Origin of the sequence: Phenylobacterium sp. (assembly GCF_016124325.1) — a bacterium.
Classification (GTDB): Bacteria; Pseudomonadota; Alphaproteobacteria; order Caulobacterales; family Caulobacteraceae; genus Phenylobacterium.
Genome location: NZ_WGNY01000003.1, coordinates 1 through 114845 on the forward strand (window position 1 = coordinate 1; position 114845 = coordinate 114845).

General features: G+C 70.9%; 98 protein-coding genes (1 of these 98 running past the window's edge). 62 read left to right on the top strand and 36 right to left on the bottom strand.

The annotated features are described in order from the left end of the window. The coding region (locus tag GC203_RS00800) for a hypothetical protein (protein ID WP_293450336.1) at positions 1-476 on the bottom strand (476 nt) is incomplete at its 3' end. A 157-nt stretch (positions 477-633) separates the two neighbouring features. On the opposite strand from GC203_RS00800, the gene GC203_RS00805 reads away from it, so the two are divergent. The 6 genes from GC203_RS00805 (at position 634) to GC203_RS00830 (ending at position 5560) form a co-directional block, all read left to right on the top strand. Then, on the top strand, positions 634-1671 hold the full coding sequence (locus tag GC203_RS00805) for an SDR family oxidoreductase (RefSeq protein ID WP_293450338.1): 1038 nt from the start codon (positions 634-636) through the stop codon (positions 1669-1671). Then, positions 1668-2399, top strand: coding sequence for a hypothetical protein (locus tag GC203_RS00810; RefSeq protein WP_293450340.1), 732 nt, complete (start codon positions 1668-1670; stop codon positions 2397-2399). Before GC203_RS00805 ends, GC203_RS00810 begins: the two co-directional genes overlap by 4 nt. Before the next feature lie 2 nt (positions 2400-2401). After that, positions 2402-2956 carry a helix-turn-helix domain-containing protein gene (locus GC203_RS00815; protein ID WP_293450342.1) on the top strand — a complete coding sequence of 185 codons (555 nt, stop codon included), beginning with the start codon at positions 2402-2404 and terminating at the stop codon, positions 2954-2956. A 414-nt stretch (positions 2957-3370) separates the two neighbouring features. Further along, positions 3371-4249 (top strand): crotonase/enoyl-CoA hydratase family protein, encoded by an 879-nt coding sequence (locus GC203_RS00820; protein WP_293450344.1) that lies wholly within the window; start codon positions 3371-3373, stop codon positions 4247-4249. A gap of 249 nt (positions 4250-4498) precedes the next feature. After that, the gene (locus GC203_RS00825; RefSeq protein ID WP_293450346.1) at positions 4499-4918 is read left to right on the top strand and encodes a MucR family transcriptional regulator; all 420 of its coding nucleotides are present in this window, start codon (positions 4499-4501) and stop codon (positions 4916-4918) included. A gap of 150 nt (positions 4919-5068) precedes the next feature. After that, complete coding sequence (locus tag GC203_RS00830) at positions 5069-5560, top strand: PAS domain-containing protein (RefSeq protein ID WP_293450348.1); 492 nt, start codon at positions 5069-5071, stop codon at positions 5558-5560. Between the two features lies 1 nt (position 5561). Here the strand turns inward: GC203_RS00830 and GC203_RS00835 are convergent, their stop codons facing one another. Next, positions 5562-5987 (bottom strand): SufE family protein, encoded by a 426-nt coding sequence (locus GC203_RS00835; protein ID WP_293450350.1) that lies wholly within the window; start codon positions 5985-5987, stop codon positions 5562-5564. A gap of 43 nt (positions 5988-6030) precedes the next feature. After that, entirely contained in the window at positions 6031-6789 is a 759-nt protein-coding gene (locus GC203_RS00840) for a HAMP domain-containing sensor histidine kinase (RefSeq protein WP_293450352.1), read from the bottom strand. A 157-nt stretch (positions 6790-6946) separates the two neighbouring features. Here GC203_RS00840 and GC203_RS00845 point away from each other — a divergent pair, with 157 nt between their 5' ends. The 3 genes from GC203_RS00845 (at position 6947) to GC203_RS00855 (ending at position 10906) form a co-directional block, all read left to right on the top strand. Beyond that, positions 6947-8602 carry a HAMP domain-containing sensor histidine kinase gene (locus GC203_RS00845; protein WP_293450354.1) on the top strand — a complete coding sequence of 552 codons (1656 nt, stop codon included), beginning with the start codon at positions 6947-6949 and terminating at the stop codon, positions 8600-8602. Positions 8603-8808: 206 nt separating this feature from the next. Continuing rightward, positions 8809-10293 (top strand): ATP-binding protein, encoded by a 1485-nt coding sequence (locus tag GC203_RS00850; RefSeq protein ID WP_293450356.1) that lies wholly within the window; start codon positions 8809-8811, stop codon positions 10291-10293. Then, positions 10283-10906, top strand: a complete 624-nt coding sequence (locus GC203_RS00855) for an HNH endonuclease (RefSeq protein WP_293450358.1) — start codon at positions 10283-10285, stop codon at positions 10904-10906. The genes GC203_RS00850 and GC203_RS00855 overlap by 11 nt, the downstream gene beginning before the upstream one ends. A gap of 15 nt (positions 10907-10921) precedes the next feature. Here GC203_RS00855 and GC203_RS00860 read toward each other — a convergent pair whose 3' ends face one another. Next, positions 10922-11485 carry a hypothetical protein gene (locus GC203_RS00860; RefSeq protein WP_293450360.1) on the bottom strand — a complete coding sequence of 188 codons (564 nt, stop codon included), beginning with the start codon at positions 11483-11485 and terminating at the stop codon, positions 10922-10924. A 284-nt stretch (positions 11486-11769) separates the two neighbouring features. Here GC203_RS00860 and GC203_RS00865 point away from each other — a divergent pair, with 284 nt between their 5' ends. Together GC203_RS00865 and GC203_RS00870 are read left to right on the top strand one after the other, a co-directional pair. Next, positions 11770-12933 (top strand): DNA cytosine methyltransferase, encoded by a 1164-nt coding sequence (locus GC203_RS00865; protein ID WP_293450362.1) that lies wholly within the window; start codon positions 11770-11772, stop codon positions 12931-12933. Beyond that, positions 12884-13663, top strand: coding sequence for a GIY-YIG nuclease family protein (locus GC203_RS00870; RefSeq protein ID WP_293450364.1), 780 nt, complete (start codon positions 12884-12886; stop codon positions 13661-13663). Before GC203_RS00865 ends, GC203_RS00870 begins: the two co-directional genes overlap by 50 nt. A 192-nt stretch (positions 13664-13855) precedes the next feature. Here the strand turns inward: GC203_RS00870 and GC203_RS00875 are convergent, their stop codons facing one another. Beyond that, positions 13856-14683: a hypothetical protein gene (locus GC203_RS00875; RefSeq protein ID WP_293450366.1), complete on the bottom strand. Its 828-nt coding sequence runs from the start codon at positions 14681-14683 to the stop codon at positions 13856-13858. A gap of 171 nt (positions 14684-14854) precedes the next feature. Here GC203_RS00875 and GC203_RS00880 point away from each other — a divergent pair, with 171 nt between their 5' ends. The 6 genes from GC203_RS00880 to GC203_RS00905 all read left to right on the top strand — a co-directional run bounded on the left by GC203_RS00880 (position 14855) and on the right by GC203_RS00905 (position 21223). Beyond that, on the top strand, positions 14855-15187 hold the full coding sequence (locus GC203_RS00880; RefSeq protein ID WP_293450368.1) for a DUF1491 family protein: 333 nt from the start codon (positions 14855-14857) through the stop codon (positions 15185-15187). 4 nt (positions 15188-15191) lie between these two features. Further along, a complete protein-coding gene (locus tag GC203_RS00885) occupies positions 15192-15905 on the top strand; it encodes a polysaccharide deacetylase family protein (protein ID WP_293450370.1) in 714 nt (237 codons plus the stop codon). Positions 15906-15995: 90 nt separating this feature from the next. Beyond that, on the top strand, positions 15996-17243 hold the full coding sequence (locus GC203_RS00890) for an LLM class flavin-dependent oxidoreductase (protein WP_293450372.1): 1248 nt from the start codon (positions 15996-15998) through the stop codon (positions 17241-17243). 43 nt (positions 17244-17286) lie between these two features. After that, positions 17287-18891 (top strand): peptide chain release factor 3, encoded by a 1605-nt coding sequence (locus GC203_RS00895; RefSeq protein ID WP_293450374.1) that lies wholly within the window; start codon positions 17287-17289, stop codon positions 18889-18891. Between the two features lie 193 nt (positions 18892-19084). Further along, positions 19085-20458 (top strand): hypothetical protein, encoded by a 1374-nt coding sequence (locus GC203_RS00900; protein WP_293450376.1) that lies wholly within the window; start codon positions 19085-19087, stop codon positions 20456-20458. A gap of 105 nt (positions 20459-20563) precedes the next feature. Further along, positions 20564-21223 (top strand): TonB family protein, encoded by a 660-nt coding sequence (locus tag GC203_RS00905; RefSeq protein WP_293450378.1) that lies wholly within the window; start codon positions 20564-20566, stop codon positions 21221-21223. Between the two features lie 12 nt (positions 21224-21235). Here the strand turns inward: GC203_RS00905 and GC203_RS00910 are convergent, their stop codons facing one another. The 4 genes from GC203_RS00910 to GC203_RS00925 all read right to left on the bottom strand — a co-directional run bounded on the left by GC203_RS00910 (position 21236) and on the right by GC203_RS00925 (position 26439). After that, the gene (locus GC203_RS00910; protein WP_293450380.1) at positions 21236-22003 is read right to left on the bottom strand and encodes an ABC transporter permease; all 768 of its coding nucleotides are present in this window, start codon (positions 22001-22003) and stop codon (positions 21236-21238) included. Beyond that, positions 22000-22737, bottom strand: coding sequence for an ABC transporter ATP-binding protein (locus GC203_RS00915; RefSeq protein WP_293450382.1), 738 nt, complete (start codon positions 22735-22737; stop codon positions 22000-22002). Before GC203_RS00915 ends, GC203_RS00910 begins: the two co-directional genes overlap by 4 nt. Before the next feature lie 235 nt (positions 22738-22972). Continuing rightward, positions 22973-23968 carry an ABC transporter substrate-binding protein gene (locus GC203_RS00920; protein WP_293450384.1) on the bottom strand — a complete coding sequence of 332 codons (996 nt, stop codon included), beginning with the start codon at positions 23966-23968 and terminating at the stop codon, positions 22973-22975. A 614-nt stretch (positions 23969-24582) separates the two neighbouring features. Next, the gene (locus tag GC203_RS00925; protein ID WP_293450386.1) at positions 24583-26439 is read right to left on the bottom strand and encodes an ABC-F family ATP-binding cassette domain-containing protein; all 1857 of its coding nucleotides are present in this window, start codon (positions 26437-26439) and stop codon (positions 24583-24585) included. Positions 26440-26618: 179 nt separating this feature from the next. Here GC203_RS00925 and GC203_RS00930 point away from each other — a divergent pair, with 179 nt between their 5' ends. After that, positions 26619-27083, top strand: coding sequence for a YcgN family cysteine cluster protein (locus GC203_RS00930; RefSeq protein WP_293450388.1), 465 nt, complete (start codon positions 26619-26621; stop codon positions 27081-27083). On the opposite strand, the gene GC203_RS00935 is transcribed toward GC203_RS00930, so the two are convergent. Beyond that, positions 27080-27499 carry a DUF805 domain-containing protein gene (locus GC203_RS00935; RefSeq protein WP_293450390.1) on the bottom strand — a complete coding sequence of 140 codons (420 nt, stop codon included), beginning with the start codon at positions 27497-27499 and terminating at the stop codon, positions 27080-27082. The genes GC203_RS00930 and GC203_RS00935 overlap by 4 nt on opposite strands. 150 nt (positions 27500-27649) lie before the next feature. Here GC203_RS00935 and GC203_RS00940 point away from each other — a divergent pair, with 150 nt between their 5' ends. From GC203_RS00940 to GC203_RS01005, 14 genes are all read left to right on the top strand, one after another. Next, positions 27650-28591, top strand: coding sequence for a DnaJ C-terminal domain-containing protein (locus tag GC203_RS00940; protein ID WP_293450576.1), 942 nt, complete (start codon positions 27650-27652; stop codon positions 28589-28591). Positions 28592-28661: 70 nt separating this feature from the next. Continuing rightward, positions 28662-28982: a hypothetical protein gene (locus GC203_RS00945; RefSeq protein WP_293450392.1), complete on the top strand. Its 321-nt coding sequence runs from the start codon at positions 28662-28664 to the stop codon at positions 28980-28982. Positions 28983-29013: 31 nt separating this feature from the next. Beyond that, the gene (locus tag GC203_RS00950; protein WP_293450394.1) at positions 29014-29706 is read left to right on the top strand and encodes a response regulator transcription factor; all 693 of its coding nucleotides are present in this window, start codon (positions 29014-29016) and stop codon (positions 29704-29706) included. A gap of 64 nt (positions 29707-29770) precedes the next feature. After that, entirely contained in the window at positions 29771-31159 is a 1389-nt protein-coding gene (locus GC203_RS00955; protein ID WP_293450578.1) for an ATP-binding protein, read from the top strand. An 80-nt stretch (positions 31160-31239) separates the two neighbouring features. Further along, on the top strand, positions 31240-32607 hold the full coding sequence (locus GC203_RS00960) for a hypothetical protein (protein WP_293450396.1): 1368 nt from the start codon (positions 31240-31242) through the stop codon (positions 32605-32607). A 108-nt stretch (positions 32608-32715) separates the two neighbouring features. Then, positions 32716-33213, top strand: a complete 498-nt coding sequence (gene ccmE, locus GC203_RS00965) for a cytochrome c maturation protein CcmE (RefSeq protein WP_293450398.1) — start codon at positions 32716-32718, stop codon at positions 33211-33213. Between the two features lie 203 nt (positions 33214-33416). Further along, a complete protein-coding gene (locus GC203_RS00970) occupies positions 33417-35003 on the top strand; it encodes a Do family serine endopeptidase (RefSeq protein ID WP_293450400.1) in 1587 nt (528 codons plus the stop codon). 68 nt (positions 35004-35071) lie between these two features. Next, positions 35072-35743, top strand: coding sequence for a response regulator transcription factor (locus GC203_RS00975; RefSeq protein WP_293450402.1), 672 nt, complete (start codon positions 35072-35074; stop codon positions 35741-35743). 178 nt (positions 35744-35921) lie between these two features. Beyond that, positions 35922-37322, top strand: a complete 1401-nt coding sequence (locus tag GC203_RS00980; protein ID WP_293450404.1) for a HAMP domain-containing sensor histidine kinase — start codon at positions 35922-35924, stop codon at positions 37320-37322. A 9-nt stretch (positions 37323-37331) separates the two neighbouring features. Next, positions 37332-40205, top strand: a complete 2874-nt coding sequence (locus tag GC203_RS00985) for a bifunctional [glutamine synthetase] adenylyltransferase/[glutamine synthetase]-adenylyl-L-tyrosine phosphorylase (RefSeq protein ID WP_293450406.1) — start codon at positions 37332-37334, stop codon at positions 40203-40205. 69 nt (positions 40206-40274) lie between these two features. Then, complete coding sequence (locus GC203_RS00990; RefSeq protein ID WP_293450408.1) at positions 40275-40724, top strand: EF-hand domain-containing protein; 450 nt, start codon at positions 40275-40277, stop codon at positions 40722-40724. A 32-nt stretch (positions 40725-40756) separates the two neighbouring features. Next, positions 40757-41302, top strand: a complete 546-nt coding sequence (locus tag GC203_RS00995; protein WP_293450410.1) for an RNA polymerase sigma factor — start codon at positions 40757-40759, stop codon at positions 41300-41302. Positions 41303-41309: 7 nt separating this feature from the next. Further along, positions 41310-41726 (top strand): hypothetical protein, encoded by a 417-nt coding sequence (locus tag GC203_RS01000; RefSeq protein ID WP_293450412.1) that lies wholly within the window; start codon positions 41310-41312, stop codon positions 41724-41726. Next, positions 41723-42202: a periplasmic heavy metal sensor gene (locus GC203_RS01005; protein ID WP_293450414.1), complete on the top strand. Its 480-nt coding sequence runs from the start codon at positions 41723-41725 to the stop codon at positions 42200-42202. The genes GC203_RS01000 and GC203_RS01005 overlap by 4 nt, the downstream gene beginning before the upstream one ends. Here the strand turns inward: GC203_RS01005 and GC203_RS01010 are convergent. Next, positions 42181-44031 carry an ATP-binding protein gene (locus tag GC203_RS01010; protein WP_293450416.1) on the bottom strand — a complete coding sequence of 617 codons (1851 nt, stop codon included), beginning with the start codon at positions 44029-44031 and terminating at the stop codon, positions 42181-42183. The genes GC203_RS01005 and GC203_RS01010 overlap by 22 nt on opposite strands. A 96-nt stretch (positions 44032-44127) precedes the next feature. Next, entirely contained in the window at positions 44128-46743 is a 2616-nt protein-coding gene (pepN, locus tag GC203_RS01015; RefSeq protein WP_293450418.1) for an aminopeptidase N, read from the bottom strand. Between the two features lie 229 nt (positions 46744-46972). On the opposite strand from pepN, the gene GC203_RS01020 reads away from it, so the two are divergent. Then, positions 46973-48088 (top strand): acyl-CoA dehydrogenase family protein, encoded by a 1116-nt coding sequence (locus GC203_RS01020; protein WP_293450420.1) that lies wholly within the window; start codon positions 46973-46975, stop codon positions 48086-48088. Between the two features lie 76 nt (positions 48089-48164). After that, positions 48165-49400: an acyl-CoA dehydrogenase family protein gene (locus GC203_RS01025; RefSeq protein WP_293450422.1), complete on the top strand. Its 1236-nt coding sequence runs from the start codon at positions 48165-48167 to the stop codon at positions 49398-49400. Between the two features lie 9 nt (positions 49401-49409). Here the strand turns inward: GC203_RS01025 and GC203_RS01030 are convergent, their stop codons facing one another. After that, positions 49410-50684 (bottom strand): glycosyltransferase, encoded by a 1275-nt coding sequence (locus tag GC203_RS01030; protein ID WP_293450424.1) that lies wholly within the window; start codon positions 50682-50684, stop codon positions 49410-49412. A 119-nt stretch (positions 50685-50803) separates the two neighbouring features. Between GC203_RS01030 and GC203_RS01035 the strand changes: the two genes are divergently transcribed. Then, on the top strand, positions 50804-51064 hold the full coding sequence (locus tag GC203_RS01035; RefSeq protein WP_293450426.1) for a hypothetical protein: 261 nt from the start codon (positions 50804-50806) through the stop codon (positions 51062-51064). On the opposite strand, the gene GC203_RS01040 is transcribed toward GC203_RS01035, so the two are convergent. From GC203_RS01040 to efp, 5 genes are all read right to left on the bottom strand, one after another. Then, on the bottom strand, positions 51019-52311 hold the full coding sequence (locus tag GC203_RS01040; protein WP_293450428.1) for an MFS transporter: 1293 nt from the start codon (positions 52309-52311) through the stop codon (positions 51019-51021). The genes GC203_RS01035 and GC203_RS01040 overlap by 46 nt on opposite strands. A gap of 86 nt (positions 52312-52397) precedes the next feature. Beyond that, on the bottom strand, positions 52398-53990 hold the full coding sequence (locus GC203_RS01045) for an amidase (RefSeq protein ID WP_293450430.1): 1593 nt from the start codon (positions 53988-53990) through the stop codon (positions 52398-52400). Between the two features lie 71 nt (positions 53991-54061). Beyond that, positions 54062-54421 carry a response regulator gene (locus tag GC203_RS01050; protein ID WP_293450432.1) on the bottom strand — a complete coding sequence of 120 codons (360 nt, stop codon included), beginning with the start codon at positions 54419-54421 and terminating at the stop codon, positions 54062-54064. A gap of 77 nt (positions 54422-54498) precedes the next feature. After that, on the bottom strand, positions 54499-57777 hold the full coding sequence (locus tag GC203_RS01055) for a S41 family peptidase (RefSeq protein WP_293450434.1): 3279 nt from the start codon (positions 57775-57777) through the stop codon (positions 54499-54501). A gap of 145 nt (positions 57778-57922) precedes the next feature. After that, on the bottom strand, positions 57923-58489 hold the full coding sequence (gene efp / locus GC203_RS01060) for an elongation factor P (RefSeq protein ID WP_293450436.1): 567 nt from the start codon (positions 58487-58489) through the stop codon (positions 57923-57925). 114 nt (positions 58490-58603) lie between these two features. Here efp and epmA point away from each other — a divergent pair, with 114 nt between their 5' ends. The 6 genes from epmA (at position 58604) to ggt (ending at position 66932) form a co-directional block, all read left to right on the top strand. Further along, on the top strand, positions 58604-59635 hold the full coding sequence (epmA, locus tag GC203_RS01065) for an EF-P lysine aminoacylase EpmA (protein ID WP_293450438.1): 1032 nt from the start codon (positions 58604-58606) through the stop codon (positions 59633-59635). 59 nt (positions 59636-59694) lie between these two features. Next, positions 59695-61932, top strand: a complete 2238-nt coding sequence (locus GC203_RS01070) for a CHASE domain-containing protein (protein ID WP_293450440.1) — start codon at positions 59695-59697, stop codon at positions 61930-61932. Between the two features lie 53 nt (positions 61933-61985). Beyond that, a complete protein-coding gene (locus GC203_RS01075; RefSeq protein WP_293450442.1) occupies positions 61986-63014 on the top strand; it encodes a lysine-2,3-aminomutase-like protein in 1029 nt (342 codons plus the stop codon). Between the two features lie 217 nt (positions 63015-63231). Further along, positions 63232-64749 (top strand): L,D-transpeptidase family protein, encoded by a 1518-nt coding sequence (locus GC203_RS01080; RefSeq protein ID WP_293450444.1) that lies wholly within the window; start codon positions 63232-63234, stop codon positions 64747-64749. Positions 64750-64762: 13 nt separating this feature from the next. After that, positions 64763-65053, top strand: a complete 291-nt coding sequence (locus GC203_RS01085; RefSeq protein ID WP_293450446.1) for a hypothetical protein — start codon at positions 64763-64765, stop codon at positions 65051-65053. A 109-nt stretch (positions 65054-65162) separates the two neighbouring features. Then, on the top strand, positions 65163-66932 hold the full coding sequence (gene ggt / locus GC203_RS01090; RefSeq protein ID WP_293450448.1) for a gamma-glutamyltransferase: 1770 nt from the start codon (positions 65163-65165) through the stop codon (positions 66930-66932). Between the two features lie 10 nt (positions 66933-66942). On the opposite strand, the gene GC203_RS01095 is transcribed toward ggt, so the two are convergent. Next, entirely contained in the window at positions 66943-67497 is a 555-nt protein-coding gene (locus tag GC203_RS01095) for a DUF882 domain-containing protein (RefSeq protein WP_293450450.1), read from the bottom strand. A 421-nt stretch (positions 67498-67918) separates the two neighbouring features. On the opposite strand from GC203_RS01095, the gene GC203_RS01100 reads away from it, so the two are divergent. After that, positions 67919-69217: an MFS transporter gene (locus GC203_RS01100; RefSeq protein ID WP_293450452.1), complete on the top strand. Its 1299-nt coding sequence runs from the start codon at positions 67919-67921 to the stop codon at positions 69215-69217. Positions 69218-69236: 19 nt separating this feature from the next. Here the strand turns inward: GC203_RS01100 and GC203_RS01105 are convergent, their stop codons facing one another. Continuing rightward, positions 69237-69419 carry a CsbD family protein gene (locus tag GC203_RS01105; RefSeq protein WP_293450454.1) on the bottom strand — a complete coding sequence of 61 codons (183 nt, stop codon included), beginning with the start codon at positions 69417-69419 and terminating at the stop codon, positions 69237-69239. A 145-nt stretch (positions 69420-69564) separates the two neighbouring features. Between GC203_RS01105 and GC203_RS01110 the strand changes: the two genes are divergently transcribed. Then, positions 69565-70674, top strand: coding sequence for an alkaline phosphatase family protein (locus GC203_RS01110; RefSeq protein ID WP_293450456.1), 1110 nt, complete (start codon positions 69565-69567; stop codon positions 70672-70674). A 137-nt stretch (positions 70675-70811) separates the two neighbouring features. Here the strand turns inward: GC203_RS01110 and GC203_RS01115 are convergent, their stop codons facing one another. Further along, on the bottom strand, positions 70812-71405 hold the full coding sequence (locus tag GC203_RS01115; RefSeq protein ID WP_293450458.1) for a TetR/AcrR family transcriptional regulator: 594 nt from the start codon (positions 71403-71405) through the stop codon (positions 70812-70814). A gap of 96 nt (positions 71406-71501) precedes the next feature. Between GC203_RS01115 and GC203_RS01120 the strand changes: the two genes are divergently transcribed. The 4 genes from GC203_RS01120 to GC203_RS01135 all read left to right on the top strand — a co-directional run bounded on the left by GC203_RS01120 (position 71502) and on the right by GC203_RS01135 (position 77078). Further along, positions 71502-71849, top strand: a complete 348-nt coding sequence (locus GC203_RS01120; protein ID WP_293450460.1) for a hypothetical protein — start codon at positions 71502-71504, stop codon at positions 71847-71849. A gap of 168 nt (positions 71850-72017) precedes the next feature. Beyond that, positions 72018-73682 carry an energy-dependent translational throttle protein EttA gene (gene ettA / locus GC203_RS01125; RefSeq protein WP_293450462.1) on the top strand — a complete coding sequence of 555 codons (1665 nt, stop codon included), beginning with the start codon at positions 72018-72020 and terminating at the stop codon, positions 73680-73682. 116 nt (positions 73683-73798) lie between these two features. After that, positions 73799-75436: a calcium-binding protein gene (locus GC203_RS01130; RefSeq protein ID WP_293450464.1), complete on the top strand. Its 1638-nt coding sequence runs from the start codon at positions 73799-73801 to the stop codon at positions 75434-75436. A gap of 106 nt (positions 75437-75542) precedes the next feature. Next, positions 75543-77078: a CAP domain-containing protein gene (locus GC203_RS01135; protein WP_293450466.1), complete on the top strand. Its 1536-nt coding sequence runs from the start codon at positions 75543-75545 to the stop codon at positions 77076-77078. A 41-nt stretch (positions 77079-77119) separates the two neighbouring features. On the opposite strand, the gene GC203_RS01140 is transcribed toward GC203_RS01135, so the two are convergent. Together GC203_RS01140 and GC203_RS01145 are read right to left on the bottom strand one after the other, a co-directional pair. After that, positions 77120-78361, bottom strand: coding sequence for an MFS transporter (locus GC203_RS01140; RefSeq protein WP_293450468.1), 1242 nt, complete (start codon positions 78359-78361; stop codon positions 77120-77122). Positions 78362-78493: 132 nt separating this feature from the next. Beyond that, complete coding sequence (locus GC203_RS01145; RefSeq protein WP_293450470.1) at positions 78494-79054, bottom strand: hypothetical protein; 561 nt, start codon at positions 79052-79054, stop codon at positions 78494-78496. A 92-nt stretch (positions 79055-79146) separates the two neighbouring features. Between GC203_RS01145 and GC203_RS01150 the strand changes: the two genes are divergently transcribed. From GC203_RS01150 to metH, 5 genes are read left to right on the top strand one after another with little or no spacing between them, the layout of a single operon-like run. Beyond that, positions 79147-80118, top strand: a complete 972-nt coding sequence (locus GC203_RS01150) for a metalloregulator ArsR/SmtB family transcription factor (RefSeq protein ID WP_293450472.1) — start codon at positions 79147-79149, stop codon at positions 80116-80118. Then, entirely contained in the window at positions 80115-81068 is a 954-nt protein-coding gene (metF, locus tag GC203_RS01155) for a methylenetetrahydrofolate reductase [NAD(P)H] (protein WP_293450474.1), read from the top strand. Before GC203_RS01150 ends, metF begins: the two co-directional genes overlap by 4 nt. Then, complete coding sequence (locus GC203_RS01160) at positions 81065-82138, top strand: homocysteine S-methyltransferase family protein (protein WP_293450476.1); 1074 nt, start codon at positions 81065-81067, stop codon at positions 82136-82138. Before metF ends, GC203_RS01160 begins: the two co-directional genes overlap by 4 nt. Continuing rightward, complete coding sequence (locus tag GC203_RS01165) at positions 82138-82602, top strand: DUF6882 domain-containing protein (RefSeq protein ID WP_293450478.1); 465 nt, start codon at positions 82138-82140, stop codon at positions 82600-82602. The genes GC203_RS01160 and GC203_RS01165 overlap by 1 nt, the downstream gene beginning before the upstream one ends. Continuing rightward, on the top strand, positions 82602-85253 hold the full coding sequence (gene metH, locus GC203_RS01170) for a methionine synthase (RefSeq protein WP_293450480.1): 2652 nt from the start codon (positions 82602-82604) through the stop codon (positions 85251-85253). Before GC203_RS01165 ends, metH begins: the two co-directional genes overlap by 1 nt. Before the next feature lie 236 nt (positions 85254-85489). On the opposite strand, the gene GC203_RS01175 is transcribed toward metH, so the two are convergent. Together GC203_RS01175 and GC203_RS01180 are read right to left on the bottom strand one after the other, a co-directional pair. Beyond that, the gene (locus GC203_RS01175; RefSeq protein WP_293450482.1) at positions 85490-86530 is read right to left on the bottom strand and encodes an endonuclease NucS domain-containing protein; all 1041 of its coding nucleotides are present in this window, start codon (positions 86528-86530) and stop codon (positions 85490-85492) included. 98 nt (positions 86531-86628) lie between these two features. After that, a complete protein-coding gene (locus GC203_RS01180) occupies positions 86629-89589 on the bottom strand; it encodes a class I SAM-dependent DNA methyltransferase (protein WP_293450484.1) in 2961 nt (986 codons plus the stop codon). A 514-nt stretch (positions 89590-90103) separates the two neighbouring features. Between GC203_RS01180 and GC203_RS01185 the strand changes: the two genes are divergently transcribed. After that, on the top strand, positions 90104-91012 hold the full coding sequence (locus GC203_RS01185) for a hypothetical protein (protein WP_293450486.1): 909 nt from the start codon (positions 90104-90106) through the stop codon (positions 91010-91012). Here the strand turns inward: GC203_RS01185 and GC203_RS01190 are convergent. The 3 genes from GC203_RS01190 to GC203_RS01200 form a co-directional block, all read right to left on the bottom strand. Beyond that, positions 90996-93440 carry a TonB-dependent receptor gene (locus GC203_RS01190; protein WP_293450488.1) on the bottom strand — a complete coding sequence of 815 codons (2445 nt, stop codon included), beginning with the start codon at positions 93438-93440 and terminating at the stop codon, positions 90996-90998. The genes GC203_RS01185 and GC203_RS01190 overlap by 17 nt on opposite strands. A gap of 137 nt (positions 93441-93577) precedes the next feature. Further along, positions 93578-94921 (bottom strand): hypothetical protein, encoded by a 1344-nt coding sequence (locus GC203_RS01195; RefSeq protein WP_293450490.1) that lies wholly within the window; start codon positions 94919-94921, stop codon positions 93578-93580. A gap of 32 nt (positions 94922-94953) precedes the next feature. Further along, complete coding sequence (locus GC203_RS01200; RefSeq protein WP_293450492.1) at positions 94954-95175, bottom strand: helix-turn-helix transcriptional regulator; 222 nt, start codon at positions 95173-95175, stop codon at positions 94954-94956. Positions 95176-95424: 249 nt separating this feature from the next. Between GC203_RS01200 and GC203_RS01205 the strand changes: the two genes are divergently transcribed. Then, positions 95425-96111 carry a PEPxxWA-CTERM sorting domain-containing protein gene (locus tag GC203_RS01205; RefSeq protein WP_293450494.1) on the top strand — a complete coding sequence of 229 codons (687 nt, stop codon included), beginning with the start codon at positions 95425-95427 and terminating at the stop codon, positions 96109-96111. 122 nt (positions 96112-96233) lie between these two features. Here GC203_RS01205 and GC203_RS01210 read toward each other — a convergent pair whose 3' ends face one another. Then, entirely contained in the window at positions 96234-96791 is a 558-nt protein-coding gene (locus GC203_RS01210) for a lysozyme inhibitor LprI family protein (RefSeq protein WP_293450496.1), read from the bottom strand. Positions 96792-96969: 178 nt separating this feature from the next. Here GC203_RS01210 and GC203_RS01215 point away from each other — a divergent pair, with 178 nt between their 5' ends. Together GC203_RS01215 and GC203_RS01220 are read left to right on the top strand one after the other, a co-directional pair. Continuing rightward, entirely contained in the window at positions 96970-99279 is a 2310-nt protein-coding gene (locus tag GC203_RS01215; RefSeq protein ID WP_293450498.1) for a TonB-dependent receptor, read from the top strand. Positions 99280-99380: 101 nt separating this feature from the next. Beyond that, a complete protein-coding gene (locus GC203_RS01220) occupies positions 99381-100295 on the top strand; it encodes a phytanoyl-CoA dioxygenase family protein (protein ID WP_293450500.1) in 915 nt (304 codons plus the stop codon). Between the two features lie 16 nt (positions 100296-100311). Here GC203_RS01220 and GC203_RS01225 read toward each other — a convergent pair whose 3' ends face one another. Both GC203_RS01225 and GC203_RS01230 read right to left on the bottom strand, forming a co-directional pair. After that, positions 100312-101070 (bottom strand): PEPxxWA-CTERM sorting domain-containing protein, encoded by a 759-nt coding sequence (locus tag GC203_RS01225; RefSeq protein ID WP_293450502.1) that lies wholly within the window; start codon positions 101068-101070, stop codon positions 100312-100314. 467 nt (positions 101071-101537) lie between these two features. After that, the gene (locus tag GC203_RS01230) at positions 101538-101975 is read right to left on the bottom strand and encodes an organic hydroperoxide resistance protein (protein ID WP_366501274.1); all 438 of its coding nucleotides are present in this window, start codon (positions 101973-101975) and stop codon (positions 101538-101540) included. A 117-nt stretch (positions 101976-102092) separates the two neighbouring features. Between GC203_RS01230 and GC203_RS01235 the strand changes: the two genes are divergently transcribed. Both GC203_RS01235 and GC203_RS01240 read left to right on the top strand, forming a co-directional pair. After that, complete coding sequence (locus GC203_RS01235) at positions 102093-102572, top strand: MarR family transcriptional regulator (RefSeq protein ID WP_293450504.1); 480 nt, start codon at positions 102093-102095, stop codon at positions 102570-102572. Positions 102573-102660: 88 nt separating this feature from the next. Beyond that, positions 102661-103761, top strand: a complete 1101-nt coding sequence (locus tag GC203_RS01240) for a hypothetical protein (protein WP_293450506.1) — start codon at positions 102661-102663, stop codon at positions 103759-103761. 4 nt (positions 103762-103765) lie between these two features. Here GC203_RS01240 and GC203_RS01245 read toward each other — a convergent pair whose 3' ends face one another. Both GC203_RS01245 and GC203_RS01250 read right to left on the bottom strand, forming a co-directional pair. Continuing rightward, positions 103766-104164 (bottom strand): YciI family protein, encoded by a 399-nt coding sequence (locus tag GC203_RS01245; protein ID WP_293450508.1) that lies wholly within the window; start codon positions 104162-104164, stop codon positions 103766-103768. Positions 104165-104253: 89 nt separating this feature from the next. Beyond that, entirely contained in the window at positions 104254-104553 is a 300-nt protein-coding gene (locus tag GC203_RS01250) for a hypothetical protein (RefSeq protein ID WP_293450510.1), read from the bottom strand. A gap of 1104 nt (positions 104554-105657) precedes the next feature. On the opposite strand from GC203_RS01250, the gene GC203_RS01255 reads away from it, so the two are divergent. Then, positions 105658-106971: a PEPxxWA-CTERM sorting domain-containing protein gene (locus GC203_RS01255; protein WP_293450512.1), complete on the top strand. Its 1314-nt coding sequence runs from the start codon at positions 105658-105660 to the stop codon at positions 106969-106971. 15 nt (positions 106972-106986) lie between these two features. Here GC203_RS01255 and GC203_RS01260 read toward each other — a convergent pair whose 3' ends face one another. After that, complete coding sequence (locus GC203_RS01260) at positions 106987-107811, bottom strand: hypothetical protein (protein WP_293450514.1); 825 nt, start codon at positions 107809-107811, stop codon at positions 106987-106989. 114 nt (positions 107812-107925) lie between these two features. Here GC203_RS01260 and GC203_RS01265 point away from each other — a divergent pair, with 114 nt between their 5' ends. Then, the gene (locus tag GC203_RS01265; protein WP_293450516.1) at positions 107926-108675 is read left to right on the top strand and encodes a methyltransferase; all 750 of its coding nucleotides are present in this window, start codon (positions 107926-107928) and stop codon (positions 108673-108675) included. A 301-nt stretch (positions 108676-108976) separates the two neighbouring features. Next, positions 108977-111007, top strand: coding sequence for an ATP-binding protein (locus GC203_RS01270; protein WP_293450518.1), 2031 nt, complete (start codon positions 108977-108979; stop codon positions 111005-111007). 111 nt (positions 111008-111118) lie between these two features. On the opposite strand, the gene GC203_RS01275 is transcribed toward GC203_RS01270, so the two are convergent. After that, complete coding sequence (locus GC203_RS01275) at positions 111119-113332, bottom strand: S9 family peptidase (protein WP_293450520.1); 2214 nt, start codon at positions 113330-113332, stop codon at positions 111119-111121. A gap of 71 nt (positions 113333-113403) precedes the next feature. Here GC203_RS01275 and GC203_RS01280 point away from each other — a divergent pair, with 71 nt between their 5' ends. Next, positions 113404-113655, top strand: coding sequence for a DUF3297 family protein (locus tag GC203_RS01280; protein WP_293450522.1), 252 nt, complete (start codon positions 113404-113406; stop codon positions 113653-113655). Here the strand turns inward: GC203_RS01280 and GC203_RS01285 are convergent. Further along, positions 113652-114845: the 3' portion of an HlyC/CorC family transporter gene (locus tag GC203_RS01285; protein WP_293450524.1), read on the bottom strand. The gene runs 87 nt beyond the window's last position; only the last 1194 of its 1281 coding nucleotides appear in the window; its start codon lies beyond the right edge, outside the window — the gene reads right to left on this strand; the stop codon is at positions 113652-113654. The genes GC203_RS01280 and GC203_RS01285 overlap by 4 nt on opposite strands.

The following is a 114845-nucleotide window of genomic DNA, read 5'->3' on the forward strand; positions in this document are numbered from 1 at the left end:
GCCGGAGGGGGCTTCAGGCGCCGGACGACGGCTTCGACCTGGGCGTCGAGGGGCAGGTCCTCGAAGGCGGGGTCGTCGAAGGCCTCGTGCAGGGCGTCGACCAGTTCGTCTTCGAGCCGCTCGGCCTCGGGGCGTTCGTGTTCGGACCAGATGAGCGCGCTGACGGCTTCCTCCACCTCGGCCATGCGGCTGAGCACGCCGAAGTCGGGGGCGGGGCGGTTGGCGAGGATCTCGCGGGTGCGTTCGGCGCGTTCCAGGTCGCCCACTTCGCGGCGCAGGCGGGCCTTCATGGCCAGCGTCTGGCGATAGGAGCGGGCCAGGCCCTCCAGGGGCCGGGCGAGCGCGACGGCGCGCTCGTCCTCATCCTCGGCCAGGGCCTCGATGCGGTCGGCGTAGCGCATGGCGAGGCCCAGCAGGCGCTCGGACAGGCGGCTCAGGCCGTCGAGGTCGGCGGTGATGTCGGGGCGATGTTCCAATGGGAACAAAGATAGAACATCAAGGGCAAGAAGTCAATATCTATCTCCGCTCATCCCGGCCTTCGCTGGGATAAGCGCAGGGGGCGCGGCGGGCTTGCCGCGCCCTCGTGGCCATATTATAAATGAATGCTCATTTATAAACAGGAGGCTGGCCGACATGACCTGGGAAGGCTTGCCGCTCGACGGACAGGTGGCGCTGGTCGCGGGCGCGACGCGGGGCGCCGGGCGGGGAATCGCGCGGGCGCTCGGCGCGGCCGGTGCGCTGGTCTATTGCACCGGCCGCAGCGCGGCCGGCCAGGCCGGCGGCATGGACCGTCCGGAGACCATCAATGAGACCGCCGACCTGATCCGCGAGGCCGGCGGGCGCGCCGTGGCCGTGCGGGCCGACCACACCCGGGAGGCGGAGGTGGCGGACCTCGCCGCCCGGGTCCGCGCGGAGGCCGGGCGGCTCGACGTGCTGGTCAACAGCATCTGGGGCGCCGACCCGATGATCGACTGGTCGAAGAGCTTCTGGGAGCTCGACCTGGGCGGGGTGCGCGACTACCTGGACCAGACGCTGGTCAGCCACCTGACCACCAGCCGGCATTTCGCGCCCCTGATGGTCGAGGCCGACCGCGGCCTGATCGTCGAGGTGATCGACGGCCACTTCGCCGGCTACCGAGGGCATATCCTCTACGACCTGGTGAAGGCGGGCCTGGCCCGGATGGCCTATGGCATGGCGATGGAGCTGGCGCGCACCGGCGTCACCGCGCTCAGCCTGTCGCCGGGCTTCCTGCGCTCGGAGGCGGTCTTGGGGCACTTCGGCGTGGCCGAGGACAACTGGCGCGAGGCGATCGCGAAGGACCCGTTCTTCGCCGAATCCGAGACGCCGGCCCTGGTGGGGCGCGCGGCCGTGGCGCTCGCCGCCGACCCAAACGTGAAGCGCAAGGCGGGGCTGATCCATTTCGCCGCCGACCTGGCGCGGGAATACGGCTTCACCGACGTCGATGGCCGCACGCCCGACTTCCCGGCGATGTTCGACGCGCAGGTGAAGGCCGTGGCCGAGGCGCCGGCGGCGGACGATCACGGGCGCTTCCTGATGTGGGCGCGCTACGGGCAGATCCATTCGGATCCGGCGCGGCGGGACCTGGCCGTGCTGCTGTCGAAGGCGCTGGGGCTCGGCGACCTGGGTCCCGGCCTGGGGCCGGCGGCATGAGCGCGGCGCTGGGGTTCCGCGCTGGCCGGGGCGGGGCCGTGGTGGTCGGTGTCGCGCTGGAGGGTTCCGGACCGCGGCTGGTGCTGTCGAGCGTCCTGGCGACGGCGGCCGAGGGCGACCGGCTGGCGATGGAGCCCTATCGCGTGGCCGCCGAGCTGGCGCGCGGGGCCGCGGGGGAGGTCCCGGCCGAGGCGGCCGCGGCGGTGGCCGAAGGGCGCCGGCGCCAGGCGGCGCTGGCGAAGCAGGGGCTGGACCGGATCGTCGCGACGCTCGCGGAGGCGGGTCGCGCGCCGGCGGTCGCGGCCCTGCTGGTCAATCGCGCCGGCTGGATCGGCGACCTGCTGGCCTACAGCCTGTTCGCGCCCGAGCATCCGGCGGTCGCCGAGGGCCTGGCGGTGCGCGACGCGTTGCGTGCGGCCTTCGCCGCCCGCGGCCTGGACGCCGTGGAGATGGACGAGAAGTCGCTGACCGAGGCGGCGTCGATCAAGCTGGGGCTGTCGCCGGCCGAGATCGACGCGCATCTCAAGGCGATGGGCGTGGCGGCGGGGCGACCCTGGCGCAAGGATCAGAAGCAGGCCTGCCTGGCGGCCTGGGTCGCGGCGCGGGGAGGCCAGAGCCTTCCCGGACCAAGTGGACCGCTTGATCCGGACAAGAAGGCCCTGTCTTCAAAGGTCGAGAGCCCGTCCGGGCGGGTGAACCGGTCCCCACTTCACCCTGACGGGCTCTAGATATGCCGCGACGCAAGACGATCAGCGACGACGAGATCCTGGAACGGGCGCTGCCGCTGATGGCGGCGGCCGGGCCGGCGGGCTTCACCCTGGCCGACCTCGCCAGGGAGGTGGGCGTCGCCCCCGCCACGCTGATGCAGCGCTTCGGCGACAAGCAGACCCTGGTCGAACGGGCCTTCGCCCAGGACAACACCCGGTTCGTGGCCTGGCTGGAGGACCAGCCGACCGGGGTGGGGGCCGAGGTGGTGGTGCGGATCTATTCCGAGGCCACCAAGCTGTTCGGTGACAATCCGAGCCTGGCCGACCACCTGCTGTGGCTGCGCGAGGACATCCGCGACCCGGCGCTGAACCGGCTGGCGCGGCGGCGGTTCAGGCTGTTCCGCGAGATGATCCTGAAGCGGATGCCGCCGATGCCGATCCCGGCCCAGCGCGCGGCCCGGCTGCTCGACGCCCAGTACCACGGGGCGGTGGTGCAATGGGCCCTGGAGCCGCGCGGGAAGCTGGCCGACTTCGTGCGGCGAAGCCTCAGGGACTGGTTCCGTTTGAGCGGGCTCTAGGGAGACTTCCTTTCCCGCGGAACGCGGGAGGGGGGCCATCGGCCGAAGAGCCGATGGTGGAGAGGGCAGGCCTCAGGCGCGGGGTTCTCTGCCGGCCGTTCGCGTCCGCGCCTGCAAGATGACGGCATCGGCGATAGAGGCAAGGTCGCGATAGGGCTCGCACGCGCCCATCCGCAGCACAGTCACGCCGCGTGCTTTGCGCCATGCGGCCGCTTGCCCCTCCACCCCCCGCTCATCAGCCGGCCTGCGCCGGCTTCGGCGGGCGGTCCCCCTCTCCCACTGCGTGGGAAAGGAAGATCCGTTCTCGAACAAATGCGGAACGTGTGGATCGTCGGCGCCAAGGCCGATCGCGCCCTTGACCTCCGGTCCGTCAACCGGGCGGGTATGCCCCCCGAACCGAGACCGGAGGACTGAATGCCCACGTTCGAAACCCTGCTCTATTCCGTCGAGGACGGGATCGCGACGATCACCCTGAACCGGCCCGACCGGTTGAACGCCTTCAACACCCAGATGATGAAGGACCTGATCGCGGCCTTCGACGCCACGGACGCCGACGACGACGTGCGGGTGGTGATTATCACCGGCGCGGGCCGGGGCTTCTGCGCCGGCGCCGACCTGGCGGCGGGGGGCGACACCTTCAACTACGACGCCCGCAGCGAGGCCGACAACGCCGCGCGGCGCGTCGAAGGGGTGCAGCGCGACGGCGGCGGCCTCTTGACCCTGCGCATCTTCAACAGCCTCAAGCCGGTGATCTCGGCCTGCAACGGCCCGGCGGTGGGCGTGGGCGTGACCATGCAGCTGGCCATGGACATCCGCCTGGCCTCGACGGCGGCGCGCTACGGCTTCGTCTTCGCCCGGCGGGGCCTGAACCCCGAGGCGTGCTCGTCGTGGTTCCTGCCGCACCTCGTGGGCGTCCAGACGGCGCTGGAGTGGTGCTACACGGGCCGCATCTTCCCGGCGTCGGAGGCGCACGAGCGCGGGCTGGTGCGCTCGGTCCACGAGCCCGACGACCTGCTGCCGGCGGCGCGCGCGATCGCCCGCGAGATCGCCGACAACACCGCGCCCGTGTCGGTGGCCATCACCCGCCAGCTCATCTGGCGCATGGCCGGCGCCAGCCATCCGATGGAGGCCCACCGCGCCGACAGCCGCGGCATCCAGATGCGCGGCAAGTCGGGCGACGCCCGCGAAGGCGTGACCTCGTTCCTGGAGAAGCGCCCGCCGAACTATCCGGACAAGGTCTCCAAGGACCTGCCCGACATCTGGCCGCACTGGAAGGCGCCGGAGTTCATCTGACGGACGTCATCAAAGCGCGCCGCGGCCTCCGCGGCGCGCTTTGATGACCAGATACGCGAGTTCACCTTACTGGTGCGTATCCACCCAGGATTGTTCGCAAGCGAATGGTCTTCTGTTGTCGCAGTAGGCGTGCCGATTTTTCCTTATTTTGGTTGTTGTGATGGAGCAGCGATCCAGATAGTGACGGGACACTGATCTAGTGAATCACTGTGCGTCGCCAGCGACGCCGAGCCTCCGGACCCAAAAGATATGGACGAAAAGTCGGAAGTCATCGAAATGACGGCGGATATTGTTTCCGCCTATGTCGGCAACAACACTGTGGCGGCCGCTGATCTGCCGGGATTGATTCAGAGCGTCCACCGGGCCCTGGCGGGCGTGTCGGCCGGAACCGACACCGCCGAGGCGGCGCCGAAGGAGCCGGCCGTGCCGGTGCGCCGGTCGATCACGCCGGATTACCTGATCTGCCTGGAAGACGGGCGCAAGTTCAAGTCGCTGAAGCGTCACCTGCGCACCAAGTACAACATGAGCCCGGAGGAATACCGGTCGAAGTGGGGCCTGGCGAAGGACTACCCGATGGTCGCGCCGAACTACGCCAAGGCGCGCTCGGACCTGGCCAAGCAGATGGGCCTGGGCCAGGGCGGCCGTCAGGCGCCCCGCAAGAAGCGCTGATCCGACGCACAGCCGATGCTGCGACGCCCGCCGGAAACGGCGGGCGTTTCGCTTTCTGACGGTGTTAACCACTTTCGGCTTGCCGCCGATTCGCGGGTCAGGCGATAGTCGATTCGTCGAAAATCCAAGCCGTTAGTAGAGACTCATAAGATGGCGGCGCAGTTGGCGGCTCCGGCCGCGGCGATCCGGGCCCACGAAGAGCTGTTCGCGTACTGGAACGGCCTGCGCGCGGGCGAGCCGATGCCGCCGCGCCGCCGCCTGGACCCCGGCGGCATCAAGCGCCTCCTGCCGACCGTCAGCCTCACCGAGGTGCTGCAGGGCGACGGGCTGGACTACCGCGTCCGGCTGGCCGGCACCGGCCTCTACAACGTCTACGGCCGGGAGATCACCGGACTGCGGCTCAGCGAGATCTACAACACCGCCGCGGCCGACTACTGGCGGGCCGAACTGGGCAAGGTGGTGCGCGAGGGCCGTCCGGGCGTGGGCGTCCACAATCTGGGCTGGCGTGGCGCGAGCCACCTGTCGATCGTCTGGATCCGCCTGCCCCTGTCGATGCGCGGCGGCGAGGTCGACCTGATCCTCGGCTACGACGCGGTCGTGGGCCTGGGCGCCGTGCAGAGCGGGATACGGCCCGCAGCCTGAGCTATGCCGCCAGGGCCAGTTCGGCGTCGCGGCGGATGCGGGCGACCATCGAGGCCAGGCCGTTGGAGCGCTGCGACGAGAGCGCGCCGGTCAGGCCCAGCGCCTCGAAGGCCTGCCGGGCGTCGAACGCCAGGATCTCGCCGGGCGCGCGCCCCGAGTAGAGCCGCAGCAGGATGGCGATCAGGCCGCGCACGATGTGGGCGTCGGAATCGCCGCGGAACACCAGGGCGCCGCTAGGCTGCGGCTCGGTCACCAGCCAGACCTGGCTGGCGCAGCCGCGGACCTTCTGGGCGTCGGTGCGCTCGGCGTCGCTCAGGGGCGCGAGGTCGCGGCCCAGCTCGATCACATAGCGGTAGCGCTCCTCCCAGTCGCCGAGGAGCTCGAACTCGTCCTTCAGTTCGGCGAGCGCTTGATCGATGCCAGACATGTGCGGGCGACTTAAGAGGCCGGGCCCCGCCATGCAACCGCGCTCATCCCGCGGGCAGGCGGACGCAGGCGGTCATGCCCTCGCCGGGTTCGCAGGCGAGCCGCAGCCGTCCGCCCATGGCGCGGCAGGTCAGGTCGGCGATCGGCAGGCCCAGGCCCGCGCCCTCGGACTTGCGGGTCAGTGCGTTCTCGCCCTGCTCGAAGGGCGCCATCAGCCGGTGGAGATCGGCGGGATCGACGCCCTCGCCGTCGTCGTGGACGCGGATCTCCACGGCGTCGCCCTTCCGCGCGGCGGCGACGCGCACCGTCCCGCCCTCGGGCGAAAACACGATCGCGTTGTGGATCAGCTGGGTCAGCACCGAGCGCAGGCCGCGGGAGTCGGCCGTGACGGCGGGCAGGTCGCCCCGGCCGTCGACCGCCACCGTCACCTTGCGGGCGGCGAGGTCGGCCTTCAGCCCGGCCAGCACGTCGTCGAGCGCGGGCTCCAGCGGCTCGCTCCGGAAGTCGAAATCGACGGTGCGGCCCTCGAGCCGGGCGATCTCCAACACCTGATTCACAAGTTTCAGCAGCTTCTGGCCGCTGCCGTGGATGATCTCGGCATATTCCTTGTACTGCGGGGTCCCCAGCGGGCCGTACAGTTCCGCTGTGAGAATTTCGGAGAAGCCCAGGATGGAGTTCAGCGGCGTGCGCAGCTCATGGCTGACCATGCGCAGGAACGAGCGCTTCTGCTCTTCCGCAGCCGCCTCCAGCCGGGCGCGGGCGTCCGGACGGGCGGGCGGCGGAGGGTCAGCCTCGTGAGACATGCAGTGGCGATACGCCTGCGGGATCGGAAGCCGCAAGGTGGCGCGCAGCGCTTACGAAAACCTTTCCCCACGGCAGGGGATGGTCCGCGCGCTCGCGGTGCGACAGCGTGGCCGTTAGACTTTGGCCGCGAACACCCGGAGCATTCCTAGATTCGCCATGATCCCGGCCCGCGCGACATCGACGAAGGTGCGCCGCCGCAGCGATGCGGGGTTCGCGCTCGTCTGGCATGGCGCCTGGGCCCTGGCGGTCGCCGCCACGACCGGGGGGCTGGCCGTGCTGGGCGGCCTCCAGTCGGGCCCTGAACTGGCGGCGCTGGGCGTCGGCGGGGCGGCGGCCATCGCCGGCGCCGTGCTGGCGCTGCTCGGCGGACCGGGCCGGGTCGGGGCGATCCTGGCCTGGGGTCTGGCCGGGGCCGCGGCCTGCCACCTGACGGGCGGGGTGTCCGGGCCGATGGCGGCGTGGTGCCTGGCGCCCGCCGCCGCGGCCGCGGCGTTCCGCGACCGGGACGCCCTGGCGCTGGGCGCGGCCGCCGCGCTCGCCGCCGCGGCGGCCTCGGCGCTGGACGGGGCCATCTTCCAGCTTCCCGCGGCCGACCCGGCCTTCGCCCCCTGGCTGGGCCTGCTGGCGCTGGGCACGGTGAGCCTGGGCATGGCCGCCGGGCTGATCGGGTTCCAGGGCGCGGCCCAGCGCGCGCGCCGCCGCCGCGCCGAGGCCGACGACATCCTCGAACTGCTCGACCTCCAGCCGCTGCTGCTGGCCACGGTCGAGCGCAACGGCCGGGTGATGACCGCCGCCGGCGCCACGATCGCCGGGCAGCCGGCCGACGCCCTGGCCGGCCGCAGCCTGGGGCTGCTGGTGGCCGAGGCCGACCTGCCGGTGCTGGCCGGCGCGCTGCACGCCGCCGGGCGCGACGGCCGCGCGACGGTCTACGTCGCCCCGCCGGGCGAGGCCGACGGATGGCTGGAGATCGCGCTGAAGGACGCCGGCGCCGGCCGCTTCGTGGCCTCGGTCCGCGACGCGCGCGACCAGCTGGTGCGCGAGCGCCGCCTGGAGGCCGCCCGCGTGTCGGCCGAACAGCAGAACGCCGGCAAGTCGCGGTTCCTGGCCAATATGAGCCACGAGCTGCGCACGCCGCTGAACGCCATCATGGGCTTCTCCGACATCATGCGGCAGCGGCTGTTCGGGCCCCTGGGCGACCGCTACGCCGAATACGCCGAGCTGATCCACGAGTCGGGCAGCCACCTGCTGGAGCTGATCAACGACGTCCTGGACATCTCGAAGATCGAGGCCGAGCGCTTCGAGCTGACCATCGAGACCTTCGACGCGGGCGACGCGGTGGAGGCGGTGCTGCGGCTGATGCGCGGCCAGGCCGAGCGGGCCGGCGTGCACCTGCGCGGCGTGCTGCCGCCCACCCCGCTGATGGCCGACGCCGACCGCCGGGCGGTGAAGCAGATCGCCATCAACCTGATCTCCAACGCGGTGAAGTTCACCCCGCGCGGCGGCGCGGTGACGGTCACCGTGCAGGCCTCGGGCGACACCCTGGAGCTGGTGGTGGCCGACACCGGCGTCGGCATCGCCGAGGACGACCTGGAGCGGCTGGGCCGGCCCTTCGAACAGGCCGGCGACGCCGAACAGCGCGCCGCCGGCTCGGGCCTGGGCCTGTCGCTGGTGCGCGCCTTCGCCCGCCTGCACGGCGGCGACATGGCCGTCGAAAGCGCCATGGGCGAGGGCACCACCGTCACGGTGCGCATGCCGATCCTGGCCTCGGCCGAAGTGGTCGACATCCGCGCCCGCGAGCGGCGGAAGGGGTAGGGGCAAGGGCGGGGCGGGGGATTGAACCTGTCTTTGGCGCTTTCTGACTCAACCGAGACGTTGGTGACGTCCGGTGTTTGGCCCTGCGATTAGGATCCATCCGTAGATCTGGGGGCCAATGTCAGCGCTCCCCGACCACAGGTTGCGACAAGGGTAATCAGCCTCGTAAGCTGAGCAACACCCTCTCGATTCAGGTTCGATCTCCGATGGCCCATACCTTTCGACTAGTGCGGGCCGGCGGTGGAGCGGACGGTAGCGGATTGCAATCGGCGGGCAATCTTCCTCCAACGGTCACCTTCTCTGATCCGAACACACCGGGTGGGTCTGAATGCAACTATTCAATTATCATTGGGAACAATGGATCGGGAAAGAGCCGTCTGCTCGGAAAAATCGCGAGCGACTTAGTGAGTATGTACCGCGGCGGCTCAGGGCGCGAGCGCTATGCTCGACTTGATTGTCTTGAATACCTTTGCGATGGGACCCGCGTTGCTCTGCGTGGACGCCCGATTGAATCACTGACGCTCGAAAATCTGGAGGCGCCGACGCCGCTCCCCACTCGGGTGATCGCCGTCGCGCTCACTCCAGTCGACAAATTTCCGCTGGAGCCGTCTAGCGACGGCGACGACATCCCACTCGGGGATATCCAGCAACTCCGCGACGGCGTGTCCTTCTACCACTACATCGGCATGCGCGACCGCACGAACCGCGCCTCAGTTGTGGCCCTGCTCTACCGCGCCTTGGAAGGGCTGGGAGGCCAGCGAAGCGCCGCCGAGGCTGTTCGGCTGCGCGGTGTGTTCGAATTGTTGGGATACGAGCCCCGCATCCGGGCAAGGCTCAAGGCCACTATTGGGCGTGATGTGCAAGCCTTCCTGCAGGGCGGTGTCGACCTGGATAAGGCCAAGGATGACGATACGAGGCTTCTGAAGCGTCTCCGGAACGTCGTAAGGTCCGGCGCCCTCAGCGAGGCCTGGCTGCGCGAGATGCTCGCCGGCGTCACGCCGTTCTTGGCCAAGCAAGGTCTGGAGCTTGATCTGCGGTTCGGAAATGGGGCGCCGGCTTTGCCATTCGACGGCGAAGCATTGCGACTGCTCCGCCGCCTTGGCGCGCTTACTCTGTCGTCGATTGATGTCTGGAGGTCTGACGGAACCCGCCACGATTTGCGTGAGGCGAGCTCTGGCGAGATCAGCATCCTAACGGTCTTTCTGTCCATCGCTGCCCACCTTCGCGATGGAAGCCTCGTCCTGGTGGATGAACCGGAGACGAGCCTGCACCCGGAGTGGCAGAGCAAATATGTCCACCTAATGCGCGAGGTATTCGCAACCTACTCGGGCTGCCATTTCATTCTTAGCACCCACAGCCCCCTCATCGTCGCCGACCTACCAGAAGGGTCATGGGTATACTCGATGGACCGCGCCAGCAGCGTGTCGACCAATGAATTGCTCGGTCGTTCACCGGACTACGTGATGGCCAAGGCCTTCGACGTCATCAGCCCGACCAACTACTACCTGCGCGACGTGCTTGCCGAGGCCCTACGGCTGGTGGGCGAGCGGCAGATTCGGAGCCCGGAGTTTGACGCCAAGCTCTCCGAACTAGTCCGGCTTGCCGGCAATATGGACGGCGGGGAGCAGATCAAGGAGATCGTCAAGGACCTACAGGTCGCCAAGGATGAGCTGGCGACCGATGGCGATTAATCCCATCGTTTTCACCGTCGAAGAGCTTGCTCAGATAAAAGCTGTCCGCGATCAGGGCGGCGGCTGGGACAGCGACGACCTCAATGCCATCAGGTCTCGGATCAAGCAGTTTTACCTGCAGGGCCAGCAGTTCAAATGCTGCTACTGCCGTCGAGAAAATGTGGTCCAGCACGGACGCGCATGGGACGTCGAGCACATCATTTCCCGGAAGGCCAACGCGGCCTTCATGTTCGAGCCAGAGAACCTCGCCGTGGCTTGCATCGACTGCAACCTGGCGAAATTGGACGCCAACATTCTAGCGCGGCCGAGGGTTCGGTTTCCTCGCGCGTCCGACGCGTACACCATCGTGCATCCCCACTTCGACGACTGGGACGCCCACTTTCTTTTGATCGGAGTGCTCTACAACCCCCTCTCTGCGAAGGGTGCTGAGACCATCAAGATTTGCAAGCTCTGGAGGTTCTACAACCTCGTTGGTTCTGATGCCCTTTTCAACGAGGATGGTCGGTATGTCCGGCTGGCGGAACAGGTGCTCTTCGCCAAAACGGCCGCGGAGGCAGAGCCTGCAGTTCTGGCCATGCGTGAAATGATCCAAGAAGCGAAGGACGATGCCTGATGGCGAACTCTAGGTCTATCGCCTCTGGCTGCTGGCCAGTGCACAGCCAGCGAAGCGGTGCAGGTCGAAATTGGTCCGCCCGAACAAGCGGCCAAGGCCAGGGTTGATGACGTCGAGGCCGAGCCCGGCGGTCTCAGCGATCGAGAGAATGAAAGCCGGTTCCGCGGTGCCAATGTAGAAGGCAACGTAAGGAAACGCCGCGACGTGATCGCCGCCGAACCCGCCCGCATTGCAGCTGGCAACCGGGACCGCGCCCAGAGCTGATAGAGCGAGTGTGGCGGCAGCCGTGCCAAGGTCGAGGTCCCAGATCGCGTCGAGTTCGTCGAGGGCGTCGGCACGCTCTTCGTCGAACCGCTCTGCTTCTTGATCCCGGTCGACGGCGGCGGCAAAGCGCTCGAAGAGCGCCGTTTCCCGCTGGAGGACGTCGGCGACGTTATCCCAGGTGAAGCCCCTCAAATCGCGGTACTGCAGGTTACCCGCGAGGCAGTCCTCCTCTCCATTTTCGAGTTCCTCGGTACTAGGGTTGATCAGCTCCGCGGCGGGGAAATTGCGGACCAGCTCAACGGCGTAGGTTTCCATCGGATATTGGAGGTTGACTTTGCAGGAGATTGGAACAAAATAAGAACTGTACCTGGCGTCGGCGTGGCGCCACTCTGGCGCCATGTTGGCCGATTCGAAAACCGCCACCGTCAGGTCGCTAGACCGCATCAATCTACGCCTGCCGGCGGAAACGTTTGAGGCGATCGACGCCGCTCGGGCAACACGACCAGGTGCCGTTTCTCGTAACACTTGGATAACCGAAGCAATAGAAGAGAAGCTGGCGAGAGATCGCCTGCGTCGCACGCAAGGGGAAGGCGGCGAACATGCCTAGCTTTTACGAGTTCTTCGCTGGCGGCGGGATGGCCCGCGCTGGCCTGGGGTCGGAGTGGACCTGCTTGTTCGCCAACGACTTCGACCCCAAAAAAGGCATGACCTACCAAAGAAACTGGGGGACCGGCGGCGAATTGTTGATCGGCGACGTCGGCCAGATCAAAGCCGCCGCGCTCCCGGGCATGGCTGATCTCGTGTGGGGATCGTTCCCTTGCCAGGACCTCTCCCTCGCAGGGGGCGGTGCCGGCCTCAAGGGCGAGCGGTCAGGAACCTTCTATCCCTTCTGGGACGTCGTGACCGGACTGATCAAGGACAATCGGGCGCCCAAGATCATCGCGCTGGAGAACGTCCTTGGTACCTTGACCTCTCATGGCGGTCGAGACTTCGAGGCGATCTGCCGGACCTTTGCGGAGGCGAACTACCGCTTCGGTGCGCTGGTGATCAACGCGTCGCAGTTCCTTCCTCACTCTAGACCGCGTCTGTTCGTAGTCGGTGTGCATGAGAGCGTCGCCGTCGATCCAGGGCTTGTGTCTCCCGGACCGATCGAGCCGTTCCACACACCAGCCCTGCAGCGGGCAATGGACCGTGTCGGGGCTGAGACCCTGCAGTCGATGGTTTGGTGGAACATCCCGTCGCCGCCCTGGCGGAACTCGACTTTCGCGGACTTTATCGAAGAGCATCCCACGAGCGTCGAGTGGCACACGGAAGCCAAGCGCGATCAGATCGTGAGCATGATGTCGGCCGTCAACTTGGCCAAGCTGGAGGCGGCGAAGCGCGCCGGCCGCCGCATGGTGGGCGGCGTGTATCGCCGCACCCGCTTCGATGAGCGCGGCAACAAGGTGCAACGTGCCGAGGTTCGCTTTGATGATGTGGCGGGCTGCCTACGCACCCCGGCTGGCGGTTCGAGCCGCCAAGTCATCATGGTGGTAGACGGTGAGCGCGTGCGTACGCGCCTGATTTCGGCGCGAGAGACCGCCCGCCTGATGGGCTTGGACGACAGCTACGTTTTGCCCAAGAACTACAACGAGGCCTATCACCTCACCGGCGATGGCGTGGCAGTTCCGGTTGTCCGACACCTAGCGGCGCATCTGTTCGAGCCTCTGTTGGGTGATCAAGCGTCGAAGAAGGGTCGGGCGCGATCCGCGCGACGTGCCTGAACCCGGACCGCTTTTCGGCCGCGACCCCGACGCGACGAACGTTCCGCCGTTCGAGACCGCCGATCTTCGTGCGAATCTCGCGAGGTTCCTTGAAACGCCCTTTGCGGTGGGCCACGCGGCGCCCATGCCAGTGGGGAACTTCCGCTGGGGCGTCTACGCCTTCTTCGACTACGATGGTGAACCGATCTACGTCGGCCAAACCAACGAGCGTCTACGCTCGCGCATTCGCCGCCACCTGACGAACCAGCGGACCGATGCTGTGGCCATGTCGGTGCTGGACCCGTTCGAGGTCTTCGAGATCGAAGTGTGGCCGATGGCGGATCTGCAGAACGCGCCGAGGACGGACGCAACGGCGCGCCGTCGGCTCGATGCCCTTGAGCGGCTGATCACAGCTCAGGCCATCGAGAACTCTCAATTCAAGGCCATCTTGAATGAGAAGGACCCGCCTCGCGGCTCGGTAACGGTCGAGGCACCGCCGTCGTTACGGGCGCGGATCGTCTCGGATCGCGTCTTCGAAATCCGTTCGCATCCCGATTTCCGCTTGGCGCGGCGCTCGCTGATCCTGTCGCGGCTGGCGCAGGTAATTTCGGAGCGGAAGGTTCAGGGTGGTTTGCGTCGTGTGCTCCTTACTCAAGCCAAGCGTCTTCAGTGGCTGGCATCGCGCCGATACGAAGCCCTCGGCGGCGCCGCTTCCGTCTCGACGGAAGCGGACGAGGACGCCGAAGGCTGAGCCGTTGGAGACTGGCCGTTGCGGGAAGGTCTGGAATGTGGATCGGACCCGAATTCCCCTCATGGCGCGTCTCAGACTCCGCGATCGGGCCCGCTGAACGCCGCAGTCGAACGCCGGCCGCGATCCCCGCGCCGCCCCTCTCCCGGCCTCCCGGCCTCTCCCCTCTCGCTGCGCGGGGGGAGGGGAGGCGGCCTACCGCGCGGCGATCTGGAGGAAGGCGCGGGCGGCGGCGAAGTCGCCGACTTCGACATAGGCGGTGCGGACCTTGTCGCCGGGGAACAGGAACTCCACCGCCACGCCTTCGCGCGGGTCGAGGTCGGCCAGGGCCTGGGCGGCGGCGGCGGGGAAGCGGAAGGCCCAGCCGTCCTCGGCGCCCTTGGGCAGCAGTTCGGCGTCGGCCGGGGTGCGCGCCTCGGCCAGGAAGCCGCGGGTCGCCGAGCGCGGGGGGAGCTTGCGGCTAAGCGGGGCGTCGGCGGCGAGGCCGAGATAGGGGCCGAGCGTGCGGGCCTCGTCGCGCAGCACGAGGCGCGCGGCGTAGGGAGTCTGGCCGTCGGCGAAGGCGGCCACGGCGACCAGGCCGCTGGCGCCCTCGCGGCCCGCCAGGCCGAAGGTCATGTGATCGGGCCCGAAGATGACGTCCTGGGCCACCCGCCAGCGCGTGGCGCGGCCCACGCCGCGGTCGGCGCGCCAGTCGGCGACGTCGCCGGGCCAGGTCATGCGGGTGACGCGCTGGAACCCGGCGAAGGCGTCCTGGACCCGGGCGGCGGCCTGGGCGAGATCGCGGCCGTGACAGTCGAGGCGGGCGGCCTGGGCCTGGGCCCGGCGCTCCAGCGCCGCGAGGTCCTTGGGCTCGACGCCTGCGCGCAGAGCCGCGCCGCGCGCCTGCGCCGCCCCGGCGGCCAGGGCGGCCGACAGCTCGGGCGTGAACAGGCGGCAGCGGCCGTCGGCCGCGCTCATCATCGTGCGCTCGAAGTACAGGTCCGCCGGCTGCGCCGCAGCCGGAGCGGGCGCAACCAGCAAGGCGGCGCCGAACAACCCCATCCATCGAGACGCCCGAGGCGCGCTTCTGCGCGGTCTCGTCATGCGTCCACCATCTCGCGCGGCCTTTGCGGCCGTCTCACGGGCAAGCTTTACCGGCTTAGTGTTGAACCAAGGTTGACGGGGCGGGCCGGCTCCGCATGCTCCGCGCGCATGCTGCTCTCCACCGACATCTGGGTCGGCGCCCTGATCCGCCGCGCCGAACTGGGCGGCGGCTTCGCCGTGGTCGCGCGCAAGGGCGATCCGCGGGCGGGCGCGGTGCTGGTCAAGGTGCTGAACCGCTCGGACGGGACGGCCCGGCTGCTGGCCGAGGCCACGCGGGGCGACGGCGAGCGCATCTGGATGGAGCCGGCCGCCAGCCGCGAGGAGCCGGACCTGGACCGCTACATCGAGCGCGCCGCGCGCATCGATCCCGACGTCTGGGTGGTCGAGATCGAGGATCGCCAGGGCCGGCACTTCCTCGTCGAACCGGTCGAGAAGGCCTAGGCGCGTGACGGCCGGGACCCGGCGTTGGGCCCTCGCGGGCCTGCTGGCCGCCGCCGCGCTGGCGGCCGTGGGCCTGGGCCTCTGGCAGGTGAGCCGGGCGCGGTGCTTCGCCCTGACCGGGCCGGTGGTCTGCCGGGTGGAAACGTCGGCCCCGCTGGTGGCGCTGACCTTCGACGACGGGCCGACGCCGACGGGCGTCGAGGCCGTCCTGCCGGTGCTGGAAGCGAAGGGCGCGCGCGCCACCTTCTTCCTGATCGGCGAGGACGTGGCGAAGCATCCCGAGCTGGCGGCGCGGCTGCTGGCCGCGGGCCAGGAGGTGGGCGACCACAGCTATACCCACCGCCGGATGGTCGGCCGGCCGTCGGCGTTCTACGACCGCGAGATCGGCGACACCGAGGCGCTGCTGCGCAAGGCCGGGGCGGCGTCGGGCCTGTTCCGCCCGCCCTACGGCAAGAAGCTGTTCGGCCTGCCGCTGGCGGCGCGCCGCCACGGCCTGAAGATCGTCATGTGGGACGTGGAGGACCCCGCGACCTCGGACCCGAAGGCCTTCGCCGGCCAGGTGGTGGCCCAGGCGCGGCCGGGCTCGATCATCCTGGTCCATGCCATGTACGCGTCCAACGCCACGGCCCGCGCGGCCCTGCCGATGATCCTGGACGGGCTCGACGCCAAGGGCCTCAGGGCGGTCAGCGTCGGGGAGCTTCTGGCCCAAGCCCGATAGGCGCAAGCGGGCGCAGGCTTGCCGTTGCGGCAGTCTGGCCAACCGAGCGCCTATTACCTAAACAGCTGTTTGAAGCTCCGGGAGGCCCTGATGGCTCGCATGAAGTTCGGCGCGTTCCTCGCCCCGCACCACCCCATCGGCGAACATCCGATGCTGCAGATGCGCAACGACATCAAGTTCGCCGCGCACCTCGACGCCCTGGGCTACGACGAGTTCTGGGTGGGCGAGCACCACTCCACGGGCTGGGAGGTGATCGCCTCGCCCGAGATGTTCCTGGCGGGCGTGGCGGAGAACACCCACCGGATCCGCCTGGGCACGGGCGTGGTCTCGCTGCCCTACCACCACCCCTTCAACGTCGCCCAGCGGATGGTCCAGCTGGACCACATGAGCGGCGGGCGCGTGATCTTCGGCACCGGCCCGGGGGCCCTGCCGTCGGACGCCTATATGCTGGGGATCGACCCGATGACCCAGCGCGACCGCCAGGACGAGGCGATCGGGGTGCTGCAGCGGCTGTTCCGCGGCGAGCGGGTGACCCACGAGAGCGACTGGTTCACGCTGAAGGACGCCCGGCTGCAGCTGTTCCCGCTGCAGGAGGAGCTGCCGATGGTCACGGCCTCGTCGATCAGCCCGTCGGGCATGACCCTGGCCGGCAAGTACGGGATCGGCGTGCTGTCGATCGGCTCGAACTCCGACGCCGGGCTGGCGGCGCTGCCGACGCAGTGGAAGTTCGCCGAGGAGTCGGCGGCCAAGCACGGCCAGAAGGTCAGCCGCGACGACTGGCGCGTGCTGATGATGTGGCACATCGCCGAGACCCGCGAGCAGGCCCGCGCCGAGGCGCGCGAGGGCCTGATGCACTGGCACAACGAATACACCGTGGGCACGCTGATGCGGCCGGGCGCGGAGCTGTTCACCGATCCGGACGAGGCGGTGGACAAGACCGCCTTCGCCGAGGGCTCGGCGGCGGTGATCGGCACGCCGGACGACCTCGTGGCGGCGATCCGCAAGCTGCAGGCCTCGGCCGGCGGGTTCGGGACGGTGCTGGGCTTCGTGCACGATTGGGCCAACCGCGAGAACACCAACCGCAGCTGGGAGCTGGTGGCGCGCTACGTGATCCCGGAGGTGCAGGGGCTGCTGGAAGGCTATCGCACCTCGCGCGCCTATGTGGTGGAGCACCGCGAATCGTTCGAGCGCGCGGGCCAGGCCGTGCTGGCCAAGATCATGTCGCACGAGGGCGCCGCCAAGGCGCTGCAGGAAGGCATGAAGGGCAGCGTCGCCATGCGCTCGCCCAACGCGCCCGACCTCGACAAGGCGGCCAAGGCGCTGAAGGCCGGGGAGTAGGCCGCTTCCGGTTCGCCGCCCGGCGTGTTAGGCGCGGCGCCCCATGAGCACCTCTCCCGCCGCCGAAGCCGCGCGCCGACGCACCTTCGCGATCATCTCGCACCCTGACGCCGGCAAGACGACCCTGACCGAGAACCTGCTGCTGGCCGGCGGGGCGATCCGGGCGGCCGGCGCCGTGCGCGCCCGCGGCGAGAACCGCCGCACCCGGTCGGACTGGATGAAGATCGAGCGCGAGCGCGGGATTTCGGTCTCGGCCTCGGTGATGACGTTCGACCACGACGGGCTGATGTTCAACCTGCTGGACACGCCCGGCCACGAGGACTTCTCGGAAGACACCTACCGCACCCTGACGGCCGCCGACGCGGCGGTGATGGTGCTGGACGCCGCCAAGGGCATCGAGCCGCAGACCCTGAAGCTGTTCGAGGTCTGCCGGATGCGCGACATCCCGATCGTCACCTTCATCAACAAGATGGACCGCGAGGCGCAGGACCCGTTCGAGCTGCTGGACGAGATCGCCTCGAAGCTGGCGCTGGACCCGGCGCCGCTCTACTGGCCGGCCGGCTCGGGCGGGCGCTTCAAGGGCATGCTGGACCTGCGCCGCGACCAGTTCCTGCCGTTCCAGAAGAAGGGCGGCGGGGCCGACGAGGACGACGGCCATCCGCCGGCCGTGGCCTTCAAGGGCAACGCCGTCGTCAGCTACCTCGATCCCGACGAGCAGGAGGAGCTGGGCGAGAACGCCGAGCTGGCCCAGGGCGGGCTGAAGCCGTTCGACCCGCAGTCGTTCCTGGAAGGCCACATGACGCCCGTCTTCTTCGGCTCGGCGCTGCGCCACTTCGGCGTGGCCCAGCTGCTGGAAGGCATCGGCGCCTACGCCCCGCCGCCCAAGGCCGTGGCGGCGACCAAGGCGGGCGAGGCGATCCACGTGGCGCCGGGCGACCGCGAGGTCTCGGGCTTCGTCTTCAAGGTCCAGGCGAACATGGACCCCAACCACCGCGACCGCATCGCCTTCCTGAAGCTGTGCTCGGGCCGGTTCGCGCGCGGCATGAAGCTGAAGGTCCAGAACACCGGCAAGCAGCTCAGCGTGAACGCGCCGATGATGTTCTTCGCCTCGGACCGGGAGCTGGCCGAGGACGCCTACGCCGGCGACGTGATCGGCATCCCCAACCACGGGGTGCTGCGGGTGGGCGACAGCCTGTCGGAGAGCGGGACCATGCGCTTCGCGGGCCTGCCGAACTTCGCCCCCGAAATCCTCCAGCGCGTGCGGGTCAAGGACCCGCTGAAGGCCAAGCACCTGAAGAAGGCCCTGGAAAGCCTGGCCGAGGAGGGGGTGACGCAGCTGTTCCGCCCGACCCTGGGCGCCGACTTCATCGTGGGCGCGGTGGGGCAACTCCAGTTCGAGGTGATGGCCGACCGCCTGCGCGAGGAATACCAGCTGGACGTGATCTTCGAGGCGAGCCCCTACGCCGAGGCCCGCTGGATCACCGGCGAGCGGGCCGAACTGGAGGATTTCGCGGGCAAGCACCGCGGGGCCATGGCCGTCGACATCGACGAGCAGCCCGTGTTCCTGGCCAAGTCGGCGTGGGAGGTGGGCTACGTGACCGAGCGGTTCCCGAAGGTGGGCTTCGAGCGGTCGAAGGAGCGGGCGTAGGGCCGCAAACCTGCGCTTCGTTAATGCAAGAAGCAGGCCAACTTTCTGATTTTGCGGGAAATTTATTTGGCCAAATTAACCATGTTCGCGAAGTTAATGGGTTGTTAAGGCCTTCGGCTCCGGGTTTGCTTCGTCCCGAAAGCGCCCGTCTGGCGCGTTCCAACCTGGGACGCCGGCGGCGCCGGAGCGGCCGATGTTCGAGTTGGGTCGAGAGCTGAAGCGCCTGTTCGCGTCGGAACGCGCGAAGACGCCGAATGACGGGCTGACCGGGGGCGACACGTCGCTGCTGGAGCTGCTGGACGCCCAGTTGCTGGCGCAGGAAGCCAAGTCCTGCGACATCGCCGCCGGGCGCATCGGCGCCAAGGACAAGCCCCGTCGCCGGCTGGAGGCCGCCATCGTCTGGCGCGAGGTGGCCCGCCGTACGGGCGACGCCGTGGCGCTGCGCAAGGCCGCCGCCGGCGCCGAGACCGCCGCCGCGGGCTTCGAGACCGCGAACCGCAAGGACGGATGGGCCCGCGCCCGCTGCGAGCAGGCGTTCTGCGCGCTGCTGGGCGCCGAGATCTTCGGCGACCCCGGCCTCAACGCCGCCGCCGAGGTGGCCTTCCAGGAAGCGCGCACGCTCGTGAAGGGCGGGCTGGCCGCGCCGCTCGCCGACGTGGGCCTGGCCGCCATCGCCGCGCGCCGCACGCTCGATTCCGCCGACGCCGGCGAGGCCTGGGCCCTGTCGGGCCAGTTCACCGCCCCGATCGCGGCGCTGGATTCCATCGCCAAGCGGGTCACCGCCGCCCGCGCGCTGGCCGCCGAGGCGCGCCTGATCCGCGCCGAGCTGCTGGCCGGCTGGGGCGCCCGCCTGAAGGACGGCGACCTGCTGGAGGCGGCGGCCCTTGAGGCCGCGACCGCCGCCCAGCGCCTCGATCCCAACTACGAGCCGCTCACCTGGGCGCGGGCGAAGATCGTCCACGGACAGGCGCTGGCCCTGCGCGGCGAGTCGGTGGGCGACGTCGACGCCCTGGCCGCCGGCGCCGGCGCCCTGGCCCTGGCCCTCGACAACCTGGCCCGCGATCACAGCCCGCTGGACTGGGCGCGCACCCAGGTGGCGCTGGCCCAGGCGCTGCAGGCGCTGGGCGACGCCTCGTCGGACGCCCGCGCCTTCGAGCACGCGATCAGCTGCTACGACCGCGCCGGCCTGGTGCTGAAGCAGACCACGACCCTGCCGCTGCGCGGCGTGGCCGCCGGCGCGCGCGCCGTCTGCCTGGCCCGCGTGGCCGAACTGACCGGCGACGCCGGCGTGCTGGACGCCGCCGAGGCGGCCATGAAGATCGAGCTGGGCAAGCTCTCGCCCCGCCGCGACCCGGTGGGCTGGGCGCTGGCCCAGCTGCATCTGGCCCGGCTTTACGAGGCGCGGATGGGCCTCACCGGCCGCGACAACGGCGAGCGCGCCGCCGCGGTCATGGCGCTCGAGGCGGCCCTGGACGTCTTCGCCGAACACGGCCTGCGCTCGCTGAGCGTCCTGACCCACGAGGCGATGGAGCGGCTGAGCGGCCCGCGCCCGCAGTTCGGAAACTGACGCCGTCAGCCTCTCCGCTCATCCCGGCCTTCGCCGGATGAGCGGGGGAACGTGTTTCCAACTTGGGATGCAGGGCGCATGCTCCCGGATCGGGAGGATCGCCGCATGCTTCGTTACGCCCTGATCTCCGCCGTCCTGGCCGCCGGCGCCGCCGGACCGGCGCTGGCCGGCGTCGACTGGACCGCCGCACCCACCGTGGCCGACATGGTCGCGCTCTATCCCGAGAAGGCCAAGGCCGAGGGGATCGGCGGCGGCGTCGAGCTGGCGTGCACGGTGGCGAGCGGCGGCGCGCTCCGCCAATGCGACGTGCTGGCCGAGACGCCGCGGGGCTACGGCTTCGGGGCGGCGGCCCGCAAGCTGACCCACCAGATGCGCGCCGAGCCGGTGCTGAAGGGCTCGGAGGTGCGCGTGCCCGTGACCTTCCCGGCCGAGCTGGCCAAGGGCGAGCCGCTGACCGCCAAGACGCCCATGTGGACCGCGCTGCCGACGGCGGCCGAGCTTCAGGCGGTGGTGCCGAAGACGCCGGGTGGGCCGAACGACATCCGCGTGACCCTGCTCTGTGACGTGGAGGACGGCGGCGCCCTGACCGGGTGCGGCGTCGACCGCGAGGAGCCGGGCGGCCACGGCTTCGGCGCGGCGGTGCTCGGGCTGGCGTCGAAGTTCCGCGTCGAGCTGATGAGCGCCGAGGGCATGCCGACGGTGGGCGCCAAGGTGCGCGTGCCGGTGCGCTTCGATCTCAAGCCGGTCGACCAGGCCGCGAAGTAGGACCGCCGCGCCTCAGCGGCCGCGCCACCAGCGCAGGGCCGCGCGCTCGACCAGTTCGAGCAGGCCGTAGAGCACCACGCCCATCACCCCCAGCACGAAGAGGGCGGCGAACATCTTCGCCGTCTGGAGCCGGAAGCTGGCGTCGAGGATGCGCCAGGCCAGGCCCTGGACCTTGCCCGAGCCGGCGACGAACTCGGAGACCACGGTCCCGACGATGGCGAGGCCGGCGGCCACCTTGTGGCCCTCCAGCAGGAACGGGGCGGCCGAGGGCAGGCGCAGGCGCAGGAGGCGCTGGAGCCGCGTCGCGCCATAGAGGTCGAACAGGCGCATCAGGTCGGGGTCGGCGGAGCGCAGGCCGGTGACGGCGCCGGAATAGATCGGGAAGAACGCCACGATGGTGGCGAGCGCGATCAGGGCGTGCTCGGGGTGGTCGGTGCCGGCCCAGATGTTCACGAGGGGCGCGATGGCGATCACCGGCGTGACCTGGAGCACCACGGTGATCGGCTGGACGGCCCGCTCCAGCAGGCGGCTGAGGGTGACGGTCAGCGCCAGGGCCTGGGCGATGAGGCTGGCCAGGACGAGCGCGATCAGGGCGTTGGACAGGGTGTACCAGGCCGCCTGCAGCAGGCTGGGCCACTCGTCGCGCAGGCTGGCGGCGATCGCCGACGGCGGCGCCAGGAAATAGACCGGCACGTCGAAGGCGCGGCAGGCGCCCTCCCAGACCGCCAGCAGCAGGGCGATCAGCGCCCACGGCGCGGCGAAGTCGGCGAGACGCCTCATGCGGCCATCCCCTGGGCCAGCGCCAGCGACACGGTCTCGACCGTGGCGCGGAAGGCGGGGTCGGTGCGGAAGCCGGCGTTGCGCGGCATCGGGCCCTCGACGGCGACGTCGGCGGCGATGCGGCCGGGGCCCTTGGTCATCACCACCACGCGGCCGGCCATGTAGACCGCCTCTTCGACGTTGTGGGTGACGAAGACGATGGCGGGCTTGAGCATCGACCACAGGGCCAGGACGTCGTCGGCCAGCGCGCGGCGGGTGATCTCGTCGAGGGCGGCGAAGGGCTCGTCGAGCAGCAGCAGGCGGGGCTCGGTCACCAGGGCGCGGGCGAGCGAGACGCGCATGGCCATGCCGCCGGAAAGCTGCGCGGGCCGCGCGGACTCGGCGCCGGAGAGGCCCACGCGGGCCAGCGCCGCGTCGGCCCGCTCGCGCGCCTCGCGGCGGGGGACGCCGGCCAGCTCCAGCGGCAGCGTCACATTGGCCCGGGCCGACAGCCAGGGCGCCAGCGTCGGCGCCTGGAACACCACGGCGGTCTCGCCCAGGCCGGGCGTGCGCTGGACCTCGCCGCGGCCGGGCGCCTCCAGGCCGGCCAGCAGCCGCAGCGCCGTCGACTTGCCGCAGCCGGAGGGACCGACCAGGGCCACGGTCTCGCCGGGTTGGATCGCCAGGCTGAACGGCCCCAGCGCCCGGCCCCGGGCGTAGTCGACCTCGACGTCGGTGAGGGCCGCCAGCGTCATCCCCGCCTCCCGCGTCGCGAGCACCGGCGCCCCGTTCGGAGATCGTGCGAGAGAGCCCTCTCCCCCCTGCGGGGAGAGGGTTGGGAGCGGGGGTGTCGGCGGCGTGCTCGCAGGCTGTTGCGTCGGGGTCCCAATTCCTCAGCGCCGAGCAGCATCCCCACCCCCGACCCCTCCCCGCGAGGGGGAGGGGAGCTGCGTCCGCGCCGCAGATCGTCGGCCATCGTCGGCGTTGTCGTCACTTCGGGGCGAACTGCAGGGTGTAGGCTTTGTGCGGGTCGAGCGTCTTCGGATAGACGCCCTGGGCGGCGGCCATGTCGAAGAACGTCTGCCAGCGGGCGTCGCTCATGGCGCCGATCGGCCGGCCCTCGGCGCCTTCGACGATCTTGTAGGTCCGCATCTTCTCGCGCGCCTGGTCGAGGACGTCCTGGGTCATCTCCGGATTGTCCTTCCGGATCAGGGCGTCGGCCTTCGACGGGTCGCCGTTCAGATAGTCGCTCCACCCCTTGGCCGAGGCCTCGACGAAGGCCAGGACGGCGGCCGGGTTCTTCAGGATCAGGCTGTCGGGCGCCAGCACCATGGTGGCGTAGCCGGGGTAGCCCTCGTCGGCCAGCAGGAAGACCTTGGGCTTCAGCCCGGCCTCCTTCTCGATCGTATAGGGCTCGCTGGTCAGGTAGCCCTGCTGGGCGGCGCGCTTGTCGGCGAGGAAGGGCGCGGGGTTGAAGGTGTACTTGCGCACCTGGTCGTCGGTGAAGCCGTACCTGGCCTTCAGCCACACCCAGAAGGCGGTGATCGAGGCGTCGGACAGCAGGATCGGGTGGCCCTTGAGGTCGGCGATCTTCTCCACGCCGGTGTCGGGGTGGGCGATCAGCACCTGCGGGTCCTTCTGCATGAAGGCGGCGACCGCCTTCACCGGCACGCCCTCCTGGGCCAGGTTCATGACGATGAAGCTGTTGGAGCCCATGCCGAGGTCCACGGCGCCGGAGGCCAGGAGCTGGGGCACGTTCACGCCGGGCCCGCCCTGGACGATCTTCACGTCGAGGCCGCGGCGGGCGTACTCGCCGGAGGCCAGGGCCTGGTAGAAGCCGCCCTGCTCGGCCTGGGCGCGCCAGTCGGTGGCGAAGCGGATGGTCACCGGCGCGTTCGCCTCCGGCGCCTTGGCCGGCTCGGACTTCGGCGAGCACGCGGCCAGGGCGGCGGCCAGCGCCAGGACGACGAAACGCAACGCTTTCATGGAGACCCTCGCTTCGAGCGCGGCAAGGGTAGGGCGCTGCGACGGCGCTTCCAAGCGCCAGATCCTTCTCCCGTGGAGGAGGTGGCCCGCAGGGCCGGAGGAGGGCCGCTCAGACCTGGCCGCGCCTTGGCCGGGAGCCTCCTCAGTCGGCTTCGCCGACAGCTCCTCCAGAGGAGGAGCATCCGCGCATAGCAAGAGGGCGGTGCGCCGGTCGCCCGGCTCACCGCCCTCTATACAGATCCGTTGGGGGATCTGCGTCGCCAGGCCAACTGCCAGTTCGGTTCCGGGTCGCCCCGTGGTTTTCCCTGGCCGCCGGCGCCAGACCTCCGGTTCAAGTTCCGGGTCGCCCCGGTTCCGTTCCCTTCGCCCTGCCGCTCCGCTCGCTTGCTTCGGGGTCCGCTGTCGCCAGCTTCTCCGTCCGCCGCGCCGCAGTTCCTGTCGGCAAGAGGACGGTGCGCCTGAACGTTTTGTGACGCAAGCGGGCCCGGCGGCCGGCCTGTGACGCAACTGTCAAAAACCTGTTCGCGGGCGGTGGAAAACCGTTCGCCGAACGGCGATTTATCCAGCCGGATCAAGCGGAAGATTTCGTCCACAGGAAACCGGGAGTCCGGCGGTCAGCGGCCGGCTTCCAGGGCTTCGCGGCGGCTCTCCAGGTCGAGCCACTCCTCCTCGGCCGCGGCGAGCTGATCGCGGGCGGCGTCGAGCGCGCGGGTGTAGCGATCGAAGGCGGCGGCGTCACGCGAATAGAGCGTGGGGTCGGCCAGCGCCTGTTCCAGGGCGGCGATCTTGCCGGGCATGTCGGAGACCAGGGTTTCCAGTTCGGAGAGGCGGCGCTGATCCTTGTAGGAGAGCTTGGCGGCGGCCGGCTTGGGCGCGGGCGGCGCCGGGCGCGCGGCGGCGGCCTTGGCGGGCGCCACGACCCTGGGCGCGCCGAAGAAGCCGGGGTTCTGGGAGAGGAAGTCCTGCCAGCCGCCCGGCGTCTCGACGGCGCGGCCGGTCCCGTCGAGGCCGATGGTGGAGGTGGCCAGCCGGTCGATGAAGTCGCGGTCGTGGCTGACCAGGATCAGGGTGCCGTCGTAGTCGGCCAGCAGGTCCTCGAGCAGGTCCAGCGTGTCCATGTCGAGGTCGTTGGTGGGCTCGTCCAGCACCATGACGTTGGCCGGGCGGGCGAGCGCGCGGGCCAGCAGCAGGCGGTTGCGCTCGCCGCCCGACAGGCTGCGCACCGGCTGGCGCAGCTGGCTGTCCTTGAACAGGAAGTCCTTGGCGTAGGCGTTCACGTGCTTGGGGTGGCCGCGCACCATGACGTGGTCGCCGCCCTCCGGCAGCAGCACGTCCTTCAGCGTCATGTCGGGCGCCAGGGTCGCGCGCGCCTGGTCGATGTAGTTGACGGTGAGGTTGGTCCCCAGCTTCACCGAGCCGGCGTCGGGCTCAAGCTCGCCCAGCAGGATCTTCACCAGCGTGGTCTTGCCCGCGCCGTTGGGCCCGACGATCGCCACCCGGTCGCCGCGCAGGATGCGGGTGGAGAAGGCCTTCAGGATCGTGCGCTGGCCGAACGCCTTGGAGATCCCCTTGGCCTCGACCACCCGCTGGCCGGACACGCCCGAGCTGGCGAGGCCCATGTTGAGCGACCCTTGCGCCTCCTTCAGCCGGTCGGCCTTGGCCTGGCGCATGGAGTCCAGCCGGCGGCGGCGGCCCTCGTTGCGGGCCCGGCGGGCGGTGACGCCGCGGGCCAGCCAGTGCTGCTCGCGCTCGATGGCGCGGGCGAGGCGGCGGGCCTCCTCGGCTTCCTGGGCCTCGATCTTCTCGACCCAGCCGTCGAACTCGCCGAAGCCGGCGTCGAGGCGGCGCACCTGGCGGTATTCCAGCCAGAAGCAGCGCTGGGTCACGCGCTCCAGGAACGCCCGGTCGTGGCTGACGATCAGGGCGGCGGCGCGGCAGGCGGCGATCTCGGCCTCCAGCGTCTCGATCGCCAGGATGTCGAGGTGGTTGGTGGGCTCGTCCAGCAGGATGACGTCGGGGTCCTCGGCGAACGCCTTGGCGAGCGCCGCCCGCCGTCGCTCGCCGCCGGAGAGGCCGGTCGTGGACTTGGCCGGGTCCATGCCGAAGTCCGACAGCGCCGCCTCGGCCCGGTGAGGCTCGGCCCCGCCCGAGACCGCGTGGTCGAGCACGGTGGCGCCGGTGAGGTCCGGCTCCTGGGGCACATAGGCGATGCGCGCGCCGGGCGTGACGGTCCGCTCGCCCGCGTCGGGGTCCGTGAGGCCGGCCAGGATGCGCAGCAGTGTCGACTTGCCCGCGCCGTTGCGGCCGACGAGGCAGGCGCGCGTGCGCGCCTCCAGCGCCAGGTCGACGCCGTCGAACAGCATCAGGGGACCATCCGCCAGCCGGACGTCCTTCAAAGCCAGGATCGGCGCTCTGCTCATGGAGGCGCTGACATAGAGGGACGGCGCGCGCGAAGCCACCCCAGTTGTCATGGCCGGGCGAGTCCCGGCCATCCAGACGCACGGGATGGCCCAGGCTCCCGCTGCGGCTCCGTCGTGGCCCATTCTGATCGGTCGGCGTGTCTGGGTGGCCGGGACAAGCCCGGCCATGACGGAAGGAGGGATGCAAGTTCGCGCTTCTGTTGGCGGCCGCGCGGGCCTACATCCGCCCGATGCCCGGCGAACCCTTCTGGCGGCGCAAGACCCTGGCGCAGATGACCGTCCGCGAATGGGAGAGCCTGTGCGACGGTTGCGGGCTCTGCTGCCTGGTGCGCTTCGAGGACGAGGTGACCGACGAAATCATCCCGACCCGGGTGCACTGCAAGCTGTTCGACGCCGAGCTCTGCCAGTGCTCGAACTACGCCGAGCGCCACCGCCACGTGCCCGACTGCATCAAGCTGACGCCGCACAACATCGAGGCGCTGGAATGGATGCCGAAGAGCTGCGCCTACCGCCGGCTGCACGAGGGCCGCGACCTGGCGGACTGGCACCCGCTGATCTCGGGCGACCCGGAGAGCGTGCACCGGGCCGGAATCTCGGTGCGCGGCCAGACGATCAGCGAAGAGGCGCTCTCCGATCCTGAGGACGCGCTGGACTTCGCCGCCTGGGACCTGCTGGCCGAGCGGGGGGACGACTAGACCGCGGCCGGCGCGGGGCGGTCGAACCGGTTCTCACCCTTCTGGCCCGGCAGGACGCCGAGGGCGATCACGAAGCCCAGCTCGACGACGAGGCCCACGATCGAGATCAAGCCGACCGCCGTCTCGCCGAGGCCGGACGCGAAGCCGAATTCCGGCATGGCGGCGACAAGGCAAGCCGTGAACACGAGCGTCGGCAGGGCCTGCCACCATCCCGATCGGCCGAGGTCGTGAAGGCGCCGCGCCGTAACGCACACGCCCATCCACGATAGGAGCAGGTCGGTGGCCGCAGAGGCGCTGCCGAGGACGACCGAACAGAGCCAGCCCACGGCGATCAGCGCCACCAGCACCAGCCAGTACGCCTTTCGGTCCGCGCGGCCCGCGACCCACAGGAGTTGCTTCCAATCGAAATTCCCCACGACGTCTCCTTGGTTTTATCGAACAAAACCAGAACTCAGGGCGATCGGCAACATGTGATAAATTTATCACACACACCCTTGCGTGACGGAACCGCCCCGCCAATCTAGTAGTCAGGTTCAGGGCATGGTCTCTCAAGGATGATTTCGAGCTTGGCGCGCGACCCCTATCAGGAGCTGGGCGTTTCCCGCACGGCGAGCGCGGACGAGATCCGCAAGGCGTTCCGCAAGCTCGCCAAGGAAAACCATCCCGACACCAACCCCGGCAACAAGGCCGCCGAGGAGCGCTTCAAGCGCGTGAGCGCGGCGTTCGACATCGTGGGCGACGCCGAGAAGCGCAAGAAGTTCGACGCCGGCGAGATCGACGCCGACGGGCGCGAACGCTTCTCCGGCGGCCCGTGGGGCCCCGGCCAGGGCCCGGGCGGCTTCGGCGGCCAGGGCGGACGCGGCGGCGGCTTCCGCACCGAGAGCTACGAGGGCGTCGACCTGGGCGACATCCTGGGCGAGATGTTCGGCGGCGGACGCCAGGGCGGGCGGCCCGGCGGCATGGGCGGCGGCTTCGGCGGCTTTTCCCAGCGCGGCGCCGACGTGCGCGCGAAGATCGAAATCGACCTCGAGGACGCGATCAAGGGCGGCAAGCAGCGGATCGCCTTCTCCGATGGCCGCGCCATCGACATCACCATCCCCAAGGGCGCCCAGGACGGCCAGACCCTGCGGCTGAAGGGCCAGGGCCAGCAGGGCCGCTCGGCGCCCGGCGACGCCTTCATCGAGATCGCCATCCGGCCGCACCCGGTGTTCCGCCAGGAGGGCGGGGCGCTGGTGATGGACGTGCCGGTGACCTTCTACGACGCGGTGCTGGGCGGGAAGGTCGAGGCGCCGACCCCCGACGGGCCGGTGACCCTGACGGTGCCCAAGGGCGCCAACTCCGGCTCGCGCCTGCGCCTGAAGGGCCGGGGGCTGGCCGACGGCAAGGGCCACCGCGGCGACCTGTTCGCGCGCCTGGTGGTGGTGCTGCCCGACAGTCCCGATGCGGCGCTGGAAGCCTTCGCCGAGGAGCAGAGGGCCAAGCGGCCCTACGACCCCAAGCGGCGGTAGCGCCGTTCCTAACGTCCGGTAAGATCGGCGTTCAGCGCCGGTTCAGTCCGCCGCGCCTAGGACGGGAACCATGAAGCGCCTCTTCGCCATAGCCGTGCTGGCCGCGATCGCCGCGACGCCGGTCGCCGTGGCGGCGCAGGACAACGGCCGCCCCGTTCTGGGCGCCGGTCGGGGCGACCAGGACCGGGCCCGGGAGGCGCGCGGGCGCCAGATGCCGCTGTCGCGCGTTCTGGCCATGCTTTCGTCGCGCTATCCGGGGCGGCACCTGAACACCACCATGGGCGACAGCGGCGGCCGGCCCGCCTATTTCGTCCAGTGGCAGATGGCCGACGGCCGCGTCGTGGTGTTCGTGGTCGATGCCGAGTCCGGGCAGGTGGTGGGGCGCCAGTAGACGGTATTTGCGAGAAGGAAAGGACGCCGAGGTGCGTATCCTGCTTGTTGAAGACGATCCCGATCTGTCGCGCCAGCTCAAGGCGGCGCTGGCCGACGCGGGCTATGCGGTGGACCACGCCCCCGACGGCGAGGAGGCCCAGTTCCTGGGCGAGACCGAGCCCTACGACGCCGTGATCCTCGACCTGGGCCTGCCGAAGGTGGACGGGGTGTCGGTGCTGGAGCGCTGGCGGCGCGACAACATCGCCACGCCGGTGCTGATCCTCACCGCCCGCGGCGCCTGGAGCGAGAAGGTGGCGGGCTTCGACGCCGGGGCCGACGACTACCTGACCAAGCCCTTCCACACCGAAGAGCTGCTGGCGCGGCTGCGGGCGCTGCTGCGCCGCTCGGCGGGCCATGCGACGCCGAACCTGGCGTGCGGCGGACTTCGGCTGGATCCCCGCGCGGCGCGCGCCAGCGTCAACGGCGAGCCCCTGCGGCTCACCTCGCTGGAGTACCGGCTGCTGCACTATCTGATGATGCACCAGGGCCGGGTGATCAGCCGGACCGAACTGGTCGAGCACCTCTACGACCAGGACTTCGACCGCGACTCCAACACCATCGAGGTGTTCATCGGCCGCGTGCGCAAGAAGATCGGAGCCGATCGGATCGAGACGGTTCGGGGCCTGGGCTATCGCCTGACCTGCCCGGCCGACGAGGTCGAGGCCGGCGCCGCCCAGCCGTGATCGGGCCAGCCGTGAGCGGGCCAGCCGTGAACGGGCCGACCGTGATCGGGGCGCGGTGAGCCTGCTGGAGGGACTGCGCCGCCCCTCCCTGGCCCGACGGCTGGTGCTGCTGGCCGTCGGCTGGAGCTTCGCGGCCCTGGTGATCTCGGCGGTGGTGCTGGCGCTGCTGTTCCAGCAGGCGGCGTTGCGGCGCTTCGACGCCACCCTCTCGGACCTGATCGACAACCTGATCGCCGGCACGACGATCGAGAATGGCGAGGTGATCGCCCCCGCGCTCACCGACCTGCGGGCGCTCCGGGCGCTGTCCGGCCGCTACTGGGAGATCGCCGAGCCGGCCGCGGACGGCCGCGTGCGCGCCATCGACGGCCTGACATCGCGCTCGCTGTTCGACGCCGAGCTGGCCACGCCGCCGGACCTGGCGCAGCGCCTGAAGGCCGATCCGGCCAGGCCCGTCGCCTATGACGCCGCCGGCCCGCAGCCCGGCGAACACGTCCGCGTGCTGGCCCGCTGGACCACCTTCTACGGACGCGCGACGCCGGTGATCTTCATGGCCGCCGAGGACCGCTCGCCGATCGACCGCGAGGTGCGCAACTTCGTCACCGCCACCGCCATCGCCTTCCTGATCCTGGGCCTGGGCCTGATCGCCGCCGTGGTCGTGCAGGTGCGCGTGGGTCTCCAGCCCCTGTTCCGCCTGCGCCACGAGGTGGCCGACGTGCGCCGGGGCAAGGCCGAGCGGCTGTCGGGCGCCTATCCGTCGGAACTGCGTCCGCTGACCGACGAGCTGAACGCCCTGGTGGCCCACAACCAGGAGACCGTCGAGCGCCAGCGCACCCATGTCGGCAACCTGGCCCACGCGCTGAAGACCCCGATCTCGGTGATGGTCACCGAGGCCGCCCAGCGCCCCGGCCCGCTGGCCGAGCTGGTCACGCGCCAGACCGAGGTGATGCGCCAGCAGGTGGACCACCACCTGCGCCGCGCCCGGGCGGCGGCGAGATCCCAGGGCCAGGGCGAACGGACCTCGGTGCCGGAGGTGCTGGACGAACTGTCGCGCACCCTGGAGCGCATCTTCCGCGACAAGGGCGTGACCATCGACTGGGACGCGCCCGACGACCTCTTCTTCCAGGGCGAGCGGCAGGACTTCATGGAGATCGCCGGCAACGCCATGGAGAACGCGGGCAAGTGGTGCCGCGGCCGGGTGCGGGTGCGGGCCGACGCGGCCGGCCCGGAGCGCCTGCGCCTGACGGTTGAGGACGACGGGCCGGGCCTGCCGCCCGAGCAGTGGGACGAAGTGATCCGGCGCGGCGCCCGGCTGGACGAGAACGCGCCGGGCTCGGGGCTGGGCCTCTCGATCATCGACGAGCTGGCGCGCGCCTATCGCGGCGCGCTGACCCTGGGCGCCTCGCCGCTGGGCGGATTGCTGGTCGGTGTCGAATTGCCGCGGGCGGGCGCTTGAAATCTCAGGTTTCTTAAACCCTTAACTCGCGATCGACCATTCTGGGCGACGAACGGCGTTCGACCGGGAATCGGAGACCTATGGCCGCTCTGCCCGAGCGCAAGATCGAGATCGTCCGGATGCTCGTATCGTCGGCGCCCGACAAGGTCGTGGGGAGCCTGCAGCAAGCTCTGTCCGGGACGTCGGACTCCAGCGCGCTGGGCAGCGTTCGCCGTCTGGTTGAGGACGAGGTGGCCGAGCGCACCCTGCGCAACCGGATCCTGGCGCCCGTCGTGGCCATGTTCGAAGGCGACGGCGACGATCCGCACGCCCTGACCTTCCCGGCGCGGGCCCTGCCGCCCCTGTGGCGCGGCCTCCGGGCCACCGAGGAGGCGACGATCGAGGAGGCGCGCGCCGCGCTGGAGGACCAGGAACGTCCCCAACTCCTGACCGAAGTGCTGGAGAAGCTCACGCAGTCCGCCGCGCAGGGGATCCGCGACCGCGAGGTCGAAGGCTACCGCGTCGCCGCCGAGGCCTGCGACGCGGCCAAACCCTCCGGGAGCGAGGCGCTGGCGGGCTGCCTCGACATCGCCCCGATCGTCCGGCGCGCGTCCGACCGCATGAGCGAATGGCTGACCCACCAGGGCAGCGAGACGACCGCCGCCGCGCGCCTGGCCTTCAAGGACGCCGTGCAGGTGGCCGACGACGCCGGCCCGCGCTTCTTCCAGATGCTGGCCGCCCAGCTGCCGCGCCGCTGGATGGTGCTGCGGATCATCTCGGCGGTGATGGACAAGCCCACCGAACGCTATCTCGCCGATTCCGAACTGGGCGGCTTCGCAGAGAAGGTGCTGGACGACGTGGACGGCCTGCTCCACCGCGTCGCCCACCTCGACGTGGACGCTGGCCCCGAGGCCGGGCGCGAGGCGGCTTCGTTCGTCGAACTGGCGGTGCAGCAGGTCCACGCGCTGGAGGACAGCATCGACCTGAAGCGGGATCATGGCTGGGGCCAGCGCATCCACAAGCAGCGGACGGAGCTGGCCGGCATCGTCGAACGCCGCCTGCGCGCCGCCGAGAAGGCCGCCATCGAAGCCTTGCCGATGCAGCGGCAGCGGGCGCACAAGGCCGCCCGGCTCGCGCCGTGCCTCGACGATCCGCCCGAACCCCGCCTGCGGGCGCGCGCGATGACGCTGCTGACCTTCGCCGACGCGGTGCAGATGACGGCCAACTATGGCGGCTTCGCCTCGGCGCGCGCCAAGCTGATCGAAGACCTGGGCGAGTACGTCGACCACTATGTGGAGGAAGTCGTCGACCGCGTCCGTCTGGACGAGGCGCCCGACCGCGACATCGCCGCCGACTATCTGAAGGCGGCGGCCGACTTCAGCCAGCTGCTGCGCGGGCCCAAGGCGGGCGACCTGGTGCGCCGCCGCGCGCACGCGGCGCTGCATCCCGAAGCGTCGCAGGCGGGGTAGCGCCGGAGAGTCTCACTCGCGGAGGCCCCGGCTTTCGGCTAAACGGCGCGGGATGCTTGCCCTTGCGGTCGCCGCGAACGGTGCGGCCGCGCCCGCGGAGCCCGTGTGATGAGTCTGCTTCCCAAGTCCCGCAAGGCGCGTCGGCGCCTCACGCTCCTGGCGGTGATCGCGCCGATCGTGGCCCTGGCCGCCGGGCTGGGGCTGTGGGGCATGCGCGACTCGATCTCGTTCTTCTACACGCCGGCCCAGGCCGCCCAGGCCAAGCCCGCGCCCGGCAAGGCGATCCAACTCGGCGGGCTGGTGGCCGAGGGCTCGGTGGTGAAGCATCCCGACGGCCAGGTCGAGTTCACCGTGCGCGACAAGCTGGCCGCCGACCGCGTGGTGTTCCAGGGCGACCTGCCCGACCTGTTCCGCGAGGGCCAGGGCATCGTGGCCGAGGGCGCCTACCGCGCCGACGGCGTCTTCGTCGCCAAGCGCGTGCTGGCCAAGCACGACGAGAAGTACATGCCCAAGGAGGTCGCCGACGCGCTGAAGGCGCAGGGCGAATGGCGCGGCGACGGCGAACCGCCGGCCTACGCCGAGACGGAGAGCGGGCGCACGCCTTGATCCCGCGCCGCTTGACGCTCCGTCGCGACCGGTTGTCCGAAGATGAAGCGCCGTGACACGATTGCGCCTAATATTGGTCGTGAAGCCGCGCTTAGGCTGACCTAAACGTAACTTGAGAGACGTTGCACTTCGGCGCAACGGACCTAGCTTGATAGACGCCGACCGCGTGGTCGCGGAACTGGCGCCGAGGGAAACGAAGGCTGATGACTTCAAAGAAGACGGGTTATCTCCTGGGCGCCATCGCCGGCGCCGGCGTCATGGCGGCCGCGGTGGCCGGCGCGGGGGTGCGATTACCCTCGGCGCACGCGGAAATGCCCGGCGGCCAGGTCATCAAGGCCTCGACCTCGCCGATCTTCGCGCCGCCGCCCGGCGCGCCCTTGTCGTTCGCCGACATCTTCGACCGGGTCTCCCCGGCGGTGGTGTCGATCAACGTGACCAGCCACGTCGACGCCAACGCGCTGCGCCAGATCCCGGGCTTCGGCGGCCTGCCGTTCGGCATCGTCCCGCGCGGACCGCAGGGGCAGGACGACGGCGACGACAACGACGGCGACAATGGCGGCTCCAACCGCGGCGGCCGCCCGCGCCTGCCGACCCAGCAATCGTCGGGCTCGGGCTTCTTCATCTCGCCCGACGGCTACATCGTCACCAACAACCACGTGGTCGAGAACGCCGAGACCATCAAGGTGGTCCTGAAGGACGAGACCGAGCTGGACGCCGAGATCGTCGGCCGCGACGAGGCCACCGACCTGGCCGTCCTCAAGGTCAAGGGCAAGAAGGGGCCGTTCCCCTTCGTGAACTTCGAGAACGCCGGCAAGCCGCGCGTCGGCGACTGGGTGATCACCGTCGGCAACCCGTTCGGCCTGGGCGGCACGGCGACGGCCGGCATCGTCTCGGCCTACGGCCGCGACATCGGCGAGACCTTCGTCGACTACATCCAGATCGACGCCCCCATCAACCGGGGCAACTCGGGCGGCCCGACGTTCGACGTCTACGGCCGGGTGATCGGCGTGAACACGGCGATCTTCTCGCCCTCGGGCGGGTCGGTCGGCATCGGCTTCGCGATCCCCGCCGAGGTCGCCGACAACATCACCAAGCAGCTCATCAACGGCGGCAAGATCGAGCGCGGCTACATCGGCGCGACGATCCAGAACTTCACCACCGAGATGGCCGAGGCCTCGGGCCTGGGCGATCAGAAGGGCGCGATCATCTCCGACCTCGCGCCCGGCGGGCCCTCGCAGAAGGCCGGCCTCGAGGTGGGCGACGTGGTGGTCGGCATCAACGGCGCCGTCGTGAAGAGCTCGACCGACCTGACGCGCCAGGTGGCGCGGGTCCACTCGGGCGACGTGCTGCACCTGGAGGTCATCCGCGACGGCAAGAAGCGCACGGTCGACATCAAGTCGGGCGTGCGGCCGTCGGAGCGTGAACTGGCGGCCAACGACAACGGCTCCGGCGGCCCCGGCCGCAGCGCGCCCGACAGCGGCGCCGCGGCCCATCCGCCGGTGCTGGGCATGTCGCTGGGCGCCCTGGACGACAGCACGCGCAACCGCCTGAACGTGCCGGCCGAGGTGCGCGGCGCGGTGGTGGAGAACGTGGACCAGTCGTCCGACGCCGGCAGCAAGGGCCTGCGCCGCGGCGACATCATCACCCGCGCCAACAACCGCGACGTGAGCCAGCCGTCGGACCTGGCCGCGGTGGTCGACGCGGCCAAGAAGGAAGGCCGCACCAGCGTGCTGGTGGGCGTCTACCGCAACGGGCGGACCGCCTTCCTGCCGATCAAGGTTTCGGGCTAGACTCCGGACCTCGGATTCGGCGGGGCGACGACGAGGTCGCCCGGCGGCGCGCTAGAGGCGGGAGGCATATGCGGATCCTGATCGTCGAGGACGACCTGGAGGCGGCCGAAGCGATGGCGCGCGGCCTCACCGAAGCCGGCCATGATTGCGTCCGCGGGGCCGACGGCGAGGAAGGCCTGGCCGCCGCCCGCGAGGGCCAGTTCGACGTCATGGTCGTCGACCGCATGATGCCGAAGATGAACGGGGTCCAGCTGGTCGAGGCGCTGCGCCGGGAAGGCGACCGCACGCCGGTGCTGTTCCTCTCGGCGCTGGGCGAGGTCAGCGACCGGGTCGATGGCCTGCAGGCCGGCGGCGACGACTATCTGGTCAAGCCCTACGCCTTCCCCGAGCTGATCGCCCGCATCGAGGCGCTGGCCCGCCGGCGCGACACCGGTTCGGTGCAGACGCTGCTGAAGGTGGGCGACCTGGAGATGGACCTGATCGCGCGCACGGTCCACCGCGCGGGCCAGGAGATCGACCTGCAGCCGCGGGAATTCCAGCTGCTGGAATTCATGATGCGCCACGCCGGGCAGTCGGTGACCCGGACCATGCTGCTGGAGAAGGTCTGGCACTACCACTTCGACCCGCAGACCAACGTCATCGACGTCCACATCTCGCGCCTGCGCTCGAAGATCGACAAGGGCTTCGACCGGGCCATGCTGCAGACCGTGCGGGGCGCGGGCTACCGGCTGGACGCATAGCTTCCTCTCCCATGAAGTGGGAGAGGGGGACCGCTCGCTGCAAAGCGAGCGGTGGAGAGGGAAAGCCACATCCACCGATGCGGGAACGGCGACTTGATCCACTGAGCGTGAGGCTTGCCCTCTCCCCCATCGGCTCTTCGGCCGACGGTCCCCCTCTCCCGCCGGGCGGGAGAGGAAGATGAAGCTCCCGCGCATCTTCCGGACGACGCCGTTCCGGCTCACGCTGCTGTTCCTGGCGCTGTTCGCCAGCGCGGCCTCGGCTTTCCTCGCCTACATCTACGTGGCCACCGCCGGCGAGGCGACGCGGCGGACCGAGCGCGAGATCCGCCGCGAGATGCGCAGCATGGTCGACGTCTACGACCGGGCCGGCCTCGACGCGGTGAACCAGTCGCTGATCGAGCGCGCGGCCAGCGAGAAGCCCTTCCTCTACCTGCTGCTCACCAAGGACGGCCGCCGCATCTCCGGCACCATCGAGGAGAGCCCGGTCGACGACTTCACCGGCGCCCCGGCCTGGGCGACGTTCCAGGTGACCGACATCGACGCCCAGGGCCACGCGATCAAGCATCCCGCGCGCGGCCTGCAGGAGCGGTTGCACAACGGCGAGATCCTGTTCGTCGGCGCCGACGCGGGCGAGGATGAGGCCTACGTCGGCAAGATCGTGCGCGCGCTGCAGGCGGCCGGCCTGCTGGTGGTGGTGCTGGGCCTGGCCGGCGGCGTGCTGGTGAGCCGCAACGTCTCGCGCACCATGGTCGACCTGATCAACGTGGTGGAGCGGGTGCGCAACGGCGAGACCGGGGTGCGCGCCCACGTCCGCGGCGCGCGCGATGAGTTCGACGAACTGGCCCAGGGCGTCAACGAGATGCTCGACCGGCTGGAGCGCTCGATGGCCGGGCACAAGCACGCCGGCGACGCCATCGCTCACGACCTGCGCTCGCCGCTCACCCGCCTGCGGGCGCGGCTGGAGGCGGCCTACATCGACGTGGAGGCGGGCAAGGGCAACCCGGAGGAGGCGCTGGCCCAGGCGCTGGAGGACACCGACGGGGTGCTCAAGACCTTCGGCGCGGTGCTCTCGATCGCCCGCCTGCAGGCCGCCGGCCAGGCGCCCGACCCGGTGCTGTTCGATCCCGCCGACCTCGCCGCCGACATGTCGGAGCTTTACGAGCCGTTCTGCGAGGAGAAGGACATCGAGTTCTCCAGCGAGCTCACCAAGGGCCTCAGCGTGCGCGGCAACCGCGAGTTCCTGGCCCAGGCGGTGGCCAACATCCTGGACAACGCGGTGAAGTACACGCCGGCGGGCGGCGCCATCATGCTGCGGGTGCGCCGCCGGTCGTCCGGCGAGGTGGAGTTCTCGGTCACCGACACGGGCCCCGGCGTGCCGGACGAGGACCGCGAGCGGGTGATCCAGCGCTTCGTGCGCCTGGAGAACAGCCGCAACGAACCGGGCGCGGGCCTGGGCCTGTCGCTGGTGGCGGCGGTGGCCGAGGCGCACGGCGGACGCCTGGAGCTCTCGGAAGGCCCCGGCAAGGTCGGCGACATGGGCCCCGGGCTGCGCGTGGCGTTCATCCTGCCGAGGGCCTAGTCTGGCGCCATGACGCTCGGCGAGGCGCTCAAACCCTGCGGGCCGGTGATCGACGCCAAGGCCGCCGAGCGCCTGCGCAAGGCGCTGGACCTGACCCTGCCCGAGCCCGTGTGGGCGGCCCTGGCGCCGGTGTTCGCCGCCTCGCCCTATCTCGCGAGCCTGGCGCGGCGGGCGCCGGCGCGGCTGGCCGAGCTGCTGGCGGACGATCCCGACGCGCGGCTCGACGCGGTGCTGGCCCGCACGGCCGCGGCCGCGGGCCTGGGCGTGGAGGCCGCGACCGTCGAGCTGCGCCGGCTGAAGCAGGAGCTGCACCTGCTCACCGCGCTCGCCGACCTCGGCGGGGTCTGGGACCTGGACCGCACGACCGGCGCGCTCACCCGCTTCGCCGACGCCGCCGTGGCCGCGTCGCTGGCCGTGGCGGCGCGGGCCGAACTGGAGGCCGGGCGGATGACGCGGCTGGGCGAGGGCGCGGCGGGCCCGGTCCCGGGCTGGTTCTGCGTGGCCATGGGCAAGCAGGGCGCGTTCGAGCTGAACTACTCCAGCGACATCGACGTCTCGGTCTTCTTCGAGCCCGAGCCGCTGGAGGCCGTCCTGGCGGACGGCGTGGAGCCCCTGGCGTTCGCGGTGCAGCTGACCCAGCGGGTGTCGGAGCTGATGCAGGCGCGGACCGCCGACGGCTACGTCTTCCGCATGGACCTGCGCCTGCGGCCGGACCCGTCCTCGACGCCGCCCGCCGTGCCGGTGCCCGCGGCGCTGGAGTACTACGAGACCGTCGGCCAGAACTGGGAGCGGGCGGCCTTCATCAAGGCCCGCGCCTGCGCCGGCGACCTCGCCGCCGCCAACGCCTTCCTGGAGGAGCTGCAGCCCTACATCTGGCGCAAGAACCTCGACTTCGCCGCCATCGCCGACATCCACTCGATCAAGCGCCAGATCCACGCCTTCAAGGTGGACGAGCGCGTCGCGGCCAAGGGCGTGGACCTGAAGCTGGGGCGGGGCGGCATCCGCGAGATCGAGTTCTACGTCCAGACCCAGCAGCTCATCCTGGGGGGCCGCCACGCCGAGCTGCGCAGCTCGCGCACCCTCGACGCCTTGGAGGCCCTCGCCGCGGCCGGCCACGTGGGGCGCGAGGCGGCCGAGGAGATGGCGGCGTCCTACCGGTTCCTGCGCGGGGTCGAGCACCGGGTGCAGATGCTGGCCGACGAACAGACCCACAAGCTGCCCGAGGCCGACGCCGACCGGCGGCGGGTGGCGGCGCTTTCGGGCTTCGCGCAGCTGCGCAGCTTCGATGCGGCCATCACCCGGACGCTGAAGGCGGTGAACGCGCGCTACGGCGAGCTGTTCGCCGAGGAGGAGCCGCTGTCGTCGCGGTTCGGCAGCCTGGTGTTCACCGGCGTCGACGACGACCCCGAGACCCTGGCCACCCTGGCGCGCATGGGCTTCGACAATCCGGCCCGGGTCTCCCAGACGATCCGCGCCTGGCACCACGGCCGGGTGGCGGCCACCCGCACCGAGCGGGGCCGCGAGCTGTTCACCCGGCTGGCGCCGCAGCTGCTGGAGGCCGCGCGGGCGACCGGCGCGCCCAACGCAGCCTTCAACCGCTTCTGCGACTTCTTCGGCGGCCTCACCACCGGGGTGCAGCTGCAGTCGCTGTTCCTGGCCCAGCCCAAGCTGTTCGAGCTGGTGGTGCAGGTGCTGGCCTTCGCGCCGCGGCTGGCCTCGACGCTGGCCCGGCGCCCCGCGGCGATCGACGCCATGATCGACCCGGACTTCTTCGCCGAGATCGACATCGCCCGCGAGCGCGCCGACATGGCCCGGGCGGTGGCGCGGGCCGAGGGCTTCGAGGGCGCGATGGACGCCGCGCGCCGCATCCATCGCGAGCAGGCGTTCCGGGTGGGCGTGCAGGTGATGAGCGGCGCGGCCACGGCCGAGATCGCCGGCAAGGCCTTCGCCGACCTGGCCGACGTCTGCATGGAGGCCCTGGCGCCCGCCGCGCTCGCCGAGGCCGAGCGGCTGGGCGGCGCCTTCCCCGGCGAGGTGGCGGTGGTGGCCCTGGGCAAGTGCGGCTCGCGCGAGATGAGCGCGACTTCCGACCTCGACCTGATGACGCTGTACCGGGCGCACGACCCGGCGGCGACGTCGGAGACCAGGGGCTGGGACGCCTCGACGTTCTACGGCCGTTTCACGCAGCGGCTGATCGCGGCCCTGTCCTCGCCCACCGCGGAGGGCCAGCTGTACGAGGTGGACATGCAGCTGCGCCCCTCGGGCACCAAGGGGCCGGTGGCGGTGAGCTTCGCCGCCTTCGGCGACTACTACCTGGGCGAGGCCGAGACGTGGGAGCTGCTGGCCCTGACCCGGGCGCGGGTGGCCTGGGCCACTTCGGAAGCCTTCGCGCGCGACGCGGCCGCGGCGATCGAGGCCGCGCTGCGCCGGCCGCGCGACCGGACGCGCACGGCCCACGATGTGCGCGAGATGCGGGCGCTGATGGAGCGCGAGCGCCCGCCGCACGGCGACTGGGACCTGAAGCTGGGGCCCGGCGGCCTGGTCGACATCGAGTTCGCCGCCCAGTTCCTGCAGCTCGCGCACGCCGCCGAGGGCGGGCCGCTGCTCCCGAACACGGCGCGGGCGCTGTCCGCGCTGGGCGCGGCGGGGCTCGCGCCGGCCCCGGCGCTGAACGCCTTGGAGGACGCCTGGCGGCTGCAGCAGGACCTGACCCAGCTGCTCAAGGTGGCGCTGGACGACGATCCTGACCCGGCGGCCGAGCCGCGCGCGTTCCAGGCGCTGCTGGCGCGGGCCGGCGGGGCGCGCACGTTCAAGGCCCTGGTGAAGCGGCTGGCCGCGGCGCAGGCGGCGGCGCGGGCGGCCTACCTGGAGGTGGTGACCTAGACCTTTGCGACGGAATCCCGGCCGGGCCGCGTGCAAGGCTTTGGGGGAGCAGACAAGTCCCGAGGATCCATGAAACGCATTCTTCTCGCCGCCGCTGTCGCCGCCCTCGCCACAGCCGCGCACGCGCAACCCGGACCGGGCGGCGGCCCGCCCGATTTCGACGCCGATCACGACGGCAAGGTCACTCTGGCCGAGTTCAAGGCCGGCGAGGCCCAGCGGCAGACCCGCATGTTCGCCCGCATGGACGCGAACAACGACGGCAAGATCACCCAGGACGAGGTGGACGCCATGGCCAAGCGGGCAGAGGCCGCCGGTCGTGGCCCGCGCCCCGGCGGCGGCCCGGGCGGCATGCTGATGCGGCTCGACGCGAACCACGACGGCGCGGTGACCAAGGCCGAGATGGCGGCCGGCGCCGAGCGCCGGTTCAAGATGGCCGACACCAACGGAGACGGCTGGCTCTCGAAGGGCGAGCTGCTCATGATGCGGCAGAAGATGCGTGGCGGTCCGGCTCCTCAATAGGGCCGGCGCGCCGCCGCGCGGGAAGGCCAGGATTGAGCGATCCGGACGAGGCGCTCCTCCGGGAGGTGGCGCGCGGCGACTCCGTCGCCGCGCGCGCCCTGGTGGCCCGCAAGCTGCCACGGCTGCTTTCGCTCGCCGGGCGGATGCTGGGCGACCCGGCGGAGGCCGAGGACGTGGCGCAGGAGGCCTTCCTGCGGGTGTGGAAGCAGGCGCCGCGGTGGCGGGCCGACGGCGGGGCGCGGTTCGACACCTGGCTGCACCGTGTGGCGCTCAACCTCTGCTACGATCGCCTGCGTCGCCGCCGCGAACTGGCGACGGCCGATCCGCCCGAACGGCCCGACGAGGGCCCGGCGCCCGATCGCGGGCTGGAGGCGCAGGATGTCGGCCGGCGCGTGGCCGCGGCGCTGCAGGGCCTGCCCGACCGGCAGCGCGAGGCGATCGTGCTCTGCCACTACCAGGAGCTGGGCAACATCGAGGCCGCCGCCGTGATGGGCGTCAGCGTCGAGGCCCTGGAAGGCCTGCTGGGCCGCGGCCGTCGTGCGTTGAGGGCCGCGCTCACCGATCTCAGGGAGGCATGAGGGAGACATGACCCCGGAGCGTTTCGAAACCCTGGCCGAGGCGTTCGGCGGCGACGTCGCCCGCTGGCCGCCGGCCGAGCGTGACGCCGCGGCCGAGTTGATGACGGCCCGGCCCGAGTGGGCGCAGGGCGTGCTGGCCCTGGCGCGCGGGCTGGACGCGGCGCTGGACGCCGCGCCGCCGCCACGCGCCGACGCCGCCCTGGCCGGGCGCATCCTGGCCACCGCGCCGCGGCCAAGACGCCGATGGACCGGCTGGCTGGTTCCGGCCGGGATGGGCGCGGGACTCGCCGCGGCCTGCGCGGCCGGCCTGCTGGCGGGCGCCCAGTTCTCGGCCCGGCCGGCCGGCGGCGAGAGCGATGCGATCGTGGCGACCATCGCCGGCGACGACGTGGCGATCGCCTATGCCCTGGGCGAGGGCGCATGAGTCGCCCGATCCTCCTGACCGTGCTGTTCGTGTCGCTGGCGCTCAACGTCTTCGTGGCCGGCGCCTTCGTGGGCGCGAAGCTGAACCGCGGACCGCCGGACGGGGGCGGCCAGGAGCTGCGGCCCCGCAATCCGGTGGCCGCCGCGGTCGCGGTCCTGCCCCCCGACGACCAGGCCGCGTGGCGCGCGCAGATGCCGGAATTCGCCCAGACGTACGGCCCCAAGGTGCGCCAGGCGCGCCGGCTGATGCGCCAGACCATGCTGGGCTTCGGCGACGAGCCGTTCGACGCCGACGCGGCCGTGGCCAACCTGCGCAAGGCCCGGGACCTGGAAGCCGAGAGCCGCACGGAGATGGACCGCCGGATCGTGACCTTCGCCGCCGGCCTGCCTCGGCCCGAGCGGCGGCGGTTCGGCGAGGCGCTGGCCCGCCCCGCCGGGCCGAAGCACGGAAAGGCTCAGGCGGCCGCCGCGCCCTGAGCCGACGCCGAGTGGCGGAGGGGTAGGGAGAAGCTGGCGATGGTGCCCTGGCCGGGCGCGCTCTTCAGGTCGAGCAGGCCGCCGTGCATCTCAACGAGCGACTTGGTGAGCGCCAGGCCCAGGCCGGTGCCCTGGGTGGTCTTGGACTGCTGGCTCTCGACCTGCTCGAAGGGACGGGCCAGCCGTTCGAGGTCGCGCGGCGCGATGCCGATGCCGGTGTCCTGCACGCTGATGCGGACCCGCTCGCCCTGGGGGTCGTCGCGCCGCTCGCCGCGCACGACGATGCGTCCGCCGCGGGGCGTGAACTTGATGGCGTTGGACAGCAGGTTGAGCAGCACCTGCTTGATCGCCCGGTGGTCGGCCTCCACGTCGGGCAGGTCGATGAAATCGAGGATCAGCGAGAGGCCGGCGGCCTCGGCCCGGTTGCGCACCAGGCGGATGGCGTCCTCGGCCATCTCCTCCAGGCAGATCGGCTCGAAGCGCAGGTTGAGCTTGCCGGCCTCGATCTTCGACATGTCGAGGATGTCGTTGATCAGCGCCAGGAGGTGCTGGCCGGAGTTGAGGATGTCGCGGGCGTAGTCGCGGTAGCGGGCGTCGCCGAGCGGGCCGTACATCTCGCCCGACATGATCTCGGAGAAGCCGTTGATGGCGTTCAGCGGCGTGCGCAGCTCGTGGCTCATGTTGGCGAGGAACTCGCTCTTGGCCTGGCTGGCGGCCTCGGCGCGGATCTTCTCGGCCTCGTACTTGCGGGCCAGCTCCGACAGCTGTTCCTGGCTCTTCTCCAGGTTGGCGACGGCGCGGCGCAGCTCCTCCTCCTTGAGCCGACGCGCCTCCTCCTGGGTCTTGAGCACGGTGATGTCGGCGGCGCTGACCACCAGGCCGCCCTCGGCGGTGGGACGTTCGGAAATCTGCACCCAGCGGCCGTCGGAAAGTTCGGCCTCGCGCACGCCGCGGCGGCCGCCCGGGGCCGGAACCTCGCGGCGGATGGCGTTGCGGGCGGCACGCTCCACCTGCTCGCGGCCGACGCCGGTGCGCAGCAGCTCGACCTCGAGCTGGAAGTAGTCGCGGAAGTTGGCGTTGCACATCACCAGCCGGCCGTGGCGGTCCCACAGCACGAAGGCCTCGGACGTGCTCTCGATGGCGTCGCGCAGCCGGCTCTCGGCGGATTGGGCGCGGGCCTGGGCCAGGCGCTCCTCGGTGACGTCGAGCGCCACGCCGATGATGCGCGCGAAGCCGCCCTTGCCGCTGTCTCCGAAGCCGCGGCCGCGGAAGTCGATCCACACCGGCCGGGCGCCGGCGATGGGCGGCACGCGGAACGAGACGTCGAAGTCGCCGTAGATGGCGGCGGTCGACAGCGCCTCGCGCATGTCGTCGCGGTGGCCGGGCGCGACCCGGTCGAGCACCTGCTGGCCGTCCACGTCGCCGCCGCGCCAGCCGAACAGGGCGGCGGTCACGTCCGACATGAAGATGCGGTCGCTGGCCAGGTCCCATTCCCAGATGCCGCATCGCGCGGCCTCCACGGCCATGCGGAAGCGCTGTTCGGAATCGCTGCGGTCGGCGGCGATCTTCTCGACGCGGCGCATCTCCAGCATCAGCAGGAAGGCCAGGCCGAAGGCGGCGGCGAATGGCGCCATGAACCAGGCGGCCAGTTCGACGGGCCCGGGCACGCCGCCGCGCAGGCGCACCACGGCGGAAACCCCCAGGACGGCGAGCAGGACGAGCAGGGCCAGCACGGCGGGACGCGCCAGCCGGCGCTGGCCCGTGATACGCCGACGGCTACGCCGCTCGGGCGTCACCCCGGTCAAGTTCTCGCCCCCGCGTTCGGCCAAGGCCGCCGCTCCCTTGACTCCCCAGTGCTCCGTATATCCGGACCGGCGAAGTCTAATCCGATCCGGGGCCCACGGTCATCGTGGGTTAACGTCGCATCAAGCGAGGGCCCGAGTCGCCAATTCGTAAACGTTGCGCGAGAGGCCCTCGACCGCGACAATCCGTTCCAGTTCCGCCTTCATCAGCGCGCCCAGTTCGGGCTTGAGCCGCTTCCAGCCGCCGAGCGGATCGACCAGGCGCGCCGCGGTCATGGGATTGAAGCGGTCGACCGCGATGATCTGGTCGGCCAGGAACCGGTAGCCCGCGCCGCTGGGATCGTGGAAGCGGGACGGGTTGAAGTTGGCGAAGGTGGAGACGAGCGCGCGCAGGCGGTTCGGGTTCTGGGCGTCGAATGCCGGGTGCGCGGTGAGCGCCAGGATGCGGCCCAGGGCCTCCTCGCCCGGATCGCGGGCCTGCAGCGCGAACCACTTGTCGATCACCAGCGGCTCGTCCTTCCAGCGGTCGAAGAAGTCGTCCAGCGCCTCCTCGTAGAGCGAACCGCCGATCAGCATCAGGGCGTTGAGGCCGCCGATGGCGTCGGTCATGTTGGCGGCCGCCTGATAGTGGCCGAAGGCGATGTCGGCCGTCTCGTGGCGCGGGTTGGCCGCCATCAGGTCGAGGGCGGCGTTGCGCAGGGCGCGGCGGCCGGCGCCGGCGGCGTCGGGCGAGAATTCGCCGAGGTCCTGCAGGCCGGTGTGCAGGTGGCGCAGCTCGCCGTTGAGGTGGAGGGCCAGCCGCTCGCGCAGCTTCTCGCGCGCGTCGTGGATCGCGGCGGGATCGACCGGGCTGCGCAGCAGGGCGAGGTCGGTCTCGGCCGGCAGGGCCAGCAGCAGCGCCTTGAACGCCGGATCGGACGCCTGGTCGACCAGGGCGCGGCCGACGGCGTCGGCGTAGCGCTCCTCGCCCACCTCGTTGGGCCGCCCGCCGGCGCGCGAGAGGATGAGGTCGGCGGCCAGCTCCTGGCCCGCCTCCCAGCGGTTGAAGAGGTCGGGGTCGGCCGAAAGCTGGAGGTAGCGGTCCTTGGCCGGGGCGTCCGACTTCAGCACCACCGGCGCGGAGAAGCCGCGCAGGGCGGAGACCACCGGCGGGGCGTCGACGCCCGTGAGCGTCACGGTGGTCTCGTCGCCGTCCAGGACGATCACCGTCTCGTCCACCGCCTGGCCGTCGCGCTCGAAGGCCAGGGTGCGGCCCTCGGGGTCCAGCAGGCCGACGGTGACGGGGATCGGCAGCGGGCGCTTGGTCTCCTGGCCCGTGGTCGGCGGATTGGCCTGGGTGAAGGTAAGCTCCAGGGCCTGGCGGTCCTCGTCGTAGCGGCCGGTCATCGACACCCGCGGCGTGCCCGCCTGTTCGTACCAGGCGAAGAAGTCGGTGAGGTCCTTGCCCGAGGCCTCGGCGAAGCACTGGATGAAGGCCTCCACCGTGGTGGCGTGGCCGTCCCAGCGCTCGAAGTAGAGGTCCATGCCCTTCCGGAACGCCTCGGCCCCGATCAGGGTCTTCAGCATGCCGATGACCTCGGAGCCCTTCTCGTAGATCGTCGCCGTGTAGAAGTTCTCGATCTTCATGTAGCTGGACGGGCGCACGGCGTGGGCCAGGGGGCCCTGGTCCTCCGAGAACTGCCGCATCCGCAGCACCTTCACGGCCTTGATGCGGGCGACCGCGTGGCCGCGCATGTCGGCGCAGAAGCCCTGCTCGCGGAAGACGGTCAGGCCTTCCTTGAGGCACAGCTGGAACCAGTCGCGGCAGGTGATCCGGTTGCCGGTCCAGTTGTGGAAGTACTCGTGCGCCACGACCGCCTCGATGCGCTCGTAGTCGAGGTCGGTGGCGGTGGCCGGGTCGGCCAGCAGCAGCGAGGAGTTGAAGACGTTGAGGCCCTTGTTCTCCATGGCCCCGAAGTTGAAGTCGCGCACCGCCACGATCATGAACAGGTCGAGGTCGTACTCGCGGCCGTAGGTCTCCTCGTCCCACTTCATCGAGCGCTTGAGCGCGTCCATGGCGTAGGCCGCGCGCGGCGCCATGCCGGGATCGACGTAGATGCGCAGGTCGACCGTGCGCCCGCTCATGGTGACGAGCTTGTCCTCCAGCACGTCCAGCTCGCCGGCCACCAGGGCGAAGAGGTAGCAGGGCTTGGGGAAGGGGTCGTTCCAGACGGCGTAGTGGCGGCCGCCGTCGAGGGCGCCGCTCTCCATCAGGTTGCCGTTGGCCAGCAGGCGGTGGAACGCCTTGTCGGCCTCGATCCGCACGGTGAAGCGCGACAGCACGTCGGGCCGGTCGGGCCAGAAGGTGATCTTGCGGAAGCCCTCAGACTCGCACTGGGTGCAGAAGCGCCCGCCCGACATGTAGAGGCCTTCGAGGGCCTTGTTGTTCTTCGGGTCGATCTCGACCTCGGTCTCCAGGGTGAAGGCGTCGGGGACGTCGGGGATGGTGAGGAACTCGGCGTCGATGGTGTGCTCGGCCTCGGCCAGCTCGCGGCCGTCGACGGCGACGCTGACGGGCTTCAGCCGCTCGCCGTTGAACTTCAGCGGGTCCTTGTGGTCGCCGTTGCGGCGCACGGCGAGGCGGGCCTTCACCCGCGTGGCGCTGGGCTCCAGCTCGAAGGTCAGGTGGACCTCGTCGACCAGGAAGGCGGGCGGGCGGTACTCGGAGAGCCGGATGGGCTGGGGCGTTTCGGTGCGCATGCCGCCATCTAGGCTCGTGGATGGGGCGGCGCCAAGGCGAGGCGCGCGCCTTCCGCCACGTCGGGCTTTCCTTCCGTGGCGTCCGGGCGCGATGGTGGCGGCCTGAGCACGTTTCCACGTGCTCGCTCTTTAGGCTTGGAGGCCTTCTCGTCCGCCCCCGTTGCTTCATCGTGAGCGGGAAGGCCTCCTGAGGAAACGCCAGACCGGGCCAACCGGCGGATGGGACGCGATGAATTTCGACTATTCCGACGACCAGAAGTTCCTGAAGGACGAGGCGCGCAAGTTCCTCGAGGCCAACTGCTCGACCGCCAAGGTCCGCAAGGTGCTCGACGACGACGCCAAGGCCTATGACGAGGCGCTCTGGGCGGCTGTCGCCGCGCAAGGGTGGCTTGGAGCGGCGATCCCCGAGGAATACGGCGGGCTGGGCCTGGGCCACATCGAGCTCTGCGCCATCGCCGAGGAGCTGGGCCGGGTGGTGGCCCCGATCCCGTTCGCCTCGACGGTCTACGTGCTCGCCGAGGCGGTGATGCTGGCGGGGACCGAGGCGCAGAAGAAGGCCCTGCTGCCCAAGATCGCCGCGGGCGAAGTGATCGGTTGTCTTGCGACCTCGGAAGGGCCGGGCGTGACGACGGCGGGCAACCTCCAGGCCAGCGTCTCGGGCGGCAAGCTGTCGGGGACCAAGCTGCCGGTGACCGACGGCGACATCGCCACCCACGCCGTCGTGCTGGCCAAGGAAGGCGGCCAGCCGGGCCTGTTCCTGGCGGACCTTTCGGCCGGCGTCACGCGCGAGCCCCTGGCCACGCTGGATCCCACCCGCGACGCGGCGAAGCTGGTCTTCGACGGCGCGCCGGCCGAGCGGCTGGGTGGGGCGGGCGAGGGCTTCGCGCTGCTGGAGCAGGTGCTGGACCGCGCCGCGGTGCTGATGGCGTTCGAGCAGACCGGCGGCGCCGACCGCTGCCTGGAGATGGCCAAGGCCTATGCGCTGGAGCGCTACGCGTTCGGGCGCGTGATCGCCAGCTACCAGGCCATCAAGCACAAGCTGGCCGACATCTACGTGAAGAACGAACTGGCCCGGTCCAACGCCTACTACGGCGCCTGGGCGCTCAACACGGGCGCGCCGGAACTGCCGGTGGCCGCGAGCGCGGCGCGGATCGCGGCCAGCGAGGCCTTCTGGTTCGCGGCCAAGGAGAACATCCAGACCCACGGCGGGATCGGCTTCACCTGGGAGGTGGACGCCCACCTCTACTACCGCCGCTCGCGGCAGCTGGCCCTGGTGGCCGGCGCGCCCCGGGTCTGGAAGGAACGGCTAGTGAGCCAGCTCGAACGCAGGAACATCGCCGCCTAGGCATCTCATCGACTGGGTCCCGGCTCGGCCTGCGCGCCTTCGGCGCTCCGTTGGCCGGGATGACGGAGGATACGGAATGGACTTCAACGACAGCCCCGAAGAAGCCGCCTACCGCGCCCAGGTCCGGGCGTGGCTCGAACAGAACGCGCCCAAGACCGGCGTCGGCATGGACGACATGGAAGGCGGGTCGAAGGACACCATGGCCGCCTCCAAGGCCTGGCAGGCGAAGAAGGCCGCGGCCGGCTACGCCTGCATCACCTGGCCCAAGGAGTGGGGCGGCCCGGGCGGCAACCCGGTCCAGCAGGTGATCTTCAACCAGGAGGAGGCCAGGCATCCGGTGCCGCCGAACCCGTTCCAGATCGGGCTCGGCATGTGCGTGCCGACCGTGATGGCCTTCGCCGACGCCGACACCAAGACGCGGTTCGTGGGGCCGGCCCTCAGGGGCGAGGAGATCTGGTGCCAGCTGTTCTCCGAGCCCTCGGGCGGTTCGGACGTGGCGGCGGCGCGCACCCGGGCGGTCAAGGCGCCGGACGGCTCGGGCGACTGGATCATCGACGGTCAGAAGGTGTGGACGACAGGCGCCCAGTTCTCGAACTTCGGGATCGTGGTGGTGCGCACCGATCCGGAGGCGCCCAAGCACAAGGGCCTGACCATGTTCTGGGTCGACATGAGCGACCCGGGCATCGAGGTGCGGCCGATCCACCAGATGTCGGGCGGCTCGGGCTTCAACGAGGTGTTCTTCACCGGCGTGCGCGTGCCGGACAGCCAGCGTCTGGGCGCGGTGAACGACGGCTGGCGCGTCAGCCTCGTCACCCTGATGAACGAGCGGCTGGCGGTCGGCGGGCCGTCGGGGGCCAGCTGGAGCCAGTTCCTGGAGGCGGCCCGCGACATCACCGGCCTGGATGGCGCGCCGGCGATCAAGGATCGGGCGCTGCGCGAGAAGCTGGCCGACTGGTACGTCGCCACCGAGGGCCTCAAACACACCCGCAACCGCACCATGACCGCGCTCAGCCGCGGCCAGACGCCGGGGCCGGAAAGCTCGATCGGCAAGGTGGTCTCGGCCCTGCAGATGCAGGACCTCGCCAATTCGGCGGTGGAGATGCTGGACCAGTTCGGGATCATCAACGACCCGGCCCTCTCGCCGCTGGGCGGGGCGTTCCACATGTCGCTGATGAGCGCGCCGGGCCTGCGCATCGCCGGCGGCACCGACGAGATCCTGAAGAACATCATCGCCGAGCGGGTGCTGGGCCTGCCCGGCGACATCCGCGTCGACAAGGACGTGGCGTTCAAGGACTTGCCGACGGGCCGGTGACGGCGAGCCTCAGGCCGTGAGCGCCAGCGATTCCACGGCGCGGCCGTCGATGAGGCGCTCGTAGAGGCCGGTCAGCGCCTCGAAGGTGGCGTCCCAGCCGTGGCGGGTCTCGGCGCGGCGCCGCGCGGCGGCGGAGACCGCCGACAGGTCGCGCCGGAACAGGGCGTCGATCGCTTCCGCCAGACCGGCCGGTTCGACATTGTCGGCGGGCTGGCCCACGGTCTCGTCGATCAGCTCGCCCACGCCGCCGCGGCGCGAGCCTACGACCGGCAGGCCCGCGGCCATGGCCTCGAGCACGAAGAGGCCGAAGATCTCGTTCTCGTTGGCGTGCAGGGCGGCGTCGCACGAGGCGAGCAGGCCGGCGAGGCGCACGGGGTCGCGCTCGAAGTCCAGGCTGATCACCCGGGGCGACCAGGTCACGTCCTTGCCCGCGCCCACCAGCAGCAGGCGGTAGGGCGCGCCCAGCCGCTCGACCGCGGCCACCATGGACTCGATGTTCTTCTCGCGCGCCGGGCGGCCGGCGAAGACCAGCAGGCGGGTGTTGGCCGGCAGGCCCAGGCGGCGGATCAGCCGGGCGCGGTCGCCGCGCGCCGGATGGAACAGGTCGGTGTCGACGCCGAGCTGCTGGATCGACATGCGGGTGACGCCCGCCTCGGCGAGGCGGCCGGCCATGTGGCGGCTGGGCGCGACCACGTGGTCGAAGCGCTGGTAGGCCTGGGCCCAGAAGCTGAAGGTGGGCGCTTCGGCCCATTCGCCGAAGTGCAGGGCCGCCAGGGCCGCGGCGTCGGTGTGGCAGAAGCCCACGACGGGGACGCCCAGGGCCTCGCCCGCGTAGAGCGCCGCGTGGCCGGGCACGAAGACGTCGCCGGCCTCGATGACGTCGGGCTCCAGGATGCGCAGCACCGTCTCCCACTTGGTGAGGCTGGCGGGCATGCGGTAGCCGTTGCCGAACGGCAGGCGCGCTGCGGAGATGCTGACCACGCCCTCGGCCTCGGCGCGGGTGCGCGCGCCGGGCACCACCAGCGTGTGGTCGATGTCGCGCCGCCGGCGGGCCAGCCAGGCGCGCTTGGCCATGAGGTAGCGCTTCACGCCGCCGGAGCGGGGCGCGTACATCATGGTGGTGTCGATGAGGTGGAAGCCCTCGCCCGGCTCGCGTTCGCCGCCCAGGCGCAGGACGTTCTCGTAGCGGGGCGGCAGGCCTTCGAGGCCGCGGCCCGAGCGGCGCTCGATGATGCTGCTGGCGGCGGCGCTGAACAGTTCGGCCTGGGAGGCGGGCCGCAGCACCTTGGCTTTCAGGGCCTTGGTGGCGCGCCGCGTCGCCTTGCGTTTCCAGATTCCGGCCAGTGGTCCCGTCCTCTTGCCGAAGGGCGCGTCCGCGCGCGGAGCGATCCGCGGAGGCGCCCTTGAAGACCGATCGCCGGGCCGTTGCCCCGACTCACCCGGTCGACGCGGAGCGCGGCCATACTATCGACCGCGCCGACGATGTCATCGGTCATGGCGGCGGTTTCAAGGCGGCCCTGAAACCCGCGCGCGGCCGTCCGCCCGCGCCGCGCGGCCATGGTTCAAGTCGCGACGGCTTCCGAGGGGCCGGAAATCGTCTCGCCGTCGACGGTGCGGGTCAGGCCTTGGGCACGAAGGGCAACACCAGCAGGATCGCGGCATAGGCCGCGATGCTGGCGAAGACGGCGGTCTGGAAGCCGCCCTGGCGGTCGTAGAGCCAGGCGCCCAGCAGGTCGCCGAAGCGAAGCGAGACGAAGAACATGGCGACGAACATCATCATCATCGCGCCCTGCAGGCCGGGCGGGCAGGCGCGGATCGCCAGGTCGGTGAAGGCCGCCTGGGCCAAGCCGCCGATCAGGCCGATGACCGCCGCCGCCACCAGCGCCTCGGTCGGGTTCCGCACGAACAGCAGCGGCGACATCTGGACCACCGCCATGGCGGCGCCGACCCACAGCAGGGTCCGCAGCCTTACCCGCCGGCAAAGCCAGCCATAGGCGAACATCACCGGGGTGAAGGCGCCCATGAAGATGCCGAACCAGGCCCCGACCTGGGCGTCGGTGGCGTGCAGGTCGTTGGACAGATGGAACTGAAGCACCGCGCCGGCCGCGGGCGCGAACTGCCACAGGAGCTGGATCGCCATCACCGGATAGAGCGGACGGTTGCGGAAGAGACGCGCGATGTCGTGGGCGGCGCCGCGATCGCGCGGCCGGGCGTGGTGCGCGTCCAGCAGCCGCCGCGGGCCGAAGGCGCCGAGGATCGCCACGGCCGCCATGAGCGCCGCGCCCAGGCCGAACAGCAGCCGCGCGGCCGTCACCGCGTCGCGGCCTTCGAGGTACTGGGAGAGCGCTCCGCCCAGGAAGTAGGCGGCCAGGTTGGGCGCGAGCACGGCGAGGTTGCCCATCACGCTGGCCTGGCCGGTGATCGCCTCCTCCTGGCTCAGCATGGAGGTGGCGCCGCGCAGGGCCGCGAACACGAACTGCAGGCCGATGGTCACCGCTAGCACGCCGCCGAGCAGCAGGCCGTAGCTGGGCGCCCGCGCGGCCAGCACGCCGTAGGCCGCCGCCGCCATGGGGGCGAAGATCACCATGAAGCCGCGGTCCCCGCGCCCGAGCGGGCTCCAGACGTCGCGGAGGAACCCGAACGCGAACCCCACGAACAGCGGAATCGAGGCCAGCAGGTTGAACAGCGCCACGTCGTGGGCCGACATGTGCAGCCGGTTCTTGAGGAAGAACACGACCGGGAGGCCGATCAGGCCCTCGTAGGGCACGGCGAACTGGCAGAGCGTGAGCGCGACGCCGCCATAGATCAGCATTGTCCGGCGCTCGCCGTCCGAGAGCCGCGGCGAGTCGGGCGGCCGGCCCGACAGGGCCATCGCCTCGGCCTCGCCGTCGATCTTGAAGTCCATCGTCATCGACGCCCCCCGTCCGAGACCCCGAAATCACGCTCACAGGGGCCGGGCCGGCTGGCAAGCGCCGCGGAACCGCGGCGCGATGCGTTTCACTGCGGGTCGAAGGCCTGACCGATTTCAGGGCGGACGGCGACGGACGGCATGAACTCGGGCTCGCGGCGGGCGTGGGAGGCCTGTTCGAAGGCGTAGCCCAGGCCCAGCAGCCGGGCCTCGGACCAGGCGGGGCCCAGGAACGAAATCCCGATCGGCAGGCCGGACGCGTAGCCCGCCGGCACGGTCAGGTGCGGGTATCCCGACACGGCCGGAGGCGTCGAGGGCGAGCCGAAGAAGCGCCCGCCGTTCACCGGGTCGACGATCGAGGCCGGGCCGCCGCTGGGCGCGACGACGGCGGCGAGGTCGTCCTTGGCCAGCATGTCGTCGATCGCCCGGCGGGCCAGGGTGGTGGCCTCGGCGCGCTTGGCCAGGTAGCCGGCGTCGGTGATCGGCGGCATGGACTCGGCCGAGACGAAGATGTCCTGGCCGAACAGCGCCAGTTCGCGGGGCTCGGCGGCATTGAAGGCGATCAGGTCGGCGAGCGAGCGGGTCTTCACGGCGGGCGGCGTCGCGGCGAGGTAGGCGTCGATCGCCGCCTTGAATTCGATGCGCAGGCAGTCGCCCTCCAGGGTATCGATCCGCCCGGTGGTCTTGGCGTCGGGGCCGGCGACATCGACCAGGACGGCCCCCTGATCGCGCAGGACCTGGAGCGCGGCGTCGAACACCGCGTCCATCTGGCGCGAACGCCCGCTGTTGGGCCGCCAGACGCCGATGCGCGCGCCCTTGAGCGCGCCGCGGTCCAGGGCGGCGAGGTAGTTCGCCCGTTTCGCATCGGCCTCCGCCGTCGCCGGATCGGCCGGGTCGGCGCCGGCGATCACGGTGAGCAGGGCGGCCGCGTCGGCCACGGTGCGGGTCATCGGCCCGGCGGTGTCCTGTTCGGGCGAGATCGGCGCGATGCCGGTGCGAGAGACGAGGCCGACCGTGGGCTTGAGGCCGACGATCCCGTTCATGGCCGCCGGGCAGGTGACCGAGCCGTCGGTCTCGGTGCCCAGGGCCACGGCGGCGAGGCCGGCGGCGATCCCCGCGCCCGAGCCCGACGACGAGCCGCAGGCGCTGCGGTCCAGCGAATAGGGGTTGCGCACCAGCCCGCCCACCGCGCTCCAGCCGCTGATCGACTGGCGCGAGCGGAAGTTGGCCCATTCGGAGAGGTTGGTCTTGCCCAGGATCACGGCCCCGGCCTCGACGAGGCGCTGCACGATCGGCGCGTCCTGCGCGGCGACGTTGGCGGTGAGCGCGAGGGAGCCGGCGGTGGTGGGCCCGCTCTCGCGGCTCTCGATATTGTCCTTCAGCAGCACCGGCACGCCATGGAGCGGCCCGCGGACTTGGCCCGCGCGCCGTTCCGCGTCGAGCCGGCGCGCGTCGTCCACGGCGTGGGGGTTGAGCGCGATGACGGCGTTGAGCTTGGGGCCGGCGCGGTCGATGCGTTCGATGCGCTCCAGATAGGCGCGGACCAGCTGTTCGGACGTGACCCGCCCATCGGTCATCGCCGCCTGCTGCTCTCCGGCCGAGGCGTAGGGGCTGAGGGGCTGGGCTCGGGCGGTGGCGGCCAAGGCCCCGAGCATGACGGCGATGGCGACGGATCTCAACATGGGCGGCCTCGTATGGGTCCCGCCGTTGTAGCCGTCCGGCCGCCGGGCGCCAGCCGCCAGCGCGGCGGAGGTTAGCTTCCCCCTGTCGCCCGGCCGCAGGCGGCGGCGAGCGCCGAGAGGGAGATCGGCTTGTCCACCACCGGCGTGTCGCCGTGGTCGAACGCGTCGGGATTGCCGGTCACGTAGACGACCGGGATCCGGCCGAACGCGGCCCTGATCCGCTCCACCGCCTCGGCGCCGGTGCCGCTGTGGATCCTGTAGTCGGCGGTGATCAGATCGGGCCGGTTCGACGCGGCGAAGCGCATCGCGTCGCCCGGAGAGTCGGCGATATCGAAGGTCCGGTACCCGAGATCGGAGAGCAGAGCCTCCAACTCGAGCGCGATAATAGGCTCGTCCTCAATGATGAGAACGTGACCACCCGACACGTCCACGCGACTCACCCGCCGATTGCACCCTGCATCTGAGGGTGGAGTGATCGCTACGGCGATGCAAGCGTCGGATAGCCGACTTATCGACCTTTCGTCGAGCCCAACCCCGCGAGCAGCTCGGAAACGGCGACGTCCAGCTGCCGGTCCTGTCCGGACAGGGTTTCGCCGAGGGCGCGCTCCACCGTCACGTCGACCGGCCTGGGGGCGCCTTCCATGTCGCGTCCGTCGGCGCCCTGGATGCGGATGAACGGCACGCGCAGCACCGATCCGTCGATCAGGGTCCGGGCGCCGGTGTAGATGATCCAGCCCGCCGTGGGCGTCCCCACCACCTTCCCGAGGCCGAGCGTCCGGTAGCCTTCGGTGAAGTCCTCGGCGTCGGAGAGGGACGACTCGTTGGTGACGAGAATGGTGGGCAGGCCCAGGGCCCGCTGCCCCAGGTTCTGCCGGCTGGGCAGGCCGAAGAGGTCGCGCGGGGTCATGGTCAGGAAGTTGCGGCGGGCGAACACGTCGAGGACATAGCCGTTCACGAAGCCGCCGTTGTTGTTGCGCACGTCGATGACCACGCCCTGCCGGCCCTGGTTCTGGGCGTCGAGGTCGATGTAGAGCTGGTCGAGGCTGGTCGAGCTCATGTCGCGGATGTGGACGTAGCCCAGCCGTCCGCCGCTGGCCTTCTCCACATAGGCGCGCCGGCCGTTCACCCACTGGCGATACAGCAGGCCCGCCGCGACCCCGGGCGTCACGGGCCGCACCACCGCCTCGCGCGAGGTTCCGCCGCGCGCCATGGTCAGCACGGTGCGGTCGCCGGCCTTGTCCAGCAGCAGGGCGTCGAGATTCACGCCGGCGCCGAGCGGCTTGCCGTCGACGGCGGTCAGCACGTCGCCCGGCCGGATCGAGCCTTCGATATCGGCGGGGCCGAGGGCGACCACCTCCCGCACCACCAGCCCGCGGCCCGCCTCGTAGGCCTCGCGGTCGAAGCGCAGGCCGAGGTCGCCGACGCGGGCGGCCGGGACGGCGCCGAAGCCCTCGCGCGGCGGGTTGATCCCCGAATGCGAGGCGTCGAGTTCGCCGATCATCAGATTGATCACCCGGCGCAGTTCGTCGGGGGTGCGCGCGCCTTGCGCGAACGGCTCGAAGCGGCTGCGCAGGGCGGCCCAGTCCCGGCCGTGGAAGGCCGGGTCGTAGAAGGCCACGTTCAGCGTCGACCAGGCCTCGTCGAACACCACCTGCTTCTCGGCGTCGAAGCGCACGACCATGTCGGCGGTCACGGCGATGAGACGCGGCTTGGGGGTCATGAGCGGCGTCGCGCTGATGCGGCCGCCGTCCAGGTAGTAGAGTTCCTTGCCGTCGGGGCTGAAGGCGTAGTCCTGCTTGGGCCGCCGCCCGCCGGTGACCTGGGCGGGGACGGCCGGCTCCTTGGCCAGTTCGTCGAGGCTGTAGCGGTAGAGGTTCTCCTGGCCGCCCAGCGTCGCCCGATAGACCAGCGTCTTGCCGTCGGGACTGATCACCGGCTCGTCGACCGAGCCGCCCAGCGGGATAAAGCTGGCCCGCTCGCGGATGCCCTCGAAGACGATCCGCACCTGGGGGACCTTGTGGGGCTCGGGGGCGGCGGCCTGGGCCGGCGGCGGGGCTTCGGGCGGGGGCTCGTCCTCCTCCTCGGCGGCCTTGGGCGGCGGAGCCTTGCTGCGCGGGCCGGCGGGCGCCGGATTGTCGGCTGGCGCGCGGAACAGGTCGCGGAAGGCGTCCTCTCGGTACTTCGGCGTGTGCGGCAGCAGGTCGATCCGCACCATGCGCGAGTCCTCGCTGCGCTGGGCGCTGTCGAACACCAGATACTGGCCGTCGGGCGACCAGGCGATGCGGTCGGCGGCGGCGCCGTTGGCCAGGAAGCTCACGGGCCGCGCTTCGCCGCCCGCGGCCGGGACCACCCACACATTGCGGAACGAGCGGCGGTCGGTGACGCCGAACGCCAGCCACTTCGAGTCGGGCGACCAGGCGACCCGCGAGTCGTTGCGGTCGATCGCGCCGGTGAACACCACCTGGTCGCGGCCGGGCCGGCCGTCGCCCAGGGTCAGCACGTGCAACTCCCGGGGACCGTGGAAATAGGCCAGCATCTTGCCGTCCGGCGAATAGACGGGCGCGGCGTCCAGCCCGCCGGCCTCGGTGAGCGGCCGGGCCTTCTGGCTGGCGAAATCGTATTCGACGACCCGCCGCGCCAGCCCCTCCTCGGCGACGAAGGCGAGGCGGCGGCTGTCGGGAGACCAGGCCAGGTCGCCCTCCGCGCCCTCGGTCTCGGTGATGCGCTCCGCCCGCCCGCCGTCCTTGGCCGGGGCGGCGAAGACCTCGCCATGGGCGATCACGGCCAGCTTCTTGCCGTCGGGCGACAGGGCCAGGCCCGCGAAGCGCGTCTCGGCGAGGCGGCGTTCGCCGGCGGCGGCGGGCGCGCCGCGCAGCACGATCGGCACCCGGGCCGCCGCGCCGGTGGCCGGATCCGCTTTCCAGATCTCGAACCCGCGTTCGAAGACGATGGCGCGGCCGTCATAGGCGATGGAGGGGAAGAGCACGCGGCCCTCGGTGAAATGCGTCACCGCCCGGGGCTGTGCGCCCGGGTCGAGCGACAGGCTCCACAGGTTCTCGGCCCCGCCCTCGTCGCTCATGAAGTAGAGGGTCCGCCCGTCCGGCGCCCACATGGGCCACAGGCGCTTGGAGGTGGCGCCCAGCAGGCGGCGGTAGGGCGCGTCGGCGGCGACGCCCTTCAGCCAGAGCTCGGCCTCGTCGATGTGGGAATGGCCGTTACGCCACCACTGGGCGCTCGAAAGGCCCTTGGCCATCAGGGCGATCGACGCGCCATCGGGCGACGGGGCGGCGTCGAACTCGTTGAGGTAGCGTTCGCGGCTGACCTCCAGGGGCGTGCCGCCGGCGGCCGCCACGCGGAACACGTCGTTCTGGCGGGCGACGTCGTTGGCCGGCGAGGAGAAGTAGATCCACCGGCCGTCGCGCGACCAGGCGTCGAGCTGCTCGGCGGCGTCGGACCAGGTGAGGCGGCGGATGGCCCCGGTCGCGAACGTCAGGACGTAGAGGTCCGGCGAGCCCGCGCGGGTGGAGGTGAACGCCAGTTCGCGCCCGTCGGGCGAGTAGATCGGCCGGCCTTCGGTGGCCGCGTCGGTGACCAGCAGGCTGGCCGCGCCGCCGCCCGCCGGGACGGTCCAGATGTCGCCGCCGGAGACGAAGGCGATCTCGGCGCCGTCCGGCGAGAGCGCGGGCTCCGACAGGGTCGGCCTCGGCTCGGCATGGGCGGCCGCGCATCCGGCGAAAACGGCCGCGACGGCGGACAGCAGGCGGCCGATCAGGCGGCGTTTGGGCATGGACGGTCCCCACACGACTTGGCCTGAGAATCGTAATGGCGGCTCCGCCACGACGCCAGCGCCGCGGCGTCGCCCACTGGGAAGCGCCGCCCGCGACTCGCGCGTCAGGAGATTCCCGTCCGAGGACGCGGCCTCGCGAGGCCGATCAGTCCTTGGCGCGTTCCTGGTAGGTGCCGTCTTCGGTGAGGACGACGATCTTGGTGCCGGTCGAGATGTAGGGCGGGATCATGACCCGCAGGCCGTTCGAGAGCACCGCCGGCTTGTACGACGACGAGGCGGTCTGGCCCTTCACCGACGGTTCGGTCTCGACCACTTCGAACACCGCCGTGCGGGGCAGTTCGATGGCGATCGGCACGCCCTCGTGGGTGGAGAGCTTCACCGTGCAGCCGTCCGTCAGATAGGGCGCGCTGTCGCCGATGATGTCCTCCGAGGCGACGACCTGGTCGTAGCTCTCGGGGTTCATGAAGTGGAACCCTTCGCCGTCCTGGTAGAGGAAGGTGTAGTCGCGGTCGTCGACGATCGCGCGTTCGACCGTCTCGGTGGTGCGGTAGCGTTCGGAGATCTTCACCCCGTCGGAAATGCGCCGCATGTTGAGCTGGGTGACCGGCGTGCCCTTGCCCGGATGGATGTTCTCGGCGCTGAGCACGACGTAGAGCTTGCCTTCGAGATCGACGACCGCGCCCTTGCGCAGCGAGCTGGCGGAAACTTTCAAGTGTGGCCTCGATGATGCGGCGGACGGCCGTTAAACCTATCCGCTGATGAAATCTTCGTGGCGCCCCTATAGCGATGTGCGCCGAAATCTCCACCCCCCAGCCGGTCGCAAGCCGTGAACACGCCTTCTGAAAGCCCCTGGTGGTCGCCCCGGCGGCGGGCCGATCGGGCGCCGTTCCTGAAGGCGCGGAGCCGGATCACGCGGGCCGTGCGGGACGGGTTCGAGCGGCAGGGATTCGTCGAGGTCGAGACGGCGGCCCTGCAGGTCTCTCCCGGCAACGAGGCGCACCTGCACGCCTTCAGGACCGAGGCGCTGACGACGGCCGGCGAGGCGCGGCCGATGTACCTGCACACCTCCCCCGAGTTCGCCTGCAAGAAGCTGCTGGCCTCCGGCGAGGAGCGGATCTTCACCCTCGCCAAGGTGTGGCGCAACCGCGAGCGCGGTCCGCTGCACCACCCCGAATTCACGATGCTGGAATGGTATCGCGCGGGCGCGCCGTACCAGGTGCTGATGAGCGATTGCGCCGCGCTGCTGGCGGCCGCGGCCGAGGCGGCCGGGACCGATGTCCTGCGCTTCCATGGGCGCGAGGCCGATCCGTTCCGCGAGCTCGAGCGCATCACCGTCGCCGAGGCGTTCGAGGCGTTCGCCGGCATCGGCCTGCTGGCGGCGCTGGACGATCGCGACGAACTGGCCGCCCAGGCCCGGGCCGCCGGGGTGCGCGTCGCCGCCGACGACGTGTGGGCCGACATCTTCAGCCGGGTCATGGTGGAGAAGGTCGAGCCGCGGCTGGGGCAGGGCCGCGCCACCATTCTCTGCGAATATCCCGTCTCCGAGGCGGCGCTGGCGCGGCCCAAGTCGGTCGACCGCCGCGTGGCCGAGCGCTTCGAGCTCTATGCGTGCGGCGTGGAGCTGGCCAACTGCTTCGGGGAGCTGACCGACCCCGCCGAACAACGCCGCCGGTTCGAGATCGAGATGGACGAGAAGGAGCGGGTCTACGGCGAGCGCTATCCGCTCGACGAGGACTTCCTGGCCGCGCTCGCCCAGATGCCGCCGGCCAGCGGCGGGGCGCTCGGTTTCGACCGGCTGGTGATGCTGGCCACGGACGCCGCGCGAATCGAACAGGTGCTTTGGACGCCAGTCGCATAGCAGCGCTATCCAACTTGACTTGAGGCTTGGCTTCACGGCCACCTTTCGAGGTGTCCAGGTTGGGTCTCCTGAATTGGATCCGTCACTTCAGCGTGCCGGTGCTGGTGCTGCTGGTGGGCGCTTGCGCCACCGCATTCACGACGGTTCAGCTCCTCGTCGTCGCCGCGGAGCAGGACAACGCACGCCTGCGGCTTGAAGCCGACCTGGCCGGAAGCACCCTCCAGCAGCGGCTGGATTCGAGCGCCGCCCTCCTCCGCGGGGCCGCGGGCCTCTTCGCCGCCAGCGACGAGGTGACCGCCGACGAATTCTTCGCCTATGTGGACCATCTGCGGGTGAAGAGCCGCTATCCGGGCGTCCTGGCGATCGGCTACGCGCGGCGGGTGCGCGGCGAGGCGGGGCGCGAGGCGTTGGTGGCCGACCTGCGCCGCCAGGGAGCCGCGGGCTTCCACGTCTGGCCCGAGGGGCGGCGCGACGCCTACACGCCGGTCGTCTATCTCTGGCCGCGGAGCCCGGCGAACGTCCAGGTGATCGGCTACGACATCTCGGTCGAACCGAAACGGCGCGAAGCCCTGACCCGCGCGCTCACCGCCAACGACCTGGCCCTCTCCGGCGTCGTACGGCTGGCGCGCCGGGACACCGACAACACGCCGGACGGCGTGCTCATGTACATGCCGGTGGGCGACAAGGACCCGTCCAAGGCGGGGTTCGTCTACGGCGCGCTGCGCACGGACGCGCTGTTGGAGACCGTCTTTCCCGCCCGCCCGGACCGGCTGGTGGACATCGTGATCCGCGACGGGAGCCCAGGGACCGGAGACCTCCTTTACCGGACCGCCGCCCGCGATCATCCGCGGCTCTCGACCGTGCGCGAGGTCCCGGTCGCGGGGCGGCGCTGGACGATCGAAGTCAACACGAGGCCGGCGTTCGAGGCGCGAAGCAACCGCGATCTGGCGTACTGGGCCGCCGCCCTCGGCGCCCTCTTCACCCTGGCCCTCACGGCGGCCGTGTTCGCCCAGGCCCGCGCCGGGCTTCGCGCGGCCGAGGCCCGCAACGCGCTCGCCGACCTCAACGCCAGCCTCGAGGACCGGGTGCTGGCCCGCACGCGGGAGCTGGCCGGCGCCAACGCCGTGCTGCGCGAGGAGATGGTCCGCCGCGAGGCGGCCGAGAGCCAGATGCGCCAGATGCAGAAGATGGAGGCGATCGGCCAGCTCACCGGCGGCATCGCGCACGACTTCAACAACATGCTGGCGATCATCGTGGGCAGCCTCGACATGGCGCGCCGGCGGCTGACCGACACGGACGCCCGCGTGGCCCGCTACATCGACAACGCCTCGGAAGGCGCCCGCCGCGCCGCGGCGCTCACCAGCCGGCTGCTGGTCTTCGCCCGCCGCCAGCGGCTGAACCCGGAGCCCCTGGACGTCAATCGGCTGATCGAGGGCATGACCGAGCTGCTCAGCCGCTCGCTGGGCGAGCGCATCGAGATCCTCACCCGCCCGGCCGACGATCTGTGGCCCGTGCACGCCGACGCCGCCGGCCTGGAGAACGCGCTGCTGAACCTTGCGGTCAACGCGCGCGACGCCATGCCCGATGGCGGCCGCCTCGTCATCGAGACCGAGAACGTCGCGGGCGGCGCGCCGATGTCCGGCGACCATGTGAGCATCCGTATCGTCGACACCGGGAGCGGCATGCCGGAGGCGGTGGCCGAGCGGGCCTTCGAGCCCTTCTTCACCACCAAGGAAGTCGGCAAGGGCAGCGGCCTGGGCCTCAGCCAGGTCTACGGCTTCGTGAGCCAGTCGGGCGGGCGCGTGACCATCGAGTCCGGCGTCGGCCACGGGACCACGGTGACGATCTGGCTCCCGCGCTGGCGCGGCGAAGCGCCCCACGCCGAACCCGCGGACGCGGTGGCCGACGCGCCGCGGGCGCGAGCCGGCGAGTCCGTGCTGGTGGTGGAGGACGAGGCCGAGGTGCGGCGCTTCTCCGTGGAGGCGCTGCGCGAGCTGGGCTATGCGGTGCGCGAGGCGGCCGGCGGCGCCGAGGCCCTGCGCCAGCTCGCCGACGGCGCGCGGACGGATCTTCTGTTCACCGACATCGTCATGCCGGGCATGACCGGCCCCCAGCTCGCGGCCCAGGCGCGCGCGGCGCGGCCGGACCTGAAGGTGCTCTACACCACCGGCTACGCACGCGAGGCGATGGACGAGGACGGCGAAGGCGAGGTCGCCGGCGCGGTGCTGGGCAAGCCCTTCACCGTCGAGCAGCTGGCGCGCAAGGTCCGCCAGGCGCTGGACGGCGAGGCGGCCTGACCGGCCGCCGCGTCGCGTGATCTTGGCGGGCGTTTGCGCTATGGCGGCGCCCCATGCCCGCCGCGCGAACCCTGCGAACCATCCAAGACCTGGCCGACGCCGGCCTGGTCGCGCCCGCGCGCGCCGCCGGGCTGGAGGCCGTGGCCGCGCGCTACGCCGTGGCGATCACGCCGGCCCTGGCCGAGGCGATCGGCGACGCCGACGACCCGATCGGCCGCCAGTTCATCCCCACCGGCGACGAGCTGGTCCAGGCGCCGGAGGAGCGCGCTGACCCGATCGGCGACGACGCCCACAGCCCGGTCGCCGGCGTCGTCCACCGCTATCCCGACCGGGTGCTGCTGAAGGCCAACCACGCCTGCGCGGTCTACTGCCGCTTCTGCTTCCGCCGCGAGATGGTCGGGCCGGACGGGGTGCGCCCGCTATCGGCCCGCGAGCTGGACGCGGCGATGGCCTACATCGCGGCCGATTCGGCCATCTGGGAGGTGATCGTCACCGGGGGCGATCCCCTCATCCTCTCGCCGCGCCGCCTCGCCGACCTGATGGCGCGGCTCGCGCGGATCGAGCACGTGAAGATCGTGCGCTTCCACACCCGCGTCCCGGCGGTCGACCCCGGGCGGGTGACGCCCGAGCTGGTCCGCGCCCTGAAGGCGCCCGGCAAGACCACCTGGGTGGCGCTGCACGCCAACCACGCCGACGAGCTGACGCCAGCGGCGGCCGAAGCCTGCGCGCGCATCCTGGACGCCGGAATCCCCATGGTCAGCCAGACGGTGCTGCTGAAGGGCGTCAACGACGACGCCGCGGCGCTGGAGGCCCTGATGCGGCGGTTCGTGGAGCTGCGCATCAAGCCCTACTACCTGCACCACCCCGACCTGGCGCCCGGCACGGCCCATTTCCGGTCGACCCTCGGCGAGGGCCAGGCGCTGATGCGGGACCTGCGCGGCCGCGTCTCGGGCCTCTGCCAGCCGACCTATGTGCTCGACATCCCGGGCGGCCACGGCAAGGCGCCGGTGGGGCCGTGCCATGTGGCGGACGGGACGGTCGAGGACCCGTGGGGCGAGCGCCACGTCTATCCGCCGGCCTGACCCGATCGCGCCCGCCCCGTGCATCCGGATCGTTCCGGATGCGTTGTAGAGCTTGGACGGGGTTCGCCCGCCGTGTGGCTGGAAAGCGACAGGCCGGGCCGTGATCGCGCCACACGCCGGTGGCCGGCTGGGGATGAGCCCGGCCGGCGTCGTCTAACCCGGCGTCGAACACGTAGATGCCTTCAAGGGCGCGGCGAACGCCGGCCGAGGGGAAAGGTTGAGCGAGCGTATGGGCAGTTTCGGCTTGCGGGCGCGCGTGGGGCGACGCCTGGTTCTCGCCGCGATCACGCCCCTGGTTCTCGTCGTGTCGGCGCAGGCCCAGCAGCCGGCGGCCGCGCCGTCGGCGACGCCGCCATCCGCCAACGCCCCGGCGCTTCCCCTGCCGCCGCCCGCCGTCCCGCCGCTCACCGCCGAGCAGGCGCAGACGGCCCTGGCCGTCCTGCGCGCGGCCGACCAGCACGGCCTGCAGCCCGCCGCCTACCTGCCCAAGGGGCTCACCGAGGACGCGGCGCTCACGCCGGCCCAGATGGCGGCGCTGGCCGACGGCCTCGCCCGCTATGCCCATGACATCCATGTGGGGCGGCTCGCCCCGGCGCGGTTCCCTTCGCTCTGGGCCGTGCGGCCGGCGCCCTACGATCCGGCGCCCGACCTGGCCCGCGCCCTGCTGGAGGGCCGCCTCCAGGCCTGGCTCGACGGCCTGCCGCCGCAGTACGCCGGCTACTACGGGCTGAAGACCGGCCTCGCGCACTATCGCGACCTCGCCGCCGCCGGGGGCTGGGAGCCCATCGCCTCGGGCCCGAAGCTGGATCTCGGCGTCACCGACCCGCGCGTCGTCGCCCTGCGCGCCCGGCTCGCGGTGGAGGACGCCGACGTCGCGGTGGAGGGCGAGGAGTTCGACGAGGCGCTTGAGGCCGCCGTCCAGCGCGCCCAGCGCCGGTATGGCCTGAAGCCCGACGGCGTGGTCGGCCCGGGCACGCTGCGCGAGCTGAACCAGCCGGTGGGCCAGCGCGTCCTGCAGATCATCGCCAACATGGAACGCTGGCGCTGGCTGCCGCCGACCATGCCCGCGACGCGCGTGCAGGTGAACTCCGGGGCGGCGGTGGTCACCCTGTTCCAGGACGACAAGCCGGTGATGTCGATGAAGGCGGTGTCCGGGCGGCCGGGCGACGAGACGCCGATGCTGGCCTCGGCGATCCACTCCATCGTCATCAACCCGCCCTGGAACGTGCCGGTCGGCATCGCCCAACGCGAGCTGTGGCCGAAGGAGCGGGCCCATCCGGGCTACTTCGAACGCAACGGCTATCGGGTGATCCCGCTGGAAGGCGGCATGAGCCGCCTGCAGCAGGCGTCGGGCGACCACAGCGCGCTGGGCCGCTTCAAGTTCGACTTCGACAACCCGTTCGCGGTCTATCTGCACGACACGCCGGCGAAGGGCGTGTTCGAGCTGTTCGAACGCCAGGCCAGCCATGGGTGCGTGCGCCTCGAGAAGCCCCGGGCGCTGGCCGAGGCCCTGCTGGCCGGCGACGCGACGTGGACGCCCGAGGCGATCGACGCCCAGCTGCAAACCGACAAGACCGTGCGCGTGGCCCTGCCGAAGGACGTGCCGGTGTTCATCCTCTACTGGACCGCCTTCGCCGGGGTGGACGGGCAGATGCAGTTCCGATCGGATCCCTATGGCTGGGATCACGACCTCCTGGTGCGCGTCGGCGTGCTGGGCCAGGGCGGCAAGGCATGAAGGGGTTTTTCCAATGTTGAGGACCGTGCTGTGGATCGCGGCGGCCTGCGCGGCGGTGCTGGTGGCCCTCGGGGTCAGCCGGAGCCTGCACTTCGATCAGGCGACTCCCGCCCAGGCTCCCGCGCAGAAGGAAGCCCCGCCGAAGCCGGACGAGAAGGTCGCCGCGGCCGCGCCGGCGGCCGCGCCGCAACCCAAGGCCCAGCCCAAGACGCCGCCGACGCCGGAGGAGCTGCAGATCCAGGAGGACGCCGCGGCCACCGGCATGACCACGCCGGTCCAGAGCGATCCCGAGAGGAAGGACTGAGCCGGCGCCCTGCGCCCCAGGGTCGCGCGGGCTGTCATATTCGGTTAGGCCGGACGTTCGGAGTCACCACCGGAGCCCGCCTGCCGACATGCGCCATCTCCCAAGTCCCGTGTCCGCCGGATGGCGCGCCCGTCTCGCCGCCCTGGCCGCGGCGTTCGCCATGGGCGTTTCGCCCGCCGTGGCCGCGGCCCCCGACCCGGTGGCCGGCCACGACGGGATGGTGGTCTCCGCCCAGCACCTGGCCTCCGAGGTCGGCGCCGACATCCTGCGCCGCGGCGGCAACGCCGTGGATGCGGCGGTGGCGGTGGGCTACGCCCTGGCGGTGGTCTATCCCCAGGCCGGCAACATCGGCGGCGGCGGCTTCATGACCCTGCGGCTGGCCGACGGCCGCACCACCTTCCTCGACTTCCGCGAAAAGGCGCCGCTGGCGGCCACCGCGACCATGTACCAGGACGCCGAGGGGCGGGTGATCCCGGGGCTTTCCACCGACAGCTGGAAGGCCGTCGGCGTGCCCGGCACCGTGCTGGGGCTGGAAACCGCGCGGGCGAAGTACGGGACCATGTCGCGCGAGGCGCTGATGGCGCCGGCGATCCGGCTGGCGCGCGAGGGGTTCGTCCTGGGGCAGGGCGACGCGGGCGTCTGGGCCCTGGAGCATGACGGCGTGGCCCGCGATCCGGGCATGGCGCGCATCTTCCTGCCGCAGGGCCGCCCCCTGACCAAGGGCGACCGGCTGGTCCAGGCCGACCTCGCGCGCACGCTGGCGCTGATCTCGGCCAAGGGGCCAGACGCCATGTACCGCGGCCCGATCGGGGCGGAGATCGCCGAGGCCAGCCGCGCCGGAGGGGGCCTCATCACGCCGCAGGACTTCGCCGCCTACAAGGTGCGCGAGCTGAAGCCCATCGAATGCGACTATCGCGGCTATCATGTGGTCTCGGCCCCGCCGCCCAGCTCGGGCGGGGTGGCGATCTGCGAGGCGCTCAACATCCTGTCGGGCTACGACCTCGCCGCCATGGGCTTCCACTCGGCCGACGAGGTCCACGTGCTGGTCGAGGCCCTGCGCCGGGTCTACGTCGACCGCAACAACAAGCTGGGCGACCCCGACTTCGTCGCCAACCCCGTCGCGCAGCTGCTGGATCCCGCCTACGCCGCGCGCCTGCGCGCCGGCATCGACATGGCCCACGCCACGCCGTCCTCGACGCTGGGGCCGCCGTCGATGGCGCACGAAGGCCACAACACCACCCAGTACGACGTGCTCGACGCCCAGGGGAACGCGGTGTCGGTCACCTACACCCTGAATGACTGGTTCGGCGCCCACCGGGTGGCGGGCCGCACCGGGATCGTCATGAACAACGAGATGGACGACTTCACCTCCAAGGTGGGCGCGCCCAACATGTTCGGACTGGTCCAGGGCGAGGCCAACGCCATCGCGCCGGGCAAGACGCCGCTCAGCTCCATGAGCCCGACGATCGTGACCCGCGACGGCAAGGTGGCCCTGATCATCGGCAGCCCGGGCGGCTCGCGGATCATCACCATCACCCTGGAGGCGATCCTCAACATGATCGACCACGGCATGAACGTGCAGGAGGCGATCGACGCGCCGCGCGTCCACGCCCAATGGCTGCCCGACGTGATCTATGTGGAGCCCTATGCGCTGTCGTCCGACACCCGGCGGCTGCTGGAAGCGCGCGGCCACGTGCTGAAGGATTCCGGCCACTGGGGCATCGCCGAGGGGATCGTGACCGGCGCGCCGCGGCTACAGGATCGCGGGGAGGAGGCCGGCCGCGTGCTGTCGGTCAGCGGGCCGCCGCTGGCGGGCGCCACCATGTTCGGCGGCCACGACTCGCGACAGCCGGGCGGTTCCGCCGAGCCGGTGCGCTAGGTCTGGAAGCTTACGCGCCGCGCCACTGGCGGACGCGGCCGGTGTCCACGTGGACGAAGTTGGAGCGCGGGTAGAAGCCCACGCCGCCAGCGCCGACGGCCAGGGCCGCGTCGCGCAGCCGGGCCAGGTCGACGCCCTCGACGCGGACGTCGACAGCCTTGCCCAGCGTGTGCTGGCTGTGCTCGGCCACGCCCTTCGACCGGGCGTGCAGCATCGCGTTCGTCGCCGGCGAGCGGTAGCCGGAGATGATCTGGAACGGCCGGCGGGTCTCCAGCCGCGAGCCGATGGCGTGCAGGGCGTCGAAGAGGCCGGGATCGATGAAGTGCTCGGCGCCGTTGCGCCAGTCGCGCATCACCCGCTTCGCCTCGGCCAGGGCGTCGGGGATGTAGGATCCGTTGGCGTAGTAGACCTCGTTGAACGCGTCGCCCGTGTGGAGGTTGTGCAGCACCGCGCGGCGCGGCTCCCAGACATCCAGGCGGCTGGCCCAGGCCGGGGCGGCGATGGCGGAGACGCCGGCGGCGGCCCCGAGAGCGAGCAAATCTCTGCGGCGGACTGGTTTGGGCAAGGGGCGCCTCCGAGCCGTCGTTGGGTGGCGCCAGATTGAGGGTCGAACGGTTAACGTCAACCCTACGTCTTGCGGCTGCGACAGGCGGTCGCCCCCAGGGCTAGAGCCTTCCCGGATCAAGTGGGATCACTCGATCCGGACGAGAAGGCTCGATCTTCAAGAGTGCAGAGCCCGTCCGGGCGGGTGAACCGGTAGCCACTTCACCCTGGCGGGCTCTAGAGCCTTTCCCGTTCAAATGGAACCATTTGAACGGGACAAAAAGGCTCGATCTTCAAGAGTGTAGAGCCCGTCCGGGCGGGTGAACCGGTTCCCACTTCACCCTGACGGGCTCTAGCGGCGCCCAGGCCTTGCGCTCGGCGCCTTTCGCCCGGACAGTCGCGCCCGACCGGGCCCGGGACGAGGCCGGCGCGGGGAGAACGTCATGGCGGAGACGGCGGAGCGCCGGGGCCTGGGCAAGGTGATCGGCGCCAGCATGATCGGCACCACCATCGAGTGGTACGACTTCTTCCTCTATGGCACCGCCGCGGCGCTGGTGTTCAACAAGCTGTTCTTTCCCCAGGCCGACCCGCTGACGGGGTCGCTGCTGGCGTTCGCGACCTATGCGTTGGGGTTCGCCGCCCGGCCGCTGGGCGGGCTGGTGTTCGGCCATTTCGGCGACCGGATCGGGCGCAAGCGGCTCCTGATGCTCAGCCTGATGCTGATGGGCGGGGCGACCGTCCTGATCGGCTGCCTGCCCACCTACGCCCAGATCGGCGCGGCCGCGCCGCTGCTGCTGATCCTCCTGCGGCTGGTCCAGGGCTTCGCCGTGGGCGGCGAATGGGGCGGGGCCGTGCTGATCGTGGCCGAGCACGGCGACGCGGCGCGACGCGGGTTCTGGACGAGCTGGCCCCAGGCCGGCGTGGCGGCCGGCAATCTCATCTCGGCGGCGATCCTGGCGATCATGGCGGCCGTGCAGAGCGACGCCGATTTCCTGGCCTGGGGCTGGCGCATCCCGTTCCTGCTGTCGGTGGTGCTGATCGGCGTCGGCTGGTGGGTGCGCTCCACCGTGGCCGAGAGCCCGCTGTTCCTGGAGGCGCGCGCCGAGGCGGCCGCCAGCGCCCCCGTCGTCGAGGCGATCCGCACGCGGCCGAAGGCGCTGCTCACCGGCGCCGGCCTCAGGGTGGCGGAGAACATCTGCTATTACGTGGTCACCACCTTCGCGATCACCTACGTCGTCGAGGTGGCGGGCCTGCCGCGCCGGCTGGCGCTCAACGCCATCCTCATCGCCTCGGCCGTGCAGTTCGCCGCCATCCCGCTGTTCGCCATGCTGTCGGACCGGATCGGGCGCCGGCCCGTCTACGCCATCGGCGCGGCGGGCACGGGCCTGTGGGCCTTCGCCTTCTTCCGCCTGCTGGATTCGGGATCAACGGTCTGGGTGACCGTGGCGATCATCGGTGGCCTGATCTTCCACGCGGCCATGTACGGCCCGCAGGCGGCGTTCCTCGCCGAGATGTTCCCCACCCGCATCCGCTATTCGGCCGTGTCGCTGAGCTACCAGCTCACCTCGATCGTCGCGGGTTCGCTCGCCCCGATCATCGCCATCGCGCTGCTGCAGGCGACGCATTCGTCGATCTGGATCTCGGTCTATGTGGGGGTCGCCGGGGCGATCAGCTTCGTTTCGGCGCTCCTGGCCCGCGAGACCCGCGGCAAGTCCTTCGCCGAGATCGACGCCGAGGCGTGAACCCCGGCGCCGGCCATCGTCAGTTCTTCAGGGCGTCGCGGGCGGCGTCCTTGAGGTCGCCCACGCCCTTCTGGACCTTGCCCTTCGCGCGGTCGGCCTTGCCTTCGGCTTCGAGACGCTCGTTGTCGGTGGCCTTGCCCGCGGCTTCCTTGACCTGGCCCTTCAGGTCCTTGGCGGTTCCTTCGATCTGGTCCTTGTGCATCCCGCTTATCCTTTCGTTGCGCCCGCGAGGGCTGTTGAGAGGATTACGCGGCAGCCCGATGGGAGTTCCCCCAAATGCGGATGACGGTCACAAACGTCGTCTAGGGGGTGTGGCCGATCGGCGCGCAGTCCTGAAGGGAGAAGCCATGACGCATCAAAGGTCCGGCGTGGCGCGGACGGTTCTCGGACTGGCGGCGGCGCTGGCCGTCGCGCTGGCGGGCGCCGGGCGAGCGGATGCAGCCGAGGGCGACCGCCGCCTGGTGCTGGTGACGCTCGACGGCCTGAGCTGGACCGATGTGTTCCGCGGCGCCGATCCCGAGCGGGCGGCCGACCCGGCCTTCGTGACCGAGCGCAAGGCCATCGCCGACCAGTTCCTGGCCCCGGCCGACCGGGCGCAGGCGCTGATGCCCTTCCTGCACGGCGTGATGGCGCGCCAGGGCGTGCTGATCGGCGACCGCGACCATGGCTCGTGCGTCGCCGTCGCCAACGACAAGTGGTTCTCCTACCCCGGCTACAACGAGATCCTCACCGGGCGGCCCGATCCGGCCATCACGTCGAACGAGCACGGGCCGAACGCCAACGTCACCTTCCTGGAGTGGCTGAACCGGCGGCCGGCGTTCAAGGGGCGGGTGGAGGCGGTGGCCTCGTGGGACGCCTTCAACGACATCCTCAACGCCAGGCGCAGCGGCCTGCCGGTCAACGCCGGCTGGGACGGCGGCGAGGCGCAGGCGCCCGACGACCCGATCGCCAAGCTGCAGGCCGACGCCCCGCGCATCTGGCTGAGCGCGCGGCTGGACGGCTTCACCCAGGCCTGGGCGATGGAGGCTCTGCATGAGCGCAAGCCCGAGGTGCTGTTCGTCGCCTTCGACGAGACCGACGACTTCGCCCACGACGGCCACTACGACCAGGTGCTGTGGGCGGCCCACCGCGCCGACGGCTTCCTGGCGCGCATCTGGGCGGCGCTGCAGACCGACCCCGCCTACGCCGGGCGCACCGACCTGATCGTCACCACCGACCACGGCCGCGGCACGGTGGGCAAGGCGGGGTGGCGCGGCCACGGCAAGCCGATCTACGTGGGCTCGGACGCCACCTGGATCGCCGCCATCGGCCCCGACGTGAAGCCGGGCGCCAGGCCCGCGGGCGACTGCGCCACCTCGGGCCAGATCGCCGCCACGGCGCTCACGGCGCTCGGCCTCGACTGGAAGGCGTTCGACCCGGCCGCCGCGCCGCCGCTGGATATACTGAAGGGGAAGTGAGGCTCGTCCTGCCCCCTAGGGGGAGATGGTCCGAAGGACCGGAGGGGGGGCGCTCAGAAGGCTCGGCCGGCGCGTTCTGAGCGGGACCCCCCTCAGTCGCTCTGCGACAGCTCCCCCAGAGGGGGAGCATCTGTGGGTCAGGCCGCCGCCTTCGCCGTGCGGTCCAGCAGGGCCTGGAACGCAGCGCGGGCGGTGCGTGCGGCGTCGGTGTCGCCCATCATCCGGCGCGCGTCCGAATGGCCGAAGATGAAGCTCTTCATCTGGAAATAGGCCGCCTGGGCTTCGGCCTTCGCCAGCGGCGGGTCGCGCAGGGCCTGGAACTCGGCCAGCACCGCGTCGCGGAAGGTCCCCAGGCGCGCGCGCAGCAGGTCGCGCACCGGGCCGGGCTGGTCGTCGAACTCGATCGAGAGCTGGTTCACCGGGCAGCCGCTGTCGGCCCACTCGTTCTCGCCCCAGCGCAGCCAGTTGTCGAAGATCGCCTCCAGGCGCGGCCGACCGGGCGGCAGCGCCTGGGCCGGCGTGCGCACGAAGTCGCGGAACCGGTCCAGCACCGCCTCGACGACAGCGATGTGCATGTCGTCCTTCGAGGTGAAATGCTTGAAGAGCCCGCTCTTCGACAGGCCCACATCCTCGGCCACGTCGTTCAGGCTGACGGCGGCCAGGCCCCGGATCGCGGCCTGGCGGGCGGCGGCCTCGATGATCCGCGCCCGCGTCGCGTCACCCTTGCGCAAAGACGGCCCTCCTCACGCTTGACGAAAGTGACCGATCGTGCTCTTTCGCTGAATTAGCGACCGGTCGTGCTCTTTCCTTATCGAAGGATCACGAAAATGCAAATTTCAAAGTGGCTGGGGGCGGGCGCCGCGATGGCGGTGTTCGTCTCGGGGGCGGCGTTGGCCCAAACCGCCGGCTATCGCGGCGAGGCCACCCTGGCGACGCCGGGCGCGGCCCCGCGCGAGGCGGTGATCGCCGGCGTCACCTGGCGGTGCGACGGCGACGAATGCGCCGGCTCGGCGGTCCGCAAGGGCAACCTCGACGGGCTGGTGCGCGAGTGCCGCAAGGTGGCGGCCGTTGTCGGCCCGATCTCCCGCTACAAATCCGGCCCCCGCGAGCTCAGCGACAGCCAGCTGCGCGCCTGCAACCGCGGCGCCCAGCGCATGCAGACCGCCGGCAACTGACCTCCCCTCGGTACGGCTCCGCGACTCGGCCGGCCAAGGGACAACTCGCGGGAGGGGCTGGAGGGCGCCTCCCGCGGTTCTTTCGCCCCTCACATTGCGCCCACGCCGCTCGACCGCTATCTCCCGCGCGACTTCCCACATCCCGGACAAGCGAGCGCGGACGCCCCCATGGCGCAGCAATACATTTTCCAGATGCAGGGCCTGACCAAGGCCTTCCCCGGCAGCCCCAAGAAGCTCTTCGAGAACATCTGGCTGTCGTTCTACCCCGACGCCAAGATCGGCGTGGTCGGCGTCAACGGCTCGGGCAAGTCCACCCTGCTGAAGATCATGGCCGGGCTCGACAAGGACTTCTCGGGCGAGGCCTTCGCCGCCGACGGCGTCAAGCGGGGCTACCTGGAGCAGGAGCCGCAGCTGGACGACCAGCTCGACGTGTGGGGCAACGTGATCTCCTGGTGCGAAGAGAAGAAGATCTTCGACCAGTACAACGAGGTCGCCAACAAGCTGGGCGAGGACTACTCCGACGAGCTGATGGAGCAGATGACCGCGCTGCAGGAGAAGCTGGACGCGGGCGACCTCTGGGACATCGACAGCCGCATCGAGATGGCGATGGACGCCCTGCGCTGCCCGCCCAACGACTGGCCGGTGGACAAGCTGTCGGGCGGCGAGAAGCGCCGCGTGGCGCTGGCGCGGCTGCTGCTGAGCAAGCCCGACATGCTGCTGCTGGACGAGCCCACCAACCACCTCGACGCCGAGAGCGTGGCCTGGCTGCAGCACCACCTGGAGGCCTTCCCCGGCTGCGTGATCCTGGTCACTCACGACCGCTACTTCCTGGACCAGGTGACCAAGTGGACGCTGGAGCTCGATCGCGGCAAGGGCCTGCCCTACGAGGGCAACTACTCGGCCTGGCTGGAGCAGAAGGCCAAGCGCATCGCCCAGGAGGAGCGTGAGGAAGCCGGCAAGAAGCGCATCTTCGAGCGCGAACTGGCCTGGGTGCACACCTCGCCCTCGGCGCGGCGCAGCAAGTCCAAGGCGCGCCTGGCCGCCTTCGAGGACCTGCAGAACGAGGCCGAGCGCCAGAAGCAGACCTTCGCCCAGATCCAGATCCCGCCGGGCCCGCGCCTGGGCAATGTGGTGATCGAGGCCGACGGCCTGGAGAAGGCCTACGGCGACAAGCTGCTGTTCAAGGACCTGGAGTTCAAGCTGCCGCCGGGCGGCATCGTGGGCGTGATCGGGCCGAACGGGGCGGGCAAGTCGACCCTGTTCAAGATCGTCACCGGCCAGGAGACGCCCGACGAGGGCTCGATCCGCCTGGGCGAGACGGTGAAGCTGGCCTACGTCGACCAGAGCCGCGACAGCCTCGACCCCAACAAGAACGTCTGGGAGGAGATCTCGGGCGGGCTGGACGTGATGAAGGTGGGCAGCCGCGAGATCCCCAGCCGCGCCTACGTCGGCAGCTTCAACTTCAAGGGCGGCGACCAGCAGAAGAAGGTGGGCCTGCTGTCGGGCGGCGAGCGCAACCGCGTGCACCTGGCCAAGACCCTGGCGTCGGGCGGCAACGTCATCCTGCTCGACGAACCAACCAACGACCTCGACGTGGAGACCCTGCAGGCGCTGGAAAGCGCGCTGGAGGACTTCCCCGGCTGCGCGGTGGTGATCAGCCACGACCGCTGGTTCCTGGACCGGCTGGCCACCCACATCCTGGCCTTCGAGGGCGACAGCCACGTGGAGTGGTTCGAGGGCAACTTCGAAGCCTACGAGGACGACAAGAAGCGCCGCCTGGGCGCCGACAGCCTCATCCCCCACCGCATCAAGTTCCAGAAGTTCACGCGGTAGGCGTGCGCGGTTGAGGCCGCGCAAGCTTCGCCTTAGGGTCGCCGAGGGGCGCTGACCGACCTCCGCCGCGCAGCGCGGCGGGTGATCTCAGAGTGCGCCCTGCGTGGGGGGCGTAGATGTCGACAATCGTGGGGACCGAAGCCGGCGAGGGCCTGCAGGGCGACGACTCCAATGACTCCTTGTCTGGGCTCGGCGGCGACGACACGCTGGCCGGCAATGCCGGGTCGGACACGATCGACGGTGGCGTGGGCGACGACAGTATCAGCGACAGCTTCGATGGCGGCACGTTTCTGGGCGGGGCCGGCGACGACTGGATCTTCGCCAACGGCTACAGACAATCCGGCCCATTGCCTCGGCTCCTCCTGGACGGGGGCGACGGGACCGATCACCTCAGGGTCACGGGCGACAGCGCGACCACCAGCTACGCCACCCTGCTGGGCGGTGCTGGGAACGATCAGATCACTGTTTCTCGCCTAGTCCAGTTCAGTATCGACGCGGGCTCCGGCGACGATCATGTCACAATTTACGGTGCAGCTGTGCACAGCTCGGTCACGCTTGGCCCTGGCGCGGACCGATTGTCGGCCCAGCTATCGATCTCGGCTGTACAGTCGCCCGCGAGCTTCATCACGGTCACCGACTTCCAGACGGGGAGCGACGGGGACCGCGTCGAGGTTCCGCTCACCGACAGACTGACCAACTGGGACGGCCAGACCAACCCCTTCTCGACCGGCCATTTCAGGCTCGTCCAAGAGGGCGCCGACACCATTCTTCAGATCGACCAGGATGGAAACGGTTCTGCCAGTTCGTTCCTGGACTTCATCCGGTTCTCAAATGCCGCCAGCACCAGCTTTATCGCCTACAATCTCTTCGACTTCGATCCGTCCGGCGCCTCTTCGCCGCCCAACAAGATTCTCGGCACGTCCGGCGCGGACCATCTCGTCGGCACGAACGGCCCGGATTCCATCGCCGGGTTCGACGACGGCGACGATCTGCTGGGCGGTCCCGGCGGCGACACGCTGGACGGGGGCGATGGCGGCGATGATATCCGCGGCGAGGCCGGCGATGACAGCCTGGTCGGCGGGGCGGGCGACGACGCCCTGTTCGGTGGTCTAGGGGTCGACGACGTCTCCGGCAATGACACGATCGACGCCGGTTCGGGGAATGATGAAGTCTATGGCGCCGATGGGGACGACGTCATCACCGCCACCGACGGAACCAACTATCTCCGCGGGGGATCGGGCGACGACTCCATCGTCGGCGGGACGGGGTTCGACGACATCAACGGCAACCAGGGCAACGACACCTGTGTCTCCGGCGGCGGGGACGACTGGGTGGTCGGCGGCAAGGACAACGACAGCCTCGTGGGTTCGGCCGGCCAGAACCTGGTCTACGGCAACCTCGGAAACGACACCTGCGACGGCGGCGACGGGGACGACATCGTCCGCGGCGGGCAGAACGACGACGTGATCTTCGGTGGGGCCGGCGACGACTTCGTCTCGGGCGACAAGGGCGACGACACCATCACCGGCGGGGCGGGCGCCGACCGGTTCCATACCTTCGGGGCGGCCGGGATCGACCGGGTGCTCGACTTCCACATCGCCGAAGGCGATCGGGTGCAGCTCGATCCGGGCACCGTCTACACGGTCTCCCAGGTGGGCGCGGACACGGTCATCGACATGACCGGCGGCGGCAAGATGATCCTGGTGGGCGTGCAGATGAGCACCCTCACCGGCGACTGGATCTTCGGGGCCTGACCGCGAGCCGGGGCGCGGCGGCGCGCGAGGCGGCCTGGCGGATGAGGCAACCGGGCGCCGCATTTTCGCGTACAATCCGCGGGACGCACACCAACGGGAGGCGACAGTGGCCGACCCGACCGCCGAAGAGCAGCTGCTGCTCGAATACATCAACGCCGCGCGGATCGACCCGCTGGGCGACGCGGCGCGCTACATCTCGAGCTACGCCGGAACCGCCACGTCGGCGGACGCCGCCATCAATTCGGCGCTGAAGTTCTTCGGCGTCTCGGGCCCGGCGCTGCTGGAGGCCTATTCGGCGCTGACCCCGGTGCGGCCGCTGGCCTGGAACGACGCGCTCTCCGACGCCGCCCAGGGCCACGACGCGGCGATGATCGCCGCCGACATGCAGACCCACCAGGCGCCGGGCGAGGCCGGCCTGGGCGCCCGGGTCGCCGCGGCGGGCTACAACTACACGCTGGCCGGCGAGAACGTCTTCGCCTTCGCCGAGTCGCCGCTCTACGCCCACGCCGGCTTCATGGTGGACTGGGGTTCCGGTCCCGGCGGGATGCAGTCGCCGGCCGGCCACCGCGACAACATCATGGACGGGACGTTCCGCGAGATCGGCGTCGCCATCGTCCACGAGACCAACCCCTCAACCGACGTCGGCCCGCAGGTGGTGACCGAAGACCTGGGCGCGCGCTCGCAGGCCGACGTCTTCATCCTGGGCGTGGCCTACGCCGACACCGACGGCGACGACTTCTATTCCATCGGCGAGGGGCGCAGCGGCCTGCACGTGGCCCTGGGCGGGGCGGGCGCCGACAATTTCGCCACCGGCGGCTACACGCTGGAGAGCAGCCTGACGGGCGTCCAGACCGTGACGCTGACCGGGGCGGGCCTCAGCGGGGCGGTCTCGGTGACGCTGAACCTGGCGTCGGGCGACAACGTCAAGCTGGACGTGGTGAACGGGACCGAGCTGAAGACCTCGGCCTCGGCCACGGTGTCGGGCGCGGTCAAGACGATCGAGGCGATCGGCGCCAGCGGCCTGTCGCTCAAGGCGATCGGGGCCGGGGGCTACACCATCCAGGGCGGAGCGGGGGCCGACACCGTCGGCGCCGAGGCGGGGACCAACTATCTCCGCGGGGGTTCTGGCGACGACTCGATCGTCGGCGGCTCGGGCTTCGACGACATCAACGGCAACCAGGGCAACGACACCTGTGTCTCCGGCGGCGGGGACGACTGGGTGGTCGGCGGCAAGGACAACGACAGCCTGACGGGTTCGGCCGGTCAGAACCTGGTCTATGGCAACCTCGGGAACGACACCTGTGACGGCGGCGACGGGGACGACATCGTTCGTGGCGGCCAGAACGACGACGTGATCTTCGGCGGGGCCGGCGACGACTTCGTCTCGGGCGACAAGGGAAACGACACGATCACCGGCGGGGCCGGCGCCGACCGCTTCCACACCTTCGGAGCCGCCGGGATCGACCGGGTGCTGGACTTCCACATCGCCGAGGGCGACCGGGTGCAGCTCGATCCTGGCACCGTCTATACGGTCTCCCAGGTGGGCGCGGACACGGTCATCGACATGACCGGCGGCGGCCAGATGATCCTGGTCGGCGTGCAGATGAGCACCCTCACCGGGGACTGGATCTTCGGAGCCTGACGGCCGGCCTCGACGCGTCCCGAGGACCGGATCGCCCGCGGTCAGGCCGGCATCTCCCGCACGCGCCTGAGCGCCGGGGCCATGAGGCCGTAGACCGGACCGATCAGCAGGCCGGCGATCGCCACCAGCAACGTCTCGCGCAGGCCCAGCACGCCGCCCAAAGCCCCGCCCGCCAGCGCGCCCGCGACCGCGCCGGCGCCCGGCGCCGCGCGGAAGACCGCTCCGACCCGGCCCAGCACCTCGTTGGGCAGCACCGCCTGGCGCAGGCTGGACGCCAGGATCAGCGGGACCACGCCGAAGGCGTCGCCCAGGATCTGCGAAACCACGAGGGCCGCCATGGCGCCGGCGCGGTCGTGCGGCGCGAACAGGATCAGCATGGTGCCCAGCGCCGAGAGAACGCCGGCGATCGAGATCGCGGGCCCCACGCCGAGCCACCGGGCCATGGTCTGGGCGAGCATCGAGCCCGCCAGGGCGCCCACGCCGCCCGCCGCGATGCCCAGGCCCATCAGCGCCGTGCCCAGCCCCATGTCGCGCAGGACGTAGGCGATGTAGAGCGCGCTGAAGAAGCCGCCGAACAGCCCGCCCGTCGTCGTCATGATCAGCAGCACGCGCACGCGGGGCTCGGCCCAGGCGGTGGCGGCGCCCGTGACGAGGCCGTTTCGCCAGCCGCGCCGACGGCTGGCGTCGGGCGTGGGCTCGGGCGTGCGGATGCGCCAGAGGAACAGGGCCGAGACCATGTAGGTCACCGCGTTGACCGCCACGGCGAACGGCGCCGTCAGCGCCTGGAAGAGCACGCCGGCCAGGGCCGGGCCGCCCATCTCGGCGACGGACTCGGTGGCCGAGATCTTGGCGTTGGCGTCCAGGGTCAGCGCCTTGCCCACGAGGCTGGGCAGGTAGGCGTGGTCGGCGATGGCGAACAGCACGCTGGCCGCGGCCACGACGGTGGCCACCACATAGACCTGGAGCATCGACAGCACGCCCAGCCAGGCGGCGATCGGAAGGCTCACGAGAACCACGCCGCGCAGCAGGTCGGCGCCGATCAGGATGCGGCGGCGCGGGGTGTGGTCGACGAAGTCGCCGGCGGTCAGGCCGACGAGGAGGCCGGCCGCGCTCGAAAGCGCCGCCAGCACGCCGAGCTCGCCGGGCTGTGCGGCCAGGCCCAGCACGGCCATGATCGGCAGGCCCTCGCGGGTGATGCGCGCGCCGAAGTCGGAAACGGCCTGGGCGGCCCAAAGGCGCAGGAAGTCACGCTCGCGCCAGAGCGGGGAGGAGAAGGGGGACATGCGATGCCGGGTGTTGCGGCGGCCATGCGGCCAGAGGCCCGCGCAGGCGCGCGGGGGCTTGCGGTGAGCCGAATTTGAAGGCCGCCGCGCGGGCCCACCGGGGGCGGTTAGTCGCCGAACGGTGATCTCAAGTCAAGCTTGGGCGAGGAAGGCGGCGATCTCGCGGTCGTTCCGCAGGTGGAAGAGGCGGGCGTGCGCGCCGTGTTCGGCCAGCGCCGCCTCGACCTCGGGCCTGACCCTACGGTCGAAGGTCCAGATGTAGCGGTAGAAGGCGAAGTCGATCTTTTCGCGACAGCCCTCCGCCATGTCGGGGCGGCCGCCGTCGCGATAGGTCACCGCCCGCCAGATCGCGCGGCACAGGCACAGCGTCCGGGGCTGGTCGATCCAGACGATGGTGTCGGACATGGGCATCCGAAGGTGGAAGGTCGAGGGGAACTGGCCGTCGCAGATCCAGGCCGGGGCCTGCAGCGCCGCCATCACCCGCGTCCGGTAGTCGTCGCGGTCGCTCTCGACCCAGCCCGGCTTCCAGAAGAGGACGTCGAGGTGGATGACGGGCAGGCCCAGCTTGTCGCCCAGGCGGCGCGCCAGGGTCGACTTGCCGCCGCCCGAGTTCCCGATGATCAGCACCCGGCGCATGACGCCCTCGCGGCCCTTCGGTACAATGCGATAGGCGAAGCCGCGCCGCGGGATCAACAGCTCACGGGCCTGGGATCGGTCTCCGAGCTGTGCGCGGCGCCCACGCCGGAGACTTGACGCGAACACATATAAAGATATCTTTATATGCGATGAAGCTCTCCGCCAAACAGGCTGTGGACGTGCTGCGCGCGGCGGGCGAGCCGACGCGCCTGCGCATCCTTGCGCTGCTGGAGCGCGAGGAGCTGGCGGTGCTGGAAATCTGCCGCGTGCTCGACCAGAGCCAGCCCCGGGTGTCGCGGCACCTGAAGCTGCTGGCCGAGGCGGGGCTGGTCGAGCGTTTTCCGGACGGCGCGTGGGTCTTCTACCGCCTGACCGGCGAGGGCCGCGCTCACGAGGTGATCGGCGAGGTGCTGGCCCGGCTCAATCCGGACGATCCCGTGCTGGCGCGCGACCGGCGCAAGATCGACGATGTGCAGGCCGAGCGCGCGGCGGCGGCCCAGGCCTATTTCGCCGACAACGCCGCCCAATGGGACCGCATCCGCTCGCTCTATGTGTCGGACACGTCCGTCGAGGCCGAGATCCTGCGCGCGACGGGCGGCGGCCACGTGCGGCGGCTGGTGGACCTGGGTTCGGGCACCGGCCGGATGCTGATGCTGCTCGCGCCCCACGCCGACCACGCGCTGGGCCTCGACCTGTCGCAGCAGATGCTGAACATCGCCCGCCGCAACACGGCCGAGGCCGGGCTCTCCAACGTGGAACTGCGCCACGGCGACATCTTCGACACGCGCCTGCCCGAGGGCGGCGCCGACCTGGTTGTCGTTCACCAGGTGCTGCACTACCTGAGCGATCCAGCGGCGGCGGTGCGCGAGGCGGCGCGGATCACGGCGCCGGGCGGCCGGCTGGTCATCGTCGACTTCGCGCCCCACCAGCACGAATTCCTGCGCGAGCAGCACCAGCACCGACGGTTAGGGTTTTCCGACGAAGAGATGAACCGCTGGCTGGCCGAGGCCGAGCTGCCGCAGGTGGCGCAGATGGACCTGCCGCCGACCCGGGCCGATGGCCTGACCGTGAAGATCTGGGCCGCCCGGCGCGCGCCCACGCAACTGAGGAGCGCCGCATGACGCCGCAACGCAGAAGCACCGACGGGCCGGGCGCGGCCCTCGGCCCCGTCGCGCGCGCCGGCATCGGCGGCCGCCCGCGCCCCAGCGTGTCGTTCGAGTTCTCGCCGCCAAAGGGGCCGAAGTCCGAGGAGAGCCTGTGGGAGGCGATCCGGCGGCTGGAGCCGCTGAACCCGACGTTCGTCTCGGTCACCTACGGGGCCGGCGGCTCGACCCGCGAGCGCACGCATCGCACCGTGGTGCGGATGCTGAAGGAAACGACGCTGAAGCCCGCCGCGCACCTGACCTGCGTCGAGGCCAGCCGCGCCGAGGTGGACGAGGTGGTGCGCGACTACTGGGCGGCGGGCATCCGCCACATCGTGGCGTTGCGCGGCGATCCGCCGGGCTCGCTGGGCGGCGTCTACGTGCCACCCGCCGACGGCTACGCCAACGCCACCGAGCTGACCGCCGGCATCAAGGCGATCGCCCCGTTCGACATCAGCGTGGGTCTTTATCCCCAGATCCATCCCGAAAGCCCGTCGGTGGACCATGACATCGAGGTGCTGAAGGCGAAGATCGACGCCGGGGCGACCCGTGCGATCACCAACTTCTTCTTCGACATCGAGGGCTACCTGCGCTTCATCGAGCGCATCCGGAAGGCCGGCGTGACCATCCCGATCCTGCCGGGGATCATGCCGGTGTCGAGCTATGCCGGCCTGGCCAACATGTCCCAGCGGATCGGCGTCACCCTGCCGGGCTGGCTCGCCAATCTGTTCGACGGTCTCGACGAGGACCCGGAGACCCGCAAGCTGGTCGCCGCCTCCGTCGCCGCGGAGATGTGCGCCCGGCTGCAGGAGGAAGGCTTCTCCGACTTCCACTTCTACACCCTGAACCGCGCCGATCTGGTGTACGCGATCTGCCGCGTGCTGGGCGTGCGCGAGACGCCGACCGAACCCAAGGAAGCCGCGGCATGAACCGGCCAAGCTCGAGACAGGAACGCATCGCGGCGCTGAAGGCCGCGGCCAGGGAGCGCGTGCTGATCCTGGACGGCTCGTGGGGCGTGATGATCCAGAAGCGCGGCCTGGACGAGGCGGACTATCGCGGCGACCGGTTCGGCGACGCGCCCGGCCAGCTCAAGGGCGACAACGACCTGCTGTGCATCACCCGGCCCGACATCGTGGCCGACCTGCACGACCAGTACTACGCCGCCGGCGCCGACATCTCGGAGACCAACACCTTCTCGGCCACCTCGATCGGCCAGGCCGAGTACGGGCTGCAGGCCGCCGTGCGCGACATCAACCTGGATGGCGCGCGCATCGCCCGCGAGGTCGCCGACCGCTGGACGGCGAAGGAGCCGGGCAAGCCGCGGTTCGTGGCCGGCTCGATCGGCCCGCTGCCGGTGATGCTGTCGATGAGCTCGGACGTGAACGATCCGGGCGCGCGCAAGGTGACGTTCGATCAGGTCTACGAGGCCTATTCCGAACAGGTCCGCGCGCTGCACGAGGGCGGGGTCGACCTGTTCCTCGTGGAGACGATCACCGACACGCTGAACTGCAAGGCTGCGATCAAGGCGATCCTCGACCTTGAGGACGAGGGCTACGAGCCGTTGCCGATCTGGATCTCCGGCACCATCACCGACCGCTCGGGGCGCACGCTGTCGGGGCAGACGGTGGAGGCGTTCTGGAACTCGGTGCGCCACGCCAAGCCGTTCGCGGTGGGCCTCAACTGCGCCCTGGGCGCCGAGCTGATGCGCCCGCACATCGCCGAGCTGGCCCGGGTCGCCGACACCCTGGTCTCGGCCTATCCGAACGCCGGCCTGCCCAACGCCATGGGCGAGTACGACGAGACGCCGGACCAGACGGGCCACCAACTCCATGAATGGGCCGAGCATGGCCTGGTCAACATCCTGGGCGGCTGCTGCGGCACCACGCCGGACCACATCCGCCACGTGGCCGAGGCGGTGAAGGGCCTGAAGCCGCGGCCGATCCCCGAACGGCCCACCGCCATGCGGCTGGCCGGCCTGGAACCGTTCGAGCTCGCCTGATGAAAGCGCCAGACTGGTACGACGCCTGGTGCGAGGAGGCGTTCGCCGACTTCTCCGCCAAGCAGAACCGGAACGCCGAAGCGTTCCGCCTCGAGTCGTGGCTCCGCTACGACTATGACACCCAGGCCCGCACCCTGACCTTCTCCGACGAGCAGGGGCCGCGTGTCGTGGCCGACATCCAGGTGGTGGGCCGAACCGGCGCGGTCGGATGGCTCTGGGGGTGGGGCGACCCCGCCTGGCCGCCGGCGAGCGTCGAGGCCATGGGCCGGGTCCGCGACTTCGGCGCCGAGAACGGAGTGGAAGAGCTGACCACCGACTTCCTGAAGAGCGACGACCTCGAAGGGGCGGGCTGGATGCTCACCGCCATCGCCGCCCGCATTCTGGAGGCCGAAGGCGGCTACCGCGCCCAGAGCGCGAACGGCGCCGTCTATTTCCTGCTGCAGTCGATCAAGTTCGTGAGCTGATGCGCCCCACATTCATCAACGTCGGCGAGCGGACAAACGTCACCGGCTCTGCGAAATTCCGCAAGCTGATCGCCGAGGGGAACTATCCCGAAGCCCTGAGCGTCGCGCGCCAGCAGGTCGAGGCCGGGGCGGCGGTGATCGACGTGAACATGGACGAGGGGCTGCTCGACTCCGTCGCGGCGATGCGAACGTTTCTCAATCTCGTCGCCGCCGAGCCCGACATCGCCCGCGTGCCGGTGATGATCGACTCATCCAAGTGGGAGGTGATCGAGGCGGGGCTGAAGTGCGTCCAGGGCAAGGCGATCGTCAATTCGATCAGCCTGAAGGAGGGCGAGGCCAAGTTCCTCGAGCAGGCGCGCGCGTGCCTGCGCTATGGCGCGGCCGTCGTGGTCATGGCCTTCGACGAGGTGGGCCAGGCCGACACCGCCGCCCGCAAGGTCGAGATCTGCCAGCGGGCCTACGCGATCCTCACCGAACAGGTGGGCTTCCCGCCCGAGGACATCATCTTCGACCCCAACATCTTCGCCGTCGCCACCGGCATCGACGAGCACGACAACTACGCCGTCGACTTCATCGAGGCGACGCGCGCCATCAAGGCGGCCTGCCCGCACGCCCGCGTCTCGGGCGGGGTCTCCAACGTCAGCTTCTCGTTCCGCGGCAACGAGCCGGTGCGCCGGGCGATCCACTCGGTATTCCTGTACCACGCGATCGCGGCCGGCATGGACATGGGCATCGTCAACGCCGGCGACCTGCCGGTCTACGACGACATCGACGCCGAGCTGCGCGAGGCGGTCGAGGACGTGATCCTGAACCGCCCACAGCGAACCAACGTCTCCAACACCGAGCGCCTCGTCGACCTGGCGCCCAAGTACAAGGGCCAGAAGGGCGAGGCCAAGGTGCAGAACCTGGCCTGGCGCGACGCCCCCGTGGCCGCCCGCCTCAGCCACGCCCTGGTCCACGGGATCACCGAGTTCATCGAGGCCGACACCGAGGAGGCGCGCAGCCTCGCCGAGCGCCCGCTGCACGTCATCGAAGGCCCGCTGATGGACGGGATGAACGTGGTCGGCGACCTGTTCGGCGCGGGCAAGATGTTCCTGCCCCAGGTGGTCAAGTCGGCCCGGGTGATGAAGCAGGCCGTGGCCTACCTGATGCCGTTCATGGAGGCCGAGAAGGAAGGCAAGCCGCGCGAGCAGGCCGGCCGCATCCTGATGGCCACCGTCAAGGGCGACGTCCACGACATCGGCAAGAACATCGTGGGCGTGGTCCTGCAGTGCAACAACTACGAGGTCATCGACCTGGGCGTCATGGTCCCGGCCGACCGCATCCTCGACGAGGCCGAGAAGCACCAGGTCGACATCGTGGGCCTGTCGGGCCTGATCACCCCCAGCCTGGACGAGATGGTCTATGTGGCCTCCGAGATGGAGCGCCGCGGCATGACCATGCCGCTGCTGATCGGCGGGGCCACCACGTCGAAGACCCACACGGCGGTGAAGATCTCGCCGCGCTATCCGGCCGGCTCGACCACCTATGTGCTGGACGCCAGCCGCGCGGTGGGCGTGGTCTCGCAACTGCTGTCGCCCACCGAGAAGCCCAAGTTCCTGGCGGCCACGGCCGCCGACTACGAGAAGGTGCGCGAGCAGTTCGCCCGCGGGCAGGGCAATCGCGCGCGGGCCACCCTGGCCGAGGCGCGCGACAACGCCTTCACCCCCGACTGGACGGCCTATGATCCGCCCAGGCCCAGCTTCACGGGCGTGCGGACGTTCGCGCCCTACGACCTGCCCGAGCTTGCCCGCCACATCGACTGGACGCCCTTCTTCGCCAGCTGGGAGCTGGTGGGCCGCTATCCGCAGATCCTGGAGGACGACGTGGTCGGCAAGGCCGCGACCGACCTCTTCCACGACGCCCAGCGGATGCTGGACCGCATCCTCCAGGAGGGGCTTCTCGAAGCCAGGGGAGTGGTCGGGTTCTGGCCGGCCAACGCCGACGGCGACGACGTGGTGGTCTATGCCGACGAGGACCGGACCACCGAGCTGGCCCGGCTGCACACCCTGCGCCAGCAGATACTGAAGACCGGCGCCGACAAGTCCAACGTCGCGCTCGCCGACTTCGTCGCGCCCGTGGGGACCAAGCCCGACTGGATCGGCGGCTTCGCGGTGACCGCCGGCCACGGCGAACTGGCCCAGGCCAAGGCGTTCAAGGACGCCGGCGACGACTATTCGGCGATCCTGTTCACGGCGCTGGCCGACCGGCTGGCCGAGGCCTTCGCCGAAGCGCTCCACCGCAAGGTGCGCACCGAGCTGTGGGGCTATGCCGAGGGCGAGCCGTTCGACTTGGGCGCCCTGATCGCCGAGGACTATCGCGGCATCCGTCCCGCGCCCGGCTATCCGGCCCAGCCCGACCACACCGAGAAGGCCACCCTGTTCCGCCTGCTCTCGGCGACCGACAACGCCGGGATCGAGCTGACCGAGAGCTTCGCCATGACCCCGCCGGCGGCGGTGAGCGGATTGTATTTCTCGCACCCGGAAAGCCACTACTTCGGCGTCGGCCGCATCGAGAAGGACCAGGTGGCGGACTACGCCCGCCGCAAGGGCTGGACGGTGGCGGAGGCCGAGCGGTGGCTGGCGCCGATCCTCAACTACGAGCCGGCGTAGTTCCCGTCATGGCCCGGCTCGGGAGGCCTGCCCTCGGGCGGGCCGCGCAGCGGCGCGTCCCGGGGGGCCACCCGGACACGCCGGCGATCGTGAGTGGCCGGGGCCGCGCCGCCGCCGGCCCGTGGGGAACCACGAAAGACGCGAAAGGGGCGTGAGGGCGCTGGCGTCGGCGCGAGCGGAGGCGCCGTCTTTTGAACCACGGATTTCACGGAAGGGCGCGGAGGGCGGGTGGGCGCCTACGCCGCCTCGAAGGCCTGGACGAGGAAGTCGACGGTCGGCTGATCCCGCAGTTTGCAGACGATGTTCTGGTTTGCGAACGCGCCCTTGAACCACTTGGCCTGATTGGGCTCGACGGTCTTCACCCAATCGACCCCGACCACGTACTCGGCCATGGTCGGATCGTCGGCATTCAGCTTGATGTTCGGCTGCTCGAGGGGTTGCTCGAAGAGCGGCCCCTCTGGCGTGACAAACTCGGAGGCGATCGTCTTCGGCGTGGTGACGACCCCGTAGCCGATAAAGCCTGAGCCCTTGTGATAGGCGAAGATCTTGTCGCCGGCGCTGAGCTGGTCGAGCCGCTTGGTGTAGAAGTCGCCGCCGCACGCGCCGACGAAGCCGTAGCGCCGCATGTCTTCCCACGACCGATCGTCGCCAAGACCTGCATTGACGAAATAGTAGCCTGACCAGGGAGCGCGGACTTTGCGTTCGGAACGCTCCTCAACCTCGGCCTGATCGAGGAGGAAATCCGTGGTCAGCCATTCCTGTCCGTCGGCTTCGAAGACGTTGAAGAACGCCGTGTTGATGCCGACGCCATGCTCTTCCGAGAGGTATTCGACAATCCGCCGGGAAGCCGGGTCGAGCTCGCTGGCGACGATCAGCATGGAATGGGCGCTGTTCAGGCGCTCCGGAATCCGTTCGCCGAAGTGCTCCTCGAAGCGCGTGGCGAGGCGTCTCTGGGCGTAACGCTCGGCGATCTCGTAGATGTTCGGCGTCGTGAGCGCCCTCACCCAAGACGCGTAGTCGAGCACCTGGGCCACGATCTCGCGTGGCGTCCGGTCTTTCTTCAACTCGATTATGACGACGCCGCCCAAGCGATCGAGCGCAAGCAGGTCGATGTAGCCTCCGTGCCCGGTGTGGACCTGGCGGCCGATGACAATGGCGTCGAGACCGAGCAGCGCGGGATTCTCCGCGACCCATTCCTCGATCAGGCTCTCGCGCGACAGGGCCTTGGGTTGCGCCCGCACCAGGCGGCCCTGCTGGACCTTGAACAGATTGCTCACGCACTCCCCCTCGAACAGCGAAGTTACCTAAGCGCGAGCTTCGAAGCGGAGCAATCCCGCGTTGGTCTCCGAACTGCGCGCGTCGCGCGCGTTAGGATCTACCGGCCATTCGCGGCGCGCTCCTGATTCAAGGCGAACAGCCGCTCTAGGATTTCGTCGTCCGACAGGTCGGCTGGCCAGCCGTAGGCGGCGGCCACGGCGGCGTCGAGCGCCTCGTGCGCCAGGGCCAGCCAGTGCGGCCGTTCGTTGTAGAGGTTGGTCAGGGTGCGGGCTTTCAACAGCTTCGCCGCCGCCTCGTCCTTGGGCAGGATGCGGTCGGGATAGCCGGGCACAACCTCAGGGACGCGCACCGTCAAGTCCGGCGGGTTCAGCCACGCCTCGCGCAGGTCGTTCAGCTTGCGCGCCGCCTCGGCGATGGCTGGCGCGCGCGGGTCGGCGGCGTAGTTCGCTGCGGGGATGTTGGGCGTGAGTCCGTCGGGGAAGGGGAAGGTCGCGAGGCAGCTTTCAGCATTGTAGGTCGGATCATTGCCGATCCCGTGCCATGAGCAGGTCGCTAGGGACCAGACTTCGTGTAGTCGCGAACTTAAAATTCCAAAGACAATGTCGTCGTCTCGGGCAATGGCGACAAGTCGACTATCCGGGACAACGGCTCCGGGCAACCATACGAAGAAGCGGTGTTTTGCGACCCGGGGTGTAGCGATGAAGCGCTTGAGCCCATTCAGTGAACGCCACATCCCAGGCCGCGCCTCAGCGTGAATCCACCACCGAAGCCGATGATTGTCACGGCGCAGGCCCTCCCTTTGCGGAAGGACGTGTTCCTTCACATGAGCGAACGGCGCCTCGTAGAGCGCCGCCTGCTCCAAGGGGCAGTCAATTGGGAAGAAGATGATCCAACGGTCGTCCCATCGTCCGGTCAGATGAGAGCCATTGCGCCATTGCCGCAACACATCGCTATTCGGTCGCCCGTTCGGATTCAGTGGCAGGCCTAGCCATGTTCTCGCAGTTTCACCTTCAACATCAAACGAACCGCCCTTCTGAGTGCCTATGAAGCCGACTCCGGTGTTCTCGCCAAGGGCAGCCGACTTCGTCACGTCGACAGTCGTACTTGTGAGATTTGAGTTGATGTGCTCCACCGGCTGACCGTTCAATCGTCTTTCGATAAAATTGGCTCCGAAACCAATCATCGAGACCCGGACGTCGGCCCCCTCAACTGCCCAAGGTTCATCTGCCCAGGCCTCCTCCAGCGCCTTGGCATCACAAATCGGGTCCAAGACACGGCGGCTCGCGCCGTCGCGGATCGAGTTCGTCGTCACCAGCCCGACGCGCGTTGTCTGTCCGGCTTGTGCCTGCCGCCACCCCTTCTCGACCCAGTAGGCTACGAGGTCGGCCTCGGCCGGCACGCGCCCGTGATAGGCCGCGAACAGCCGCTCCACGGCCTCGTCCCCCAGGTTCTCGCGCATACGCTTCCCGCCAAGGAACGGCGGATTGCCGATGATCACATCGACTGCCGGCCACTCGGCCTCCGTCCCGTCCGGGTTCAGCAAGGCGTCGCGGTTCTCGATCTGGTCGAGATTTGACAGCACCGGGTCGGGCGGCGGCGTGGCGGCCTTCTTCAGCACCCATTGCAGATAGCCGATCCACAAGGTCAGCCGCGCCAGTTCGGCGGCGTAGCGTTCGACCTCGATGCCCCGCACCGCCTCCAGCCCGACGCGCGGCAGGAAGCCGGTCACGCCCAGGCGCTCGGCGTCGACGATGGCCCGCTGTTCGAGGTCCATCAGTTCGTGCAGGGCCACATAGAGGAAGTTGCCCGAGCCGCAGGCCGGGTCGAGGACGCGGAAGGCGGCCAGACGCTCCAGCCAGGCCTCGACGGCGTCGCGCGCCTCCCGCCGCGCCGTTGTGCGCCGCCGGTCGATGGCGGCGATCTGCTTGCGGCGCTTCGCCTCCGCCTCCTGCGCCGCTCGCGGATCGGCGCGCATCTGATCGCCAGCCGCCTCCAGCAAGGCCTTGCGTTCGGCCTCTGCCGCTTCGGCCTTGCCGATCGCCGCCCGGGTCGTCTCCAGCACGGCGGCCCACTCCGCCTCCAGCGGTCGCACGATCACCGGCTCAACGATTTTCAGGATCTTCTCGCGGTCGGTATAGTGGGCGCCCAGCGCCTTGCGCTCGCGCCGAGCGCTCAACGCCTGTTCGAACAGAGTGCCGAACACCGACGGGTCCATCTGGGACCAGTCGTGCTCGTCGGCTGTGCGGGCGATCAGCTCCAGGTCGATGCGCTCCAGCGGCAGCACATCGGACCCATCGAACAAGCCGCCGTTGAACCACCGGATGAATTCGGCGCCGAAGAAGGTGTCGCCCTGCGCCGCCATCTTGGCGAACAGCTCGGAAAGCTGCGCGCGCGCCGCCTTGGGTCGCGACTGGGTGGCCTTCATCAGCCGCGTGAACAGCCGATCCTTCAGGAGGTCGGCGTCCTCCGCGAACATGCAGAAGACGAGCTGGTTGAGGAAGTGGGCCACCGCCCGCGGCTCGTGCCCGCGGTCCTGCAGGCGGCGAGACAGTTCACCGAAGCGTTCAGCCGCCTTGGCCGTCAGTTCCTGGGGCGTGAGGCGGGGCTTGAGTTCGTCCGATCCGTCGAACACCGCGCGCAGGATGTGGCGCTTCGCGGGGTCGAGCAGGTCATTGAGCCCCAACTCGTAGGTGCGCGCGACGGTATTCGTCCAGTTGGTGTGGACGACGATCCGCTCCATGTCGGACACCACCAGATAGGGCGGGTTCTCCAAGTCGCGCGAGTAGGAGGTGACTTGGCGCAGCGCTGCGTTCAGGTCCTTGTGCCGGCCTTTGTACTCCCAGGCGAAACAGCCCTTGCGCCAGACGTCGGCCCAGCCCTCGCCGCCGCCGACCTTCTCGGCGCCGCGTTCGAAGCAATAGCGCTCGCCGCGTGGGTCTTCCTCGGCTGGGGTCGGCACACCGAGCACGTGGCAAAGGTCGATGAAATGCTCCTGCGAGCCCTGCCGTTCACGCAGCTCGCTATCGCGCCACTTTGCGATGAAGTCCGCTGCGTCCATCTCGCCCCGACTCTTTGGGCCAGCTTAGCGGAGACCGGCGGCCAAGCCATCGCCGAGGTGGCCGGTTGTGACGAGCGCCGCGCCTGAGGCCTGCCCTCTCCACCATCGGCTCTTCGGCCTGCGGCCTCGGCCGATGGTCCCCCTCTCCCGCTCGCGCGGGAGAGGAAGGGGCTCTTCGGCCTGCCGCAGGCTACTCCCGCCGCAGCGGGCCAAGTGACCGCTCCCGGCGTATTGCGGCGGTCGGCCTGTGTGACCACCCCGCCCCCGGCGCGCATGGGTCCCGGTTTTCGGCTTTGCCGAAACCGGGATGACAGTTGAGGGGGCGCGGATGGGGCCTGCCCCCTCCACCACGCGCTCTGCGGCGCGTGGTCCCCCTCCCGCCGCCTGCGGCGGGGGAGGCGAATGTTCCCGATTTGTTCTTGATTTTCGGGGTCGGTTGGGGTAGGCTGAGCGTCGGGTTCCCGCGGGCGGCGGGGGCGGTTTCGGGACATGGGCAGGTTAGGGCAGGGCAGGCATGGCGGACGCGGGGTTTCCGGCGCGGCCCGGTGCGGCGGCGCCGGGGCGGAGCGTCTATTCGGAGGATGTGGGGGCGGCGATCTGCGCGCGGGTGGCGGCGGGCGAGGGCTTGCGGGCGATCTGCGCCGACGTGCGCCTGCCGCACCGCACGACGGTGAGGAACTGGGCCAAGGCGCATCCGGACTTCGCCGTGGCGTTGGCCCAGGCCCAGGCGACGGCGCGGGCGGCGCGGGTGCGGGACGACGACGCGGCGGCGGCCGAGCGGGCGGCGCGGCGCGGGACGATGCGGTGTGGGACGGTGCGGCGTGGGTCCGCGCGGGGCGGGCGGCCCAGCGCCTATACGCCCGAGATGGGGGCGGCGGTCTGCGCGCGGCTGGAGGCCGGCGAGAGCCTGACCGCCATCGGCGCGGACCCGGCGATGCCCGCGTACGGGACGGTGCTGAAATGGGTGCGGCTGAACCCCGGGTTCCGGGCCATGTACGCCGCCGCCCGCGCCGTGCAGGGCGACGTGCTGATCGACGAGGCGTGCGACGTGGCGGCCCAGGCGACGCGCGAGAGCGTGCCGCTGTCGCGGCTGAGGTTCGACGTGATCCGCTGGCGCGCGGCCCTGCTGGCGCCGAAGAAGTACGCCGACGTCGGCGCGGCGGCGGCGGGGCCGGTGGTGTTCTTCGCCATGCGCTTCGAGCGCGGGCCGAACGGGACCGTGCTGTGCGCGCCGCCGCGCAATGCGCGCGAGGCGCAGGCGTGGGTGGCGGCGACCGGCGAGCCCTATGCGGCCGGGATCGGCCCCACCGGCGAGATCCGCCCGCCGCTGACCGGCGCCGAGGACTGGATGGCGCAGGGGGCGGCCGAGGGGGCGGCGGAGGACGCGGCGGCGGACGCGGCGCTGCTCAGAACGCCGCGCTGAGCCGCACGCCCACCGTGCGGGGCCGCTGGGGCGTCAGCTGGCGCACGGAGCCGAAGCTGAACGGGTTGCCGTAGGCGAAGGTGTCGCTGGAGTCGTCGAGGGGGTTCGAGACATAGGCCGCAAGCCGCCAGGTCTGGTTCGAAAGCTCGGCCGAGAGGCGGGCCCGCAGGTAGTGGCCCATGGGCGGCGAGGCGGTGGAATCGAAGCTCAGCACCGAGCGGCCGACATAGCTGCCCTCGCCGATCAGCCGCAGGGTCAGGGCCGAGCCGATGGGGCGCCGATAGACGACGAGCAAGCCGCCGGACGTCTTGGGCGCGCCCGGCAGTTCGGGCGTGACCGGCTGGTCGAAGTCGGGGTTCGGGTGGCGCACCTTGGAGTCGGTGAGGAGGCCGTTCAGCCGCAGCGACAGCCCGAACGGCAGGTCGTAACCCACCTCGCCCTCCAGCCCGAGGATCCGGGCGTCGCCGACGTTGGCGGTGTAGGCGAGGCCCGACGGGCGGTAGCGATCGCTCTGGATGTTGGACCAGTCGTCGTAATAGGCCGCGACGCGCACCGAGAGGCGATTGTCGAGGCGCCTGAACTTGGCGCCCAGCTCGTAGTTGCGCAGCCGATCGGGGGCGAAATCGACGCGGGTCGAGCGGATCGGTTGGAACCCGGAGGTGTTGAGGCCGCCGGGCCGGAAGCCCTCGCTGACCAGGGCGTAGACCAGGTCGCCGTTGGCGAATTCGCGCTGCAGCGTGATCTTCGGCGAGAACCCCTTGGAGTTGCGCCGGCCATCGAACGTCCGCGGCCCGAACGGCGAGCTGATGGTCAGGTCGGCGGTGGTGTGCACGCGGCTTTCAAAGGCCCGGCCGCCCACGGTCACGGTCCAGCCGTCGCCCAGCTGGTAGGAGCCCTCGCCGTAGAGCGCATATTCGAACAGGCGGTTCTTGCGGTTCTCGTCGTAGGCCGTGGCGCTCGAGCCCGGCGCGAGGAAGTCGAGGGTCGAGGGCGACTTCTCCAGGGATCGCGCGCCGTAAACGCCGAGCAGCCATTGGAACGGGCCGGCGCCGGCCGAACGGACCACGACGTCCTCCACCAGCAGGTTGATCCGCGCCTTCTCGAAATAGACGCCGAGGTCGGTCGCGATGGCGGGGAAGTTCAGGCCGGCGTCGGTGCCCTCGTACTGGCTCGAGAAGACGTGATGCACGTAGCTGGTCGACGAGGTCACCGCGCCCCAGGAGAACTCGCCGGTGAGCGTCGCGCCGGCGTAGGAGAAGTCGTTGTTGTGCGTCTCCTGCACGCGGTTGCGGCGGTCGTCGGGGGCGCCGCCGGTTCCCCCGGACGCGCCGGCCTCGGCGGCTATGGCCAGCGACCTCGGCGACGAGGTCATGGCGGCCGTGACGTACTGGGTGTCGTCGGAGCGCAGGTGCTGGCTGGCGGCGAGCGTGTCCAGGCTCCAGTGCGAGTCGAACCGCACGCGGACGGCCAGCCGTCCGCCGCTGCGCCGGGTCTGGTCCACGTTGGTGATGCGCAGGTTCACGTCGTCGAGGTAGCCGCCCTGCACCTCGTCGTAGGCCACGAGCCGCACGCCCAGGTGGTCCTTGATGACCGGCACGCTGAGATAGCCGTCGAGCGCCCGGCTGGTGCTGCCGCCGCGGGTGGTGGCGAGGCTCGCGCTCGCGCCCATCTCCGGCTGCTGCAGGTCGGGCTTGCGCGTGACGATGCGGTAAACGCCGCCGATCGAGCCCGAGCCGTAGAGCGCGCCCTGGGGCCCCCGCAGGGCCTCCAGCCGGTCCACGTCGACCAGGCGCAGGTCGGGGTCGGGCGCGTTGTAGTTGATCGGGGCGTCGTCGAGGTAGGTCGAGACGGTCGAGCGGGTCCGCCCCGTGAAGGCGCCGTCCGAGACCCCGCGCACGAGCAGCTTGTTGCGGCCGGGCCCCAGGTTGGTGGTCAGCATGCCGGCCAGCTGTCCCACGGCGCCGCTGACGTCGGTCGCGCCGGTCGCCTCGATCTGGTCCCGTGGCAGCACGCTGGCGCCGGCCGGCAGGCGCTCGAGCGCCACGGGTCGCTTGGTCGCGGTGATCACCACCTCGGAGACCAGCGGCGGCGGCTGTTCGGCCGGCGCTTCGGGTTCGTCGCGCAAGCGGGGCCGCAGACGGGTGATGCGGACCGTGCCGGCGTCAACGACGCGGTAGTCGCAGGGCGCGCCCGCGAGCAGGCGGTCCAGCGCCTCCTTCAATGTGAACCGGCCCGACAGTTCGACCTGCCCGCCCGGCCCGCAGGCGGCGGTGCCGAGGATCGAGACATTGGCCTGCAGGGCCAGGTCGATCAGGGCCTCGGCGTAGGAGCGTTGCGGGATGTGGACGCGCAGGCGCGGATCGGCCGCTTCGGCGCGCCCGGCCACGCAGGCGAGGGCGACGCCGCCCACCACCGTCTGCAGAGACAAGCGCGACCGTCGAATGGCTCCACGCGCCCCGGGGTTGTCGGCCCGCCGCAGGATTGCGTCCGAGGGCCACGGCCAAGCCGGAAAGTACCGCGCCCACGGAAACCGGCAAGGCCGGGCGCGCCGCCACGGTCCAAGCCCTAGCGGCGCGCCTGCGGCCGGGGTCCTGTCGGCGCCGAGCGGCGTCGCGCGGCGAGGTGAGCCGCGACCCGGGCGCAGAAATCCGCCGCCAGGAAGAAGGTCAGGACGACGATCAGATAGCGATAGCGCTGGACCGGCTGGACGAGGGCGTAGGGAAGGGACGGGATGATCAGCACGCAGGCCAGATAGAGTCCCGGCCCCGTCGGCGCCTGGAGGATACGCCAGGCGATGGCCGCGAAAGCGGCCAGGGTGGTGGCCCAGACGAACGCCTGACGGGGCAAGACCAGCGGCGCGTCGTTGCCGAAGATGCGGTACGACCACGTGGGCGGCAGCCAGAATTCGACGAGGTGCCGCACGGCGATGCGGACCGTCTCGGCCGGATGGGCCCGCTCCCAGGCGGACGTCTGCGCGGCGAGCTCGTCCATGTAGGCCATCTCGCCGACGCGCTCGACCTCGAGCCGCCCCGGCGCGGCGGGATTGTCGGAGTAGGGATGGATGGCGCGGGCGCGGGCGCGGAAGACCGCGGCGGGATCGTCCGGGGCGACGGCCGCCGGATGGAAGCCGAGGGCGTGCTCCAGCGGGAAGTTGCCGCGCGCCAGGATGAGCCGGCCGAACTGGCGCTCGTTCCGCAGGCCCCACGGGGCGATGAAGATCGCCAGGCCCACGGCCATCACCAGGGTCACGCCGGCCCAGCGGCGCACCGGGACGCGCTTCAGGGTCAGCACGCCCAGCGCGCCATAGGCGCCCAGGGCGGCGGGCGGATTGATCAGCGCGAGCAGGCCGACCAGGACCGCCGACAGGAGATAGTCGCGCGCGCCAAGGGGTTCGTTCCGGCCGTCGAGCCGCAGGACCACGAGGAGGCTGGCGGCCAGGAGCGCCGCCGCCACGCCGCCCTCGAAGAGACGCATGCTCACCGTCTCCCACTTGAAATTCATCGGCAGGAGCAGCGCCGCCGCGAGCGCCGCGAAGCGCCATTCGATGGGCGCGCCCAGGCGGCGGAATGCGAGGTAGAGCGCCAGCAGCGTGGAGCACAGGACGGCGAGGGAGAAGGCGGTGAGGATCATCTCCGACGTCAGGGACCCCAGGCCGAAGGCGCGATAGACCGTGCCGGCGATCGCGGGGAGGACGGGATTGACCAGCGACGTCGGGCCCTGTCCGCGGAAGAAGCCGTCGCAGATGCCGCCGGTGCGGGCGAAGCAGTCCGCGGCCTGATAGGTCTCGCAGATCATCGGGCCCAGGCGCCCGTGCTGGCTCACCCAGACCACCCGCGCCACGAGGCCCACGAGCAGCAGGAGGACGAACGCCGCGCGCTCGTGGCGCTCCAGGAAGCTCCGGAGACTCATGGCCTCGCCGCCCACAGACGAGCCCTCATCCCTTACGTGCGCCGTGGCGGGTCGAAGCCGTCGGGGACGAAGCCGCGGAGGAGGGCTTCGACGGCGACGGTGACGGGGCCGGAGAGGGGGCGCTTGCCGGCTTCCATCTCCAGGATGCGGCTGGCGCCGTGGTTCTCGTTGAAGCGCAGGGCGCGGGCCAGGTCGGCCGGCGACCACCCCATGGCCTCGCGCGCCTGGCGGAGATGATCCGCGGTCTCGATCACGGGTCGGTCTCCTTGCGGTGTCGGTTCGTCGCGGGCGGGCCGCCGCCAGCCGGGCTTCGGTAGCCGGGGCGGGCGTCGGGCGCAACGGGGGCGTGGGCGATACCGCGAGCGCCCCGTCCGCCACGCTTGGCGTGGCCAGCCTCGCCCATGACGTGGGGGAGTGGCGCCGCTCGCCTCTCGCGCGAGTCTTGTGTACGGCTGAGATTTGTTAACTAATGTATCGCGGGACGAGATATCGGGGGTTTCCAAATGGGCAAGGTCTTCGTGGCGGCGCTGGCCGCCGCGGCCGCAACCGCGTTCGCCGCGGCGCCGGGGTACGCAGCCGTATTCGACGATTTCAACCGGCCCGACGCGGCCGACCTGGGGTCGAACTGGACGCAGGTCGCCGACAGCTCGTTCATCAGCGGGAACCAGGCCGGCGGCGGCATCCAGGCGCTGGCGACCTACAACGGGACCGAGGGCGCGACCAGCGTGTCGATGGACGTCGCGCTGACGGCCAACGGATTTGGCTATGTGGGCGGGGTGCTCGGCTGGGGTTCGGCGTTCAACTATTTCGTGAAGGTGCAGGGGCGTGACGGGGCGTTCCTCAACTACGCGTTCTACACCGGCAACAACGGCGACGGGGACTACTTCACCCTGAAGGAAGGGTTCTCCACCGGGCGCATCACGGTGACCGTGGCCGGTTCGGTCGTCACGCTCGACATCGTCCCGGACGCCGGCGCGGCCCAGAGCTATTCGCACGACTACGGGACCGCGTTCTCCGGCGGCTTGGCCGGCCTCGCCCTCTATCAAGGCGGCCGGGCCGACAACTTCGGCACCGACGGGGCTGTGGGCGGGGGCGGCGTGCCCGAGCCCGCGACCTGGGCGCTGCTGGTCCTGGGCTTCGGCGCGGCCGGCGCCACGATGCGCCGCCGCCGGGCGGCCCTCGCGGCCTAGGGGCGCCCGAGAGGCCTTCCCACCCACGATGAGGCATCGTGAGTGGACCAGAAGGCCTCCAAACTCAAAGACGCGAGCACCTTGATCCCGATTGGCCTGATTCAAGCCGACAGGGACGCGCTCTAGCGCGACTCCCACCAGTCGATCTGGTTCTCGAGGTCGAGGGTGCGGGCGGCGACGTGCCGGGACGCGCACAGGGTGACGGAGAAGCCGTGGATGCTGCCGCCCACGCTGAGCTTCCCGCGCATCTCGCAATCCGCCTTGGACCAGTCGCGCCAGAGCTGTTCCTGTTCGGAGAAGCGCGCGGCGATCGACGCTTTTCCGCTGTCGGCGGGGGCCTGCGCCCACCGGGCCATCAGGGCGTCCGCACGGGCCATGACCCGGTCGTAGCGGGCGCGCCAGGCCTGAGCCGAATAGTCGCCGCAGACGTTCAGGTCGTACTGGCTCTGGTTGCTCCCATTGTCGCGCAGGCAGGCATCGAGTGCGACGCGGAAGCAAGCCATCTTCTTCGAAGGCGTGTCGTACGGCGGGGCCACGCAGGCCTGGATCAGCCGCGCCGCCGTGGCCTCGCCGGTGGTCTCGGTCCAGTCGGCGGGCGTGGTCTGCTGGACCTCGGCGGCGAAGGCGGCGGGCGGGACGGCGGCGAGCACGACGCCGCCGGCGAGGATCGGGAGACGCATGGCGCCAGCCTAGCAGAGAACGGGCGCGGACCGGCCGGGGACCAGCGTCACGCATCTGACATCGGGGCGTCGCGGGGCCGTCGGCGAAGCGTCGCGGGCCCGTCAAGGCGAAGCGCTACGCCACGCCGTCGCGCGTGAGCCGCCAGCACGGGGGCCTCCCGCGGCGGGGATAGGACATATGAAATCGAGACTGTTCGCCAGCGCGGCCCTGGCGGCCGCCGCCAGCGCCCTGGCGGGCGCGGCCCACGCGGCCGAGGCCGCCGCTACCGCCGACGCCGCGTCGGTGCAGGAACTGGTGGTCTACGGCCGCGGCGAGGCGCGCCAGGTGCAGACCATCACCCAGCAGGAGATCCAATCCGTCGCGCCGGGCTCGAGCCCGATCAAGATGGTCGAGAAGCTGCCGGGCGTGAACTTCCAGTCGGCCGACGCCTTCGGCGCCTACGAGTGGTCGACCCGCATCTCGATCCGCGGGTTCAACCAGAACCAGCTGGGCTTCACCCTGGACGGCGTGCCGCTGGGCGACATGAGCTATGGCAACTTCAACGGCCTGCACATCAGCCGCGCCATCATCTCGGAAGACCTGGAGCGGGTGGACCTGGCGCAGGGCTCGGGCTCGCTGGAGACGGCCTCGACCTCGAACCTGGGCGGCACGCTGAAGTTCTTCTCGCGCGATCCGTCGCACGAGGCGGGCGCCACCGTGGCCGGCACCTACGGCAGCGACAGCACGCACCGGATCTACGTGCGCGCCGAGACCGGCGACCTGCCGTTCGGCGGCCGCGCCTACGCCAGCTTCGTCGACCAGAAGGCCGACAAGTGGAAGGGCGTGGGCGAGCAGAAGCAGCGCCAGTGGGACTTCAAGGTCGTCCAGCCGCTGGGCGACTTCACCCTGACCGGCTTCTACGACGGCTCGCGCCGGCGCGAGAACGACTATCAGGACATGTCGAAGGGAATGATCGCGCGCCTGGGCTACGACTGGGACAACATCTCGGGCGACTACGCCCTGGCGGTGCGGGTCGCCGACATCGCCCACAACCGCGGCGACACGGGCGCGCCGCCGACCAACCCCGCGGCCGGGACGGTCTATCCGGCGCCGTTCCAGACCGTCGACGACGCCTATTTCAACGCCGCCGGCCTGCGCGACGACGACCTCTTCGCGCTGACGCTGGAAGGCCCGGTGCTGGAGCAGGTGAGCATCAAGGCGACGGCCTACCACCACAAGAACGACGGCCAGGGGGTGTGGTTCTCGCCCTACGTGCCCTCGCCCAACGCCTATACGGCGGGCGCCACGAGCGACAACGCGCCGCTCTCGGTGCGCACGACCGAGTACACGATCGACCGCGACGGGGCTTTCGGCGTGGCGACGGTGGACCTGGGCGCGCACCAACTGCGCTTCGCCGGCTGGTACGAGAACAACGACTTCGACCAGGCGCGGCGGTTCTACGGCCTCGACCGGGCGGCCAACAACCGCGACAGCCTGAAGTTCATGCGCAACCCGTTCGCGACCCAGTGGGCGTACACGTTCCGCACCGAGACGCTGCAGGGCTCGATCGAGGACCAGTGGACGGTCAACGACGCCCTGAAGGTGAACTTCGGCTTCAAGGCGGTGCGGGTGATCAACGACTCGCACACGGTGACCGGCGCGCCGGTGATCGAAGGCAAGATCGAGTCGAAGGACACCTTCCTGCCGCAGGTGGGCGCGACGTGGCGCATCGGCGACCAGGAGCTGTTCGCCACCTACACCGAGAACATGCGGGCGTTCGGCGCGGCGCACACGGGCATCTCGCCCTTCGCCACGACCCAGGCCGGCTTCAACGCCATCCGCGGGACGCTGAAGCCCGAGACCTCGAAGACCGGCGAGGTGGGCTGGCGCTTCCGCCAGGGCCCGGTGCAGGGCGTGGTCGCGGCCTATTACGTCAAGTTCGACGACCGGCTGATCGGCACCTCGGCGGGCGCGGGGATCGTGGGCAATCCGACGATCCTGGCCAACGCCGGCGGGGTGACCTCGAAGGGCTTCGAGGCGGCGGCGACCTGGACCATCTCGGACGAGTGGTCGCTGTTCGGCTCGTACGCCTACAACGACTCCCAGTATGACGACGACGTGCTGGATTCGACCGGCGCGGTGGCCCAGGCGATCTCGGGCAAGACCGTGGTGGACACGCCCAAGCACCTGCTGAACGCCCAGGTGAACTACCGCCACGACGGCTGGTTCGCCAATCTGTCGGCGCACTACACGGCCAAGCGCTTCTACACCTTCACCAACGACCAGAGCGTGCCGTCGTACACGGTGGTGGACGCCACGGTGGGCTACCGCTTCGACGGCGAGGGCTGGACCAAGGGCCTGGAGATCCAGGTCAACGCCACGAACCTGCTCGACAAGAACTTCGTGTCGACGGTGGGCTCGAACGGCTTCGGCTATTCGGGCGACAACCAGACCCTGCTGCCGGGCGCGCCCCGGCAGGTGTTCGCCACGATCCGCAAGTCGTTCTGAGCCGACAGCGGGGTTGCGCGCCGGGGCCCGGCGTGGCGCAGTGCCTTCGGAGCCCTTCCCGTTCAAATGGAACGAACGGGAAGGGCTCAGGAGGACCGCCCATGCCGAGCCTTGCGCACTTCCCCGCCGACGCCCCCGCGGACGAGATCATGGCGGTTCTCGACCGCGACGGGGCGCTGATCCTGGATGACGCGCTGAGCCCCGCGCAGGTCGACGCGCTGGTCGACGAGCTGCGCCCCTGGGTGATGGCGACGCCGACGGGCCGCGACAGCTTCACGGGCGAGCGCACGACGCGGACCGGGGCGCTGGTGGCGCGCTCGCCGCGCACCCGGCCGCTGGTGATGGACAAGCGGATCCTGGCCCTGTGCGAGGCCCTGCTGACGCCGAACTGCCACCGCTTCCAGCTGCACCTGGCGCAACTGATCCGGATCATGCCGGGCCAGGCGGCCCAGGCGATCCACCGCGACCGCTGGGCGTGGGGGCGGCAGATGCCGGGCATCGAGCCGCAGCTCAACACCATCTGGGCGCTGACCGACTTCACCGCGGCCAACGGGGCGACGCAGGTGATCCCGGGCTCGCAGACCTGGGACGACGACCGCAAGGCCGAACCGGCCGAGATCGCCCGCGCCGAGATGAGGAAGGGCTCGGTGCTGGTCTACACCGGCACGGTGTTCCACTCCGGCGGCGCCAACGACAGCGACATGGACCGCTGGGGCCTCAACATCACCTACTCGCTGGGATGGCTGCGGCAGGAGGAGAACATGTACCTGTCGTGCCCGCCGCAGGCGGCGCGCGAGCTGGAGCCCGAGCTGGCGGCGCTGGTGGGCTATGCCATGAGCAACTACGCGCTGGGCTATTTCACGCCGCCGCTGGCGCCCGGCGAGGGGCCCGAGACCGTGCCGCCGGAATGGGCGCTGGGCGGCGCCGGGGCCGACGCCGAAGGCAGCCTGGGCGGCGCCGAGCTGCTGGCGACGGTGATCGAGCGGGCGCGCAAGACCACCAAGCCGGTGGCGTGAGGCCGCGGGAGGCGCGCTATCGAAGGCGCTCGCCGAACGCCGGGCGACGACGCAGCGACGCGCCGGCGGCGGCGAAGCCCAGGATCATCAGCGACCACGCGGCGGGTTCGGGCACGGTCGAGACGGGGTCGCCCCCGTCGGACGGCGTGTCGGGCGTGTCGGTCAAGGTGTAGGCGCGGGTGAGCGTGACGCCGCCGACCGCGTCGCCGAAGTCGGTCTGGAACAGCCCGCTGTAGTGGCCGATGAAGAAGGACGCGTCGAAGCGTCCGAAGGTGTCGGCGGCCGTCAGGTCCAGCGGCGTGTCGAGCGTGGCCGGCAGCAGGTTGGAATTCACGAAGGCGTCGAGCTGGAACACCGGCGCGCCGTCGATGTGGTTCGAGGCGATCTCGACCTTCTGCTCCAGGCTGTGCTCCAGCGTGGAGAGGCGCGAAAACGCCTGGGCCGGCGCGGACGGGCTGAAATCGATGGTGATCCCGTCGATCGTCACCGAGGCGGCCACGAACGGCGAGAGCCCGGCCGAGGTGGTGAGGCTGTCGCCCAGGCCGGGGATCGTGAACCGATTGATCGCGTCGTCGAACGACATCCGGATCTCGATCGCGCGCCCGTCGAGGGACGACCCGCCGCCGAAGAGACCGGCGGAATCGAGCCCGAAGGCGACATAGCCCTCGTAGACGTTCGTGAAGACGGTGGCGGACGAGGAGGCCGGAACCGCGACCAGCGCCATCGCCGCCGCGCAGGCCGCCAGCGGGCGCTTCAATTCCAACTTGAACTGCACTGCGGGCCTCCGTCCCCACTTGCGCGCCCGCGGATCCGGCTTCCGGCCCGAGGCGGCTGACCACTCGGAGGGACGCTAGGCGCACACCGCCGCGGGCGCTCATGCAGAAAACGCATCGCTTCGATGCGCCGCGTGGGCGGGCGTACGCAGGGCGGTCGAGCCGGTGGCCTAAGCGGAGCGGGCCGAAGCGTTCGCTTGCGGGCGGGGAGGGCGTGACGGCCTTCGACCCAATGCGGACTCGCCCCCGTCATCCCGGGCGGAGCGCGGCGGAGACCCGGGACCCAGCCGCTCAGACCGTGAAGCTGCTCCGCGTCGAGCGCGAGGCTGCTGGGTCCCGGATCTTCGGGCGCTACGCGCCCTACGTCCGGGATGACGGATTTTGGGGGGCGTGCGGCTCGGCCTGCGCCGCCCCTCTCCCAACCCTCTCCCCTCTCGCTGCGCGGGGGGAGAGGAGGTGGGCGAAGGCCTCAGACCACCGTCAGGCGGACGTCGACGCCGCCGCGGGTGGCGTTGGAGTAGGGGCAGACCTCGTGGGCCTTGGCCACCAGGGCTTCGGCGTCGGCGCGGGCGAGGCCGGGGAGCGAGACCTCCAGCTCGATGTCGAGGCCGAAGCCGCCGGCCGCGCGGGGACCGATGCCGACGTGGGCGGTGACCGTGGTGTCCGCCGGGACCTTGGGGCCGCCCTGGCTGGCGACGAACTTCATGGCGCCGATGAAGCAGGCGGCGTAGCCGGCCGCGAAGAGCTGTTCGGGATTGTTCCCCGGGCCGCCGCCGCCGCCCAGCTCCTTGGGCGTGGCCAGGCTGACCGCCAGGGAGCCGTCGAGGGTTTCGCTGCGGCCGTCGCGGCCGCCGGTGGCGCGGGCGGCGGTCTTGTAGAGGACGTTCACGGGGGAGATGGCGTTCATGGTCGAGGCTCCGTTCGGTTGAGTGTGAGCGATTAAATCGTGCACGATTTAATTGGGCGGCGGGCGCGCGAGTGTCAATAGCTTGCGATCATATCGTGCACGATTTATATTGAGGCCATGCCGAAACGCTCCGACACGCCCTCCACGCCCGGCGTCCCGCTGCGCCTGGACGACTTCCTGTGCTTTTCCGTCTACCGGGCGAACCACACCTTCAACCGGCTGTACCGGCCGCTGCTGGAGCGGCTGGGCCTGACCTATCCGCAGTACCTGGCGATGGTGGCGCTGTGGGAGGTCGACGACGTGACGGTGGGCGAGCTGGGCGCGCGGCTGGGGCTGGAATCGAGCACGCTCACGCCGCTGCTGAAACGGCTGGAGGCCCAGGGGCTGGTGGCGCGGGCGCGGGACCCGAACGACGAGCGGCAGGTGCGGCTGCGGCTGACCCAGGCGGGCCGCGCCCTGGAGGCGCCGGCCTGCGCCGTGCCGGCGGAAATGCTGGCGGGCGCGGACCTGAGCCTGGAGGACCTGTCGCGCATCAAGGGCGAGATCGACCGGCTGAAGACGGCGCTCGAGCGCGCGGAGACCGCGGCGGCGGGCTGACGCGTCCCGGTCGTACCCGTGCGTCGGCCGCGCGGCGTGCTATGCTCCCCGAAAAATAAGACAGGGTTGGAAACAGGAGGCCGCAGACATGCGCCGCGCTCTCATCCTCTTACTCGGCGCCGCGATCGCCGCCGCCACGCTGGGCCCCGCCGCCCAGGCCGCGCCGGCCGGGGCGGACTCGTCCGTTCCGCCGCCGGGCTGGAAGCGGCCGCACAACGCCTGGGGCCAGCCCGACCTGTCGGGCAACTGGACCAACGCCACCATGACGCCGCTGACCCGCAACAAGCGGCTGAGCGACAAGACCACGCTCTCGAAGGACGAGGCCCAGGAGCTGGAGACGGCCTGGACCACGGCCCTGGCCAACGCCAACAAGCCGACCGACCCCAATTCGGACGGCGAGGATTTCCAGAAGGACCCGGCCTACAAGAAGCTCCTGGAGTTCCGGCCCGACTTCGGCGCGGCCGGCGGCGACGTGGGCGGCTACAACGTCTTCTGGATCGATCCGGGCACCCATATCCTGGAGATCAACGGCGAGTACCGGACCTCGATCCTGACCACGCCGAACGGCCAGTTCCCGCCGCGCAAGAAGACCGCGCCGCCGATGGACTACAGCCGGTACCGCCCGGACTACACGAGCTACGAGACCCTTTCGCTGGGCGAGCGCTGCATCATGGGCTTCGGCCGCAACGCCGGCCCGCCGATGATCACCAACGGCTACTACAACAACGGCTACAAGATCATCCAGACGCCGGACCAGGTGGTGATCGAGGTGGAGCTGATCCACGACGCGCGGATCATCCGGCTGAACAGCAAGCACCGGACCGACGGCGTGCGGCCGTGGATGGGCGATTCCATCGGCTGGTACGACGGCGACACCCTGGTGGTGGAGACCACGAACCTGCCCGAGGCGCAGGATTTCATGGGGTCGTGGAAGAACCTGAAGGTCACCGAGTGGTTCACCCGCCTGTCGCCCACGCGGATCCTCTACCGGTTCCAGGTGGAGGACCCGGACACCTGGGACCAGCCGTGGGGCGGGGAATACACCTTCGCGCCCTACGGGCAGATCTACGAATACGCCTGCCACGAGGGCAACTACGCCCTGCCCGGCATCCTGGCCGGGGCGCGGGAAGAGGAGAAGAAGGCCGCCGCGGAAGCCGCGGGCGGGGCGGCGAAGCCGGGCGGCCAGTGAGGCCTCAGCCCGGCCGCACCAGCGCCGTGCCGGCGTCGGTCTCCGGGAAGGCCGCGCCGGGCCGGAAGAGCACGATGGGGCGCACTTCGTAGACGGCGCCGGGGTTGGCGACCTGGAGCTCCGCGGCGCGGGCGACGGCCGCCTCGAAGGTCTCGCAGTCGATGACGTAGAAGCCGAGAAGCGCCTCCTTGGTCTCGGCGAAGGGGCCGTCGACGACGAGCCCCCCGGCGCGCACCGTGGCGGCCAGGCTGGTGGCGCCGAGCCGGGCGGCAGGGCCCAGGACGCGCGCTTCTGTCCAGGCGCCGTGGACCCGCTGAAGGCCCTCCATCAGGCCCGCGTCATCGTCCTCGGAGAGGTCCTGGATGATCTGTTCTTCGTGGTAGGCGAGCAGGGCGTAGAGCATCGGGAGTCCTTCGCACGCACAGACTGTGCGCGCCTAGGACGTACGACACCGGCCCATGCCGACAAGTCGCGTGGATCGCTCGAGGCCGGCTAGTTGCTGGGCGGGGCGCGGGCGTCGCGCTGGATCTGATCGGTGTACTGCCGCGCCTCGGCCTGGCGGCGGTAGAACTCGTCGCGATCCATGCATCGCTTGGTGGGGATGCGGGAGCCCGAGACCGGGTCGTTGAAGCAGACCTTCTTGGTCTTCGGCTGGTCCTTGCCCTCGACGATGCCGAACGTCAGCCCTTCCTCCGCCTCGGCGGCGGCGGCGGGTTGCGGGGCAGTTCCGGGCGTCTGGGCCGCGGGCGGGTCGGTTCCTGCCATGGCGATGGCGATCAGCAGTGAGATCATCGCCGACGCTCTCCTTCCGCTATCGGAATGGTCCCGACGTGCGGGACACTTCGGGCATAATGACCGCCGATCGCCGAACCGCCAACCCCACAAGGCACACGCGACAGGCGAATCTTGCGGGCCTGCTTAGGTTGCGAGCGGGGCCATGTGCGAAAATGCATAAGATCGATGCCAAATCGCTGATCGGCGCGCCGGGCGGGCGCTGTTATCTCCTGGCGTCGAGAGAGGCGGGCCCGATTCCCGGGCCGCCGCGAAGCCGAGGAGCCGAAACCGATGTCCGCCGCCGCGCTGAGGCGCATGATCGACCGGATCGCCCCCCTGTGCCTGACGACGCTGATGTTCGGGCTGGTGGCGACGTTCGCCGCGGTGGGACTGGTCGGCGTCTGAGCGCCAGCGACCCCATCTCGCCGATAGGACGAAGGGCCCTCGCGGCCCTTTTTTGTTGGCTGCTCTCGTTCGCTGGCGGCGACCGTTCCCGCCCTGGGCGAAAAATTCGGCACGATCCCTGCATCCGGACGTTCCAACGGCCCGTAACTGCTCAGCTTGGAACAGTCGGGCGAAACGTCGGACACAGGTTCAAGCCATGCGGGACGCGACGAACGTGCAGAACGGGGCTGGCACGGTTGAGGCGAATTTCCGGCCATCGGGCGCAGCCGGGCCGGAGCGCTTGCGTGCGGCTGCGCGGCAAGGTTGCGCCCTCGCAATCCCGAGTTTGCGCAAGATTACGCCCCGAGAGGCGGCGATTCTCCTAACAGGTGTTCAGCGTTGCGGTTTTGCGACGCCGCCGGCCATTGTGCAGCCTGAAGCCGGCGCCGCGTCCCCCCGAGCGGCGCGCACCCACGGCGCCAGGAGCAGGATCATGCTGGCGAGGAGAGATCATCTCGCCAAGACGGGCGGGGTCGAGACGGGCCGTAGCGGCGCCGCCCTGACGGGGCAAAGCGTCGCGGTCGCCAAGGTCTTAACGACTCCTCGACGGAAATGTGGCACCTTGACCGGAAGCGGTGGCTCCGGGGGGGCGCTGCGTGGTTCGACGCGTCGAGTTCATCGTTTGAAGGTTTCCACGTCCACTTCGGCCCGGCCGACCCGCGAGCGGGCGGTGCGCGCATGACCGCCGGCGCTTTCGACAGCCGCCAGCGCGGGGGCCTGCTCGCGTGGCTCTGGCCGGCTCCGCTGGCGCGGGAAGAGCGCCGCGGCGTGGCCTGGCTGGCCAGCCTGCTGGGCTGGCTGTGGCCTGACCGTCTCCAGATCGAGAGCTTCGGCGCCCGCCATGGCGTGTCGCGCCTGTTCGGCCGGCTGTGGCCGCAAGCCGCCGACCAGCGCATGGCGCGCTGGTGGCGGATGAGCTGGCTCTGGGCCTGGCTGTGGCCGGGCCGGGTGATGGGTCCGAACGGCGAGATCTGCCCGCTGATGCCCTGGCACCGGGCCCTGCGGCCCGAGTTCTGCCCGGGCGAGCCCTGGCACCGCCGGGCGCTGCGCCATAGCGGCGCGGCGGTGATGATGATGTCGGCGACCGCGATCGCCGCGCCCACCTTCATGGAAGGCGTCAGCCCCCTCGACGGCGGCCGGATCAGCCTGTTCCGCAGCGGCGGCGCCACGGGCGACCAGGGCGGCGGCGCGACCGGCGGCTCGACCTCGGACGGCGGCGGCCAGACCGGCGGCGGCGATCAGGGCGATGGCGGCGGCGCGGGCGGCGACGGCGGTGGCGCTGGCGGCGCGGGCGGCGGCTCGGCCGGGTCCACTGGCACGCAGGTGGCCGACAACTCCAATTTCACCGACATCGGCGGCGACAGCGGCTTCCAAGGCGTGAGCGGCGTCGGCGGCGGCGCGGGCGGCGGTTCTGGCGATGGCTCGGGCTCTGGCGATGGTTCCGGCGACGGCTCCGGTGGCGACGGCGGCGGCGATGGCGGCTCCAACCCGCCGGGCACGACCTTCCTCGACCCGCCCGCGCCTGATCCCGGCACGGACCTCGGCGGCGACGACGGTGGCAACTTCTTCCTTGGCGGCCTCGGCGGCGGCGGCGGCGGTGGTTCGGGCGGCGGTGGAACCGGCGGCTCGGGCGGCGGCGGCACGGGTGGCGGCGACCCCACCGGCGGCGATCCGCTGAATCCCACGCCCCCGACCGACGAGCCGACGCTTCCGGGCGACAAGCCCACCTTCCCGACCCTGCCCGGCGGCAACGGCGGCGGCGCGACGGGCGGCGGCGGCACGGGTGGCGGCGGTACGGGCGGCGGTACGACGCCCCCGTCCAACGAGGTCACGCCTGGCGGCGGCGGCGGCGGCGGTGGTGGCGGCTCGAACTCGACCACGCCCACCGGCAGCGTGCCTGAGCCGGGGACCTGGGCGCTGATGATCGTGGGCTTCGGCTTCGCCGGCTACGTTCTGCGCCGGCGCCGTATCAGCGCCCGCATCAGCCTCTAAGCCCCAAGACGCGCTCTAGTAGGGATCGCGCCAGCGCGCCGGCGGCCACGTCCGTGGCTGCGGCGCCCAGCGGTCCTGCTCCTCGTCGTCGAACTGGCGTTCGTAGGCTTGGCGGCGGGATTCCTCATAGGCCTGGCGGCGGGCCGCCTCGTAGGCCTGGGCGTCCGCCTCGGCGACGGCCCGGCGGTCGCGCTCGGCCGCGGCCTCGGCCTGGCGGCGCTGGGCCTCCGCCTGCTGGCGCTGGGCGTCGGCCTGTTGGCGCTGAGCCTCCGCGGCGGCGGCCTGGGCCTGTACGGCGGCGAGCTGGGCCTCGTTGAGCGCACGGGCGCGCGCCTCGGTCTCGGCGCGATCGCGCCGGGCCGCCTCGGCGGCCTGCCGCTCGCGATGCCGCGAGGCGGCCTGCGCCCCGCAGACCCGCAGGTCGGCCAGGCCCTGATCCGAGCCGGCCAGCGACACCGACCGCGGCTCGTCGGCCAGCCAGGCGATGTCCAGCGTTCCGCCCCGGCGCAGGGCCGCCTCGGTCTCCTCGGACAGCACGAGTTCGCCCGAGCCGTCGTCGCCGCGCAGCATGAGGTTGGAGAAGCGCGCCTTGTCGATGCGGACCGGCAGGAAGGCGCGGGCCGGCAGACCGTCCTTGGAGAACCTGAGACTGACCAGCTCGCCGTCGGACAGCACCGTCAGGGGCGTGACGCCTCCGGACCGGCCGCGAAGCTCGAGCTCGGCGCGGCAGCCCGCCTCGGCGGGGGTGACGATCCAGGCGGGGGCGGGCGGGCGCGCCACGGCGGCGGACCCTGGAAGGAGCGCGACAGCAACCGCGCCCCCGATGATCGCTCTGATCACGGCGGCTCCTGACTGACACGCGGGCGCGAGAATACGACCGTTGCTCGCAAGCCGCTAGGGCCGCCGCGGCGCCTCGGATACGGTCCGCGGCTTCGGACTTTCGAGGAGACGCACATGGCCCAAAGGGCATGGATTTCGATCGCCGCCGCCGCCGCCGCGGCCGTGGCCACAACGGCCTGGGCGGCGGTTCCGCCCAACATCGCCGCGGCCCTGGCCGACAAGGGCCGGCCGGCCGAGGAGGCCGCGCGGGACGCCGCGCGCAAGCCGGGCGAGCTGCTGGAATGGGCCGGGCTGAAGCCCGGCGACAAGGCCGTCGACCTGGTCATGGGCGGCGGCTACTTCACGCGCATCATGGCGGTGGCGGTGGGGCCGAAGGGCCACGTCTGGTCGTACCAGCCGAGCGAGTTCATCCAGTTCTCGGCCAAGTACGGCGAGAGCCTGAAGGCGGTGAGCGCGGCCTACGACAATGTCACGCCGGACGACCAGTCGCTGGCCGGCCTGGACCTGCCGGCGGGCATGGACTTCGTGATGACGGTCCAGAACTACCACGACTTCCACCTCAAGCCGTTCCCGGCGGACACGGCCGCGAAGGTCAACGCGGCGGTCTACAAGGCCCTGAAGCCGGGCGGGGTCTATGTGATCGTCGACCACGCGGCCGAGTCGGGCGCCGCCGACGCGCCGGACGCCCTGCACCGGATCGACCCGGCGGCGGTCAAGCAGGAGGTCGAGGCGGCCGGCTTCAAGCTGGTGGGCGAGAGCCCGCTGCTGCGCAATCCCGACGACCCCCACACGGCCAGCGTCTTCGACGCTTCGATCCGCGGCAAGAGCGACCAGTTCGCGCTGAAGTTCCGCAAGCCCGGCTAGAGGCCTTCCCACTCACGATGAGGCATCGTGAGCGGACGAGAGGGCCTCTAGACTCGAAGACGCGAGCACGTTGATCCCGGTTGGCTTGATTGAAGCCAACCGGGACGTGCTCCAGGGCGCGCCGGCCGCCGGCTTCGACGCTGCGGCATGTTGTCCGTAGGGGCGGCATGTCGGGCGTTGTTTACCGACCATTTTCCGTACCGCGTTTCATCGTGATGCGATGGCGGACGGCGCGCGAGCAAAGGGACTCACCGAGGGCCAGGCGGCCGTTCGCCGGCTATTGGGCTTTGGGGCGGCGCTGGTGGCCCTGGTCCTCATCGGCGGCATGACGCTGCTGGTCACGGGGATTCACGCGCTCGACGACCTGGCCGCGCGCCAGGACCGGACCCTGGTGGAGTCGATCGTCGACCGACGCCTGCGAACCGTCGTCACAGACCTCACCACGGCCACGGTCTGGGACCAGGCCTACCAGCGGCTGAAGCCGGGCGGCGATGTCGACTGGGCCGATCAGGAGATCGGCAGCTACTTCACCAACAATCGCGGCCACGCCTGGACGATCGCCCTCGACGGCCAGGACCGGCCCTTCTACGCCTGGGTGGGCGCGGGGCGGGCCGACCCGGCCCGGCAGGGCCCGCGACTTGCGGAGGTCGCCTCGGTGATCCGTCGCGCCCGCGCCTTGGAGGCGGCGCGCGGGACGCCGCCGCTCGAACTGGGCGTCGACAATCCCTCGCTGGCCGAGACGGCGTCGGGCCTCATCGTCTCGGGGGGAACCTGCTATCTCGTGGCCGCCTCGACGGTGACGCCGGAGTCCCCGACGACGCCGCGCCAGCCAGGCCAGGCGGTGCTCGTCGTCTCGGCCGAACGCCTGGACCGACAGCTCCCCGCCATCCTGGGCCGCGCAGGCGTGGCCGACGTGCGGATCGTGCGCTCCGCCGCGCCAGGACCCGCGAGCCTGGCCCTGCGCGACATCGACGGCCAGCAGATCGGCGCGGTCGTCTGGCGGCCCAAGCACCAGGGCCTGCAGGTCGTGAAGAACGCTGCGCCCGCCATGGCGCTGGGCGGCCTCGTCACCCTGGCGGTGGCCATCGCGCTCGCCTGGCAGATCGTCCGCCTCACCCGCCGCCTCGACCTGCACGAGCACGGCCACGAGGAGGCGCGCAAGGCGCTGGAGGAGGCGCGCGACCGCGCCGAGGCCGCCAATCTCGCCAAGTCGCGGTTCCTGGCCAACATGAGCCACGAGATCCGCACGCCGCTCAACGGAGTGCTGGGCATGGCCCAGGTGCTGGCGCGCAGCGACCTCAGCACCGAGGACCGCGAGAAGCTGGAGGTGATCCGCAAGTCCGGCCAGACCCTGCTCGGCCTGCTGAACGACCTCCTCGACCTGTCCAAGATCGAGGCCGGCCGCATGGAGATCGAGCTCGGCGACTTCGACATGGAGACGACGGTCGAGGCCGCGACCCAGGGCTTCGCCGAGCTGGCCGCGCAGAAGGAGGTGCGCTTCATCAGCGAGATCGCGCGCGAGGCGCGCGGCGTGTGGCGCGGCGACGGCGGACGGTTCAAGCAGGTGCTGGCCAACCTCGCCTCCAACGCGGTGAAGTTCACCGCCGCCGGCGAGATCCGCGTCGGCGTGCGGCGGACCGAGACCGGCGTCGCCTGCACGGTCTCGGACACCGGGGCCGGCATCGCCCGGGAGCGGCTGCCGCAACTCTTCCAGAGATTCTCGCAGGTGGACCCGACCGCCACGCGCAAGTTCGGCGGCACGGGCCTGGGCCTGGCGATCACCCGCGAGCTGGTGGAGCTGATGGGCGGTTCGGTCAGCGCCACCAGCGCCGAAGGCTGCGGTTCGGCCTTCACCTTCGAGCTGCCGCTGGTCCGGGTCGGCGAGGCCCGGGCCGAGGCCGCGCCGCCACCGGAGGAGGCCACGCTGCCGCCCCTGCGCATCCTGGCGGCGGAGGACAACCAGACCAACCGCCTCCTGCTCGGCGCCATGCTGACGCCGCTGGGCGTCGAGCTGCGCATGGCCGCCGACGGCGCCGAGGCGGTGGAGGCGTTCGCGAAGGGCGCCTACGACCTGGTGCTGATGGACATCCAGATGCCGACGATGAACGGGGTCGACGCCACCCGGGCCATCCGCGCCCTGGAGGCCGAGCGCGGGCTGGCGCCCACGCCGATCCTGGCGCTGTCGGCCAACGTCATGAGCCACCAGGTCGAGGAATACCTGGCCGCCGGCATGAACGGCTTCGTCGCCAAGCCGATCGACCTGACCGCCCTGGTGGGCGCGATCGAGGACGCCCTGGCCGGGCGGGCGGGCCCGCAGGGCGTCGCGGCCTAGAGCCCGTCAGGGTGAAGTGGGAACCGGTTCACCCGCCCGGACGGGCTCTACACTCTTGAAGATCGAGCCTTCTTGTCCGGATCAAGTGATTCCACTTGATCCGCGAAGGCTCTAGCGCGCGCCGCCCAGCTTCCGCTCGAAGAACTCCAGCGCCGTCACCGAGCGGTGCTTGCGGTCGTTGGGCGTCCAGCCGCCGCGGTGGCGCAGGCCCGGATAGGTCATCATCTCGAACGGCGTGGCGGCCGCCTGGAGGGCGAAGAGCACGCGCGTGGTGTGGTCGAAGGTGACGTTGTCGTCGGCCATGCCGTGCATGATCAGCAGCGAGCCGGCGTGCAGCCGGGGCAGGCGCGGAAGGACATCGCTCCTGGCGTAGCCCTCGGCGTTGTCGGCCGGCGCGCCCATGAAGCGCTCGGTGTAGTGGGTGTCGTAGAGCTTCCAGTCGGTGACGGGCGCCCCGGCGACCCCGGCGGCGAAGGGGGTGTCGGGCGCGGTCAGCAGCAGCAGGGTCATGTAGCCGCCGTTCGACCAGCCGGTGACGCCGATCCGGCCGGCGTCGACGTAGGGCAGGCCGGCGAGATACTTGGCGCCCGCGATCTGGTCGTCGACCTCGAGCTGGCCCATGCGGCGGTCGATCGCGGTCTTGAAGGCGACCGAGCGGTGCGGCGTGCCGCGGTTGTCGAGGCTGAAGAGGATGAAGCCCGCGTTGAGCAGCATCTGGTCCTCGGGGCTGGCCCAGGTCCGGGTGACGAGGCTGGCGGCGGGGCCGCCGTAGACCTTCACGATGACGGGGTATTTCTTCGCGGGATCGAAGCCGGGCGGCGTACGCATCGACCACCACAGGGTCTCGCCGTCGGCGGCCTTGATCGTCCCGAACGTCGGCTCGCGCAGGCGATCGACATAGGGCCAGAAGGGATGGCCGGGCTGCAGCGCGTTCTCCTCGATCCAGCGCACGCGGGTCCCGTCGGCGCGGTAGAGGGCGGTCTGCGGCGGGGTCTTCGGATCGTCGTAGGTTCCGGCGAAGGCGCCGCCCTTGTCGGCCACGGTGACGGTCCAGTGGCCACCCGCCGAGGTGATCGGCTGGGGCTCGCCGGGCCTGGCGTAGGAGACCGCGTAGATGCGCCGCTCGGTCGGATTGTCCCTGTAGGCCGAGAAGACGACGCGATGGGCCGCCTCGTCGACGCCCTCGACGGCGTCCACCGGCCAGTCGCCGCGGGTGACCTGGCGGACCAGCTTTCCGTCGCCGGCGTAGAGATAGATGTGGCGGTAGCCCGAGCGCTCGGACGACCACAGGAAGGTCCCGTCGGCGAGGGGCCGGAAGTCGTCGGTGAGGTCGACCCAGTGCGGGCTGGTCTCGGTGAGGATCACCTTGCCCTGGCCCGTGGCGGGATCGACCGCCAGCAGGTCGAGCCGGCGCTGGTCGCGCGCCTCGCGCTGGACGTAGAGCACCTTGCCGTCCTTCGACCAGTCGACGCGGGCCAGGTAGATGTCGGGGTTGTCGCCGAGGTCGACCTTCACGCGCGGGCCGCCGTCCAGGGGCTGGACGTAGAGGTCGACGCGGGCGTTCGGGCGGCCGGGCCGGGGATAGCGCTCGGGCACGACCTTGGCCCCGTTGGCGCCCACCTCGGGGCGCGGCACCACGTCGACGCCGGTCTGGTCGACGAAGGTGAGCGCGACGGCCCTGTCGTCGGGGCTCCACCAGTAGCCGGTGTGGCGGTCCATCTCTTCCTGGGCGATGAACTCGGCGGTGGCCCAGCTCTTCAGATCGTTCCCGCCCTCGGTGATCGCGCGCTCGGCGCCGCCGGCCACGGGCAGGACGTAGAGATTGTCGGCGCGGACGTAGGAGACGAAGCCGCCCTTGGGCGAGACCTTGGCGTCGATCTCGTCCTCCGGCGTGTGGGTGAGCTGGCGGGCCTTGCCGGCGGCCACGTCGTAGAGCCAGAGGTCGCCCTCGACGGGCGCCAGGATCAGCTTGCCCTGCCTGTCCCAGGAATAGTCGACGACGCCGGAGGTGGCCACGCCGGCCCGCTCGCGCCGCGCCTTCTCGGCCTCGGAAAGCTCGTGGTCGTCGGGGGCGAGCTTCTTGCCGTCCAGCAGCATCCGCGGCTCGCCGCCGGCCACGTCGGCGATCCAGAGATCGGAGATGGTCAGGTCGTCGGCGCGGGTCTTGATGTAGGTGACCGCCTTGCCGTCGGGCGACAGCGCCACGCCGCGGGCGCGCGGCCCGGAGATGTCGGGGCTCTCGAAGATGCGGGCGACGGGAAGCTGTTCGGCCATGGCGGGGACGGCGGCGAGGAGGGCCGCGAGCGCGGCGACGGCGAGTTTCATGGCGCGGTTGAACAGCTTCGCGCGGCGCTTGGCAACTTGCGCGTCGGCGGCGGCCGTGCGAGTGGCGGGCCATGAGCGAGAAGACTTCCGACACCCTGCCCGACCGGCTCAGCGTCGACCCGAACAGCCCCTACTACGACGCCGACGTCCTGGCGCGGAACGTGGGCGTGCGCTTCAAGGGCCAGGACAAGACCAACGTCGAGGAATACTGCGTCAGCGAAGGCTGGGTGCGGCTGTCGGTCGGCGCCAGCAAGGACCGCCACGGCAATCCCCTGACCATGAAGCTGAGCGGCCCGGTGGAGCCCTACTTCCGGGAAGGCTAGTCCTCCTCCGCCTTCGGCAGAGGCTCGATGCGCAGCTGGGTGAGGCGCGCGCCCTTGCGGGCCTCGACGCGGAAGCGGTGGTTCAGGAAGGTGTAGGTCTGCCCGACCTCCGGGATCGCCTGGGCCTCGTGGATCAGCAGGCCCGCGACGGTCACCGCCTCCTCGTCGGGCAGGTCCCAGTTGAGCGCCCGGTTCAGCTCGCGGATGGTGACCGAACCGTCCACCAGGACGGAGCCGTCGGGCTGGGGCTTCACGCCGCGGACGGCGACGTCGTGCTCGTCCTCGATCTCGCCCACGATCTCCTCGAGGATGTCCTCCAGGGTGACGAGGCCCTGCAGCGCGCCGTACTCGTCGACCACCAGGGCGAAGTGGTTCTGGGCCTTGAGGAACGCGGCGAGCTGGTCCTTGAGGCTGGTGGTCTCGGGGACGAACCACGGCTCGCGCAGGATGGCGGGGATGTCGAGCGTGTCGATCCGGCAGTCGGCCTCGGCGAGCGCGGCCAGCAGGTCCTTCACGTGCAGGACGCCGACGACGTTCTCGGCCTCGTCGCGGTAGATCGGGATGCGCGAATGCTGGCTCTCCAGCACCGCGGTCAGGAACTCGCGGGGCGGCAGGTCGCCGTCGACCGTATGGATCGAGCGGCGGTGGACCATCACCTCGGAGACGTCCATCTCGCCCAGGTCGAGGACACCGCCCAGCATGTAGCGGTCGCGGGTCTCCACCAGGCCCTCGGAGTGGTGGTACTCGACCGCGCCGCGGATCTCCTCGTGGGCGGCCAGGACGTCGGTCTCCATGCCGAGCCGGACGCCGAAGATCCGCAGGGTGCGGCGCACGATCCACTGGATCGTGAAGATGACCGGGCCGAAGACGCGCACCACCAGCAGGGTGGGCGCCGAGAGGAACCGCGCCACGTCGTCGGACCGCAGGATGGCCAGCGTCTTGGGCAGCACCTCGGCGAACACCAGGACCAGCACGGTCATGAGCGCGGTGGCGCTCGCCACGCCCCAGGCGCCGGGGATCGAGCGGGTCAGCACCTGGGTGGTGAGAGCCGAGGCCAGGATGTTGATCAGGTTGTTGCCCAGCAGGACCGCGCCGATCATCGTCTCCTGGTCGGAGAGCAGCTTGTTGACGCGCCGCGCGGCGTGATCGCCCTCGCGCTCCAGCTGGTGCATGCGCGCGCGGCTGGCCCC

What these genes read in the sequence shown, in the direction of transcription:
- GC203_RS01120 (WP_293450460.1), top strand. Translation starts at nt 71,502, where the DNA reads ATGCAAATTTCAAAGTGGCTGGGGGCGGGCGCCGCGATGGCGGTGTTC.
- GC203_RS01275 (WP_293450520.1), bottom strand. Translation starts at nt 113,332, where the DNA reads ATGAAACTCGCCGTCGCCGCGCTCGCGGCCCTCCTCGCCGCCGTCCCC.
- GC203_RS00915 (WP_293450382.1), bottom strand. Translation starts at nt 22,737, where the DNA reads ATGACGCTGGCGGCCCTCACCGACGTCGAGGTCGACTACGCCCGGGGC.
- GC203_RS01075 (WP_293450442.1), top strand. Translation starts at nt 61,986, where the DNA reads ATGCCCGCCGCGCGAACCCTGCGAACCATCCAAGACCTGGCCGACGCC.
- GC203_RS01185 (WP_293450486.1), top strand. Translation starts at nt 90,104, where the DNA reads ATGGCGGACGCGGGGTTTCCGGCGCGGCCCGGTGCGGCGGCGCCGGGG.
- GC203_RS01210 (WP_293450496.1), bottom strand. Translation starts at nt 96,791, where the DNA reads ATGCGTCTCCCGATCCTCGCCGGCGGCGTCGTGCTCGCCGCCGTCCCG.
- GC203_RS01130 (WP_293450464.1), top strand. Translation starts at nt 73,799, where the DNA reads ATGTCGACAATCGTGGGGACCGAAGCCGGCGAGGGCCTGCAGGGCGAC.
- GC203_RS01025 (WP_293450422.1), top strand. Translation starts at nt 48,165, where the DNA reads ATGGACTTCAACGACAGCCCCGAAGAAGCCGCCTACCGCGCCCAGGTC.
- GC203_RS01105 (WP_293450454.1), bottom strand. Translation starts at nt 69,419, where the DNA reads ATGCACAAGGACCAGATCGAAGGAACCGCCAAGGACCTGAAGGGCCAG.
- GC203_RS00810 (WP_293450340.1), top strand. Translation starts at nt 1,668, where the DNA reads ATGAGCGCGGCGCTGGGGTTCCGCGCTGGCCGGGGCGGGGCCGTGGTG.
- GC203_RS00865 (WP_293450362.1), top strand. Translation starts at nt 11,770, where the DNA reads ATGCCTAGCTTTTACGAGTTCTTCGCTGGCGGCGGGATGGCCCGCGCT.
- GC203_RS00905 (WP_293450378.1), top strand. Translation starts at nt 20,564, where the DNA reads ATGCTTCGTTACGCCCTGATCTCCGCCGTCCTGGCCGCCGGCGCCGCC.
- metH (WP_293450480.1), top strand. Translation starts at nt 82,602, where the DNA reads ATGCGCCCCACATTCATCAACGTCGGCGAGCGGACAAACGTCACCGGC.
- GC203_RS01110 (WP_293450456.1), top strand. Translation starts at nt 69,565, where the DNA reads ATGACGCATCAAAGGTCCGGCGTGGCGCGGACGGTTCTCGGACTGGCG.
- GC203_RS00930 (WP_293450388.1), top strand. Translation starts at nt 26,619, where the DNA reads ATGCCCGGCGAACCCTTCTGGCGGCGCAAGACCCTGGCGCAGATGACC.
- GC203_RS00895 (WP_293450374.1), top strand. Translation starts at nt 17,287, where the DNA reads ATGAGCACCTCTCCCGCCGCCGAAGCCGCGCGCCGACGCACCTTCGCG.
- GC203_RS00835 (WP_293450350.1), bottom strand. Translation starts at nt 5,987, where the DNA reads ATGTCTGGCATCGATCAAGCGCTCGCCGAACTGAAGGACGAGTTCGAG.
- pepN (WP_293450418.1), bottom strand. Translation starts at nt 46,743, where the DNA reads ATGCGCACCGAAACGCCCCAGCCCATCCGGCTCTCCGAGTACCGCCCG.
- ccmE (WP_293450398.1), top strand. Translation starts at nt 32,716, where the DNA reads ATGAGTCTGCTTCCCAAGTCCCGCAAGGCGCGTCGGCGCCTCACGCTC.
- GC203_RS00920 (WP_293450384.1), bottom strand. Translation starts at nt 23,968, where the DNA reads ATGAAAGCGTTGCGTTTCGTCGTCCTGGCGCTGGCCGCCGCCCTGGCC.
- GC203_RS00805 (WP_293450338.1), top strand. Translation starts at nt 634, where the DNA reads ATGACCTGGGAAGGCTTGCCGCTCGACGGACAGGTGGCGCTGGTCGCG.
- GC203_RS01005 (WP_293450414.1), top strand. Translation starts at nt 41,723, where the DNA reads ATGAGTCGCCCGATCCTCCTGACCGTGCTGTTCGTGTCGCTGGCGCTC.
- GC203_RS00850 (WP_293450356.1), top strand. Translation starts at nt 8,809, where the DNA reads ATGGCCCATACCTTTCGACTAGTGCGGGCCGGCGGTGGAGCGGACGGT.
- GC203_RS01195 (WP_293450490.1), bottom strand. Translation starts at nt 94,921, where the DNA reads ATGAGTCTCCGGAGCTTCCTGGAGCGCCACGAGCGCGCGGCGTTCGTC.
- GC203_RS01265 (WP_293450516.1), top strand. Translation starts at nt 107,926, where the DNA reads ATGGCCCAAAGGGCATGGATTTCGATCGCCGCCGCCGCCGCCGCGGCC.
- GC203_RS00925 (WP_293450386.1), bottom strand. Translation starts at nt 26,439, where the DNA reads ATGACAACTGGGGTGGCTTCGCGCGCGCCGTCCCTCTATGTCAGCGCC.
- GC203_RS00960 (WP_293450396.1), top strand. Translation starts at nt 31,240, where the DNA reads ATGGCCGCTCTGCCCGAGCGCAAGATCGAGATCGTCCGGATGCTCGTA.
- GC203_RS00855 (WP_293450358.1), top strand. Translation starts at nt 10,283, where the DNA reads ATGGCGATTAATCCCATCGTTTTCACCGTCGAAGAGCTTGCTCAGATA.
- GC203_RS00900 (WP_293450376.1), top strand. Translation starts at nt 19,085, where the DNA reads ATGTTCGAGTTGGGTCGAGAGCTGAAGCGCCTGTTCGCGTCGGAACGC.
- GC203_RS01045 (WP_293450430.1), bottom strand. Translation starts at nt 53,990, where the DNA reads ATGTTGAGATCCGTCGCCATCGCCGTCATGCTCGGGGCCTTGGCCGCC.
- GC203_RS00830 (WP_293450348.1), top strand. Translation starts at nt 5,069, where the DNA reads ATGGCGGCGCAGTTGGCGGCTCCGGCCGCGGCGATCCGGGCCCACGAA.
- GC203_RS01140 (WP_293450468.1), bottom strand. Translation starts at nt 78,361, where the DNA reads ATGTCCCCCTTCTCCTCCCCGCTCTGGCGCGAGCGTGACTTCCTGCGC.
- GC203_RS01160 (WP_293450476.1), top strand. Translation starts at nt 81,065, where the DNA reads ATGAACCGGCCAAGCTCGAGACAGGAACGCATCGCGGCGCTGAAGGCC.
- GC203_RS01235 (WP_293450504.1), top strand. Translation starts at nt 102,093, where the DNA reads ATGCCGAAACGCTCCGACACGCCCTCCACGCCCGGCGTCCCGCTGCGC.
- GC203_RS01215 (WP_293450498.1), top strand. Translation starts at nt 96,970, where the DNA reads ATGAAATCGAGACTGTTCGCCAGCGCGGCCCTGGCGGCCGCCGCCAGC.
- GC203_RS01040 (WP_293450428.1), bottom strand. Translation starts at nt 52,311, where the DNA reads ATGACGATGGACTTCAAGATCGACGGCGAGGCCGAGGCGATGGCCCTG.
- GC203_RS00945 (WP_293450392.1), top strand. Translation starts at nt 28,662, where the DNA reads ATGAAGCGCCTCTTCGCCATAGCCGTGCTGGCCGCGATCGCCGCGACG.
- GC203_RS01150 (WP_293450472.1), top strand. Translation starts at nt 79,147, where the DNA reads ATGAAGCTCTCCGCCAAACAGGCTGTGGACGTGCTGCGCGCGGCGGGC.
- GC203_RS00985 (WP_293450406.1), top strand. Translation starts at nt 37,332, where the DNA reads ATGACGCTCGGCGAGGCGCTCAAACCCTGCGGGCCGGTGATCGACGCC.
- GC203_RS01100 (WP_293450452.1), top strand. Translation starts at nt 67,919, where the DNA reads ATGGCGGAGACGGCGGAGCGCCGGGGCCTGGGCAAGGTGATCGGCGCC.
- GC203_RS01085 (WP_293450446.1), top strand. Translation starts at nt 64,763, where the DNA reads ATGTTGAGGACCGTGCTGTGGATCGCGGCGGCCTGCGCGGCGGTGCTG.
- GC203_RS00910 (WP_293450380.1), bottom strand. Translation starts at nt 22,003, where the DNA reads ATGAGGCGTCTCGCCGACTTCGCCGCGCCGTGGGCGCTGATCGCCCTG.
- GC203_RS01255 (WP_293450512.1), top strand. Translation starts at nt 105,658, where the DNA reads ATGACCGCCGGCGCTTTCGACAGCCGCCAGCGCGGGGGCCTGCTCGCG.
- GC203_RS01000 (WP_293450412.1), top strand. Translation starts at nt 41,310, where the DNA reads ATGACCCCGGAGCGTTTCGAAACCCTGGCCGAGGCGTTCGGCGGCGAC.
- GC203_RS01020 (WP_293450420.1), top strand. Translation starts at nt 46,973, where the DNA reads ATGAATTTCGACTATTCCGACGACCAGAAGTTCCTGAAGGACGAGGCG.
- metF (WP_293450474.1), top strand. Translation starts at nt 80,115, where the DNA reads ATGACGCCGCAACGCAGAAGCACCGACGGGCCGGGCGCGGCCCTCGGC.
- GC203_RS00975 (WP_293450402.1), top strand. Translation starts at nt 35,072, where the DNA reads ATGCGGATCCTGATCGTCGAGGACGACCTGGAGGCGGCCGAAGCGATG.
- GC203_RS01205 (WP_293450494.1), top strand. Translation starts at nt 95,425, where the DNA reads ATGGGCAAGGTCTTCGTGGCGGCGCTGGCCGCCGCGGCCGCAACCGCG.
- GC203_RS00990 (WP_293450408.1), top strand. Translation starts at nt 40,275, where the DNA reads ATGAAACGCATTCTTCTCGCCGCCGCTGTCGCCGCCCTCGCCACAGCC.
- ettA (WP_293450462.1), top strand. Translation starts at nt 72,018, where the DNA reads ATGGCGCAGCAATACATTTTCCAGATGCAGGGCCTGACCAAGGCCTTC.
- GC203_RS01280 (WP_293450522.1), top strand. Translation starts at nt 113,404, where the DNA reads ATGAGCGAGAAGACTTCCGACACCCTGCCCGACCGGCTCAGCGTCGAC.
- GC203_RS00860 (WP_293450360.1), bottom strand. Translation starts at nt 11,485, where the DNA reads ATGGAAACCTACGCCGTTGAGCTGGTCCGCAATTTCCCCGCCGCGGAG.
- GC203_RS01240 (WP_293450506.1), top strand. Translation starts at nt 102,661, where the DNA reads ATGCGCCGCGCTCTCATCCTCTTACTCGGCGCCGCGATCGCCGCCGCC.
- GC203_RS01165 (WP_293450478.1), top strand. Translation starts at nt 82,138, where the DNA reads ATGAAAGCGCCAGACTGGTACGACGCCTGGTGCGAGGAGGCGTTCGCC.
- GC203_RS01180 (WP_293450484.1), bottom strand. Translation starts at nt 89,589, where the DNA reads ATGGACGCAGCGGACTTCATCGCAAAGTGGCGCGATAGCGAGCTGCGT.
- GC203_RS00815 (WP_293450342.1), top strand. Translation starts at nt 2,402, where the DNA reads ATGCCGCGACGCAAGACGATCAGCGACGACGAGATCCTGGAACGGGCG.
- GC203_RS00840 (WP_293450352.1), bottom strand. Translation starts at nt 6,789, where the DNA reads ATGTCTCACGAGGCTGACCCTCCGCCGCCCGCCCGTCCGGACGCCCGC.
- GC203_RS01245 (WP_293450508.1), bottom strand. Translation starts at nt 104,164, where the DNA reads ATGCTCTACGCCCTGCTCGCCTACCACGAAGAACAGATCATCCAGGAC.
- GC203_RS00820 (WP_293450344.1), top strand. Translation starts at nt 3,371, where the DNA reads ATGCCCACGTTCGAAACCCTGCTCTATTCCGTCGAGGACGGGATCGCG.
- GC203_RS01055 (WP_293450434.1), bottom strand. Translation starts at nt 57,777, where the DNA reads ATGCCCAAACGCCGCCTGATCGGCCGCCTGCTGTCCGCCGTCGCGGCC.
- GC203_RS00825 (WP_293450346.1), top strand. Translation starts at nt 4,499, where the DNA reads ATGGACGAAAAGTCGGAAGTCATCGAAATGACGGCGGATATTGTTTCC.
- GC203_RS00980 (WP_293450404.1), top strand. Translation starts at nt 35,922, where the DNA reads ATGAAGCTCCCGCGCATCTTCCGGACGACGCCGTTCCGGCTCACGCTG.
- GC203_RS01230 (WP_366501274.1), bottom strand. Translation starts at nt 101,975, where the DNA reads ATGAACGCCATCTCCCCCGTGAACGTCCTCTACAAGACCGCCGCCCGC.
- GC203_RS00970 (WP_293450400.1), top strand. Translation starts at nt 33,417, where the DNA reads ATGACTTCAAAGAAGACGGGTTATCTCCTGGGCGCCATCGCCGGCGCC.
- GC203_RS00845 (WP_293450354.1), top strand. Translation starts at nt 6,947, where the DNA reads ATGATCCCGGCCCGCGCGACATCGACGAAGGTGCGCCGCCGCAGCGAT.
- GC203_RS00890 (WP_293450372.1), top strand. Translation starts at nt 15,996, where the DNA reads ATGGCTCGCATGAAGTTCGGCGCGTTCCTCGCCCCGCACCACCCCATC.
- GC203_RS00880 (WP_293450368.1), top strand. Translation starts at nt 14,855, where the DNA reads ATGCTGCTCTCCACCGACATCTGGGTCGGCGCCCTGATCCGCCGCGCC.
- GC203_RS01250 (WP_293450510.1), bottom strand. Translation starts at nt 104,553, where the DNA reads ATGATCTCACTGCTGATCGCCATCGCCATGGCAGGAACCGACCCGCCC.
- GC203_RS01220 (WP_293450500.1), top strand. Translation starts at nt 99,381, where the DNA reads ATGCCGAGCCTTGCGCACTTCCCCGCCGACGCCCCCGCGGACGAGATC.